Raw genomic sequence first — 115,343 nt, 5'->3', positions numbered from 1 at the left:
ATAAAAGTATTTGCTATATATTTAATTGAAGGAAACAAAAACAGATAATTATATTTTTTTATTAAAAAAAACAAAGAGAAAATACCTGATAAAACATTAGTTGATGCTTGGCAAACTGCAGCTATAATATAATCATCTGGAGTGCGTACAAATAAAAAAATGGCAATAACTGTGATGAATCTTGATAATATATTTATTACAGTTATATACTCCATTTTTTGTATGCCTTGAAAAAACCATATTGGAAATATTATATTTCCAATAACATTTAAATACAAAGCTATAAATAATTTTATATCAACAAAATTCAATAAAGAAGTAAACAAATAAATTATCAAAAATAATGATGTAAGAAATGTGCCCAAAATTATTTTGCATACAATAACAGAAGAAAAAATTTTCCCATGTTCCAATAAATTATTTGTTATTGCGATACGTCGTGGAGTAATAATATTAAACCCATAATCAATAATAATTACAAAATATTGTATTATACTTTGCATAAATACAATAGCTCCATACTTTTCTACTCCTAATACCCTTACTAAATACGGTAAAATGGCCAAAGCTAAAAGATATTCTAATCCCTTCAGACTAACCATTGAAAAAATATTTTTCAATAAATTTTTTTTCATTATTTAACAAACTTCCATTATTTTCATAAATTATATAAACGTTTAAGTGCTTGCCTCAAAAAAAAGCCTTTTCTAACCTTTATACCTATTTTTTCTACATTAAGTTTAATTCTTTCATAATCTTTTTCATTTATATTTTCAAAAATTTTTGAAATTTCTTCTAAAGAATTTATGCAAAAACCTATATTGTTTTTTTCTACAAAAATAGCTGTAGCTGATTTTGACCAGCAAATAATTGGTATCCCTGCTGCTATATACATAGATAACTTAAATGGATTATTATATTTCAAATATTCACCAAATTTACCATCGCATTTATCAATTGAATCACCATCCCAAATAAGTCCAAAACTTCCATTTAAGTTATGAATAATATCAATAGGATCTAAAATCCCATTATAATTGATAAACTCTGCTGTAATGCTATTTTTATCATAGTTTGGTCCATATAACTCCAAAACGAAATCTCTATTTCTCATAAAACACATCCGACTTAAGAAAGGTGCTTTTGCAATATTTCCAGCAAAAATCACCTTCCGTTCTAAATTACGCTTTTCAAAAATATCATCATCTAAAATATAGTCAAATAAATCTATACTCAGGCACTTTTTATTTTTTAATCCATGGTTAATCAAAAAACTTATCATAGTTTCATTATGGAATATAATTCTATCCGCACAATTAAAAATATTTATTTCTTTTTCTAAAGTGGATTTTTCTATTTTATCAGTTTGCAATGAATATATATCATGAACAATTAAACATAATCTATTATTTTTTAATAGTCTTTTCTGTATTATATAATCAAATATTCTCCCTTTTAAAAAAGGATAGTTCAAAAAAATTAACTTGTCTTTAAGAAAAAATAATTTTATTGCTAATGAAACTCTACTGTTATTTAAATAATAGTAGAGTTTACCTAACACGTTTTTATTTTCCATCACATCTAAGAAAGATACACCCACGTTGTTTATGGGGATCATATTTAACTCATCTATAATAACTTCAACATCTTTAACACCCTTGGTTAGTGCTGGAATAAAAGAATCCGTATTAATAATTTCTTTAAATCTATATCTTTTCATATTCCACCTAATTTCATAAAGAATCATTCCAGAAAATCTTTCTATATAAAGAATATATTGATTCATATACTTTCATCAAATTATATTTCAAACAAAAACCAATAATTCTATATTTTTTAATTTGAGACTTGAATAATCTTTGGCTTATCTTATCTTTAAAATCAATTTCTTTAAAAATATCGGCATTACATTTTAATTGTATTATTCTTTGAACAGATTGAGCATATAAAAAATCAATATACTTATCAAAAAAGATTCTACATTCTTTACCTTGTACATTATTCTCACCAAATTTAATAAGTTCATCAGCTATTTCTACTATATTATAGCTTAATTTAGCTTCTCTTCTATATTTTTGAGAGTTTTTCCTTTGAAGGTAATTATAAAAAACTATATCACTTTTCATTATTTTTTTGCAAAAATAAATTGCTCTAATCACAAAATCGCAATCCTCATAGCAACCATTATCTCTAAAATTTTTAAATCTTAATTCAATTTCATCTAAATACATCTTCGAATAAAAATAGATCCAAATTGCTGGCACAAGCCCATTATTAGATAAATATTTCTCACCTGTAATAATATTATTATTCATCTTATTCAAGAATATGTTTGTTTCGGAAATGTCTAAAACATCACCAATTTCGTTTACTGTTTTGTACCTTCCACATACCATGTCTAATGCCTTAGTTTCAGCTAGTACTAGCAATTTTTCTATACCATCTTTTTCGAGATAATCATCGCTATCCAAAAACATCACATATTTGCCTGTAGCAATATCTAATCCTTTATTTCTAGCTTCTGCACTACCAGAATTATCTAAATGAAAAACTTTTATTCTTTTATCGTTTTCAGCATATTTATTACAAATTTCTCCTGATCTATCTGTAGACCCATCATTTATTAAAATTATTTCTAAAAATTCATATGTCTGTAAAATTACAGAATCTAAACATTGGGTAAGATAATTTTCAACGTTATAAACAGGTATTATTATGCTGACTATAGGATTATTCATTCTTCTCACCATATTTTATAAAACATTTGACTTTTTCTTTTATTTTTCTTTGATCACAGATGACTTTATATAATAACATATTAGCATTTTTATTAAATTCATGTGAATGAAATTCAGCTATATATTTTTCAATAACTTCATAAAAATTTTCTTTAAAATCGACAGTTATTCCTATTTTATATTTTTCCACTAATTCTGCAAGATATGTTCCTTTAGAAACAATCATCGGCTTTTTAAATATAATCGCATCATATAATTTATTGGGTAAAGCAGTCTGTACCTCCAAAGATTCATTGCCATATAATGCATTTATAATATCTATCTCTTTATAAATTTCAGGTTTATCTTTATTATTAAATTCACCTTTAAAAGTAACATTTTCTATATTTTCATTTTTACATGTTTTTTCTAAATTACATTCTGGATATGTATTACCTATATATATAAATTCATATTTTTCATTATTTTTCATTTGTCTCATCAAATTCATATTCTCTTTCATATAGCGAACTACACCAACAAATCCAATTTTTATTTTTGGTTTTTCAGATAATTCCTTATCTGAAAAACCAATAATATTCCAATTGCTTATATTATGGTTCAAATAAATTTTTTTATTATTTTCTAAAAATCGAAAAAAGCCAAATGAAGAAACCGTAGTAATGAAAGAATTTTTCACTAAATTATCTACTCTTTTTTTATAAAATTTATATTTTTCATATGTGTAATCTCTTATATCAAGTATATATTTTCCTTTATAATTTGATATCAAAACGTTACTTAATAATACTGCTGGTAATGTATTTAAAATTATAATTCTATCATAATTACCATTTTTTATAATTTGGTTTACTGTTTTTCTAAAATAAAACATTGGAACAATCTTTTTAAATTTGTTCCCTCCTAAAGAACAAATTTTATGAATAATAAACTCATTACCTTTTCGTTCAAGTTTATTATTTGAAAATCTATCCCAAAAAATAATATCATAAATGTCATTATTGTTTTTAATTACATTTTCATATAATTCACTATAAGGAGTCATTGATCTAGAGTGAAATGCTACAATTAAAACTTTCATATCCATATCCTCAAATTATAGTTATTTTTCTTTTAAAAAAATGAAATAACTTTTTTAACCAATTTTGATTTTCAAAAAAATCCACATTAATTTCTTTGTATTTGTACTTCTTAGTTTCTAACCAAACATCTAATAATAATTCATCAATAAACCATCGTTGTTCTTCATTTGCATATTTTTCTAAATCCACTTTTTTTTCTATTTCAAACATTATATCAAACCACCACTGACAAAATTCATCATAATATGTTTTTTTCATAACAAACATATTAAACATATGCGCCCACGTTCTGCCCATCATAATATCCCAGCCTTTTAAATATTCTGGACATTTTTCCTTAATTACTGTTTTTGCCACATCAAACTGTTCCCTAGGGTGTGCATTTAAATAATGTTGCTCATTAGTTTCTATCCAATAATTACGCTTATCTGCAACAATAATATCGTTCTCTGCCAAAAGTTTTTCCCAATCTTTTGTTGTTAAAATGTCACTTCTCTTTTTTACAATAGAGCGACAAAACAAGCCCTTTTTCGTGAAATAACGTCTATAATGTACTAAGCCAACATAATCGGCATTTAAATTCTTCCACGCCCAATAAAACCCTGTTAGCTCGCAATAAGCAGAGTTCCTATCCGAGATGTTGTCCCCGGTATCATCACCATTATAACCAATATCTTTTTTCCCATTTTTACCCACGTGTATAGGAATATAAACTTTATCCGCTGGCATCCAGTAAATTTTATGAGTTGCAACTAATATCTTAATATCCATCTTATTTCAATTTCTTTTCTACTAACTGCAAAGCGCTATCAATAACTTTATCCATGTCATAATATTTATATTCACCCAAGCGCCCCCCAAAAATTGTATTAGGCTCCTTATCAGCAAGCTCTGCATATTGCTGATAAAGCGCTTCATTCTTAGCGTCGTTAACTGGGTAATAAGCTTCTTCACCTTTATACCAATCAGCCGGATATTCTTTGGTAATGTATGTTACAGGTTGTGTACCGAACTCAAAGTGTTTGTGTTCAATTATTCTAGTATAAGGTGTTTCTGCATCTGTATAATTTACAGCTGCAACACCTTGGTAGTTAGCTTCATCATACTTTTCTATTTCAAAGTGTAAACCGCGATATTCTAACTCGCCAAATTTGTAGTCAAAATATTCATCAATGGCTCCTGTATAAACAACCTTATCCGCCAATGCTTTCCACTTAGCTTTATCTTTATTAAAATCACATTCCAAACGTACCTCAACGCCTTTTAAAAGATTTTCTATCAGCACGTTATACCCACCTACAGGAACGCCTTGGTATCTGTCGTTAAAGTAATTGTTATCATAGGTATACCTTACTGGTAAACGCTTAATAATAAAGGCAGGTAGCTCTTTACAAGTTCTACCCCATTGTTTTTCTGTATAACCTTTTATTAATTTTTCGTATATATCCGTACCAACTAAAGATATAGCTTGTTCTTCTAAATTTTGAGGCTCATGTTTAATAACTGCACGCTGCTCCGCAATTTTTATTTCTGCTTCCTTAGGAGTTACTACGCCCCACATTTGGTGAAAAGTATTCATATTAAAAGGCAAATTATATAACTCACCCTTATAGTTAGCAATTGGACTGTTCACATAATTATTAAACTCAACAAATTGGTTTACATAATCCCATATTTTTTTTATAGACGTATGAAAAATATGTCCACCATAATAGTGAACATTAATACCATCCATATTTTTGCAATATATATTACCACCTATATGGTTGCGTTTCTCTATAACCAAGCACTTTTTGCCTTTTTCCTTAGCTTCATGTGCAAATACAGCCCCATATAGACCGCTGCCAACAATTAAATAATCATATTGAGCCATTTCCTGCATCCTCTATTTCTTTAAATTATTGCAAAGTACTCTCATCATCATATGGTCGAACACCATATGTAAATCCTCAGCAATTTGCATATCATCAACAGCTACATGCATTTTATAATCTGCCATATCCATAAGTTTGCCACCACTATATCCGGTAATCCCAATTACTTTAGCCCCCACTTCTCTAGCATATTCAACGGCTTTTACAATGTTTTTAGAGTTACCACTACCGGAAATTGCAATAATTAAATCATTTTTCTCCAAAACATCTTTTAGTTGATAAGAAAAAACTTCATCATAAGATATATCATTAGCAATTGCCATAACTAAAGGAGTATTATCATTCAAACATTGAAATCTAAACTTACGCTCTACTTCTGAAGATACACCTTTATTAAAATCACAAACCATGTGGCTAGCTGTTGCTGCGCTACCACCATTCCCCATAGTGTAAATTGTAGCATCTTTGCTCCAAGCTTCTACAATAGCCCCTATGGCTGCATTTAATGCTCCCACATCTAAATTTTGCAAAGTATTAATTTCTTTTTGAATATATTCTCTAATATCTGCTGTATAATCCATAATAGCTCCTTATTTTAGTATCTTTTATTCTTTTCCCAAGCTAATGCAGTTTGTAAAATATTCTCAAGGGAACTATTTTTTAATTGCCAACCTAATAGCTCTTTAGCTTTTTTATTTGATGCAACTAATACAGCTGGATCTCCAGGTCTTCTACCTGCAATATCATAAGGAACTTTTAAGCCGCTAATCTTCTCAAAGTTCTTTATAATTTCAAATACAGTAAAGCCATCATTGCTGCCAAGGTTAAATTGCTCTGTAACATTGTGTTCCATCATGTACTTTAGACCTAAGTAATGTGCAGCTGCTAAATCTTCTACATGCACATAGTCACGCACACAGCTGCCGTCTCTTGTTTCGTAATCATTGCCAAATACTTTTAACTTAGGTGCACCATTTAAAGCAGCACGAATAATTAAAGGTATTAAATGGCACTCCTGGTTATGAGCTTCGCCGATCAAAACATCTTGCGAACCACCTGCCGCATTAAAATATCTAAACGAGCATGAATGCAGACCATATGCCTTTTCATAATCTTTCAATATTTCTTCACCAATTAGTTTTGTCATACCATAGGGATTAATGGGTTCTTGTTGGTGTTCTTCATCAATGGGGACATATTGTGGTTCTCCGAATGTTGCTGCAGAAGAAGAAAAAACAAAATATTTAATATCATTATCAACAATAGCATCCAACAATATTAACATCTTAGCAACATTATTGTCGTAATAACGTCGTGGTCTAGTTACAGAATCTGGTACAGACGCAAATGCTGCAAAATGAATTATTGCATCAAACTTTTCTTGAGCTAAGAAGTTATATATGAATTTTTTATCACCAAAATCTCCTTGAACGAATTTACCAACTATGACTGCTTCTCTATGTCCATCACTTAAATCATCTAAAACAACAGTTTCTACACCTTGTTCGTTAAAATATCTATTACAGTGACTGCCAATATACCCGGCTCCGCCAGTTATCAAAACTTTCATTTCTTGTCAACTCCTATAATATAATTTACTGCTTCCAATAAAGTATTGCATCGATAATCGGCATCTAACCGTTCCTTATTAATAGCAATAGTTTTAACACCATATCTTTTACCTGCTTCAATATCAGTATTACTATCACCAACCATAAATGTTTTCTTTTTATCAATTAAATATTTTGCTTCCGCCTGCAAAAATAATCCTATATTTGGCTTTCTACAAGTACATTCATTATTTTCATGAGGACAAACAAATATATCGTTTATTATCGCTTTCTTTTCTCTTAATTTTGCACACATTTCTTGATGAATATTATATAAATCTTTTTCTTTCATTAATCCTCTAGCAATCCCTCTCTGGTTTGTTATAATAAGTACAATAAATCCATGATTATTTAACAACCGAATTGCTTTATCTACATTTGGCAAAAATTCAAATTCTTGCAAAGTTTTTATATAATCATGTTTAGGAGCTTTTTTATTTATTACACCATCCCGATCCAAAAAAACAACTTTATCATGCAAAATAAACCACCCTACTACCATAGCGAGCAATGCGGAAATTTAGTTCATATAATCCAACTGCTTCTCGTACGGATTTTTGATACTGTTCATCACAATATAATAAAATAAAACCTCCTCCTCCAGCTCCTAATAACTTACCGCCACTAGCACCTGCTTCAAGTGCTAAATTATAATAAGAGTCAATCTCACTATTAGATATACTATTTGTAACGGATTTCTTTTTTTGCCACCCCTTATGTAACATTTCAGCAAATTGTACATTAATCCCCTTTTCATTTAATAAACATTTCATATCATTTGCTTGATTGCGCATATAATTTAATACATCCAACTTTTTACTGGTTTCAGCACTTTGTTTTTCTAGAATTTCATCTGCACTGCGGCGAATACCTGTATAAAACATCATAAGTTTGCGATCCAACAACCTTTTATCTTCTTCGCTGATATCAATTTTTTCTCTATTGACATCTCCATTACATTCAAAAGTAAAATAATTTATTCCACCGTATGCTGCTGCATACTGATCCTGTTTTCCTATTGGATGTCCTAAAATATCTATTTCGATTTGGCAAGCTTTTTCTGCTAATTCATGTGCAGATAGCCGTTCTCCACAGTAAGAATAAAGTGCATTTAAAAGCCCTACTGTAAAACTACTGCTAGATCCTAGCCCAGTACCAGAAGGAATATCTGATATAGAAGTAATTTCCACCCCTTTATTTACACCAGCCATCTGCATACAAGCTTTAGCAATATCATGCTGAATTTCCTTCAATGAATCTACTATCTCAGTTTTCGAATAACTTATCCTGATTGTATCATCAAATCTTTTATTCATCGTTATATATACATATTTATTTATAGCAGCACTGACTACTGCTCCATAACCTTGCTCATAATAAGCAGGTAAATCTGTTCCACCGCCAGTAAAACTGATTCTTAAAGGTGTTTTAGTAATTATCATTGGTGCCATTCCTCCTCAGCTTTTTGGTAATTATCTAAATTCCCTATATCTAATAAATAATCTTTTATTTCATATCCATACATTTTATTGACCAAATTAGGTAGTATATCTTTACCAAAATCTATAAAATTATTTTGAGGGAAATAGTCAAAAATTGTTTTATCTGTAACATATATTCCAGCATTAGCTAAATCATTTTTAGGATTAATAGGTTTTTCTACAAAGTTATAAATTAATTGCTGATCATTTATTGCAGCGATGCCGCATTCCTTTGGTTTATTAGTATGAAATAATCCCATCGTCAGTAATGACTGTTTCTTTTTGTGAAATTCCAGCATTTTGCTTAAATCTGTATTGGTAAGATTATCTGCATAACAAACAAAAAAATTTTCCTCATTTTCAATAAACGATCTATTCACTAATATCGTACCACCACTACCTAGAAGTTTTTCCTCATAAAATTCAATCAACTTAGTACCAGTATTTTGCTTATTGTACACTTCAATAAATTTTCTCACTGCATCTGGTAAATAATGAGTATTTATTAAAACTTCTGTTATACTGTGTTTCTCAAATAAATCCATCCACCAACATAAAAGAGGCCTCCCACAAATAGGAACCATACATTTTGGTATACTATCTGTTAGTGGTCTTAAGCGTGTTCCATATCCAGCTGCCAATAAAAATGCCTTCATCTCAATATGCTCCTTTATTTGATAAAACTATCTTAACTGTCTTATACAAAATATAAAAATCTAACCAAAGTGACCAATTCCTAATATACCACGATACCATTTGTACCCTTTCAGAATAAGTAATATCACTACGTCCACTCACTTGCCAATAGCCTGTAATTCCTGGTTTCACCAAATAATAATCTTGAATATAAACACCAAATTTAGATATCTCATTTTCTACAATTTGTCTTGGCCCAACTAAACTCATTTCCCCTTTAAATACATTAATCAGTTGAGGTAATTCATCTAAACTAGTTTTTCTTAAAAATTTACCTATTTTAGAAATTCTGGGATCATTTTTTAACTTATAATATTTTTCCCATTCTTCTTTTGCCTCATTATTATTTTCAAGATATTTAGCAAGTACTTCACGAGAATTAACACACATAGTTCTAAATTTATAACACCAAAATTTTTTACCATTTTTCCCAATACAAACATATTTATAAAAAATAGGCTGGTTTGGTTCTTCTAAATAAATTTTACATGCAACAAAAAACATTACTGGCGAAAAAACTATAGTTGCAACTATAGATATCACAATATCAAAAATATTTTTTATATACCTATTAATAGACTTCGATAAATTGTTTTTCAAGCGCAATAACATAAGTTTTTCATTAAATAGACTTTCTACTTCGATGCCACCCATCGGAACTCCTATAAGATTGGGGATAATGCCCATACTTTTCACTAGAGGCTGCACTTTATAAATCAGTTGAGTTAATTTCTCCTGTTCCAAGCCCGGTGCAGCAATCAATACATTTTGTATACCAGTATTTTTTACAACTTCTTCTGCATCTGCAAAACCACCTAAAACAGGAATTTTTTTCAAGATACCCACTTCAACATTATTATCTTCAAGTAATCCTATTATTTTATATCCCATACCAGCATCACCACTAATACCCCGCACAAGTAATTCTGCGGTTTTACCTGCCCCGATGATCAATACAGGAATTTGTAAAAAATTAAAATACTGCAGGATTTTTTTTACTGCATAACGAAAAAAAGTCATCAAAATAAAAGCCCAAAGCCCAAATAAAGCAATAAATAATCTTGATGTGGATGCAGCAGTCTGACCTATGTATAAAACAATAATTACTGCTACAGTCCCATAAATAGATGCTTGAAATAATTTTTCTATCAACTTCCAAAATTGCATTCTGCGGCTATAAAGTTGTTCAACATTTATAAATCCTAAATATAATACCGGAAACACAATCCAAAAATTCAACCAGGAGATATGTAATGCCCTACCATTAGGTATCAATAAATTCCGTATAATGAAAGCAATCTGTTCTGCACTAACAATTGAAATATAATCCACTACAAGCAAAAGTATCGGCAGTAGAAAAGATGTATATCTATCAGCTGCCGATATTTTATATTTACTAAAATGATGCAAACCTTTCACACTCCTGAAACTATCTATACTCACAATAATAAAACTAAAGAACGCGCCCAGTACATCTTATTGTAATATATTTTATAATTTTATTTTACAATTAGGTTTATATTATTGTAACACTTTTGTTATAAAAAAGCCATATTTGAGAACCAAATAAGTGTTAAAAATACGACTTTTTGATTCCTAATCTTTGTAAAATTTTCTATAGATAAATATGTTTTATTTTTTATGTTTTCAAAAACAAAAAAGCAGTAACCTTTAAAGGTTACTGCTCTTTTGGTGCTACTATTATTATTTTATTTAAATTCTACTTTTAAATGCTGTCGTTCTACAAGCCTTTGGAATTTATATTTTGGATAACCAACCATTAATGTTCCTACTATTTTCTGCTTCGCCGGCACTTCTACCAGGTCAAGCAACGGTTGGTAGCCTGCTATACCGCAGGTTTGAATAAAGCCGGCAATAGTCGTGCCTAAGCCGATAGTCGGTGCATAAAGCTCTGCGTAGGCCCAGGATTGTTCTGCGTTACTGATACCGGTCGTATTTAATCTGCGTGCCAAAGCAAAAATCAGCATTGGCGCGTTACGGGCAATAATATCCTGACCGCGGTCGCGATAAGCACGTAACACTGTAGTAAAATACCTGCTGTTCGAACTTCCTTCTGCAATTTCCTGTTCCATCCACTGCGCTGTAGCATCAGCAATAGCTCTGATTTTTTCCTTATCACTGATAACTATATAATACATTCCCTGCGAATTGCCTGCCGTGGGTGCATACCGACATACTTCAAGCAGTTTGCGCACATCTGACTCAGTTGGCGGCTGTGGTTTGAACATGCGAACTGAGCGGCGCATACGCAAAAAATTATACGCAGTCTCAGCATCTAAAACCGGCATCGGTAATGGCAGCTGTTCTTCCAGCGGCACATATTTGTTATCCATGGCAGCGGTTGGGCAGATTGCAACACAATGGCCGCAACTCATGCAGCCCCTGTCAAAATTACATTCGGGTCCAAGCTCTCCCATAGACAAAATACAGGCCGGACATGCCTCTACACAAATACCACATTTTATACATTTATCATGATCAACCTTCAGTAAGTCCATCTTCTAACACCTCAATCTTCGAAATGAATGAATTCCAAACCGCTGAAATCAGTATAAAACTGTGCATTTTTAAAAGCTTGGGCACATAATTCTTTATCTTTATTGGCAACACCCTCAGCATTGGCTATTCCCAAATAAGCGCAGGCCGATTGTGCTGAAAATTTTTGAGCATGTTCCAATAACGCCTGCTTGTCAGCATCTGCAATAGTACCTTTATTAGGATAAACATCAGTCGCTGCCAGAATAAAAACCAGCTGTTCACCTTGCTTTGCAACTACATGCGGGATCTCACTTTTATTCGGCTGGGCAAATTCTATTTCAAAGCCTTTTTCAGTAAGATGCTGCAGCAATACCTGCAGTCCAAACTCATGAATTTCTTGAGTATTCATTAACTCAAATGGCATGAATCATTCTCCTTCGCTATATTATAGTTTCATTATATCATAAAAAAGCAATATTTCTCTAGCAATATCCCTAGTATTATTTTCACTACGATTAATATAAATACTACAAACTACACCCAAGTCAATAAAAATAAAAAGCCTGCTAAAAAAGCAGGCTCAATTTTCTGGCTCCCCGAGTAGGACTCGAACCTACAACAACTCGGTTAACAGCCGAGTGCTCTACCGATTGAGCTATCGGGGAATAAATCTTTCAACGAAGAATATTATATTACTATACGCCGCTGTTGTCAACGGTTTTCTTTAGCGTGTCAGCTTATAGATCAGAGCGTTACAAATAGCTGCAGCAACGTTACTGCCACCTTTACGGCCACGCGCAACTATATAAGGAATACCAGTTTTCATAATGATTTCTTTCGATTCAACTACATTGACAAATCCAACGGGAACACCAATAACAAGTTCCGGTTTTATCTTGCCTTCTTTTACAAGTTCATCCAGACGGACTAAAGCTGTAGGTGCATTACCAATGGCAATAATCACAGGACCTTCCACTTCGCAGGCTTTTTCCATACAGGCTGCTGCACGTGTAGAGCCAGCTTCTTTGGCTCTTTCTGCCACATCAGCGTCTGCCATAAAGCAAACTGCTTTACCGCCCAGCTTATTTAAACCCGGCTTATTTATACCTACACATGCCATATTGGTATCAGTCACTATAGTAGCGCCTTTTTTCAGCGCTTCTAAAGCTTTCTCTACTACGCCCTCCGAAAAATGCAGCGTCCGTGCATAATCAAAATCAGCAGAAGTGTGAATAACCCTTTTAATAATGCTGAGTTTCTCAGGATCAAGCCTGATCTCGCCTAATTCCTCAGCAATGATCTCCATACTGCGTTTTTCAATATCTGCCGGCAACACATTTTGTAATTCCATATTTAGTACCACCTTTCTTTAACTCACTTTTCGATTCCGACTCTTGCCGGTATTCCTTGATCAAAAGGATGCTTGCGCTTACAAATTTCTGATACATAATCTGCTAAATCCAGCAATGCTGCAGAAGGATTACGTCCAGATAAAACAACTTCCAAATTTTGAGGTTTATTTCTAAGGAATTCAAGTAATTGTTTTTCATCAAAAACACCTGTATTGCAGGCTCCTATCACTTCATCCAAAACTAATAAGCACACATCTTCCTGTTCTAATTTCGTCTTGATCTTATCAAATAGCAGCCTATGTTCCCGCAGCACTTCCCGTTTCTCGGTCTCTGTCATCTGAAAAGTAAATTTTTGAGTTTCTTTACCTCTCAAGACTTCGATATTAGGCAGCAGTTCTAAAGATTTCAGTTCGCCAGTGAGGCGGCTTTTTAAAAATTGTACGAATAATACTTTATTGCCGTGTCCAGCACAACGGATACTCAACCCAAGACAAGCGGTGGTTTTACCTTTGCCGTCGCCGCAATAAATATGAATCAACCCCTGCTGCATCTTACACACCGGCTTCCAATATCTCATAAATCTTTTTCATATCAATATTTTTGCGTACACTATCTGCTAAAATATCATATTGCTGCTTTTTATAGTCATTAAAATTGATTGTTTTTATATCATCTAACTTCATGCCTTTTTTTGCCAGCAATGCTTCTACAACGGCTTTGGCAATACCTTCGCCATCAAATACGCCATGTACATAAGTACCATAGATATTCATGACGGCACTGATATTCTGAGACCCTTCGGGACTGATCTCACCTGGTTCATGAATAGGTTTCATCTGTGTCAGTGCTTTACTGCTGTCAAAATTAGTTACACCGGAATGGATCTCATAGCCATAAAAAGGCTGACCGCTTAACGCGCTGAAAATACCTTTTACTTCACCAAAATGACCATCCACCTGAATAGTACGTTTTTTCTCAACAAAAATGGTTTCCACATCCAAAAGTCCTAATCCGGCAGTATCCCCGCCTTCTTCAACTCCATATGGATCGGAAAGATTTTTGCCCAGCATTTGGTAACCGCCGCAAACGCCAAAAATTACTGTTCCTGCATGGGCGCGTTTCATGATTTCAGCTTCTAAACCATTTTGACGCATCCATTTCAAGTCGCCGATAGTGTTTTTTGTTCCAGGAATAATGATCATATCCGGATTTTTCAGCTCAGAGACCGATTGTACATAACGCAGTGATACACCCGGAATAAGTTCAAAAACGTTGAAATCAGTATAGTTCGACATTCTGGGAATACGAATAACGGCAATATCTACAGCCTGCACCTCTGTATGCGTAGTCAAGCGTTCTGATAAACTGTCTTCATCTTCAATATCGACATGCAGCATGGGTAAAACGCCGACAACCGGCACGCCAGTTTTCTTTTCGATCATTTCCAGGCCCGGACGCAGTATCTCGACATCACCCCTAAATTTATTGACGATGATGCCCTTTACCATAGCCCGTTCCTCTTCTTCAAGCAGCATTAAAGTTCCGTAAATAGAAGCAAAAACACCGCCACGATCTATATCAGCTACCAAGAGTACCGGCGCCTGTGCCATTTTTGCCATGCCCATATTAACGATATCATGTGATTTTAAGTTGATTTCAGCAGGGCTGCCGGCACCTTCGATGACGATCACGTCATTACTTGCAGATAATTGATCATAGGCCTTCATAATATCGGGGATCAAATTTGTTTTAAATTTAAAATATTCTGCCGCTGTCATAGTCCCGATCGCTTCACCATTAACAATGACCTGGGAACCCGAATCGCTGGTAGGTTTCAGCAAAATAGGATTCATCAAAGCGCTGGGCTCGATATTGGCAGCCTCTGCCTGTACGACCTGCGCTCTGCCCATTTCGGCACCATTACGAGTAATGAATGAGTTCAAGGCCATATTTTGAGATTTAAAAGGCGCCACTTTATAGCCGTCTTGATTGAAAACACGACATAAGCCGGCCGTCACCAAACTTTTACCGGCGTTGGACATTGTTCCTTGTACCATTATCGCTTTAGCCACGCATATCACTCGCTCTCATCAAAAATGTCAGGATATCCTGATAATTATTTATTTTTACCGGTATGGCAGCAGTATTAAGTTGTGCCGCAATTACCGGTCCCACATTCTTATTATGTTTACCGCTTCGGGAACTAGTTACATGATCCCCGCAAATAACAATGCGTAAAGGTTCACGTCCATTATTGATTATCTTCTCTAAAAATTCTTTATCGATAGCACTGATAAACTCTGCTTTACCCTGATAATCATACCTGTGCGCCGCCTCATCCGCACCGTTGAAATGCGTTAAGACAAAATCATTTTCATTCAGCAATTTTAAGGTAACAGCTGCTTTAGCCGCTATGTCCGTATCTATATCTGCTGTTGCCCCTGCTATCTGAGGCGCAGTCAGCTGCAGACCTTTAGCAATACCTCTGACTATCTCAGCTTCGCAGACTGCAGCGCCCTTTAGGCCATGCAAAGCTTGAAAATCCGGCAACGATTTACGCTCTGAAGGCCCCCAGGGATAGAGCATATAGCGAATACCGCCGTGATTAAAGCGTTCCAGCTTTTTGGACGTACCTTCAATAAAATGCTTAAGTAGCAAAGATTTTTGTTTTATTTCCCTCAAAAGCAGATTTATATTTTCTCCCATGCTCTCATGTGGTGGCGGAATCACACAATTATCCAGAATCCTTCTGTCTTTATCTAAAATCAACAGATTGCGATACATGGACAGGTGCATAAATTCTATACCCTGCCAAAACTCATTGCAGGCTTTGGCCGCTTCCGCCATATCTTTTGCAGAAAGTCCCTGTCCATTAAAGGACACCAGCATATCATTTTCATCTACTGAAACCAGGTTGCAGCGCAATACCATCTCATACTCAGAAATATCACGGTCATGCGCCAGTAATTCCAAATACGCTCTGTTGGTCGGAAAATCCTGCTGCTGCACGCCAAGCAAGCGCAGAATACAACTCAAACTTTCAGGAATAAAATCATCTTCACAAATACTTACTTCACTATATGCGCCAAGTCTGATAAGTTCATCCATATTTTTATGTTCTGCATACTGGAAAGGTGCCAATCCGTTCCACTCCGGAATAGGATCATCACCTAAGCCATCAATAATTACCAATAACGAGCGCATTACGTCTAACTTCCTTTATTGCTTTAATCAAAGCCCTATTAGTATAACGTGTCTTTACTGCAATTCTATAATAAGTTGAGCCTAAATTATGATAATTATCACATTCTCTGATCAGGAAACCATACTTACGCAGGCATTCTGCCAAATTTACAGGTTTTTCTAATTTGAAAAAAACATAGTTGGCTTCAGAACCAAAAGTTTTTGCTCCCAATGCTTCCAGTTGAGCAGTAAGATACTGTCTTTCGATACGAATAAGTTCTTTACTGGCCAACAAGTAATTTTCTTCATCCAGGGCCGCTATACCGGCCGCTTGTGCCGGAACGGATACATTCCAGTCCTGGCCGTTTTCATGCAACCCCCTGATCAGCTCAGCATCAGCAGTTATACAATATCCCAAACGCAGGCCTGGCATAGCATAAGTTTTGGTAAAAGCTTTCAAGATGATAAGATTGTGATATTTTTCTAATTTAGAACTCAAAGAATAGGCTTTTTCCGTGTCAACGAAATCCATAAAACATTCATCAACAAGCAGTCTCGTCCCTGTGCGGCAGCATTTTTCTAACAGCTCCAGTAATAGATCTTTATCCATCAATTTTCCTGTCGGATTATTAGGATTACAGATCACGACCAAGTCTACTCTGCTGTTGATTTTTTTCAGCAGATCATTTTCTGCTACAAAATTGTTTTCTTCCTGCAAATCATAATAAGTAAACTTACAATCAACTGTTCGCAAAGCTTTTTCATAGTCAGCAAAAGTTGGTGCCAATAATACCGCCCGTCTGGGCTTTAATGCCAGGGCAAGTTTAAATAAAACATCGGCGGCACCATTACTTATGAAAAGCTGTTCCTTTTTTACATTTAGATACCTGGCTAATTTTTCCGTCAATTCCCTGCACAGGGGATCTGGATAATTAACACAGTTCTTGATTGAATTTTTAATAGCATCTTTTACAGACGCAGGTAACCCCAGGGGATTAACATTTGCCGAATAATCAACAAGATTTTTCCCGGAGCCTTTATTTTGTTCGCTGTAAATATCTCCGCCATGTACAGGTTTATACATATCTTCCACCCTTTAGCTTTTAACAAAAAGCTCCAGTAAATAAATTAATGCAAAAACTAAAATACTTAAAACCGCCGTCATATACATCAAATTATTAGTCTGAACGATATCTTCCGGCTCAACTGGCCTGATATCATCACCAATAGTATCCTTGGGCACCCATTTACCAAAATAAAAATGACCGCCGCCTAACTGGATATGAAGGGCACCAGCAGTTACTGATTCTGTCATTGCCGAATTAGGGCTTAAATGGTTATAACGGTCACGTTTGAAAATATGCCAGGCTTTCTTCGCGTCCAGGCTTAATAAATAGGCAGCAACGATCATGCACAAACCTGCAACACGTGCTGGTATGTAATTTGCCATATCATCTAATTTCGCCGCACAGCGGCCAAAATATAAATACTTCTCATTTTTATAACCAACCATGGAATCCATGGTATTTATTCCTTTATAAAGAAACGCCAGCGGTGCTCCGCCAATAAACATGTACAGCATGGGAGCAATAATTCCGTCGGCAGTATTTTCAGCAACAGTTTCTACTGCACCTTTGGTAACTTCTGCTTCTGTAAGCGCTTGAGTATCACGCCCCACTATCCACGAAAGTTTCATTCTGGCATCTGCCAGATCATTATTTTTTAACGCAGTATAAACCTTCATACTTTCTTCACGCAAACAGCGCGTTGCAAAAATTTGATAACACATAAAGGTTTCCATAGCAAAAGCCAACCACGGATCAATCTCTTCTGCCCAGACCAATAATAGAAATGGAATGCAGAAAGAAAAAGCAAGCACCAATACTACTAATACAGCGCCACCCACCAATAATCCCCGTGAAGTTTTCCCAAAAACACTGCGCAGCAGCTTTTCTAAAAAGCTGATTAGATTGCCGATCAAACAAATAGGATGCGGCAGCCAACGCGGATCACCAATCAGCAAGTCTAAAACAAAACCTGCTATAATGGCAAATAAAAGCATCATAATCTAAAATCCCCTTACCCAATGCTGACAGTCAAAACCATCAGCAGATCAATCCCTGTTTTTTGCAAATTTATCACAGGCACGAATGAAGTTTCGTGCAAACTCTATATTTCCCCATAAATGGATATGCGGATATCCGGCATATAATTTTTTATCAGCATGACTGCAAGCCCACTCGGAAATTCCTGAGGCTTTCACTGCTAAAAAATCATGGCCATTATTATTGCTGTCAGAATAATGAAATTCATGCCCGTTGATCTGTCCGCCTGCTTCACAAAAAATATTATCATGTTCAGCAGTCAATGTTATATAACCAAAACGGTTAAGCTTGGGTGTCATAAAGGTTTCACCGCTTATAGCGCCTGCCCACTCATAAACTTCACCCTCAGCAGCCTTGAAATGCTCCAAAAGATACATAAAGCCGCCGCATTCAGCAAAACAGGGCTTACCTATTTTTAAAGCCGTTTTGATACTTGCACGCATCGATATATTATCAGACAGCTGTTTTGCATAAAGTTCCGGATAACCTCCGCCTAAAATTATGCCGTCACATTCAGGCAATTCTTTATCAACAAGCGGGCTAAACGGTATAAGTTCCGCACCAAACTCTTGTAATAAATCAAGCGCATCCTGATAATAAAAGCAGAAAGCTTTATCCTGTGCTATCGCTATTTTCACTTTAGCTACACTTGTAATCGTCTGTTCTTCATAAACAAGTTTTTCCGCACTGTTAGCAATGCCCAGTAAGGCATCAATATCAATAGTTTTAGATGCCTGTTCTGCTAATCTGCCAATGATTTCCTGCAGATCTCCGATTTCCTCAGCCGTTATCAAACCCAAATGTCTGCTTTCAAAATTACAGTTTTCCATATGGGGCAGGTAGCCAACCAGTTTAACGCCCGTTTCCAATTCAATTACTTCTTTGTAGAACTTATAACTCATAGCAGTGACATTATTGAGTATAGCGCCTTTCACATTGGCATCAGGTCTGAATGTCTTAAACCCTTTGATAACAGCAGCCAAAGACAAGGCTGCGCCTTTGCCATTAACGACCAGAATAACCGGCGTTTTCGTTGTGCGGGCTAAGTCGTAAGCGCTATACTGCTCTGTTTTACCCATACCGTCATAAAAACCCATAGCGCCTTCAAGAACAGCTATATCGCAGTCACTCGCATTTTTAGCCAGTAAATACTTTGTCGTTTCCCGTCCCAGCATAAATAGATCCAGATTACGCGATTTTGCCCCGATCACACGCGAATGAAACATCGGGTCTATATAATCAGGACCAGATTTAAAAGCAGCTACTTTATACGCCTGATCAAGTAACGCTTTTAATAATGCACACACTATAGTTGTCTTACCACTGCCACTGTTAGGAGCAGCGATCATAAAACGCGGCACGAACATTTCAGCCATTTTACTCACCTTTTTTCAGCGCAGTCATTACATAAACAGGGTTTTGAGCCATCATTAAATTGTAGGCTCCCAATTTTTTACCACGAGCTGCAAAAACATTAACTATCTCTAATTCATACTCAGAATGAGTTTTATAATATTCAACAACTTCTATCAGTGTTTCGACGGTAATTGCATTGATAACGACGCGGCATTCAGAGTTTTTTGTATAAATAATATCCAGCATTCTGCACAAATTACCCCCGCTGCCACCAATAAATACGCAATCAGGAGCTGGCATATCAATAATTTGTTTGGAAGCCTCACCAGCAATAATATCTAGATTAGCAACAGCAAACAGCGCTTTGTTCTGCTCAAGTAATTCCAATGCCAGAGGATTACGTTCAAATGCCCATACATGCCCCATTTTAGCCTGCAAAGCCAATTCTATAGAACAAGAACCTGTACCTGCACCAATATCATAAATTTTATCAGTAACTTTTGGCATTAATTTTGAAAGCGAAACAGCTCTTACCTCTTGTTTCGTCATCGGCACCTTACTGCGCATAAAAAGATCGTCATTCAAACCATGCACAGTATGTTCAAAGCTATTAGCTTGCTTATTCAAAATCATCATTACAGACAATGAAGGAAATTGCAATTTACTGATTTCTGCTGCTGTACCGCAAGTGATTTTTTCTTCAGGATAAGAAAGATTCTCACCGACATAGACTTCTACATCTGCCATACCGTGTTCACAAAGTTTCTGGCAAAGCTGATTAGGTGAATGCTCTCCGCCGGTAAGCGAAAATACTTTGCTGTTTTGTGCTACAGCGGCAATGAGATTCTGGTTCCGGCCATGCATACTGACAATTTTAGCATCGTCCCAGGACATAGCCAATTGCTGCGCAAAATAAACCAGACTGCTGATACCGCAATACCTGCGACACTCACAATCAGTAAGTTTACCGGTAATGGTCTTGGCCAAACTGAAAAAACCTACATCGCCAGAGACTAACACTGCTACAACGTCTTTTTCGGCATCAGCTTTTTGGCATATTTCAGCAATTTCTGACGTTTTTATGGTGTCAAAAAGACGTTTCCCTGTACCAAAAGCAGCAAGCATCCTTTTGTCGCCTATCAAAATATTACTTTCTTCAATAGCCCGGCGTGCCTGATTCGTTAAAAGATCCGGGTTGCCTGGTCCAATGCCGACGATATTTACACGTAACATATTTAATCTCCTTTTATGTTTCACTCACGATATCCATAACGGTCTTTCAATAATTTTACGATCTCACTGTAGCCTGTTCCCTGCTCCAGACCATTACGGGCTATAACTATCAGTTCAGCACCTGCTTTAGCAGCCGCCCGGGCTTTCTCTTCAAAGCCGCCAACACTGCCGGAGTCTTTTGTGACTAAATATCTGGTATTATACCTTTTCATCATCTCAATATTAAGCAATTCAGAAAAAGGCCCTTGCATACAAATGATATTAGCCGGCTTATAGCCCAACTCCAGCGCTTTATTCAACGAATCCGGCATCGGCAGAATCCTCAAAGCGATCCGATCTTTATAATCAGGAACAGAAGTAAACTCCTGCAGGGTTTTGCTGCCGGTAGTCAGGAAGATATTGCCTTCAGTATGGCCCAACAGCTCAACCGCTTCATTAAAATCCTGAACCGTGATACAGTTTTCATGCTCATCTGCAACAGGCCGCACCAGCCTCAGATATTTACAGTTACTTTCCTCACAGGCTTTTTGCACTGTTGCCGTAACTATTGTCGCATAGGGATGCGTTGCATCGATAACATAGTCCGGTCTTTTGGTTGCAATAAAGTTTTTCATTGCGGCTAAGTCCATACGTTCCGCCATAACATGAAGCTCTGGCTGCGGCTCGATCAGGCTTGCACCATAATCAGTCGCTACCGAAACATACAGAATTATATCAAGTTCAGCCATAAACCTGATCAGACTACGGCCTTCACTGGTTCCGCCGATGAGCCAAACTACAGGTTTCATTACAGTTTATAACCTCTCGGAGTTACTAATTTGCCATTAATAACCTCTGTCTGCGAATTACCGATAATAACGGTAGAAAACATATCTACTTCTTTATCGCGCAATTCACGTAAAGTGGTGATTTCATAATTTTCACCCTCACGGCCAATATTGCGCACAATACCCGCCGGAACATCCGCACGCTGATTTTTCAGCATGATATCGCAGGCCTTTTGCAGGTAATCATGACGTTTAAAGCTTGAGGGATTATACAAACAAATACAGAAATCAGCCTGGGAAGCACAATCCAGACGCTTTTCAATTTTTTCCCAGGGAGTGAGCAGATCGCTCAAAGAAATCAGACAAAAATCGCTGATAAGCGGTGCGCCTAAAACAGCAGCACCGGAACAAGCCGCTGTAATACCGGGAACAACTTCAATTTCCAGTTCAGGATGCTCTGCCGCTACCTGATACATAATACCCGCCATACCATAAACGCCGGCATCGCCGCTGGAAATCATCGCTACAGTTTTACCTTTTAATGCTTCTTCTATAGCAAGCTTACAGCGGTCTACCTCTTTGCGCATGCCAGTAGTCAAAAATTCCTTGCCTGCAAAATCATTCTTTATAAGATCGATATATACATGATAACCTGCGATAACGTCACAGCTTGCCAAAGTAGCTTTTGCCCTCTGGGTCATTTGTTCAATACCGCCTGGTCCAAGACCGACAACATAAACTTTTTGCGTCATAGTTATTCTCCTTCAAAAATATATTCAAGATAATTTTTCAAAATCAAGTACGATATCAGCTTCGGCAATAGCCAAGGTCACGCCGTTCAAACTGCATTTAGGTAAAACTATCCTGCCGTTTCCAGCAGCCAGCACTGCAGAACGCTCGCAGACATTACTGACACCCACAACTGATCTGACAAAATCGGAACTGCTGAATTCTCCTGCTGCATTTTGCAATTCTTCTGCAGTAAAAAATTTGCTCTTCCAGCCATATTTCGCTGCAAAAGCCAGCAAGCCTTCTTCATCCTTCTTCAAATCCACAGACGCCACACCGGCAATAGTCCGCAGATCTATACTCAGTTCTTCAAGTTTAGATAAAACTAAAGTTTCTATAGCTTCTAACGATGTCCCCCGGCGACAGCCAATTCCCAAATAAAGGTTCTGCGGCCAAAGCTGCACTGTTACGTCAAAAGGCTTCCAGTTCCTGTCTTTAGTAACAGCCATACCTATCTGCCCTTTATCCTTAATGACCATTTGCCTGGGTAAGCCACTGATAATTGGATAATCCGCAACCAATCCAACTTCCTGTCCATCAACTAAAGCAGCAGCAAAATCCTTAGCCGCCTTCATACTGTTAATGATCATATTATTGCGGGCTGCCCATTCGTCTACAGCAAACAGCTTATTCACATCTGTAGCCGTAGTGACCACAGGAGTGGCCTTTATTGCTTCTGCTAATGCTTTCGCAAAGCAATTAGCGCCACCGATATGGCCTGATAATAATGGTACAACGAAATTTCCACCTTCATCTATGGACAATACCGCCGGGTCAACTGCTTTGTTTTTTATATATGGCGCAATCGTACGTACGGCAATGCCTACCGCACCGACAAATACGATCAGCTGACACTCCTTAAACGCATCCTCACAAGCTTTATTGTGATCTGACATCACTTCTAAAAGCGCATCTTCTTCAGCAAATTTTGGCATTGTAAAACAGCATACTGCCAAATTAAGCTTTTGCAGCTCTTTGCCAATATTTACGCTTAACCTGGCTCCGCGTCTTGTGAAGGAGTATACTGCAGCCTTCATTTTATTTTACCTCTGGCTTTAAATCCAATTTGCTGGGATCAGCTGCACGATACCCATGGGCAAAAGTAGGATTATAAAGCTCGCTGCGGTCATAAATATTACCTAAAAAGTTACCAACAGTGATCAAAGCTGTTTTAGTAATGTTATGTTCTTTGGCCGTTTCTGCTAAAGTACCTACTGTACAACGGCATACTTTTTCGTCAGGCCAGGAAGCTTTATAAACAATTGCCGCCGGGGTATCAGCAGTATAACCACCGGAAATCAATTCCTTCTGCAGCTTTTCCAGCATACCGCTGGAAAGGAAAATGACCATTGTAGCCTTATGTGCTGCATAATCAGCAATTTTTTGCTTATTAGGTACCGGCGTCCGTCCTTCCATGCGGGTAATAATAACCGACTGGCTGACATTCGGCAAAGTATATTCTGCATCCAGGCAGGCAGCAGCCGCACAAAACGAACTTACGCCCGGAACAATTTCAAAGTCAAGGTTGTAACTGCGCAAAAGATCTATCTGTTCACGATGAGCACCATAAACACTCGGATCACCAGTATGCAAACGCACAACCAGCTTGCCGGCCTGAGCAGCAGGAACCATGGCTGCAATAACCTCTTCCAAAGTCATTTTGGCACTGTCCATGATAACACATTCCGGTTTGGCATATTTCAAAAGCTCCGGATTTACCAGAGAACCGGCATAAATAATAAGATCGGCCTTTTCCAAAAGGTCTTTACCTTTAACAGTGATCAAATCAGCGGCACCAGGGCCTGCACCAATAAAATAAATCATTATTTGTCAAACTCCTTTTCCTTAACCAAAATTACAGAAAAATAGCTGCTGTCAGGATCGATCTCATTAAGATCACGATATACCTTTTCACCAGGTAAACCACAACGTTCAACCATAGCGGCATTTTTAATCAATCCGCGTTCTTTCAATTCGTCACGTACGCGGGCGATTTCGCTGGCAGATTTCATCAAAACCTTATTGCCAGGTCCATCAAGGAATTTGGATGCTTCTTTATAACTGCCAGGCAGCACGATAAGTGGTTCTGCCCTTTCACATAAGGATACGTTCAATTTTGCTGCAACCGCACAAATGGAAGTTACACCGGCAACCAGTTCCGCCTCATAACCAGCTTTTAAAACAAGCTTATGCACATAAATGCAGGTTGCATATACTGTAGGACAGCCAAGAGTAATAAAAACAACATTTTTGCCTTCATCCAGCAATTTTATTACAGCATCGGCGCCTTCCTGATGAGCTTTATCCATAACTGCCATATCTTTTGTCATCGGCATATAAATAATCAGCTGTTCCTTTTTATCCAGATCAACTACCTGATTGACAATATTTTTAGCAGTCATGACATCGGTATCACCTTTAGGCAAAGCAACAACGTCACATTCTTTGAGCAGACGTACCGCTTTTAAAGTTAATAATTCCGGATCCCCCGGTCCGATACCTACACTGTACAATTTACCTCTCATGTTTTTCATCCTTCCTGTTTGTCCTTTAAATGTAATTTAATTAATTCATCAGCAGCTGCTGTTTTACCTAAAATACCATATACATTAGAAAACATCAGCGCCGCTGTTTTTATTTTACCATGCACGCGATGCTGCATGTAAAAATCAATACGTTCAGTTACTTTATTTATTACTTCCTCAAAAATCTTCTCGCGCTGCAATACCTTCACCACTTCGTCAGTCGTAGGGCAAGCAATAATTTCTTTGCCAACTTCCACTTCAGCACCGGCAAACATTGCCAAAAGAGCCATCAATTCTGTACGACAATCAGCATACTTGGAATGGGTATTCATCACACCCTGTCCTAATTTTACTAATTTACCTGAATGGCCTATCAGCAGTAAGGTCTCAAAACCTTTGTAAACCGCATAGTCTAAAAGTTCGCCAACAAAATTACTGCAGGTCACCGCATCATCAATATTAAGACCCAATACATCACGGGTAAAATCCTCACCATAATTTCCAAAAAAAACCAGCAGATTTTTATTTCCGGCAGCTGCCTGTGCGTCAAGTTCCACATACATCGTTTCTACCAGAGCTTTTTCACTCATTGGCTCAACGATACCACTGGTACCTAAAATGGAAATACCACCTAAAATACCCAGACGCGGGTTAAACGTTTTCCTGGCAATTTCAACACCTTCAGGAGCAGAAATCGTAACCTGCAATCCCTGGTCATAGCCTGCTTCCTTCATTACTTTTTCAAGTTCGCAAGTTATCATTTTACGCGGCGTAGGATTAATAGCAGGGCCATCAACAGCACAGGCCAAGCCAGGTTTAGTAACATGGCCAATACCAATACCGCCAAGTAACTTGATCTCTTTTCCTGTTACTTTTTCCACAGTGGCATAAATCAATATTCCGTTCGTATCGTCAGGATCATCGCCGCTATCTTTACGAATAGCACATGTTGCACTCGTTTCAGTAATAACTGCCTCTTCCGGTTCCAAATCGAGTACAATGCCTTTCGGGGTATCTATCTGAACAAAATCAACTCGTTTACCAGTCAGAAGCATCATTGCAGCAGCTTTGGCTGCAGCTGTTGCACAACTTCCTGTAGTATAACCACATCGCAAACGCTTCCCTTGAGAAATCTGATATTCTTCCATACATCCCCCTTTCTGCTCAGTCATATTGCTAAACACAGCCTGTCATCTAGTATTTTTTACTAATAATCAGAAAAGACTCCTGCCGTTTCCGACAGAAGTCATAAAGATACAAACACACACTTACCCTGCTGGGTGAAGTTTACTTTCCATCTCCATCACTCGTGGATACAGCTTTAGCACATAGGCAGGCACCTGACTTAAACGCCTCAGCGTTATTACAGTGGCGGGACCGTGTCGGATTTACACCGATCTTGCCATTTACGCCCTCACGGGCACCTAATAATATCAAATTACATATTATTATAGCATAAAATCCACAAAAAACCAATGGAGATTCTTATTAAGTTTTAAATTATCGTAACCTAAAAGTAATAGGTACATATGTATAGCAACGTATTTTTTGACCAACACCATTTTTAGCACCGCTAAAGCGCCAGCTGTAGCATGCATCGACAGCAGCCGCATCTAACGCCGCATTCCCTGAAGATTCTGCCACTACTACAGATTCAACTTCGCCTTCGTAACCTACCAGGATACGCACTGTAGTCGTACCTTCAATACTGGCACTTCTGGCACTGCCCGGATAATTTGGCTGACGGCTTCTTACCAGGCGGGGAGGAATAGCAGGATTTGCTGATGGGTCGCCTCCGGCATAACCGCCGCCTTCACCAGTTCCTATTCCCGCGCCAGTACCGTCGCCTATACCCGTTCCAACTCCGGAACCATGTCCACCACCACTGCCACTTCCGCTTCCCGATCCTGAACCGCTTCCATAACCACTGCCCTGTCCAGTACCATAACCGCCGCCGCTGCCTGTATTTTCTTTTACCTCAGCACCAGCAATATTTTTACTTTGCTGAACAGCCCGCTCCACAGGCGCGGGATCATGGGGGGCAACCTGCTGCTGTTCGTATACCTGTTCCCTGCGGGTAGTTTTTTCTATTATATCATCAGAATTTATTGGATCAGCTTTCTGTGCTTCCTGTTTTTGCATAGAGTTTTGTTGCTTATTTTGCAACGCGGCAGCCTTCGCCGCAGCTAAATCTGCTGCCGTAGCGTCGGCAGGCTTCACGCCGCCACCGCCGCCACCACCGCCACCGCCGCCACCGCCAAAAACTGCAATCTCAACGATTTTATCATCTACCTGATTGGCAGCAAAAAGACCGGCAAACGCCAAAACAAGAAACACAAACAAATGAAAACCCAATGAACCAATAAACCCTATTTGGAATCTCTTTTTGGAGTCATCCATTATTCACCAGCTCCTACATCTGTTGCTAAGCCAAACCTTTGAACACCTGCACCCTTTAATCTATCCAGCAAAGTTATTACCTTACCATAATCCGCGTCTTTATCCGCACGAATAACGATCGAAAACCGGGGATTATTTTTCTGTTCCATTTTTGCCTGCATCGTTAAACTGGCAATATCAGTCTGTTTATCTCCAAGCCAGATACTGCCGTCTTTTTTTACAGAAACCGCAAACGTAGTCTGAGTATCAACTGCTGAATATTCGGCTTTAGGCAGCTTTATAGGAATTGTTTTTAAATCAACCATATACATCGTGCTGAGCATAAAAAACACCAGTAAAAAGAACATTATATCGATCATAGGTATGATCATTAATTCAGGTTGTTTAAGGCTTCTGCTATCACGCAGCTTCATTAGAGTTCACCTCTGCTTTCAGCCTCCAGCAAAGCCGAAAAGCACTGTTCCATATTTGTAATGGAAGTATCCAAACGCTGGGCGAAATAAGAATGCGCACATAATGCTAAAATAGCCACACATAAACCGGTAGCAGTCGCAATCAAAGCCTCACCAATACCACCGGTAATTGCCATCGGCTGTCCTTCCTGCAAATTGAAAATGCTGAAAGAACCAATCATACCAATAATTGTTCCCAATAATCCAAGCAACGGAGACATTGTAACAATAACACCCAAATAATGCAGTCGATTACGAAGCTTAGCGATCACAAGGCCAGCCTGGGATTCCATATAAGCAGAATGCCTTGCGCAATCTCCAGACATAGCCATAGTTTCCCGAACTATGCGCGCGCACTCACCTGCAGACTCTGACGCAAGCTGTAGAGCTCCTGCTACATCGCCTTGACCAAGTAAAGTACAAAATTCCTGAGTAAATAACGAACCAGAATCAGCAGTTTTATAATATAAATACCGCTCTATAGCTATAGTAACCACTATTATTGAACACAATAACAGTGGCCACATTACCAAACCGCCTTTATGAAAATACTCAATTGCTTCCTTGATTGCTTCCATCAAAATTGCCTCCTAAAATTTTTATATTAATATTAATAATACCAAATTTAATCAAGTTTGCCAATGCTAACCCGGCAAACAAATTCAAATTTAAAGATTTATTCTGATTTTATTTCCAAAAAATAATAACCTTTCCATGCAAGACAGAAAGGTTAGGCCTACTTTGTACTACCTGTTCCTGTCACTCGCTGGATTACAGTAGAAAAATCCAGGCAGTTCTTCTGACTCTGCTTCATCGCTCCCCTCGCCTTCCCAGTTTCCCAGTGGCACTAAGTGAGGTTTGCTCAACATTACAGCGGCGTGACCGTATTGGCTTCTAACCAATTTTTCTATTAAGTATTCACACCTGGATTTCCGCTTATTAAGTTTTGTTACTGATTGGAATTATATCACGTTAGATTAACATTTGCAATAAAAACCACTATATTTCAAAATAAAATACTCTAAAACCATCCTGCTATTCTTCTTTTTTCATTTGCAGCAAATGGCAGGCATAGGCAAAAAATATACTAAAATATACCAGCATGATAACTAGCCAATACCACTCGACCGGCATTTTGTTTGCAGCTGCTCTTAAAGCACTGCTGGCTGGCGTCAATGGTAAAATACTTAAAAATCCCTTCAATACTGCTGGAAACCCGTCCGCTTTAAAAAATGTGCCGCATAAAAAAGACATCGGCACCAAAACATAAGTACTGAAACTGCTCATCTCTTCATGGCTATTAATCGTCATAGCTGCCACTACTGCCAAAGATGCAAAAACAAAACAGTTAAGAATGAGTACCGGAATGAACCAGCCTCCCAAATATAAGTGTACGCCCAATAATTCGGCCATAACAACTATAACTGCTGAAGAAATCAATCCACGCACTGTTCCGGATAAGACTTTGCCAAAAACAAATGCAGCTCCTGAAATCGGAGAAATCAGATATGTTTCCAAAGTATGATGATAAATACGCGACATATTCAGCGGAGCTGCGATCGTATTAAAAGAAACATTCATAGAATTAAGAGCGATCATACCTGGAATAAGAAAGCTCAAATAACTGCCGCCATCTACAGACACATTTCTTCCCAAGCCTATTCCAAAAGCAAAAATATACAAAAAAGGCGTAATCATCCGTGAGCATAAAAATTTAAAAAATATCTTTTTGAATACTACCCAATCGCGCCAGAAAACGGTATAGACGTCATAAAAAAAATTACTGGTCATTTACTCGCCTCCCCGTTAATTCAATAAACACATCTTCTAAATTTGCTTCACGCACTATTGCATTCGTCTTCAGCACTGTTACATAAGCTGCAGCCTGTTCTCGGTCGTCAAAAAATTTATTAGTCATACCATCTGCTTCCATATGTTCAACAACGATCCTGCCAACTTTTTCCTTCAGCTTCTCCGGCTTGTCAATAGCTACAAGACGTCCTTTATTCATAATAGCCACACGTTTGCATAACTGGTCAGCTTCTTCGATATAGTGAGTAGTCAAAAGCACGGTCATACCATCTTCGTTCATTTTCCGAATCAAATCCCACATCTTACGCCGCACTTGCGGATCCAAACCAACAGTAGGTTCATCTAAAAATAAAATTTTAGGTTGATGTAAAAGTGCCATGCCAATCATCAAACGCCGCTTCATTCCGCCCGAATATCTTCTGGATTTATCGTCAGCTCTGTCTTTCAGTTCTACAAATTCTAAAATTTCATCTATCCGCCGCTCCATCACAGCTTTATTTTTCAAATGATGCAGTCTGGCCTGTAAAATCAGATTTTCCCGGCCTGTAAGATCCTGATCCAAACTCATATGCTGCGGCACAACGCCGATGAGTTCTTGAATTTTCTCCGTATCTTTTTCAATATCATAGCCGCATATCTTCACAGTTCCTGAATTTTTCCTGGAAAGCAACGTTAATATCCTGACAGTAGTAGTCTTTCCGGCTCCATTCGGACCTAAAAGGCCAAATATCTCACCGCTTTTGATTTCCATGTCGATGCCTGCTACCGCAATCCGGTCACCAAAACGTTTAGTTAAATTTTCTATGTTAATCATCAAATCACCTATTTGTCATCAGTCTGTTTTTGAGCATTATATAGATTATAATACAGACCGCCTCTTAACATCAAGGCCGAATGTGTTCCAATCTCCGCAACTTCACCATTATTCAAGACTATTATTTTATCAGCATTTTTTATTGTTGACATACGATGAGCAATAATAAGTGTAGTTCTATTCTCGGCCAATCTATCCAATGACTCCTGAATCAACTTTTCCGTGTGATTGTCTAAAGAAGAAGTTGCTTCGTCTAAAATTACGATGGGAGGATTCTTCAAAAATACTCGAGCAATAGCAAGGCGCTGTTTTTGCCCACCTGAAAGTTTTACTCCTCGTTCACCAATTTCAGTATCATACTTATCTGGAAGTTCCTCAATAAATCTATCAGCAGCGGCCAGTCTGGCAGCCATCTCTACTTCGCTTTGCGCTGCTTCTGGTTTTGCATATGCAATATTATGAATTACAGAATCTGAAAACAAAAAAACATCCTGCTGTACTATCCCTATATTACGGCGTAATTCCTGCTGTTTGTAGCGGCGTATATCAATCCCGTCAATCAAAATATGACCGCTGAGAGGCTCATAAAACCTTAGCAAGAGGCTTGCTATCGTTGTCTTTCCTGCACCTGTTTCACCAACAAATGCCACAGTCTGGCCTGGTGCTATTTTTAAATTGAAGCCTTTAATTACTTTTTTCTGATCAGAATAACCAAAGACCAAATTATCAAATTCTATCTCACCCTGTATTGCTTCACAAACAACAGTATTTTCCTGATCAACAATCTCCGGCTGCATTTCCATAATTTCGTAAAATCGTTGGAACCCGGCCATTCCCCGCTGATACATTTCTGTAAAGACTGTCAGGCGTAAAAGCGGTTTCATAAATAAATTGACATACAACAAAAATGCGACAAAATCGCTTAACGACAGTTTATCTTTAGCTATCAACAGTCCACCGCAGGCCAGAATGAGCAGATTTGTAACATTAGTAAAAAAATTTACGCTCCCTGAAAAATATGCCAGTATTTTATAAGACCTGCGCCGTGTTTCCAAAAAATCCAGACTTTTTTCCATAAACCGTTCCAACTCATATTCCTCTTGAGCAAATGCCTTGACTAAACGTATTCCGCCTAAACTTTCTTCGGCTCTGGCCGTTATTTCACCGCTTTTTATCCTATTCTCTCTAAAAGCAGCCTTCATTTTTTTATTTACATACACAGTATGCAGCGTTTTCGTAATCAATAAAACAGCGATCAAAATTCCCAGATAAATATTCATCCAAAACAAAATACCAATTGTGCCGATCATAGTAATACAACAGACAATTACATCATTCGGCCCTCTGAAAGACAGTTCACCTATTTCAGTTATATCACTAGTTAATCTTGATAAAAGCTGCCCTGTTTTGGCATTGTCAAAATACCTGAAAGACATTTGCTGTAAATGCTCAAATAAATCACGACGCATATCATTCTCTATTTTAGCACTCATTAAATGTCCATAATAGTTAACAACATACAGCAGGCCATAATTACCAAGATATAAAATAAATAATATCCCTGTATCATGCAGCAATCTTACAGTATTTTTTTGCGGCAGGACTTCGTTTAATATTTGCCGCACCAGCATCGGAAAGATCAAATCCAGTAACGCGGCAACAAGGGAGCCAATCACCACACCATAAAGTATAGATTTATACGGTTTATAATAATGTAAAAAATTATGAATCATGAAATACCTCTTTATTTTTAACGCTGCCAGATATGCAGCCTGTAGGCCCCAATGATCTTTCCTTCCGGAGTTACGGCAGGAGCCTCTATTCCAGCAACACTTTTAGCGTCATTACTTATTGCAACAGTCTGCAAAGGCCCTTCCGTATGGAAAAAGTCCAATTCGCTGCCTGTCTGCAAATCAACAACTACCGCGCCATGCGCGGCATAATTATGAGTACGTACATTCCGTCCAACAGCACAAGCTGCTAAATTGCCGGCAAATTCAATCGCTTCCATTGTACCTAAAGCTTTGTATTTGTATTTAAATGTTCCATCATAGTTAAATACATACATACTATTATTACTGGGATGTTCTACAGGAGTCGGAAGCTGCCAGTTTTCACGATTAAACGTATTTATGGTAGTAAAAATAACTCCTTCGGCAACAGCAAAGCCATCACGTCCTGATGCATTGATCCAGGCACCTCCAACCTGTGTTGGTTTAGACAGTTCTCGCTGCCATAAAATTTTGCCATCGTTGTCAAACAGCAATCCACGCCCATCACTGCAGGCAGCGGCCAGAAACTTTCCATCTTTAGAGAAGTTTGGACTCCCGCGCATCACTGTATTCTCAAACGGATCTACAGGAGGTACCGCTACCGAATTTATCAGCTGTCCGGTCTTCTTATTGATAAAATACATTGTATCACGATATTTCATATCAGGCCTGATTTCATAGGCAGAAGTCGATAATACTAATTTTCCATTATTATCATTTACATCGCACCAATTTATCCAGCTGTCAATATTTTCATTATCAGGAAATTGCCACAGCTTATCACCTTTTTTAGTGAAGGCAACTGCCTTCCCATTATAACCGCGGCTGCCATCCTTCGCAGTAACAAATCTGTACGCATTCGCATAAACATTATCGTCACCATCAACACAAATATGAACGATGCTTGGATAGGAACGTTTTCCAGGATCGACGCCGACCACTTCTGCAGCAGAAAATCGCCATAAAATATCACCGCCGGCAAGATCGATCGCATATAAATTTCCAGCAGGACTTTGTTCGCCAACAAAAGCAATGCTCTCATCATTTGAAACGCTCATAGAAACTAATTTACCAATTCCCAGTGAACGTTTCCAAATTTGCTTTCCGTCATTAGAAAATAAAAACAGTTCCCCTCTATCAGTTCCGGCAAGCCAGGCATTTTCATTCGCGATATATTTTACCAAACCTTTGGTAAAGCCCATACGATCATAGTTTTCACTGGGAATATCGCCTAAATAAATGCTTATACCAGCATTTTTATCACCAGCTGAAAATATCTGCCACGGAGTACGACTGCCTGTTAACCAGAACATCGCCAACCATGAAATTATTAAGATTATAAGAGCCAGACTTCCTTTTACTTTACTCATAAATACAATTTCGTCCAATCATAAACAATTCGTAAATCGCCAAAATACAAGCCTTGCTCAGAAAGCAAATATGCCACTTTGCTTACAGCAATACCAACTGTAAAAACAACCAGCATCAAACAGACTATCTTTTCATTAAATGCCCAAAATTCATTTTTCCTGGCAGTTGCCAGGAAAAATCCTCTGCTGACAACAGACAAAGCCAAAGTCTGTGCCCTTCTCAAACACCGTGCTAATAAAGGTTTAGCTATATAAGGCAAATGCCCGATAACGCTTTTACGTCCGACTTGCGTATCAGACCGTAACCTTAAGGCGATAATAACTTCACCAGCTTCGGCAGCCAACACCGGCAAAAAACGTATTGCCGTCACAAGCATAAACGCTATCTGAGGAGAAAGTCTCCAGGAAATAAGTGCTTTTAAAAGCTGCCTGGGATCAGATGTCCAGCAAACAAACAACCCCAAAGTCAGCATGATAGATGACCTGAGCCCTTGTACAGCGCCGTAAATAACTCCCTCACGATAAACAGACAAACCACCGGTAATTTGCCCCAAAACAGGCATAGACGGCTCTATTAAAACAATTAAAGGTGTTCTGGGTGTCTGCGCAAAAAACAACGCCTGACTGAACATCGATCCCCATAATCCCAAAAGCAGCAATATAGCTAAAACCTGCCATTTGTAAACTGATGTGCGGGCAAACAAATGCAACAGCAGAGAAGCTGTAAATAATAAAAATAACGTTCTTGGATTATCTATCACGATAGCCAGTACCGCAACTAAAAACAATACCAGCAATTTCGTTCTGCCATCTAACTTTTGTGCCCAAACAGCAGCATCACAGCCTTCCCACAACTGACGGACTGACATACCGGCCTACCCCCTCTACCGTAATACATTTGGGCAACAACAACGCCTCGGAAACTTCTAATAATGGCGGTACAGTTAAACCGCCGGCTGACAGTATCCTTCTATCAGATAGAACAACTTCCGGCGCTCCATTCGCAATAAGTTTACCGTTTGCCATAATAAGTACTCTATCAGCGATCTCTGATGCCAATTCTATATCATGTGTACAGAAAAGAATACAGCCGCCACCTTGAGAAAAATAGGCTATAAGTTTTTTTATTTCTTCAAGACTTTGCTGATCCTGGCCTGTTGTTGGTTCGTCCAACAGCAGCAATTTAGGGTTTCTTGCCAGCAATGCCCCCAAAACTACCCTTAACCGCTGGCCTTTACTTAGCGCCAGCGGAAAATCATCCGCATTATTTTCAAGCTTCAATTTTTCAAGAAGTTCCCATACAACTTCTTTCTCAACCTTTTTATTTTTCCAGGTCAATTCTTCCCATACACTATCAGCCAGTAGCATCAGGTCAGGCTCCTGACGCAGATAACCTATTTCGTGTGCTTTGTCACTAACTGATCCACCCAGAAAATTCAGTTCACCTGATGACGGTTCCGCTAAACCGCCCAACAAATTGATCAACGTGCTTTTTCCTGCACCGTTAAACCCCATCAGCGCTACAATTTCACCTTTATAAAGTTCAAAATCGATTTCATGCAGCGTATCGCCTGCAGAACCAGGATAACAATATCTTATAGCTTTACCGGTTACAATTACTTCACTACAATCTTTTTTTATTTTATCTTGAGCACTGTTTTTTTCTACTTTACATTCGCTTTTGACCAAATCAACAACTTTTCCCGTTTCGTTTACCAACCTGGACAAATGCAAAAACCGGCACAATTTAACTTTTTGCGGCTCCCTAAGTCCATATTTTTCTGCAGAGCCGATTTTTCCCCAGGCCAAATCCACTGGGCCATCGTAAATAAATTCACCATCAAACATAACTGCCAAACGCGGAAAATACCTCGCCAATTCATTAACACGGTGTTCGACTACGATAATGGTTATACCATCTATACGATTTAAAGATACTAACAACTGTAAAAAATCCTCTACTCCCTGTGGATTCATCTGACTTACAGGTTCGTCTAAAACCAGGAGCTTAGGTTTAGTGATGAGCACTGAAGCCAGGGCCAGTCGCTGCCTTTGACCTCCTGACAAAGTATGAATACTGTTCTGTTCAAAACCGGCAAGTCCGACTCGCTCTAATACTTTTTTAACTTCTACTGCTATTATTTTTTCATCAAAGCCCTGATTTTCAAGAGCAAAACCTACTTCGTCAGCAACAGTCATTGCAAAAAGCTGGTCATCGGGTGACTGATAAACAGTACCAACCAGTAATCCAATCTCTTCTGGCGTCATCTCTGCAGAATCTCTGTTATTCAGATAAATTTTTCCATCAAACTCACCGGCGCCGGCAGTATTTAAAAGACCGCTGACAGCTTTAATGAGCGTAGACTTACCACAACCGCTGCGGCCAGCTAAAAGCAGCATCTCACCTTCGGCTACATGCAGCGATAAATGTTTTAATGTAGGGAATTCGCGTGTTTTATATCGATATGAAACGTTACTTATTCTCAGCATATCATTCTCCCATAACCTGCTGCAATTTTATCCCAACCTTATAACCGAGCCACGAACCAATACTGCTGTAAAGTAAACCGTTGATAAGCATATAAAGTCCGATATACCAATCTGCATAATATAATCTGTAAAAAAACATCATTTGTTCTAAATTGATCATAGTTATAAATGCATCCGCAACGCCAATCAATATTGCAACCATAAAAACATAGCCCGGCATCAAATCTTTTTTTCTATAAAAACCACTGATATACAAAACACTTTCCAACACAACTATATATACCATATAAGTTAATATGCCAAGAGGCGTAAATCTGCCAAACATCAGCCCGGCCAGCATCCACTTCAATAAAAACATGAGTGCCACTATGCCTGGTTTTCTGTAAATAACCAGCAACGACATAACTAAAAGATATAACAAAACTCCATTCAACACTCCCGTCACCAATCCGGAAAACGGCCCCAAAAACACATGCAGCAAATCACCAAATAAAGTTGTCGGCACAACGATACTTCCAAAAGCCACAGCTGCAAACAGCGCAATAGTAATAGCGCCTTTAGCGCCTATATTTAAAATACATTTTTTTAATTTTCCAACTGTTAAACAGACTAAAATAAAACAGATAAATGAAAAAGCTACAGCAAATAAACCCATACTACGTTTTTTAGCAATAGTTATGGGGACCTCCTGTATTTTTTCCTGTCCATTCCCAGAAACGGTTACACGCAGATTATATTCTCCTTCAACAGCACGAAAATAATCTATATACAACGGCAAAATAAAAGTTTGATTTTTTTTGCCGTCTAAAGAAATCATCGCTGTAGAAGCGTCCTCGCTGCCAGCCTGACCACCCCAGCCATGCTCTGTTTCACTGTCACTCTGACTGGCTGTACATAAACCAACGGCTGGCCGTCCGGTAGCTTTATCGATCAACTCAGCTCTAAATTTCAAGATCCTTGTATCCTGCTGAGGATTACGCATCTCTAAAAGTATGTGTGCCGCAGGATGATTAAAAACAGCTGCCCAATTAGTAGCGCCATCACCAGTCATTCTATTACGAAAAGATTCTAAAGCAGTATCCTTAATATAAATAGTTCCGTCCTGCATGCGATCATCTTTATTTCCTAAATTATCTACAGGTAAAGTAATAGATTGGATATACCAGTTAAATTTAGACTTATCCAACTGTTTTGTTGGTTGATCTATAACCTCTTCACTTTTGGCACCCAGTTCATGAACAAAAGTAATGACATTATTCTTTTGCCAGCTTTTGCCGCTAACTTTAACAACAATGTCATGTTTTCCTTCAGCCAGCTCTTCACTCGCCCTTAAATAAAGCAAATCAAAATTCTGCCCATAATTGGCAGGTAAAAGCCAGTTTCTTTTTATAACCAGACCCTGATCTGTTTTTATTTTCTGCCAGTCAGCATCGTCATTACAAAACAATCCTTCCGGCAAAATAATTTCTACCTCGACATCCTGAGGATCAGGCACATCATAGCTTTCGATATTTATATAGAGCGGATTAGTTGCACTGCCGACAGTTTTATGAATATTTTTATGATCCAAACTATAAGGATAAGTCGTCTCTAAATTTATACCTTCTGCAAACGCAGTCTGTGCAAGCATAAAAACAATTACAACAATCCACCAAAAATTTCTTTTTAACATACCTTTCCTTTGCAGCAAATAAGCTCCAGTAATTCCCTATCACGCTGGCACCTGCTGCTATCCTCTTTTGTACTTATCTCAATTATCTCATTTGTGTTGTGGCTGCGGATAACTCTAACCGGAGCACTATACGCTTTACTCAAAACAGTTTCAGTAAATACATCATCCGGCTGGCCGTCAGCAAGAACAGTGCCATCTCCCAGTAAAATTATTCTACTGCAGTATTTAGCAGCTAAATTCAATTCATGGACTACCATTAAGATAGTTTTTCCCATTTCAGCTAATGATTTGCTAAAGCGAAAAATTTCCTCCTGATAGACCATATCCAAACCAGTAGTAGGCTCATCCAAAAATAAAACCGGGGTTTGCTGTGCCAAAACCTTAGCCAGTAAAATCCGCTGTTTCTGTCCACCGGAAACTTCATTCACAGGCCGCTCTGCCAATTCTTTAGTACCAGTATATTCCATACATTTTAGTGCCAACTCTTCATCGTCGATACTTTCGCCTTTCCACCACTTCATGTAAGGATACCGTCCTGCCAGCACTATGTCTTTGCCGGTGTAGCCAAACCCGACTTCTACATTCTGCTGTAGATATGCTACTTCTCTGGCCAATTCCTTTTCTGCAAAGCTTTCTAAATTCTTACCAAAATATAAAATTTCTCCGCTTTGTTTAGGCAGTAAGCCGCGAATAGTTTTTAAAAGAGTACTTTTACCTGCGCCATTACAACCAATAATACCTACTATCTCACCCTGGTTTATCTTTGCATTCACGTCTTGCAGAACTTTTTTATTTCCGTAACCAATAGACAAATTTTTCAGTTCAATAATAGTTTCTGTCATAATAGCCTCCCAAGTTTATAAAACTATTTCCATTGCTTTATGTCAAAAGTAAAACTCTTTTATTTGCAAAATTGATTATAACATAGGCAATATTATTAAAAATAATTTGTATAGGCGGCTTTAAATGCCGCCTATAATATTTTAGAATTTATAATTATAGCTTAGTAAGAAATTGAAAGGGGTAGAATAGTATTCTGAGCCACTATGACTTAAATTGTCTTCTCTATTGAGCAAATTATCTAGTGTTAGCGAAATAGAACTTTGTTTATCAGCATTATAAGTAGTTGTCAGACTTGTGAGGAAATAAGGTTTTTCACTAACCGAATGGTCACTACTAGGAGTTCCAACCCTTTGAGCTAAATAAGTCCCTTGTAAACTTGTTATCCATTTATCTTTTGTATAATTAATGCCACCATTCATTTGCCATCTTCCATATTTTCTGTCCCAATAGGGCTTTTTACTTCCCTTAACTTTAGGATCACCATAATTTATTCCCCAATTATATGTAAATCCATCTTTACCAATAATATCACAAGTTATTTCCACACCTGTATTTTTAAAATCTTCATTAGTATATTTATATTCTGTTTTGGTACCATCCCAGGTTGCAGTAATATTATCTGTGATATCAATATGATAAATAGCAGCTTTCCAACTATGATTATCACTAACTCTCTTCCATCCCAATTCATAATTAGTTCCTTTTTGCGGCTTCAAATCAGGATTTGAAACAGCGCTGTCACTAGCACCATACATTTGTGAAAAAGTAGGCATTATAAATGATTGTCCAACACTAACATACAAAGAATCATTTTCTGTTAACTTATGTAAATACTGACCAGACATACTAAAATTATCATAATTCTGGTCTTTATAACCACCAGTAGTCCATGTTTCGCGTGCCCCAAAAATAAATTCATTTCTTTCATCAAATTTGTAGTCATATTGCCCATAAACAGCATAAATATTCCTTGACGTTACTTGATTAGGAGATTTATGGCCATCTTTACCGTAATCATCATAAAACTCATTTTGATAACTACTTCCTAAAATCAAATTCGTTTTGTTTCCAAACTCCCATTTTTTTTGTATATCGGCTCCATAAGTACGATTCTTCTCATCTGTATCATACATTTTTCCGGAATAAGCACCACTTGTTGTATAATTAGTGTATCCATCTGCCATTAATTTATTCTGGTTATAATACAAATTTCCCTTAACACTGTCATCTTGATATGTCATCTGTATTAAATTTTGCTTTGTTACATATTCTCTATTCTGTTGTAATGCACCGCCTTTAGGAACGCTTTTATATCCATCATCAAACCAAGTATCATATTTTACATTTGTTTCAAAATAATTATATAAAAAATTCCACTTATCATTCATTTTATAGTTTAAAAATAAATTATTTTTATGAGAACTGGTCATATCTGTATGTTTGTCACCTTTGTCATACGAACGTGAAATTGTATCTACCTTTCCCCATTTTTCTAAGTTATAACCAACGCTTAATTTATCAGCACTAACAGTAGCATTGTATTTTTGTTGTCCGTAATTACCAACTCCAGCAGTTACTGAATTTTTAAAACCTTGTTTAGTTATAATATTAATAACACCGCCCATAGCTTCACTACCATAAAGTACGGATCCTCCACCTTTTACTATCTCAACTTTTGCAATGCTATCTACAGGTATAGCATCTAAAAAATATTTTCCTCTCAAATTCATAGGAGATCCATTCAGCATAATCAAAGTACCATTACTTACACCTCTAATAGCTATTTCATTAGCCATTGTCCCCATAGCACCACCACCGGGTGCAAATGTTTTGTAAATCAATCCAGGTACACGCCCCAAAGCAACCTGCAAATTCTGCGCACCTGTTGCTTTCAAATCTTCACTAGTTAGGATTGTTGTTGATGCCGGAACATCAACATCTCTTTTTTCTGTCCGTGTTGCGGTTACGACCATCGGATCTAGTGTAAATACTTGGTTTGGTTCCTCTGCGTGTACCGTGTACCCCCCCCAGATGACACTCCCCGTTACCAATGCTACCATCATAGCACTCTTACTCATACTCTTTTTCAACATACTCAACTTCCTTTCACTACTTTTATTATTGAAATAAAGGCTTTTCCTGTACCCATTCCTTATGGTCGCACAGTACTTTGCTTCTATTTACAATCAAGAAAAAAATAAAAATACCTCTTGCCTAAGGCAAAAGGTATTTTACGACTTAATTATAAAATAAAAGAAGCCGACACATTACCCAACTGTCTCACGCAGTAGTAACATAATCACCAGGCAGTTCTTCTGACTTAGGTTCAACGCTTATCCAAGCCTTCCCAGATATTTCCAGTGGCATAAGTTTGGATTCGCTCACCATTACAGCGACGGGATCGTGCGGGATTTGCACCCAGCTTCTCTATTAAGACCAGCGTCACCTGATTTACGAAATATTTAATTTAATTAAGTATAATATAAATCTGCTTCTTTTTCAACATGTGCTGCCAAATTCATATCATATCTTATTGGGATAGTGTTTTTGTATCCATAAAAATATTATTGGTATAACTATCAATGTAAAAACTGTTGAAGTTATCATCCCTCCAATTATGACCCACGCCATACTAACACGAGTCTCCGATCCTTCTGTCATTGCAAGAGCAGTCGGCATCATACCAACCACCATAGTCAAGGCCGTCATAAAAATTGGTTTTAATCTAACCTTACCTGCCTCTATAATAGCTTCCAGTGCATTTTTACCCTGATGCATTAATGTTAAAGTATAGTCAAGCAAAAGTGTACCATTTTTTGCCACCAGTCCATCCATCACCAAAATACCAATCAACGAATATAAATTGATCGTATTGCCTGTTAGCAAAAGACAAAAAACTGCTCCAATAAAGCCTAGCGGCAAGGAAAACATCCTTATCAGCGGCGTAAAAACAGACTCATACAGTACGGCTAACAACAAATATATAAGCAAAAGCGACATCGATAAAGCCATTGCCATTTCTTTAAACGAATCATTCATACTGGTTGCCTGGCCTGTAAATTCATAGGCACAGCGCAAATTGCTTTGATCCAATTTGCCCCTTAATTCCTGCAGCACTTCATTTAAGGGCCGCTCTGCTAAATTACTCTGTATATTTATTATACGTTCTTTATTAACGCGTCGGATCGTTATCGGCCCGACGCCTTCTTCTACACTTGCAACATCGCCTAAATACACATTGCCATTTTTAGCAGGCACCGGTATGCTTTTTATATCCTCAATAAAAAATCCGTCACTGCCACTAAATTTTACAATAATATCTGTATCATGACCTCTATTATTGGAATCATTAGCCAAAACACCAGCATTTTTTCCCGATACGGCTGCCGAAAACGACTTTACAACATTGGCAAGAGTTGTTCCATAAAATTTAAGTTTATCACGATCTGCAGTAACTTTCAGTTCTGGAACACCCTCTGTATATGAGCTTTTTATATCTTTGATACCAGCTGTTCCCTGAAAAATTTTCTGTACTTTTTCAGACTCCTTGATTAGTAAATCCATATCGCTGCCTTTTAGCTCTATTTGGATAGGAGACCTAACTAAGGTTCTGCCACCAGAAACTCCTGTTACCGATGATTGAATTTCATTAACACGTATTTTCACATCACCAAGATTTTTTTTAGCAAAACTACGTATATCATCGGCTATTTGCCAGACATCTTTCTTCCGCTCTCTACGATTATACAGACCGATAGATATTTTACCGTTACTTTCAGTAGTCGTAACATTAGACAAATAATGTTCTATTTCAGGAATAGACAACAGATAGTCATCAAATAAAAGTAACACCTCATTGGTTTGTTCAGCATTATAGCCTATCGGTAATTCAATATTAACCTGGATAGCACTTTCGTCAGTTCTCGGCATATATTCAGATCCAACTATGCCCGTTGGAACAAGCAAAACCGAAACAACAAAAAATATTCCCACTGTTACCAAAACTTTCTTGGGATGCAGTAAACACCTCCTCAATATTTTTTCATAACCAACTATAGTTGCAGCTTCCAGCTGATCTAAGAACCCCCATATTTTCCCTTCAGGTAATTTTAAGCCTTTAGCATAAAATTTAGAAGCCATCATTGGAGTTAACGTAAATGAAACGATCAGAGACATCAACGTTGCAAAAACAATCGTTAAGCCAAATTGCTTAAAAAATTGCCCCGTAGAGCTTTCCATAAAAGCTATTGGTAAAAATACCACTATATCACATAAAGTCATGGCTATAGCAGCCATACCTATCTCGTTACGACCTAATTCAGCAGCTTCTTTAACCGGATAGCCATCATCAATATAACGATGTATGTTCTCCAGCACTACGATAGAATCATCCACTAAAATACCAATACACAATGCCATACCCATTAACGACATCATATTAAAGGTAAAACCGGCTAAATACATCAGAAAAAACGTTGCTATCAGAGAAACAGGAATTGCTATCATAACTGCAGCCGATGATTTCCAACCGCGAAGAAATAAATACAAAACTAACCCTGTTGTAAAAAGGCCTTCCAACAAAGTATAAAAAGTATTTTTCAAAGAATTTCTTACAAAATCAGACTGGTCATAGACTACAGTAAAAATGTAATCCGGATATTCGCTTTTTAATTTTTCTAATTGCGATAATACACTGTCAGCGGCATTAACAATATTGGCCCCACTTGCTTTGTAAACTTCAATAGCCACAGCGTCGTTACCGTCAACGCGGCTATAAGTTGCTGCGCGTTTATCACGAGCCTGGACTGTAGCTATATCTCCCAGATCAACATAAATACCATTACCAACACTAATATGTATAGCTTCAATTTCTTGAGGCAACAAATACTGAGCATTCAGTCTGACCGTAGTTTGTTTTACATCAGAATAAACAGAACCGGCAGAAACCAAAACGTTCTCATCTTTTACGGCCTGAATGACATCTTTTAAAGTTAAACCATAGTAATTTAAACGCTCTTTATCTACATCTATAGCTATTTCTTTCTCGCGGCCGCCGCTCAATTCTACATCAGCTACACCAACAGCCTGCTGCAGTCTTTCTGCAAAAGTATTTTCAGCCATTGAATAAATGTCCGAAGCTTCATACGGTGCTGTAACAGCAATTTCCATAATTGGATATTCATCTGATGAACGTTTAATAACAACAGGCTCATCAATATCATCAGGTAAATCTTTGCGAATTGAGCTTACCTTTTTAGTTGCCTCTATTGCAACAAGATCAGCATCCGCACTGCTGTCCAGTTCGACGAAAATCTCAGCACGTCCCGGCCTTGTTGCTGAACGCACCTGTTTAAAATGCGAAACAGAAGAAAGAACATCTTCTATAGGCTTTGTAACCTGCTGCTCGACAGACTCTGTACTGGCCCCCGGATAGCTTACGATGACACTGATATAGGGAGAATCTACCTCTGGAAGCAATTCAACGCCAATCTTAAAAAAACTGAAAATACCTAAAACAACAATTAATGCAAAAATCATCGAAATACCAATGGGCCTCTTTATAGAAAATCTGGTGATATTCATACACTATCACCCTTTGAACCTGCAGTCTGAATCTCCAGTCCCTGCCGCAAACGTGATAAATTATCTATGGCAATAGTTTCACCATCATTTAAACCACTGACTATCTCTATTTCCACATCATTACGAAGACCAGTTTTTACTTCACGCTGTTCCAACTTGCCACTATCAGTTACAACAAAAATATATTTTTTACCATTTTTATCAACTATAACATCTTTATTTACATAGAGTGCGGCATCCTTCTGCAAAAATTTCAATTCGCTGCGGGCAAACATACCTGCTTTTATGGTTTCAGTTTGTGCAAATAATTTAATTCTGGCAGTATAGGTTCTATCGTTCTCACCTTTACTTGGGCTTACAAAAACAATCTCACCGGGAAAACTTTTTCCCAAAGACTCTATTTCCGCACTGATACTGCTGCCTGCCACAAGTACTGCTGCATCATATTCAGATATAGCGCAATCCACATAAAATCCGCTGTTATCGGTAATCGTTAAAAGCTTAGTTCCGGCCGGGGCATAACTACCCACCTCAGCATTCCTGTAACTTATAACGCCTGCTCTCGGAGCCTTTAGAATCATATCATTCTTCTTATTTTGCAGCAGAACAAATTCCTGGTATCTACGCTCAGCAACCTGCTCTTTGGCATAAAGCTCCGCCGGTATACCATCATACATTTTTTGCTCTGCCAGCGACTCATAAGCTGCCTTGGCATTTACCATTACCTGTGTTATCTTATCGTATTCTAACTTAGAAACAGCTCCCATATCATGCAGCTTTTTATAACGCTCAAAATTAAGCTGGGCCAATTCATAATCAGCTTTATATTTATAATAATCAGCACTATATTCTGTATCATTTTTAGAAGCAGTAGCATCCGCTTCCCGATATCTTGCCTGAGCCTTTAAAAGTTCCGCATTTACATCCTGCAATTCCTGAACTAGCAGCACATCGCCTTTATCAACTTTGCTTCCCAAATCTACATTTATTGCCTCTATTTTACCAGCATATTTATTAACAATATCTATTTGTGCATCAGAAACAGTTTTACCGAATAATGAAATAGTTTTATACATAGGTCGGCGATAAATAACCTCTGTGTGGACCAATGGCTTTAAAACTTCTTTCTTTGTAGTATTTTCAGAAGTAAAAATAAGCCTGCTTAGAAAAATCAAACTTAATCCTATCAGACTGATTATCAGCAAGCTTCTGTATTTATTTTTCAGAAAAAATTTCTGCATTTTCTGCTTCACTGTTCCATCCCCACTTACATAATTTCAATAATAAGTTCATGTTTTTCCAAATACAGTTCAAATATCAAACATTCACAAATACTTTCTTAATCGTTATAATAGACGGCACACATTGTGCCGCCTATTGATTTTAATTTTAGAAAGAATAATTGTAGGTTAATGTCCAATTGAATGGCAATCCATAATTTTCATAATCGTTTACGACATCTTTTTTGTCTAAAATATTATAGAAATTTAAGGCTACAGAGTTATTCTTATCTGCACTATATTGTAAAGTAGCATTAAGCATATTTCTATCAGGAAGTGCGTAATATCTATTTCCATGAGAAGTAATCTCGTGATAGTAACTATCATTTCTATCACCTAAGAATAAATAATTTAATCCGGCATTAAATTTATCTTTTTCATACCCTATACCAGCTACAAATTGCAACCTAGAATTATCCTGTACCCACTCTCCAGAATCATTGACTTCTGGGTTAGAATAAGTAACACCTAAATTATACTTCCAATTATCATTAACTAATTTAGTGTATTCAACTTCAATTCCTGTATTTCTGAAATCACCTTTATTAATTTGTATTTCAGCTTTAGTATTTGTACCAATACCTAATTCTTCTTCACTTGCCCATCCAAATTTATTACTGATGTCCATATTAAATACTGCTAATTTCAATGAACTAGTTTTAGTTATTTTTTTCATACCAGTTTCATATGTCCAGCCTTCTTGTGGTTTTAATCCTCTTGATTTTTTTAAATTATGTGCATCTTTATCAGTAGTATAGAATTGACTGTTCATTGCCGGCATAATAAATGATTTTCCAATATTAGTATACCATGATAATGTATCATTAAATTTATATAATGTTTGAATTTGAGGCAAAAATACATTTTGATCTGTGTCAAAATCATTTATAGTTTCACCACGCAATCCCAATGTTGCACTAAATTTAGGTGCAAACTGATGGGTATATGATGTGTAAAGTCCTAAACTTGTGCGATCCGATTTTTGAAAAGTATATTTATAGTTTTGATAAAAATCACGTTTAATTGCAATCCCTGCAATTAAATTATCTTTATCATCATTTAACAACCAACCTTTTTGTGTATCTGACGTTACATTATACATTTTATAAGAACCGCCGCCCAAAGAAAATTCTTTTACTGAATTTGTTTTTGAATTAGATGTAAACCAACGACGATTAAAAGAAAATACTGATTTCAATTTATTTTCTTGATCATCATAAACTAGACTAGCAGTATCTCTATTATCATCATATTTATAAGATGTTCCTAACGTATCAGTACCTGCTTTAGAACGATTTATCTGAAATCTATTAAGATCTGATTTTGAATGATTATAATTTAACGTCAAATTCTTCCCTAGATTACCTGTAATAAAAATATTTTCTTTTCTAGATTTCCCTAAAGTATTATAATTATTTTTTTTTGTTCCTGAAGAACTTGCATATTCTCCATAAGGGAATTTACGGGTTTGAGGATCAACTTCATCATAGTAATCTTTATCATAATAAACTGAAAAATATTCATTTTGATGCCCGACTGACCATTTATTAGTATAATTACCTAAAGTTCCCGATACCATAGTTTTTGGAGAGCCTGAAGCTTTTTTAGTAATTATATTAATTACGCCACCCATAGCTTCTGCACCATATAGAGTAGCATTAGACCCTCTAACAATTTCAATTTTTTCTATACTTTCTAGTGGAATATTAGATATTGCATTATAATTTAATAAATTCATTGGAGCACCATTTACTAGTACTAAGGTACCTTTATCTAGCCCACGAATTTTAGTTCTACTAGCAGAACCTCCATATTCTTGACCATTTGGTCCATATGACATACCATTAAACCCAATTTGTTGTGCCAAAAGTGTATCAACATTAACAGCACCACTTTTTTCAATTTCTTCTTTCCCTATTACGGTTACACTAGCCGGCGTATCCAAATCTCTCGTTTCCATTCTCTGCGCCGTTACGACCATTGGATCTAACGTAAATACTTGATTTGGTTCTTCAGCGTGTACCGTGTACCCCCCCCAGATGACATTGCCAGTTACCAGTGCTATCATCATAGCACTCTTACTCATACTCTTTTTCAACATACTCAACTTCCTTTCACAACTTTTTTATATTATTGAAATAAAGGCGTTTCCTGCACCCAGTCCTTATGGCCGCACAGTACTTTGCTTTTATTTGCAATCTGCAAAAATAAAAATACCTTTTGCCCAAGACAAAAGGTATTTACAGCTTAACAATAAAATATAAAGCCGGCTTATTACCTAACTGTCTCACGCAGCAGTAAATCAGTAATCATCAGGCAGTTCTTCTGACTTAAGTTCATTGCGCATTCAAGCCTTCCCAGATATATATATCCAGTGGCATAAGATGAATTTGCTCACTATTACAGCGACGGGATCGTGTGGGACTTACACCCAAAACTTCTCTATTAAGACCTGCGTCACCTGATGATAATATGCAGTTATAGTACAAATTATATATGAAAAGATTTAGTTTTTCAAGTAAATATGATTATTATATATCAATAAGTTTTAATATATTACTTTTTGATTATCTGGTTTGTTTATTACTTATTGGTATCGTCAGTATTATTAACAGCCTGAACACAAATTTCCAGCATCGCCTCTGCGAACGTTTTTTCTGGTACCGGTATTAATTCTCCGTTATTTGTTTTAGTTTCAAGCTTCGTCCCTTTGCTGCCATAAACATCCATTTGTTTTACACCATAGGTTTTATCTGCCACGTTAAATTGCATCAGCATTTCACAATACTGCACTTTTTCTTTTTTCGCCAGTTTTTCTGCATAAGTTTTATTCATTTTTTTCAGCAAATCTTTATCGGTAAAAACAGTTTTCACAACAACATTAACTAAATTTTTGTTTACAACACCGTTTTTTTCTTCTGGAAAATACAGTGAATCCATGTCATATGCATAAACGCCCATATTGTTTTCCAAAACAATCGACCAACGCGCTGCCTCAATTTCCTCGGCCGTAGGCTTGGGCATCATGCTGATTTCCCAATTGATAGGTGCTTCAGCATTCTTTTCTGCAGCACTGGCTGAAACCGCAAATAAGCACATCATGCAAATTGTCAGCAGCATTATGGATTTTTTCATCATATTACCTCCTGTTTAAACATCTAAATTACGTACTATTCTTAAAATCTGTTCCTGAGATAAACTGCGCAGGCTATAATAAGTTGCTCCCATTGCTTTGGCAACAGCTTTGGCCACACCCAGCTTAATAAAATCTGTTTCAGTATCAATAACGACGGAGGTAATTTTAGCCTTACGGATTTTTTCAGCCATTTTTAAGGCACACTCTACCGGATCACCACCGTTTTCTTCTATGGCATTAGCTCTGCCATCAGTTACTAAAATCAGGACCGGTTCTAACTCGCTGTCTTTTTTATTCAACATTCCCAAAGTTACCAGCGCCGTTGATAAGCCGTCTGCTAACGGAGTTTTGCCGCCTGTAGGCATTTCTGCCAAACACTTTTGTGCCAGATCGACGCTGCGTGTTATGGGCAGCAATAATTCGGCCTTTTGCCTGCGAAAAGCGACCATACCAACGCGATCACGTTTCTGATATGCTTCCTGCAGCATATAGAAAATAGCGCCTTTTACAGCGCGCATCCGTTCACGCGCACCCATTGATCCACTGGCATCAACTGCAAATAAAAATGTATTGCCGATACGTTTTTCTCGTACTTTTTGCCGTAAATCTTCACTTTTAATATTCAGGGCGCAACCATTATCTTCACGCAGACGCTGAAATGGCGCCGCAGCCCTGATAGTGGCATCAAAAGCCAAATCTTCCACTTTTATTTTCGGCATCTCGGCCCTGACATAACGGCCCTGTTTCAGATCTGTCTTAGTAGTGCTGCGTTTGCCGCTGCCACGACGGACATTACGATCCTTGCCTAAGTCCAGAACCATTTTAGGAAGCTTGAAATTTTTATCAATATCTGCAATCTGCTCTTCCGGTGCTAACTGATTTTTGTCATTGTCAGGAGTCTGTTCTTCTTTTTCTTTGTCATCCTCCTGATTGTCGTCATCATCACTGTTATCTTCCCCGTCACCATCATCTTCATTATCATCAAGCGGTGGTGGAGTCAGCGGTGATTCTTCCGAATCTTCATCATTATCCTCGTTTTCGTCCTGATCCTGCTGTTCATTTTCATCAGGTTGTTCTTCTTCCTGCTGCTCCGGCTCTTCCTGCTGTTGTTCTGGCGGCTTACGCATACGATGTGGCAGCACGAACATAGCAGCTTCTTCCACGTCTTTTGGCAAAACATAATTTCTTTCTGCTAAAGCTGCTATAGCTTTAGCGGCTTCCAAAAGATATATTTCCGCTCTATGACCGGCACAGAAAGCCTGCGCACACATTTGTGCCGCCAGCTGCATCATAGCTTCCGATACTTCTATCGCATCTACAATGCTCCGTGCCAAAGCAATCTTTGCAGCTAATTTTTCTGTTTCATCATAATAACTGTTTCTAAAGCTTTGTATATCAGAACCATAGGCAAGAGAACGCTTCATTATTTCTGTACGTACTACCACATCTTTCTCACTTTGAGCGTCAACATACATACCAAACCGGTCTAATATATGACCTGGCAAAACTCCTTCTTCAGGGTTCATTGTGCCGATCACAGTATAAGCTACAGAATGAGTAAAAGAAATACCATCACGCTCAACCTGATTGATACCAGAGGCATTAGCATCCAAAACTGCAGTCAGCAATTCCTGCCGCAATAAATTTGCTTCATCAATATACAAAATATTATCTGTGGCTCTGCTTAATATCCCAGGCGAAAATCTGCGTTCACCTTTACTGACAGCGTATTCAATATCGATACTGCCAAAAAGCATATCTTCCGTAGCATTAAGCGGCAAATCCACTATCTTCTGTGCGCCGATGATTTCTTTAGCGGCACGCACCAATGTAGATTTAGCAGTCCCTTTTTCACCGCCAATCAAAAGGCCACCAGCCTTTTGATTTACTAAAGCGATCTGCAGAGCTTTTTTTAGCTGCTCCTGTCCAACTACTGCCACAAAAGGATAAATAGCATTAGTCAGCATTTATAACGCTCCTTTAGCCCCAGCGGACAAAATACTTTCAACCTTATCCCAATCCAATTGTCCCTCTTCAAAAGGACGACGACGCATACGATGCGGCAATACTAATTTGGCAGCATTTTTTACGTCTTCCAGTTCCACTTCTTTGCGTCCATTAAAAGCCGCCAGTGTCAATGCTGTTTTAATTACAGTGATATCAGCGCGGTGTCCGTCAACGCCAAGTTCTACGGCTAATTCAGCAACTGTTTCCAATAGTTCGTCGCTGATAGCTACCTGCGGTAATAATCTGCTGGCCTGTGTAATTTTAGCGGCAAGCTCTTCCTGCTCCTGCTGATAACCAGCAATAAAAGTATCAGCATCCTGTTCATAAGCCAAACGACGTTTAATTACTTCAACACGCTGCGCAGGATCATGCTCGCCTGTAACGACTACTGACAGGCCAAAACGATCCAAAAGCTGCGGACGAATATCGCCTTCTTCGGGATTCATCGTACCAACCAAAACAAAACGAGCAGGATGCGAATAGGAAACGCCTTCACGCTCAACTGTATTGATACCCATAGCTGCAGCATCCAACAATACATCTACAACATGGTCATCAAGTAAATTTATTTCATCAACATACAAAATATTACGGTTTGCCTGCGCTAAAATGCCAGCTTCAAATTTTTTCTCACCATGCTTGATCGCATGTTCAATATCTAAAGTGCCAACGACGCGATCTTCCGTCGCACTTACAGGCAACTCAACTACACGCATTTTTACAGTATCGGCAGCTAATTTATTATCCTCTGTATATTTAGATGCACAATCTTCGCATAACAGATTGGGATCTGCCGGGTCGCAATGAAATTTACATCCATGCACAGCTTCCATAGCCGGCAGCAATTCGGCCAAAGCACGTACCGCCGTTGACTTGGCAGTGCCTTTTTCACCCTTTATCAAAACGCCGCCCAACGCCGGATTGATTACATTCAGTATCAATGACATTTTCATGTCCTCTTGTCCTACAATAGCTGTAAATGGATAAACTGCTGTTCTTTTCACTGTAACTCCTCCTAAAATCAAATAGATATTAGTAATATATCTTCATAAGAAAACCATTACAAATAACTTACCATATTATACTAAACCATATACCACGTATATAGTCAAATTCTAAAGACTGATAATTTCAAATTTATCAGATAAAATCTTACCGGACTCTTCATCCAATTCAAACAATAAAATAGCCTGCTTACCATTATAACTCAGCTTGGTTTTGCCATTTTCGATAGCAACACTCTGTCCGACATTCATATCCATCCATTCAGTCATTCCTGTCTGATTACAAACAAGCATTGGTAATCCTGTAACTTCTGAACATTTTTCCCACGCTCCTAACGGATTACCACAAACCTGCGTCGGCGGCCAGGCTGCTATGTCAATAATTATCCGGGCACCCTTTTTCTGCATTTCCTGTGCATGCTCGCTATACCAGGCATCAGCACATACCAAGGCACCTACTTTGATATTACCACAATCTACAGGCTCCAGTGCATCAGCCCTTGAAGCCCATGCTTCCGCACCAATTCCATGTGAAATAAGTTTGCGGTGTTTACCGCAAATATTCCCTTCGGGATCAAAAATAATGCAGGAATTAAAATTACACTTCAAACCATCATCATATTCACCACAGCCTAAAAACAAAAATAGACCATAAGCTTTGACCAACGCCAATAAATGGCTTAGTTTAACAGACGGCTGTTTATCTACTTTTGTGTCAGGGTTCAATTTGTAAAAATAATAGCCCTGCACTGCCGTTTCAGGTGTGATCACCCAATTAGCTCCATTATCGGCAGCAATTCGGACAGCTTTTTCCAGCAGCTCTATATTCTTATGTTCAGGTCCCTGACTGACTTCTAAATGGCATAGTGCGATTTTCATAAAGACTCCTTTTTATTAAAGTTTTCTGGATATATGGCCCTGGCAATATCTTCTACAGCATCTACTGTATATTGTGAAACCGCTAAAGCACGGGCTGCCGGAATCATTATAACATTTTTATTTCTACCTGCTTTAGTTGTCTGATAAGAAGGATTTGATAAAATTTCTGCTTTAATCTGTTCCGGATCATGTTTCCCATCATAATTCCATACTGGTATCACAAAAGCATCAGGATTTAACCTCACAACCTCCTCTTGTGATAAAATACAGGACTTATCATAATGTAAATCTTCAGTAGCATCTTTGACATTAGCATGACGGCATACATCCATAAAGGAACTTTCCGGCCTGTAAAAAACTCCATTGCTCCTGACAAATACCACTCTTTTCTGCTCAGAAGGTTTTATGCTGTTCACTTTATCTTTAACAGACATCAATTTACTATCCATCTGCTTGATTAATTTTTCTGCTTGATTCGGTTCACCTACTAATATTGCAATATCCTTAATGGCCTCTTTTATTTCTTTGATATTATTTGGTGTTTTATAAACATAAACCTTTAGACCTAAATCCCTCAATGTCTGAAGCATTTCCTGTTTAAAAAAATCAGCAGCGATAATAACATCCGGCTGCATGGCAAGCAAGGCTTCAGCACTATTACCATAAGCTCTGTTAGGTATTGATTTTACTCTGTCTACTATATTTGAAATTTCAGGATCATCTGCTAAATAAGTAACTGCTATTATTCTTTTTGAATCAACTAAATCTATAAGAATTTCATCTGTACTTATCGACAGAGAAATGATTTTTTCAGGTTTTTTATCAAAATTTATTACCGTTCCTGTTGAATCAGTAACACTATAGCTTTTCTCTATTTTATCATTTCCAGTATTTTTTTCAATTTGGCTGCTGCAACCCATACAAAAATTATAGACGAACACAAGTAAAATAAAACAAATTATCTTGGCTATAATATTTTCGTCTTTTGCTAAAATTTTTTTCATCATTTTACATCAACCCTTAAAATTGCATATGAACCGAAGTACATACTTCGGCTCATATGCTGGTTTTTAATTACTTAGAATGTGTATATATAAGTAACTTTAACATTTCGTGGCATAGAATAATATTCAGTAGATGCAGCACTTGTCCAATTACCTATTATATCCTGTCTGTTAAAAATATTTTCTATATCAAGCTGTACTTTACTATTCTTATCAAACTTATAACTTGTATAGAAATTAACTGGTATCATATTTGGCCAATCGCCAGCTCTGGCAGCAGTAATGCTACCAGTCAAAGCAGCATTCACTTTTTCATTATTATACTTTATACTACCTGTATATTGCTGTCTGGCGAATTTTCTATTCCAATTTCCGCTATTATCCTTTGCTTTGGGGTTACAAAAATTAGCTCCAAGTGCATAAGAATATCTACTGCCTATTTTTTTATCATAGTTTATTTCAAATCCAAGATTTTCAAATGGTGAGTTTATTATCTTATTAATACTCTCTCCAGTTACTGGATCAGCTTTACTTTCATATGATATAGAATCGTTATCCATATAATATAATGCAGCTTTGAACATACTACTATCACTAGCTTTCTTATACCCTATTTCATATGTCCAACCTTCCTCTGGTTTTAACAATGGATTCGCTTCATAATTAGGTGAACCACTGCCATAAAGTTGCATAAAAGTAGGCATCCTAAAAGATTTAGCAGCATTGATATATACGCTGCTATCCTCATCTAATTTTTTTAACAAAGAAAATTCAGGAGTAAAAGCATCATACGTCTTATTTGCATCTACAAATTGTTCACGGGCCCCAATAGTTGCAATGAAATCATTTCCTAAATTTTTAGTCATTTGTACAAATAATGCATAATTTTTTCTATTGACATCAATATGTAAATTTTTCAATGAACCACTACTCCACGGAGTATCATTCTTATATGATTCCTGTGATATTGTAGTTCCAATAATAAAATCTGCAAATTTACTATCAATTTTTTTCTGCAAATCTAAACCTATGGTATCGAATATAATATATTCTTCTTTATTCCATTTACCCGTAGACGCCGTTATTGTCTTGTTTTTTCTGTTACTTCTATTATAAAACAAATTTCCTGTCCAAGTGTCATCTTTATACTGTAATCTAGTATAATCTTCAATATATACATAATGACCATCTTCTTTTAATTTGTTCCAATTCGGTAAAACATATGAATTAAATTTATAGTCATTGACATTATGCTGATGAGACAATGTTAAATTATCATTAAACTTATAACGAACTAAAACTGAACTTTTGTCTGCATCATTCATCCCCCTACCATTATTTGCTAATTTTTTGATTTCATCACCTTGTTCAAATGTTGCAGCCAAACTTAATTTACCAGCACCAACTGTAAGTGCTTCTTTAGCTTTTCCATATTCACCTTTAGTCAAAGCAATAGTATTTTTCATAGATTTTTTAGTAATAATATTAATTACACCACCAGAAGCCTCTGAACCATAAAGTACCGATGATGCACCCTTGACAATTTCAACTCTTTCTATTGATTCAACTGGAAATGTATCCAAAAAATAAGTTTCATTCATATTAATAGGTGCACCATCTATCATTACGACAGTTCCTTTATCAGCACCTCGCATTAAAATCTTCCCATTCATTCCTCCCCAAGCCTGTCCTCCTGCACCATAGGAATAAGATGTTATACCATTTTGTAATCTTAATGCATCAAACAAATTAGCAGCTCCAGTTTCTACTAATTGTTCCTGAGTAAGAACTGCAACCGATGCTGGAGTATCAACATCCCTTTTTTCTTCTCTCTGTGCTGTTACTACCATAGGATCTAACGTAAACACTTGATTAGGTTCTTCAGCGTGTACTGCAGTCCCCCCCAGATGACATTAGTACTTGTTAACAAACCCATCAAAACTACTTTTGCCAAACTCTTTTTGTTACTTAACAATTTAGATCTTCCTTTCATTCATCAAAATATATAGTCAAAAGCTGTGCGTATCCATCCTTTCATGGCCATACGCTTGCCTGGACTAACAATTATATAAACATCTTAAGTAACAAAAACAATCAACAAAATTTATATTTAGACCGGAGCGAATACTCCGGTCTAAATATATGTTACTTAAAAAGTATATTCCATACCAATTTGGAAATTACGGCCAGGTGCAGAATACCAACTGCCATCGGGATCCATATTATATAGTTGGTCAGTATAGAATTTATCGAATAAATTATTAACTTTAATAAAACCTTTTATATTTTTATCAGCTTTATAATTCAGTGCTAAGTCGAACAACCAAAATGTTTTAAGATTATTTGGCACTTTACCTTCGTTAACTTTCCTACCTGGTCTATTGATAATTCCACGTGCTGTTAAATTCGTATTGAACTTTTCTAATGTATAATCAAATCCTATGTTAAATTCTCCTTTAGGAAGATAACCATCTCTATTTTCGTTTTGAGAGGCAGAAACGGCTGGAATTCTTATATTAGTATAATTGACATTTGTCGAAAATTTATCACTAAATAATTTCTTTAAACCCACGCTCCAACCATATGTTGTTTCGTTAGAAATATTATGATATTTACTGTCATTTCCAAAAGCTATCATATTATCTGCTTTTGTTTTATAAATATTAAAGGTACCAATAAAATCATCTGTAAAATTATGATTAACACCGAATTCTATGGTCCTTCCTTCTGAAGGTTTGAGACCAGATCCACCATATTTACTGTATAACTGATATTGATTTGGAGAAACAAAAAATTCTTTATAGCTTGTATAAATATTACTCTTACCATCATTATAACCAAGAGTAATACTTTTAGAAGTATTACTGCCAAACTGAGATGTACTAGTATATCGAACACCTGGCGTAATATTCCAATTTTTAGCAAATTTAAAATTATCTTGAATAAAATAAGCTCTATTAGTTAAATGTTTACCAGTATATTTATCAGTTTGTGTTCCAGAAGATGTTGTTGATGTAGAACTGTAATCATTCACTCGATCCTGATAAAAATCAAAACCAGCTATTAATGTATTATCTTTATTTTTATAAGTTATCTGGTTTGTAAACCCAAGTGTAGATAGATCCATCAACCAAATTTTTGATAAATCTTTGTGATTATCTCTTAATTTATTATTGTTACGATATAAAGAAACTGTATTAGACAAATTGTCATTAAAATTACGGTTCCATTGCAAACTAAATTTTTCATTGTCTTTTTGACCATATTGGCGTATTGTTTCTTTTAAACCACCATTAGCTGGTCTTTCGTAGTCAGATTTATACTTATTGTATTTAAATGTGATTTCACTGTTTTCGTCAAACTTCTTACCTAATTGAATATCATAAGTTTTCGAATCAACTCCGTGAATGACTTTATTACCACGTCCATCTTTAAAATCGTTCATTTTATTTTGCTGTGCAGAAGCCATCCAATAGAAGCCGTCTTGATTGCCTCTATTCATAAACCTATAGGTTTGCTTACCATAACTTCCACCTATAGCGCTAACAGAAGTTTTTATTCCTGGTTTACTATCTTTTCTGGTAATAATATTTATGACGCCACCAACTGCATCAGAACCATATAATGTAGAGGCAGAACCTTTTAAAACCTCTATGCGTTCCACTGTATCTAGATTAGAAAATTCTGATGGAGATAATACACTGGATACAGAACCATTTACGTTAGAACGCATACCATCAATAAGAACAACTATATTGGGTGAACCGTTAATATACAATCTATTAGAGGTATAGTTCTCTCCACTGGCACCGTAATTCTGCAAATTTACACCAGGTACATCTTTTAACGCATCTCCCAAATCCGTATAATGTTTTTCTTCCAAATCTTTTCTTGTAATAACCGTTACATCTGCTTGAGTATCAAATTCTTTTTGCTCTATTCTACTAGCCGTAACAACCATTTCGTCTAATAAAAATTGCTGTGGTTCTTCAGCGCGTACTGCAGTACCCCCCCAGATGACATTAGTACTTGTTAACAAGCCCATCAAAACTACTTTTGCCAAACTCTTTTTGTTACTTAACAATTTACATCTTCCTTTCATTCATCAAAATATATAGTCAAAAGCTGTGCGCATCCATCCTTTCATGGCCATACGCGTGCCTGGACTAACAATTATATAAACATTTTAAGTAACAAAAACAATCAACAAAATTTATATTTAGACCGGAGCGAATACTCCGGTCTAAATATATGTTACTTAAAAAGTATATTCCATACCTACAATGAAGTTACGACCTGGAGCACTCCACCATTGTTCATCTGGATTACTACTCCAGTTATATCTAGCATTAGAATGTTCTGCATAGAATTTGTCAAAAATATTATTAACTTTTACATATGCTTTAATCGTTTTAGACACTTTATAATTCAACCCTAAATCCCAAACCCAATATGTCGTAGCCGGGAAGAAATTATCAACAGCATCCGCTGTCTGTGGGCCAGGTCTATCAATAATACCTTTGCCTAACAATGATGCACTAAATTTCCCCTCATCATAATCTACACCTAAATTCCATGCACCTTTTGGAACATACCCATCCACATTAGCTGCTCTTTGAGCAGTAGCATCCACTATTGTATGAGTATAACCAACAAAAGTAGAAATATTTTTATTAAACTGTTTCCTCAGTTGTACATCCCAACCTCTTGCTTTTTCATCGCCAACGTTAGTATATTTGGGCGCTACATAACCAATACGATCTTTTGAATTTCTCCAGAACATGTGTGCTGAAGCAACTAGTGTATCATCAAATCTGTGATTGATACCAATTTCTTTGGTATCACCTGTTTCTGGCTTTATATTTGGATTTCCATATTTAGCACTATACAAATGTGTTGGAGTAGGCGGAATAAAATATTCACTATAGCTTACATAAACATTGGTTTTATCATTATTAAAGTTGTATCCTAAATTTACACTTGGTGTTGTATGATTACCAAAACCAGAATTTTTATCATGTCGAACTCCAGCAGTTAATTTTAATTGATCAGTAATATTAAATTGATCTTGAATATATACTGCTTTATTAATCATTTTTACACCATCAGCTGTAATAACTTTATCATGGCTATATTCAAAACCAGCTGAAAGAATATGTTTATCATCAAAATTCTTAGTAAATTGATCAGAAATTCTCATAGTTCTGACTTTAGTCAAATAGGCATTAAAATCCGTATCGTAATCTAAATTGATAAAAGATAATTGATTTGTAGTAGTATCATCAAATTTACTGTTTAAAATAAATTTATAATTACTGTTATCTACCGATCCAGGTTTTAAACTTGGTTCCCATAATGCAGTATATTTATAATCAGCTTTATATGAATCATAAGTAGCTGTTAAATCATGCTTCTCTCCGAGTTTCTTTGTTATTTTAAAACTGCTACTCGTAGCATTTGAATAGGCTGGGGTTGTTGTTCCACGACCATCTTTAAAATCACCAATCCTATTTTTACTAACATATGCATCCCAAGACCAATCTTTTTCTTTTCCCTGATGGTTTATAGCATAATTTTCTGTACTAAAGCTTCCTAATTCAGCAGAAATTTTAGTTTTTATTCCCTCAGGTTTAGCTGTAATGATATTAATAACGCCACCTTTTGCATCAGATCCGTACAATGTAGATGCAGAACCTTTTAACACTTCAATTCGTTCTACGTTATCCAGATTTTTTAGCATTACAGCAGATATTTTGTTATTAACATTGTTTATTTTGACACCATCGACAAGAACTACTATTTCATCAGCACCATTAATTTTCAAATTATTGCTGTTGTCGTAGCCAGCTACACTATAATTGCCAATGTATACACCCGGCACCATACGCAATGCCTCAGACAAATCCTGATAATGTCTCTCTTCAATTTCTTTTTTTGTAATTACACTAATATTAGCATTTGCTTTAAACGCCTCAACAGGAGTACGAGTTGCCGTTACAACTATTTCATCTAACAAAAAGTGCTGTGGTTCTTCAGCAGCGTGGCCTACCGTGTACCCCCCCAGATGACACTCCCAGTTATAAGTGCCGTCATCAGTGTACTTTTACTCAAACTCTTTTTCAACATACTCAACTTCCTTTCACAACTTTTTATTATATAGAACAAATCATTTATGCCCAATCTCACATGGCCGCATAAATAATTGATCCAACAAGTAAAAATGCCTTTCTCCTAAAAACAGAGAAAGGCATAAAAACACCAATGTAAAAAACAAAGGCGCAACCTTCCCATCGCTCGCAGGAATATTACTTCGTTAAAACAGGCAGTTCTTCTGGCTCAGATTCAACGCCTTTGCCGCACCTTCCCAGGGGGTTCCCCAGTGGCATTTGCAGCAGGCTCATCTTTACAGCGGCGGGACCGCATCGGCTTATACCGATTTCTCTATTAAGCTTACGCACCTGTTTTTAATTTTCAATTATTAAAAGACTCTACTACTTATTTGGCTGCTTATATGATATAATGTCTTACATGAAGATATAATAAACTATATAGTCACTATATTGTCAACATATTTTTCAATTTTTATTAAATATTATTTAAATATTTTAATGGAGTTGCAATTACTATTATGAACAAAAATTCTGAAAGCTTTTTTACTGCCGGTGAACTGGCTACCCTCTTTAACATTCCTAAACAGACATTGCTTTATTATGACAAAATGAATCTGCTGACGCCAGAATTTATTGCAGAAAACGGCTACAGGCATTATTCATTAAAACAATATCTAACGCTTGAAGTTATTGTTAATTTACGTAAACTGGATATTCCAATTTCTAAAATCAAAGCATACATAGATAATCGGGATATAGATGACTTTGATAAACTTTTAATAGAAAAAGAACGTGAATGCGATGAAATAATTGAAAAAAACCTGAAAATAAAAAACAGCTTAAATACGGTTTTCGCTCAATTAGAGAAAACTCGCAGCAGCAGACTGAACCAGCTAACTTTGGAATTTCAAAAAGAAAAATATTTTTTCATAAGTGATCTCAGTAAAACCAGGATCGGGAAAAAACGAATCGAAATCATGGCTCATCACAATCAAAAAGCTTTTTCCAAACAGCACTTCAAAGAAAAAAATATCGGTTGGATCATAAAAAAAGAAAATTTTTTCAGTAATGATAAAGCTAATACAAACGATGCCTGTGCATTTTTTTCGGCAGTAGGTCCTTCGCATTCCAGGGCTAAATCATGTATCACCCGCCCTTCCGGTCTTTATCTTACTTTACGCTTTAAAGGTACCTTCTATAATCAGGCTCCAGAACTCGCGCTGAAATTCAAAAGTTTTGCTGAAAAAAATGATTTACAGATCATCGGAGATCTGTATGTTTCACCTTTAAAAAATCACTGGGTCACCTCAAATCCTGATGAATATATCAATCAGATATCTATACAGGTTGAATATAAATAAAACTGGCTGAGACGTTGTCTCAGCCAGTTTTATTTAATCAGCTCTTTCTTCCATTTCACCTTCAATATCTAATAATAATTTCTGTAATTCTCGCTTTGTTTCAGCTCTGGCATTCCACATTTGCCTTTGCTCTGCTTCCAGCAGCACTTCGGCAATCCTATGCAAAGCCCAGGGATTCACTTCTTCCATCCACTGACGTATCTGCGGATCAAGTGCGTATTTTGCTGCCAGTTCTTCATACATCCAGTCATCCATAACTTCAGTAGTTGCATCCCACTGATAGCAATGTGCGACATAGTTTCCCATATCAGCAGCACCTTTGTAGCCATGTTCTTTCATGCCGTTGATAAACTTTGGATTCATGATCTCGCCGCGGAAAACCCTTTTTACTTCTGCTTCGATAGTACGAATAACCACATGGTTTTGATCTGTACTGTCTGCACAGTATGTTCTTGGCATTTTTCCGCTGCAGCTGCGCACACCTGCTATCAATCCGCCATGATAAGAATTAAAATCATCCGCGCTCAGTAAATTTATCTCTCTATTATCTATACCCATAACAGTAGCATCAATCTTGCTTAAACGGCGTTTAAAAAGCTCAGGCATATAGGACCCGCTTTCACCGTCACCATAAACGTGAGCGCCCCAACGTACATAGACCTGCGCTAAATCATCGATATTTTCCCAATTTTTTTCTTCCAGAAGATATGCTACGCCCGCGCCATACCCCCCTGGCGGACAACCAAAAATACGGTGTAAAGCCTGCTTTTCAGCTTCTTCTTTAGTAATTCCCTGCTGTGCAAGGTAGTCTATATCCTCATTCATATGCTTGCGAATATAATTTATTTCTTCATTTTCGTCAAGACTAGCCGCAAATTTAACCGCTTTATCCAATAATGTTACTACACAGGGCATACTATCGCGCATCATGCCTGTAATTCTTGCTGTAGCATCAATACGCGGCCGCTTAAGTTCTGTAATGCTCATTGCTTCAAGTCCAATTACCCTGCCGATGCCTTTTTGCCAGATCGGCCTGATTCCAAGCAGATAAAGAAATTGTGCAAAGCTTACACCATGAGTACGCATATCAGATCCCATGACCATACCAATAGTTTCAGGATATTTTCCTTCATCAGCAATGTATGCTTCAATAACGCCTTCCGCTCTTGCTTTGCCAACTTCCCATGCTACTTTGGTTGGCAGGGTCTGGGGATCGACGCCATAAAAATTTCTTCCTGTCGGCAGTACATCGGCTCTGCCATTAGTAGGTGCACCAGCTACAGAGGGTTCAATAAATTCTCCATTCAATCCTCTAAGAGTATTATTCAGTTCATCTACCGTTTTAGCAAGATTGGGAACCAAATCGCTGCAAATATAACGGCATACAGTTAGAAATTGTTCTCTTAAATCATCAGGCATTGACGCATAATCCTGCAGCTGCAGCAATTCCTGCACATAATCAGCATTAAAGTCCGTAGCGGCCAAAGCTTCCAAAACAGTCATACTTTCAGCACGTATCCTGTCTGCTAATTTACCATAAGTCAGGCCAAGTTGCGGTATTTTTTGCGCGCTGTTTTCCAATAAAGTATAGTAATCAAATCCATAATGCTCAGCAAGAACTTTGGCTAAAGAAGGTACTGTTCCGTTTTCGAGCCTGCTCATTGCCAAAAGATATTCCAGCAAAGGTTTATCGACAGGAGGCTCGCCTAAAATATGTAATCCTACACGTATCTGCATGTTTTTGATGTCTGTAAGATAGTTATGAAGCTTGCCTACATATGCTTCAAAGTCATTTTCTTCTTTGATTTCATTATTGAGATTACATTCAGCAGCTTTTTCCCTTATCAGGTCCGCAGTATTGCCCAGCTTATCCTGTTCATTATCTTTAAAATCAAGGTATTCGTCAAGCAGCGCTTCCAATTCAGCCATATTATCATAAAGCCCAGAGGTGCTCATCGGAGGCGTAAGGTAATCAACAAGGCAGGCAGCACTGCGCCTCTTAGCCTGTATCCCTTCACCAATAACAGTAACTATATAATGATATAAATTAGGTAAATCTCCCAGACAAATATCTGGATAGCAGCCGTCAGATAATCCTGCGGCTTTACCGGGGAGCCACTCAACAGAACCATGTGTTCCAACGTGTATTACTGCATCAGCCTGCCATATTTCCCTTAGCCAATAATAAAATGCGAGATAGTGATGCGTAGGCGGGGCTACAGGGTCATGATAAATTTTTCCGCAATCTTCCCCGAAGCCACGTGGCGGCTGAACTGTAATAATTACATTGCCATTTGCAAGCCCCGGTATAAGAAGTTTTTCGTCATAATTAAAAACATTACCTAATGGTGCTCCCCATCCTTCAATCATTTTTTCCCTGACAGCTTGAGGTAAATTATCAAATAATTTGCTGTAGTCTTCTATTCCTACTTTACCAATGGCTTCCTGAATTTGCTTTTCGGTCATAAACCTTCTGTCGTTAGTAGCGCAGGCAATTACCTCTTCCATAAAAAGTTTACTGTTTTCAGGAATATGGTCTATTGCATATCCTTCCTGCTTTAAAGCAGCCAAAAGTAACCTTACACTTTCAGGTGAGTCCATGCCAAGCGCAGTACCTATGTTTGAATTTGTAGGCGGATAATTATGGAAGATGATTGCGATTTTTTTATCTTTGTTCGCTTTACGCCTTAATGCTGCCCATTTAGACGCTTTACTTACAAGACGCTTTATTCTTTTTAACATGGGTACATAATAAATTATATTGTCTGCGTCTTTGTATTTTCCCGCAACAGGCACACTATGCAGTGCTCCATCAAATTCAGGCATAGTGATACTGATTGCAACTTCAACAGCGCTCATACCCTGAATATTATCCTGCCATTCTTCTGTAGAACGCATTAAAGTATACGCTTGTAAAAATGGTACGTTCAAATTTTTTAATACTGTCAGTTCCATTGACCCAGACGCTGTCAAAGAAAACTTTATTGTATTTATCAAGCAGTCAATTACTGTTTTTCCATCTTTAATAAAATATTTATTTACTGCTTCATCAAGTCCCGGTGCTCCCATTTCAGGATTTTTTACACCATGGCTGAATACAGCAATAATGTTGACCTTTTGTTTAGAACACTCTTCTATAAGTGCTTTTTGATAGGCCAGATTATCAAGAAGCCATTCGTTACGGTAAAAGATAAGTCCAATAGTCGGATAATCAGGATTGCAGAAATTTTCCTGATATTCTTCCAGCGAAGTATATATTTTATCGGCTTCAGGATGATAAATTCCGTTCCACAACATTTGCTGCGGTTGTTTATATTCCAACTCCTCCTTGCAAAAACGACATAAAAGCCAGAGCCAGAGATTTTTAAAGTTTTCAATACCTCCGTATACCCCGTATTTGGCTGCCAAAACATGATCAGCTGCTTCAAAAGCATTACTGGCATTTCCCTCCGCTTCTCCTCCGGCATGTATCTTAAATGCGATACCTTTGTTTTGCAGATAAGCGAGCGCACCTTGAAGATACGGCGTTTCCAGTGTTACACCCATCCACTCTATAAGGACGACTTCGCTTCCTTCCAGTAATTGCTGCCAATAGCTGTCCCACAAGCATCCATCAGTTACTAAATAAGCAGCACATTCATTTTTGATGATATTTTCTTCTTTTAAACGATTCAGAGATTTTTTTACCAGTGAGTAGTAACCATCAGTATTACTTAAAATTACAACTTTAGCCATTTATTTCACTCCATTATCATACATGATATTACTTAATTATTTTTGATAATTGCTATGATAAACTATATAGTGATTATATTGTCAATCAAAACAAAAGAATCTCTGAAAACAACCAGAGATTCTTTTGTTGCAAATACTTATTTTAATAGCCCTTTATCAGCTTCTCACTGCTCATATCAAAAACATTACCATAAGCAGCATTAGCAATACCTTTTATCGCATAAACACAATTTTGTGTTGCACTGTACAAATACCGATCAGGTATAGGCTTTATATTATTTAAGCCTCTAAGCCCCTGCAGCGCAGGATCATTAAAATATTCTTTTTGAAAGTTTCGGCTGGCTTCAGTTACCATTTTACGAGGTGCAGAAACCATAAAAAAATCAGGATCACATGCCACTACAAGTTCTTTAGGTACAAACTGTCCATTATATAAGCCCATTTTAGCAATCCCATTAGAAATACGCGCTTTACCACACAGCTCGTCAAACATACAGCCCTTGCCTCCGTAGCTTGTCATCTGCGATACAAGCATTCCAACGGGAATAGGATCAGTTCTTTTCTGCAGTGTCGCAGAAATCTCGTTGAGTTGTCTGTCCATTTCATTTATTACGTTCATGCCTGCTTCCTGTTCTCCAACAGCATCCGCTATCATCAAAACAGTATTTTTCACTTCTGCTACAGTATCAGGACCTTTACAGACAATTACGCTAAACCCCAGATCTCTATAGCCTTGTATCATTTCTGGCTTGGTCCATGTTGAGGCAATTATAAGGTCCGGTTTTAATTTCAAAACTGTTTCAAAAGGATAAAGGTATAATTTTACAGGTATTTTTTCGCTTTCTTCAACAATCCAGGATATACCCGGATCAGGCGCTGTCTGATGAACTGCAACCAGACGCTCTGGCTGTACCATGCCTAAAGTCATTACATCAAAGCCTAAGGATAAGGTTAAAATACGTTTTGCTTTTTCAGGTATTCTGACTGTTGTTCCTTCATAATCTCTTATAGTCCGTACTTTGCTGTTGTTACCGGAAATATCTAAGTTATCTGCGGCACAGCCTGATAATAAAAGACTGCTTATCCATAACAGCACAAAAATCTTTTTTAACATATTCTATCATCTTCTACAACAGGATTTAAATAGGCCAGTGTCTGAAACTTATCAAAAATATCTGCCAACAGAAACTTCCATCCGGTAATACCGGCATAAGGTCTTTCATGTACGACAACACCCTGATATGGCAGCAAAACATTCATAAAAACGGTATTTTTATAATTCGCTGCTTCAACTCTTGTTTGTGTATTTCCCAAAACTAAATCAAGATAATTTTTTCGTATATGCTTATCTGAATAACCTTTCCATTCCCTGGTCAGGCAAAATATTTCACTCATTATGCTACTTTCAACCGGCCCTTCCAATCTTAAGTAAATATCATTTAAGTCAGGGAATTCACTTACCAGAGCTTTTACTATACCCATAGCCATTCCCTGGGTAAGACATAAATAGGCATTACCAAAAGAGATATTTTTATTGTTTGCTTTCAATTGAAAAATAGCAGTGTCAATTTTTTCCTGATTATAAGCTATCTCATTTTCAATTGCTGAGAAATCTGGTTGCATATTTAGAGCAGCAGTAATTTTTTGCAGCCACTGTAATGAATTTTGCATTCCATACGGTATAGGTGCAATAACATATTCCTGCCCTAATCTTTCTTTTAAAAATTCAACCGCATTAAGCCCCAGCTCAGGATGCAAAACCACATTTAGCGCTGCTTCCGGTAATTCTTCAAGATCTTTCATCGCAACGCCATCTGCACCAAAACAAATACCTACTTCAATATTTATTTTCTGCAGCATTCGCTTTATTTCAAGAAGATCACCCAACCAGTTAGGATAAGCAGTACACCAGCCAATGATGTTTACTTTATTGTTTTTTCGCTTGCGATCAGTTTTTAAATTCAGGCTTTCTAATAGTTTTTGCGCGGCAATTTGATACCCATGCCAAAATTCTCCGCGTAACCCACCACTGTCCATCGGAATTACAGGACAACCCATATCAGCACTTTTGCAAATACCTTTCAAGTCATCTCCAATAAGGCTTACAGAACAGCTGTTAAGCACCGCAATCAAATCTGGTTTCTGTTCATTTTTTATTTCGTCTAAAGCCGACTGCATCGCCTCATCAGCACCATAAAGCAAATCAACTTCTTTAACTTCGGAGCAGAACATTTGTTTTTCATACTTTTTTTCGGCAGCAGCCATCTCTCTTTCAGCAACCATGGCACACCATCTTGGTCCATTTATCAAAATCGAGCTGTTTTTTATACTTAAAAACAAGGATGCGGCGCCGGCCAATTCACACCTGCTCTGACACGGCAGCCATCTGCTCAGATCTACATCAGTATTCATATATAATCCTCCTGCCACTGCCTTGAATAGCAGCAATAGTTTTTTTGAGAAGATTTTTTACACCCCATATACCAACCTGATGTATTGAAAGACATAATTGGTGCGGGACATTGATCAGATCTGTTGTCGTTAAAACAAAATCCACATTATTCTGCCAATATGAAATTGCTTCTTCTTCATAAAAAGCAGCTTCTGTAAATTCACGCAGACGTAGTTTATGTTCTTCTTTTTCTTTATTTGTAAGATCATTATGAAAAATAACAGCTTTTAAATCAAGGCCTGCAGACTTTAATGTTTTTACATGATTTTCTGCATCAAAAAATCTGCGTGGAAATCCTATAACAAGAACATATTTTTTACATTGAAGTTCTTTTCTGGTTTCTTCCAATATATTTTTCATAACAGTCTTTTCCTGCTCTACAACATATTTTCCCAAATCATTTTCCTGAAGAAGATTTCCTAATCCTGACAGCCATTCATAGGTCCCCTCTATACCAATAGGATAATTGTAAGGATAACAATAGGCATTATATCTTACAGCCAGATTATGCGCATATACCTGTAATTTATTGAAATACTCATGCGATATACCTACCGGTATGATCAAATCAACGTCAGCAATCATCTCAAATTCCTGTTTTGTCATCACATTCGGTGGAAATAATATTTTCTCAAATCCAAAGTTTTTCAATAATCTTTTTATTTCCTTTATATTGTTCTCATTACCGGTACCAATATTTTCTCCTAAAATCATTGCTGTTTTAGGATGATTTACCTGCTTTTCTCTAACAGGAGCAAAACGTTCTAAAAGATATTCCAATATTCTTATATTATTATCTACATAATGTTTACTCATAAATCCAGCACCGGGCACAGTGATAACAGGTATTCCAGAAATAGTTTCTACTTCTTTGCCTACAGACTCTACATCATCACCTATAACGCCTGCCGTGCAGCCTGCAACTACCACTATATACTGTACATTGGGTAATTTTATAATATCAAGCAGACATTTACGCAAAATCTTCTCGCCGCCAAAAATTGCTTCTTTATCTGAAATACCAGTTACAAAAAGATTATTATAATCGGGCAGAGGAAGTTTTGGATCACGCAAAAAAGCCCGACGTCTGATATTCCAAAAGCTGCTTAATGCCAGATGCGAACAGGCTTTGGGTGTATGCAAAACAACAATTGCACCAGGATTACATGCTACCGCTAAATACGCGCTTCCCAAGTTGCAATAAACCTGGCTCTTGCGTTCGGATTGTCTGATCATATATCCGCCTCCGAAAATTTTATTCTCTCAATGAACAGGCAGCTCCAAATGCAACTGTAAATTGAGGATGTTCTAAAACATTTACATCCGTAAATAATTCTTCTTCAATGGCTTCCGCTAAAGCCGTGTTATTGGCTGAACCTCCATCTAAATATACTTCTTCAACATTTTCCGTGCCCATCATTCCAGCTATACGTCTTGCAATAGACTCGTGTAAGCCTTTTATGATCGCTTCTTTTGGTGTTCCTTTGGCTAAAAGTGAAACAATCTCGCTTTCAGCAAATACAACACAGGTACTATTTATCGCTGCAGCAGACGCAGCCTGTTCAGATAATGCCGCAAATTCATAAATTGAAGTATCCAATATTCTGGCCGCCATTTCAAAAAAGCGACCGGTTCCAGCTGCACATTTATCATTCATTTTAAATTCTGCTAATTTTCCGTTATCGTCCAATTTTATTATTTTAATATCCTGACCACCGATGTTAATAATTACTCTGGCTGTACTCCCACTTAATAAATAGATTCCAAGAGCATTAGCCGAAACTTCATCAATTATTTTATCAGCACTGCTGATAAGATTTTTACCATATCCTGTAGCAGCAATCCCAAAAATATCTCCAGCAGAGATCTTAAGCTCCTGCATACCTTCTTCGATGACTCTACTAGCTAAAGCTTCCTGCCCTGGAGCAGTAGGTACCGCTTTATACCAGGCAAATATATTATTTTTAACAAACGCTACTTTTATGGCGGTGCTTCCCAAATCTACACCAACTGAATACTGCATTTATAAACCTCCTTATAATGTCTGTTTAAAAGCTTCTAGCCTCGTTAAAATATTCTGGCTGTCCTCTTTTCCATAATCTGTTTCTATCTTTATAAATTTCAGGCCATGTTCTTTTAATTTCCGTTCTATCGTTATTGCTTCAATATCGTATGGATGGCAGCCTTTTAACAAATTAAAGATTACCCCTTTTATATTGAATTCCTTTGCTGTTGCAATTATATTGTTCACACGTCTTGAATTGTCAGCAAAGGTAGGACAGACACAAGCCTTATGATACCTTTCGGCAATCGCTCTCAACATTCCATATTCAGAAGTATCATTATAAATTATTCCACCCGGCATAATTCTCTCAGAAGAACAAATATCATCAGCAGCAACCTTTATACCAGCCTGTTCAATAAGCTGCAAAAGTTTTAAATTTGGGAATATGACAGGTGAACCGGCAACAAATACTCTATTATCATTTTCCTGTATTTTCTGCTGTTGCAGTTTTTCTATGATTTTAGTTACATGTTCTGTCCAAACTTCCAGCTTGTCAAGCATAAAAGTATTGGTTATGGCGGTGTACCAGACCCCTGATAATTGACCACGTCGTTTTAATTTAGTCAATTCATCCAGTATGACCCAGACGTTCATAACTTTATTGATAGAATCCTGCAATTTTTTCGGTTTAAGTTTTTGTCCTGTTATTTGTTCTAAAAGCTGTTTCAAACAGAATATTTCTTCAAGCCATCTGTTTTGGCTTTTTTCTGTTTCTTTTAAATGCGGTAATTCCAAATAATGGATATTATCTGCTTCCTGCCGCATGATTTCCGGTAATTTTACAACCCAGTCACAGGTAGTCGGCAAAACAACAGCTTTATAATCAGCAAAACTTTCCTGCTGCAAATCAAAGTTGCCCATAAATGATTTAAGCATCGGGCACATCAGTACTGGCAGATAAGATGCTGCCAGACGCTGCACCGTATGAGACCCGCCACATAGCTTGACAGGATGCAGATCAAAAGCATCAAAAAGTTCAAACGGAGCCTGAATACAAAAGATACCGGCTAATTGTTTATTTACTCGCGCTTGGAGTTTTTGTGCCGAAAAAGGACTCGCAAGCAGCTGTAAAAAATATTCATATTCACCGAAAAAATCATCACGGTTTTTCAGTATTGCAATTTCCTGTAAATATTCTTCTTCTGTCTTTTGCAATACTTTCTCATAACGCCTTTTTTTCCGTTCGTCCACAAGGTTTGGAGTATTATTCATTTTTTTTACCAACTGCTTTCTTAAATTTCTTAATAAAATAATCCCTGGAAGAAATAAAAATATTTTTATCTAAAAAGCTCAGTTTTAAAACATTATTTTCAGGGCAAGCCTGCATACACTGGGTACATAAAATGCAGTCCTCAGTCATTACCTGCCTGTTCTTTTTTTCCAAGTGAACTTCCCGTATATCCATAGGGCACACCCTTTGACAATTTCCACACCCACTGCAGCCATCAGCCCATTTTGTAAACCGTACAGGGCTCAATTTATCAAATAACTGAATCAGCGGCAGCATCGGACAGACCATACAAAAAAATCTGTCTTTAAAAAAACTACCTATAATTGTAATCGCTGCAAACGATATGCTGATTATTGAAATAGTCAGTGTTGACAAGTTGCTGTATTCAAGTCCAAACCTTCTTATATCCCCTGCAAACAGCGGCATAATCGGTCGAGCCGGACAAATTTTGCAAAACAGAATATAAAAATCACTAGAAAGTCCCAAAAAGGCAATCAAAAGCGGTACAACTAAAATAATTGCTAAAAAAATATATTTTATCGGTTTAATCATTGTGCGTATGGTCCACGAGAATTCGATTTCCCTGATTCCAATTTTTTTGCGCAGCGTACTCAAAACATCTAATAAGCTGCCAAATGGACATATCCATCCGCACCAAAATTTTGAAAGAAGGATGACGGAAAGTGCAAAAACAAGAAACCACAATAAATTTTGCAAGCCAATATAAGTAAACATCCTGTCATAAGCGGCAATTCCAAAAATTCCCACTCTTTGAAAAAACATTAAAAAGCAGTAACCACCGCAGCCTGCAACATATGGACAGGCAAAACAGGGCAGTGCATATCCAAGATTAACACCAAACCTACCGCCATAGGTCAAAATGAAAAAACTAAAGGCCTGCACTGATAAACGCATCTTATTTATAAGCATTTCCAAAAGGCCTCCTTAAATAGAACCAAATTCCGGCTGCACTAATAGCGCTTACCGCCAAAAATAATATTATTCCCTGCTTAATATCCAGATAGCCATAACGCGAATCATAAACATTTATGTTTAATGTGCTGGTAATTTTAGCGCCATTTTCTTCATCTTGAATAATAAATATCGTACTTTTGGCTCTGTTATCAGGCGTAACCGTTAACGCAGCCGCTTTAGCTGCCGTATAGGTAAAGGCTCCATCAGCATCTGGTTTCAATCTTTCAGTCTGTTTTTGTCCATCAATCAGAACTGTGACTTCTTTTTCTGTTTCAGCAAGTCCTGTTTTACTGGCGGCAATATATTTAAAGAACAGCTTCTGTCCAGTTTGCGGATAATAATTATAGTCCATTTCAAATCGAGGCACGATCAATTTGATTACAGCAGGCTCAGAATCAGTAAAATTTTTTTTGTTCCAACTGTCGCCATAAAGAGAAAAGTTGCTTTGGGCCGTATAGTATTTTCCCTGATAAGAAAGTTTTACTAAAACATTACAGGAAGTACTGACTGGCGCGGCTACTTTAAAAACAGTTTTCCCGCCGATATTTTCAGCCTGCAGCTCTTCTGTTTTCTCGCCATTATGGCCACGACGAAATCGATACAGACATTGTGCGGCTATAATATCTTTATCCATTACCTGAAGATCTGTATTCCCCTGTTTCAGGATAACTTCACAAAAAGCTGAACCATCATTAGTATATTTAATATCGCCCTGCTGCAGCCAAATATAGTTTTCTGCTGCCAAAGCACTGCTGCAAACCGTTATAAAAATACCCATGATCAAAAGAATACAGCAAAACAAGCCCTGCTGTCCGTCACACAAGCTAACCTTCTTTACCATCTGCTCACCAACTTTTAAAATTTATCATTTTGAAGTATTATCACTGCGTTCTTCTAATTCGCCTTCCATTGATAAATACAATTTTTGCAGTTCGGCTTTCGTTTCAGGCTTAGCAGCCCACAAATTTCTTTGCTCTGCTTCAAGTAAAACTGCAGCAATCCTCTGCAGCGCCCAGGGATTAACTTCGTTAAACCAGTCCTGCATATCCTTGTCCAACGCATATTTTTCAGCAAACTTTTCGTACATCCAGTCTTCCATAACAGCGCTGGTGGCATCCCATTGGAAGCAATGATCTACATATGTTGCCAGATCACCTGCGCCTTTATAGCCAAATTCTTTCATACCATTGATGTATTTTGGATTTATTGCCTCACCTCTGAATAGTCTTTTTACTTCCTCATCCAGAGTCCGAATAACCACGTGCTGTCTGTCAGAACTATCGCTGCAGTAATTTTTAGGCATCTCACCTTTGATACTTCTTACAGCGGCGATCATGCCGCCACGATACGCATTATAATCGTCAGAATTAAGTAAATTCGATTCTCTGTTATCAATATTACTTAATGTTATTTCCAGCTTGGACATTCTTTGAGTAAAAAGATCGGGACGATAGTCGCCTTTTTCTCCTTCACCGTAAACATGTCCGCCCCAACGCACATACACCTGAGCAATATCGTCAATATTTTCCCAATTACGTGCTGCCAAAAGCGCGCTTACACCAGCGCCATGTGCCCCCGGCGGATCACCAAAAAGCCTGTAGGATGCCTGTTTCCATGCTCTTTCCGCATCAACACCTTCACTTTCAAGTCTTTGAGACTCTTCAACAATATGCTTACGAACAAAATTATCTTCAAAACTTTCGTCTAATTCGGCTACCATTTTTACAGCTTTATCCAGCCAGCAAACAGCGCCTGGCAAAGTGTCTCTAAACAGACTGCTTATTCTTCCTGTAATATCGACACGTGGGCGCTGCAGTTCCTGCAGTGGTATTACTTCTATATCAATAACTTTCAGGCTGCCTTTTTGCCAAACAGGCCGTACGCCCATCAAAGCCATGAATTCAGCCATACATTGTCCGTGCGAACGCATATTATAGGTTGCCCATAACAAAATTCCTACGCTTTCAGGATAACGGCCTTCTTCACTTATAAATTTATTAATAACATCTTCCGCCATTTGTGAGCCTATTTTCCAGGCCACTGGCGTAGGCAAAAGCTGCGGGTCTACGCCATAAAAATTCCTTCCCGTCGGCAGAATATCGCCCCCACCGCTGGTTGGAGCTCCGGCTGCACTTGGCTCAATATATTCTGCAGCAAGCGCGCGCCAAAAATTACTGCGTTCTAATGTCGTAAGCTGCAAATTAGGATACAGCCTGTCACAAATATAGCCGGCAACCAGCAGCAGCTCTTGTCTGGACTCATCAGAAAGGACTTTCACAAAAGCCAGATCAGCGATCTGTTTTTCTGATACTACAAATCCATTTTCAGACAAAGTTCTGATCAAGGTCAGACATTCTTTGTTTACTGTATCAAGTAATACACCATAACTTTTGCTGCCGTCCGGAAGCAGCCTGCTGCTGTTGTCCATCAGATCATAATAATCATATCCATAAGCAGCTGCCAAAACTTTCGGTAATGAAGGTATACTTCCGTTTTCTAATTTTGTCAGTGCAAAAAGATATTCTATCAATTTTTCTCCCGCAGGAGGGTTTCCCAATATATGCAATCCCGTTGTCATCTGCATATTTTTTAAGTCGGTAAGATATGTGTGTAGTCTTCCTACATACCCATCAAAATCAGCAAATTCACTTTCCTTCACTTCATCATTCAGGTCTGCGTCAGCCGCTTTTTCTCTTATTTGCAGCATAACTTCTGTGAGGTCAGCATCTCTATCCTGTTTAAAATGGCCATATTCTTCCAAAGCCTTTTCCAGTTCAGCCAATTCTCCGTAAACGCCCGCTAAACTTAAAGGAGCAGATAAATAACTGATCAGGCAGGCTGCACTGCGTCTTTTGGCCTGTATCCCTTCGCCAATATCGACAATCCAATAGGGATAGATATTAGGCAGGTCACCAGTGCAAATATCCGGATAACATTCATTGGATAAAGCTGTCCCTTTGCCTGGCAGCCACTCCAAAGAGCCATGCGTACCTACATGGACCATAGCATCAGCGCCCCAAATATCACGCAGCCAGCTGTAAAACGCAAGATAGTGATGTGTAGGCGCACAATCTGGAGAATGATAAATTTTATCAGGATCTTCACCAAAACCTCGCGGCGGTTGTACGGTAATAAAAATATTGCCATTTAAAGTTCCTGGCACCAGTAGAAAATCATCATATTTGAAAACGTCACCCGGTGCAGGGCCCCAGTCAAGTTCCAAACGCTTCTGAACTTTTTCTGGCAGAGTTTGATAAAATTTCTGATATTCTGCTGATGTCATTTTGCCGTAGGCATTTTTTATCAGGCTGTCATTCATAAAATTACGGTCATTAGTGGCGTGTTCGATAAGTTCATTAATAAATTCCTGCCTGTCTGCCGGCAGGCGATCAACTTTGTATCCCTGGTCTTTTAAATCCTGCAGAAACAGTCTTATACTTTCGATAGAGTCAATTGCACAGGCACTGCCGATATTGGAATTTGTCGGTGGGTTATTATGAAAAACGATCGCAATCTTTTTATCATAATTTCTCTTGCGTTTTAAAACAGCCAGCTTTTTGGCTTTTCTGATCAGCATCTTCATCCGTTCCGGTATAACCTGTGTCAGCTGCCTGCCTTCGTCATCTCTTTCGTTAGTTGTTACAGGAGTTCCATGAATAATGCCGTCAAACTCAGGCAAGCTAACGCTATATGATATTTCCATAGCGCTCATTCCATCAAAATTTTCGTACCATTCCTGATATGTGCGGTATAAAGTATAGGCTTGTAAGACAGAAATATTCATTTTTTCTAAATCATCAAGCGCACAGGCTCGAATGGTAAATAATGAAAACTTGATAGTATTGATAAAGACATCGGCAACAGCCTGCCCCGCCTGAAGCAAATATCTGTTCATTGCACCTTTGAAACCTTCACACCCGTTGTCACTGTCTGGAGCGCTTGTGGAAAAAAAGCATAAAGGATTACAATGCTGAGCTTCTATTTCTTTTATAATCGCATCGGCAAAAACAGTATTATTCCACAACCAGTCATTTCTGTAAAAAACAACCGCTATCGTTGGCTGCTCTGCTTTAAAGAACTCTTTTTTATATTCTTTAAGATCTGTATAAATTTTGTCTGCAGCAGGATGATAAATACCATCCCAGGGCAAATTAACAGGCGGTTTTGCGATTTTCTCAGCTCCAGTCTGATTCTGGCTGAGCCATAGCCATAAATTACACCAGTTTTGCAAACCGCCATAAACATAATATTGCTTAACGATTTGTATTTCAGGTTCTGTAAAAACAGCCTGCAGCACATCTTCCGGATTACCGCTCATCAAATAAAGATGTTTTATCTGCCGTTTCTGTAAAAAAGCTGAGGATTCTGATAAAAACTTTGTATTTAACCCGGTGCCCATCCACGGGAAAATTATCACATCAAAATCAGTAAAAGTTTTTTCCCACGCCTTTTCCCAGGAAGCATCGCTTTGCAGATAGCAAACCTGCCCCTTTAGGCTCTCAGGATACTGTTCCTGCACTTTCTCCAAAGCATCCTGCAACAATGCCGCTGTTTGTTCCATATTGGTGACAAATAAAATTTTTTTCATACTGTTCTCCACCATGATCCAAGTTTTTATTTACGCAAAAGCTTCTGCTGCATTTTAACTAACCCCGATAATTCAGCAAGATTATCGTAAAACAATTCATGCACTAAATAATCAGGTTGCAAACAATCGATTAATTTTTTTAACCCAGCTTCTTTAAAGATGCGATGCTGGTCAATACTTGTTATGTGTTTCATAATAGTCATCATTGAAGTGTCAGTATGCCGCTTTTCCAAACTTTGCTTTTGATAGGCACCTGACAGTGAACAACTCAAATGTGTGCCTTTAATATAATTTTTATACATACCTAAGTTTTCAACTGTTTTACAGATGAACTCAATACCGTCATTTTCATTCTTTAAAGCAGTATTAGTATTCAGTAAATGCCCTGTATCAAGCATGATACCCACAGCATGTTTTTTTACTCCACAAAATAGCCGATCTACTATTTCAGGCCTGACAAGTCTTAAGCCAGGCCACCATAAATTTTCAAATAAAACTACGACGTTTTCCGGGATCACATCACAAACTGAATTAAACACTTCGATCGTAGCATCAATGACCTGCTCGTCAGTATAACGAAAATCAAAAGTAAAAATCTCTTTTAAATCACAATGACTGACATGCCAGACCAAATATTCCGGCTTAACGGCCAGGCTTGCTTTAATATTATTACGAATTGCCTGCAGCCACTGCGTCTGATCAGCAGCATCAAAATAATACTTTTTAATTTCTTCTGCATCTTGAAAATTTTTTTGTAAATTTTTCTCATCACCATACCAAAAATCTAACCAGTAGGGCCAATATTTTAAATGTACACCAAAACTGTTCTCAGTATAATCAACCTGATAGGGGTGCTGCTGATAAACATAGAGTTCAATCCCGTCAAGATCGTTATCCTGTAAATACGCATCCATATTCCCTGGATAGTCCCCGATCTCCTGTTCATATCCGTGTACAGGGCAATAATTTATGAGCTGTTTCAAATCATTTCCTTCTCTCAATTAATTTCAACTACTGAAATATGGCAATTTTCAGGTTGCGCAAACACTTCTCCATAAGCAGCACGGGCTACTTCCTGGACTCCAAATACTATATCCTGAGAAGAATTATAGATATATCCTTCGCGCGGATAAAAAAGGTGCTTTTCTTTAACCGCTGTTAATGTCTGCAACGCCGGATCTTCTAAAAACTCCTGATTGTATTTATCAATATCAAAGGTCTGATGATCGTTATACACCGGCATGATCAAAACATCCGGATTGACCGATACCAGCATTTCCTTTGTCAGCGGCTGACCATTATGCAAACCAGCTGCAGAGAGGCCATTTATAACACCGGCATACCGGCAAATATCATCAAAGGTGCAGCCCTTGCCGCCATAAGATGTCATTAATGAAATCAAAACGACTTTTTTGCGTTGTTCCGGGCTTATCTGCTCTACTTTAGCTTTAAGCTCTGAGAGTTTCTCATCCATCCTGGCTATCATTTGTGCACCCTTTGCTTCCTCATGCAGGCATTTGGCGATCAGTATGATATTGTTCTTGACATCTTCAATACTTTTAGGACCGTTGACAACGACTACTTTAATTCCCAGCTCACGCAGATTATCAACCATTTCTGCTTTGCCCCAGTTATAAATAAAAACCACATCAGGTTTTAAAGATAAAACTTCCTCTGCCGAGGGATTTTTTATTTTCCGCTTTATTTTTTGTGCTTTTTCTACAATATTGGAACTTACAGGATCATCTGATAACGCACTGACGGCTACCAGTTTCTCTTCCGGCAGCATGCCCAAAACGATACCGTCCAGCCCCATTGCTGAAGTCAATATTCTTTCCGGCTTATGCTCAAAGCGCACTACTGTACCCTGATCATCAACTACCTCATAGGCTGTATTGCTCTCGTCTTTTACGGCTTCGCTGCCGCAGCCGCACACCAAAATAACTGCCAGTAGCAGTATTGACAGCACATATTTATTTACAGAACCGTTTTTCATCACAGTCAAGCCCTGCCCAGTTTATTTGCAACAATATCTACAAACAATTCACTCCATCTTCTCATCATCGCTTCTACCGAAACATCTGTTAATACAACAGCTTCACTGTTGTACTCTGTAGCAATAGTTGCCAAAATTTTCTCAGCGGCTTCCATTACTTCATTTTTATCAAGCAAGTCCCATAAGAACTGATCCAGTAAATGTATATATAAAGATGTATATGTAAGCATCAGCGGTTCAACAGCCAGAGATTCAGCAGCTTCTAAAAATTCAGGTTTCAATACCCCTGATACCGACTGCTGCTGATATAAGTCCCAGATACTTTGAGTCGTAACTTTAAATCTTTTCAGCCGTTTAAAAACATTATGCTGCGTTTTAGGGTTCAGACCAGACTGTTTAGACAGTGCTTTTTTCACTGCTTTTGTAACCGTTTTCCCAATCAGCTCACCCAGTTTGGAATGTTTGCCTGCACCTTCCAGATAAAGTTCGGATTCTGTATTGGCAACAATGATAGTTTGATCAGTTCCCGATCCTGTTGCCAGTCCTGTTGAATAGTTGCTTCCGGCCAGCAGTTCCTGAATAGCGGCCGTTTTGGCTTCTGTACAGGTAACCAGTGCTCTTGCCAAAGTTCCCGGCGGCATATCGGTATCCAGCACTAAGATTATGTTGATAGTTCCCAGTTTATTCGGTTTTTCCAGCGGTTTATAATAGTCGGAAGGATCGCCTACTCGTCCACCATTGGTTTCAATGCCGCCGGTAACAATAGCCGTTACAGTCAGTTCTTCGTAGTTCAACGATTCGATTGCTACATTTTCCATATCTGCAGCAGTTCCCATTCCAGTGACAAGATCCGGCTCTAATCCTATACGTTCAGCCAATATCTGCATATGCTCGGTATAAGTATCAGCTAACATCTCGCACGGCATACCTGATCCAACCTTACCGTCATGATTAAATACGGCCTTATAATTTTCGTGATACCCACCATTAAAAACAGATGTACTAAGTACTTTTCGTGCACCTTTAAAAAATACTACAATACTTTTCTCATAACGATATGCTATATCACCTGTCGATATGGTATATAATTTCATTTTAACAACTCCCATAAAAAAAGTGTCTTCCTGCACAGGCAGGAAGACACTAATGTTTTAGATTCCGATTATCTCGGTCATTAATCTCAATCCTATCGCTCGTAGGGTACCAAGAGATTTAAAACGGTTGTCTCCTGGGATTTATACCCAGCGACGGGATCGCGGCTTAACGCACTTCTGACAACCAGACTATGAACTTTTAATGATGGCCGCAACCGCCGGTTGCTTCGCCAGCCATAATTTTTCTGTATAATTCATGTGCTTCTTCACTGCTTTTACCAGCAGCTAAAGCTTTTTGAGCATGGATAACAGCGCTGCGATACTTAGCGTGAGGTCCATCAGCAGGTAATTTCTCTACATCTTTGATATCAAACTCCATTACTTTTTTGAAAATAGCATGGATTTCTTCCGTAGATTTACCTGCAGCCTTAGCCGCCTCGACATGCTTCATCGCGCTTTCATAGCGATGTTTAGCATGCGGGGTATTGGGCAATTCATATTTAGGATGTTCTTTACAAGTCATTTCAATCACCTCTTAAAAAATTCTTACTAGATTGTATTATTATATTAGACTATATACCAGCCATATAGTCAAGCAATTTATAAATTTTATTTATCGCCGCGTTCTTCCAATTCACCTTCCATTGACAAAAACAATTCCTGCAAAGCCTCTTTGGTTTCAATTTTCGCATTCCATAATCCACGCTGCTCAGCTTCAAGCAGTACCTCTGTAATTCTATGCAGAGCCCAGGGATTTACTTCCTGCATCCATTTTTGCATTTCCGGATCAAGAGCGTACTTCTCGGCATACTTTTCATACATCCAGTCTTCCATTATTTCGCTGGTAGCATCCCACTGATAACTTACCGCCACATACGTTGCTAAATCACCAGCACCTTTATATCCATGTTTTTTCATCCCCTGGATATACTTTGGATTCATAGCCTCGCCTCTGAACCAACGCTTCAGTTCTTCGGTTAGGCTTCGCAGCTGTACCTTATTCCGGTCCGAACTGTCACTGACATAATTACGCGGCATACTGCCTTTGTAACTGCGAACTGCAGCAATCATACCGCCGCGATAATTATTATAGTCATCGCCACTGAGCATTGAAGACTCTCTGTGATCAACATTTTGTACGGTTACGTCAATTTGTGACATTCGCTTTTTAAAAGTATCAGGAAGGTAATTTCCCTCTGAACCATCACCATAAGCATGCGCACCCCAACGAGTATACACAGCTGCAAGATCATCTACCGTTTCCCAGTTTTTAGCTTCCAGAACATCGCCTGTTCCTGCACCATGTGCGCCTGGTGGATCGCCAAAAATGCGGAAAGAAGCCTGCCGCCATGCGTTTTTTCTTTCAACACCATTTGCTTCAAGCTCACCAACTTCTTCCAAAACATGCTTACGAATGAAATTCATATCCAACGGTTCGTCCAAAGCAGCAACCATTTGTACCGCATCGTCCATCCATGTAACAGAGGCCGGCATACTGTCTCTAAACAATCCGCTTATTCTACCTGTCACATCTATACGAGGACGTTTCAATTCTTCCAAAGGAATTATTTCCAAACCTATAACACGTAGGCTTCCGGGTTGCCAAACAGGTTTTAGACCCATAAGATATAAAAATTCTGCTACGCACTGCCCATGGTTACGTAAATTACTGGTAGCCCAAAGTATGATACCAACGCTTTCTGGATAGTGGCCTTCTTCGTTAATAAAACGATTGATAACATCATCAGCCATTTGCTTTCCTATTTCCCATGCCACTTTAGTAGGAAGCGTACGCGGATCAACACTGTAAAAATTCCGTCCCGTAGGCAATAGATCGGCACCGCCACTTGTAGGTGCCCCTGACGGACAGGGATCAATATAATATCCATCCAACGCACGTAACGTATTTTCCTGCTCCAATGTAGTTTTCAGTAAACCAGGAGCGATACTTGTACAAATATATTTTACGACATTGATAAATTTATCACGCATCTCACCTTGCAGCTTAGCAGTCCATTGCAAATCAAAAACTGTATCTAAGAAACTTACATCGAAATCGTGTGACTGCAATAACACTATCACTTCTGTAGCTTCTGCCCTGATCTCATCAAGCAGCATACCATAGGTTTTACTGCCGTCAGGCAGCATATTGCCACTGTTTTCCAATAAATCATAATATTCGTAACCATGCATTTCGGCCAATGTTTTAGTAAGTGATGGTACTTTACCATTATCCAGTTTTGTAAGAGCAAGCAGATATTCCGTCAGTTCTTCATCCTGTGGCGGTATTCCCAAAGTATGCAGGCCAATACTCATCTGCATATTTTTGATGTCTGTCATGTAAACATGCAGTTTACCCACATAATCATCAAAATCTAAGCTTTCACTTTCTGGAACATCTTCATCCAGATTACATTCAGAAGCTTTGCTGCGTATCATATCCTGAATAGAATCAAGATTAGATTTGGCGTTATCATCATTTTTAAAATGACAATATTCTTCTAAAAGCTGTTCCAGTTCCGCAAGTTCTTCATAAGTCCCAGAAATGCTCATCGGCGCAGACAAATAGCTTATCAAACATGCAGCACTACGTCTTTTCGCTTGAATCCCTTCCCCAACGCAAGTAATCCAATATGGGTAAACATTAGGAATATCACCTGTAGCAATGTCCGAATAACAGGCACCTGACATCGCATTACCTTTACCTGGGAGCCATTCAAGATTACCATGAGTACCAACATGCATCATCGCATCGGCTCCCCAAACATCACGCAACCAGTGATAAAAACCCAAATAATGATGTGTTGGCGCACAATCCGGTGAATGGTAAATTTTACCGGGATCGTCACCAAAGCCGCGAGGAGGCTGTACTGTAATAAAAATATTTCCGTTTAACATTCCCGGAACAATCAGGACATCTTCATACCTGAACACATCGCCCGGCGCGGCTCCCCAATCGCGCAGCAACTGTTCCTGAGTTTTAGCAGGCAATTTTGCAAAAAACTTTTTATAATCTGCTTCACTTAATTTACCATCTGCATCACGCAACAGCTGCTCCGAAATAAATCTTCTGTCATTAGTAGCATGCGCTGTAACGTCCTCAATAAATTCCTGGCTGTTAGCAGGTATTCGGTCAACTCTATAACCATGTTTCTGCATTTCTTCTAAAAGCAGTCTGATACTTTCCAAAGAATCTAAGCAAGCAGCGCTGCCAATATTTGAATTGGTTGGCGGATAATTATGAAAAACTATAGCTATTCTTTTATCTTTATTATCCTTATGTCGCAGCATTGCCCATTTTTTAGCCTTCCGGGCCAGCATATCAATACGACCAAACAGAGGTTTGCGATAATGAGCGCCGTCGTCCCTTTCTTCATTGGTAGAAACCGGTACTGAATGGATGATGCCGTCAAATTCTGGCATGGCAACAGCATACGACACTTCGTTCGCTGTCAGTCCAACCATGTTCTTTTCCCACCATTTAAAATCCATATAAACGTTGTAAACCTGCAGCACAGGAACTCCCAAACTCTGGATATCCTGAAGTTCCAAAAATCCTGTAACCGTAAGAGAGAATACAAATGGATTGATAAGGACATCAATAACAGGTTTATCTGCCTCATAAAAATACTGCTGTAACGAATCACTTAATTTTACAGCACCAGTCTGCGCATTCCCCATCGTAGTCGTAAATACTGCAATAATATTACAATCATGCTGTTCAACAGCCCTTATTATGGCTTCTTCATAAGCAAGTTTATTCCACAGCCAATCTTCACGCGAAAAAATAAAACCAACAGTAGGTTTATCTGCTGAATAATGCTGCTTTTGGTATTCTGACAAAGATGTGAAGATATTTTTTGATTCCGGATGATAAATTCCGTTCCATGGCATCTGCTCTGGCTGTTCATATTTGACCTCAAAACCACAAAAACAAGCTAACAGCCACAAACAGAGATTTTTGTAATTTTGCAGTCCGCCACAGGCAAAGTATTGCTGAATACTTTCTTTGCATCCCGCTTCGACACCATATTCCAACAGATCATCGCCGGGATCTATGATGTTGAAAAGATGAGTAATTTTTTGCTGCTGCATATAAGCAGATGCCTTTTTTAAAAAATCACAGCTTAGTCCCGTTCCCATCCAGGTAAACAGAACAAAAGCCGAATCGTTGATCAATTTTTGCCAACGATCTGTCCACAATTCGCTGTCGTTGACCTGAATAACTTCAAAAAGATTTGTTAATTCTGCAATATCTGCCGAATTAACAGCTTCCAGCATACCAACTTTGTGGGGTTCCATGTTGGTAACAAAAACTATTTTCTTCATGATACTCCTCCTAAACTCAATTTTATTTAAAAACTTCAGGATAAACAGCTTTAGCTAAAATCTCAATACTATCGGCAACATACGGTGAAACGCAATACAGACATCTTCCAGGCACCTGATGCACTTTTTTATTTTTTACAGCTGTAACCGTCTGCAACGATTCGTCATTCAAAATTTCTTTCATGCTCTGAACCTTCAGCATTCCAGGAGCATCCCAACTAGGAACGATGATAACATCAGGGTTTTCCTTAATTATTATTTCTTTAGAAATAGTAGTACTGTCATCAGTCTTTAAATCCTGCAAACAGTTCTTTATACGTGCATACTTACACATATCGTCATAAATAGAACCTTTAGCGCCAAAAGCACCTTTACCGGTAATAGCGATAACACTCCTGTTTGTATTTCCTGCAATACCTGAAACTTTTTTCTGCACAGCTTCTATTTTGTCATCAAAGTTTTTAATAACCTGCTCGCCGCGTTCGGCTTCGCCCACTATAAACGCAACCTCACGAATAGTCTTTTTTACATCCGCTACAGTATATGGAGCTTTATAAACATAAACATTGATACCCATTTCCCTCAAAGTATCAAGAATATTCAACCCCCAACAATCAGCAATCAGAACCAGATCAGGTTTAAGTGCTAAAATAGCTTCCGCACTGTTGCCTTTTATTTTATTTTTCACCTGTATGCTGCGTTCAGAAATATGAGAGATGCCGCTGTCATCAGAAAGATAAGTCAATGCAGCGATCCTTTCCGGTGCAACTATATCCATTAATATTTCATCTGTGCCTAAAGTCAAAGAAACTATCCGCTGCGGCTTAACAGGCAAAGTTACTTTGTTGCCGGCACTGTCAGTAACAGTATGTTTTTTGCTGACTGACATTTTTTTATCGTCAACAAGACTCTGACAGCCGCTCAGCGTAATACAAATAAATATCAGGCTCAATATAAAAATTCCTAACTTTTTGAACATCGTTTCACTTCCTCATTCAGTAAAGCTAAATAAACCTGCTCCCAGTTTCTGACGAACGGCCTGATTTCTTCATGCTGTTCTAACTGTTTAAAACGCAAATCACCGGCTATTTTTTTCAGCAGCAAACTGCCGCCCGAATCTATTTCCTGCTGTGATAGCAGCCCCCAATCATACTGATCCAGTAAATGTGCATACAAACTGGTCAACGTTAATATTTCACCATTCAAGTTTAAGTTATACAGGGCCTGTTCAAAATTTTTATCACTTAATTTTTCATCATAATTTGTCCTGTAATCCTCCATAAGCCTGTTACGGCTCATACCAAAACGTTCCATGCGCCGTATAACATCATGCATCTTCTTGCCATCAAAACCATTTTGTTTATATAAAGCTTCTTTTACAGCTGCTTTGACGACCTGCCCTAATAATTCACCGGGCTTAGTATGTTTACCGCAGTCGGTTATCATCAATTTGGCTTGCGGATCACTGATAGCCAAAATCTGGTCTGTGCCTGTACCTGTAGCCAATCCGCTCGAATAACGGCTGCCTAAAAGCAATTCCTGAAGTGCCGCTGTTTTAGCCTCCGTTGCTGTAACCAAAGCTCTTGCTAAAATACCTGGAGGCATATCGCAATTAAAATACAGCATGATATTTATCGTACCCGGCCGCGGCATTTTCTCTTTTGCTATGGCATTATAAACAGCTTGGTCACCAACACGGCCTGGATTGCCCTCCGCTCCCGCAGTAACTACTGCTGTAACTCTGATACCTTCGTGTGCAGCTTGTTTGATTGCAACATTTTTCATAGGGACACCAGTTCCCATAGTGCTTACTTTATCCGCATCAAACCCTAATTTTTTGCACAATCTGTTCATATTGGTAAAATAACCATCTATCGTCATCGCTTCCTGCTCTTTTGCAGGATGATGATTGAGTACTGCCTGCAGGTCATTGCGCCAACCACCATTAAATAATGAACTGCTGAGAACATCTCTTTTATCTAAAAAATCAATAACAACAGTATCTTCTATTCGGTAAATAACATCGCCGTTTTCAAATTTTAATAAAACTTCTTTTTCCATTGCCAAGCCCTCACTGACAGTACCTGAAAATAACAACGTCAATATACATAAAATGAAAAAATGATTCATAAGCATCCATCCAATTTAATAATTTCAAAATTTTTGGACGATACTCTCTTGCTTTGCTTATCAAAATCGACAAATAGTACTGCTTCATCGCCGCTATAAGTACAAACAATTTCACCATCTTGAACAACTGCGCTCTCTGCTTTACGGCAATCCATACCATTATTGCCTGTTTGATTAGAAAGCAGCAGCGGTATCCCCCCTGCAGACTTTGAACAGCGTTTCCATGCCTCCCGCGGTGGTCCTCCATGATTACTGTCAGGCCAGGCGGCAATGGATACCATAAGTTCTGCTCCAAGATTTGCTAAAAGCTCGCCATGCTCTGCAAACCATGTATCAGCACATACCAGCAATCCTGTTTGCACTTCATCAAAATAATGTACTTTAAAACCGTTGCCGGGCTCAGCCCAATTTTCTGTGATCCATTTAACAACTTTAACTTTATTGTGCTTGGCGGTCACCTTTCCCTTTTGATCAATAACTACACAGCTATTGTGAGGCGCAGTATTATCTTCCTGTTCCCCGCAGCCTAAAAACAAACGTACCCCCAAATTTACAGTTGCTTCCTTAAATGGGTTATAAACACCATTAGTAGTGGAAGCAAGCACATACTTTTTCTCGCTTTTTACCATAAAATACCCTTGCAGTGCCATTTCAGGCGTCAAAATCCATTCTGCACCAACAGCAGCAGCAATCTTCATGCCATGCAAGATTTTCTCTGTATTCGCACTTTGCGGGCCGCCACAGAAATCAAAATGTAGAAATGCTATTTTCATAATTGACTCCAAATTAGTAAAATTGCGGCAGCACAGGTAAACCACATGCCACCGCTGATGAAAGGAAGCTATGTTAGAACGAATACTCTACGCCGACTAAGACATTTCGGCCTGGTTGTGAGTACCAACCAACTCCACCAGGATGACGCATATCATAAGTCATATCCGTATACATTCTGTCGAAAATATTATTTGCTTTCAAGAAAATATTCATCCCCTTTACCGGCTTATAATTCAACGCAGCATCCATTGTCCAGATATTTTTAAAAGAATCAGCCACATCATTTTCGTATTTTTTATTACCAGGACGATCCACTATACCTTTTACAGTCACAATTCCATTGAATTTACTATTTTCGTAATTAAGTGATAAATCATATTGCCCTTTTGGAATGTAACCATTGCGGTTAGCATTAGAATCAGAATTTGTAGGTGCAATATAAGTATGAGTATAAGCCAATGTAACACTTAAATTTTTATCAAATAATTTTGTTAACTGCACGTCCCAACCTTTAATCCGTTCCGCTCCAGCATTGTAGTATTTCCATGTGTCACTATTAAACCCAATAAGGTTGTCTGAATCTGTCTGATAATAATGAGCTGCAAAAGTAGTTTTATTATCAATTCTGGTATTGAAACCAATCTCTTTGGTTTCCCCTTCTTCTGGATTCAATTTTCCACTGCCATAAAATGGATTATATAATTCATATAAATATGGGGCTCGGAAAAACTCCTTATATGATACATACATTGTAGTAATATCATTAAAATCATAAGAAATAACGCCACTGGCTGTAGTTTTATTTCCATATTCGGAATGTTTAGATAAACGTACACCAGGTGTAACAGTGAAAGCACCGAACTTCATTTTATCTTCAATAAAAAAAGCCTTATTATCTACGGTACCAGTCATATTCGGTGTATATTGATCCTGATACTTATTCATAGCATCCTTATAATAATCATAACCACCAACAATAGTGTGATTACCGTCTGCATAAGTCAACTGATCAGAAAAACCCCATGTTTTTTCACGCATCAGCCACAATGTTGCCGGATGATTAGTATCATCATCTAAATCTGAAGTACGTGAAAAAAATGACAAATTATTATTCAATTTATCATTAAATTTATAATTAAATGCCACTGCATATTTCGTATTATTTTTACTTCCATCAGTCATACCACCAGTGAAAATGGTCGGTCCCATCATATCAGAAGAAGTCTCAGGACGCCCATAGTCTAATTTATATTTGGAATAGCTAAAATTAATATCTGCTTTATCACCGAATTTCTGACCAATTTTTACGCCATAACTCTCGCTGTCAATCATATTGCGCGTATAATTTCCATGTCCATCTTTATAGTCTTTCATTTTGTCCTTTTGTGCATTAACAGTCCAATATAATCCAGCTTTAGTCATGCCCTGATTATAAAAATTATAAGTTCGCTTTCCATAACTGCCTACAACTGCGGAAATTTTACTACGGCTTACTCCCGTATCAGGTTTACGAGTAATAATATTGATAACACCACCAACTGCATCTGAACCATAAAGAGTGGACGCAGACCCTTTTAAAACTTCAATTCTCTCGATATTATCCATATTGCTTATTTCTGAAGGCTGAAACACACTAAATGTCGATCCATTGGTGTTTGCACGCATACCATCAACTAAAACCAGCACATGACTAGTACCATTTATATACAAATAATCTGCTGAATAATTAGCACCAGTTGCGCTATAGTTCTGAATGCTCACCCCGGGAACACTGCGCAGTGCATCACTAACCGTTTGATAATGCTTATCTTCTATTTCCTTACGTGAAACAACATTAACGTTAGCATTAGAGTCAAAATTTGACTGCTCGATTCTTCCGGCAGTTACAACAATCTGATCTAAATTAAACTCACTTATTTTCCCTTCTTCAGCATGTACTGCTGTACCCCCCCAGATGACATTACCACTTACCAGTAAAGTCATCAAAATTTTGTTGCTTAAACTTTTCTTCACAATTCATCAATTCCTTTCCTAAACAACTTTTTTATCTGTCAAAAAATGCTTCACCCTTTTCTTTCAGGCCGTAAAACATTTTTGCCAAAACAAAAGAAAAAACCTTCTGTCACTGCGACAAAGGTTTAAGGAAAAAGGAAAAGAACTGACAAGTAAACACGTACTTTTCCTATATTTCCACCTATCTCTCGCAGGGAAATACAAATTATTTTAACAGGCAGTTCTTCTGACTCTGGTTCATTGCTTACCTTGCCTTCCCAAGAATTTCTTCTCAGTGACATATTAAGGTTCACTCCCCATTACAGCGGCGGGACCATACCGGATTTACACCGGTTTCTCTATTAACTCTTGACAAGAGACCCGTTAAAGTATTCAATTGTATATAGAAGTATAATTTAAAAATAATTTATTACTAACTGTGATTAAGGCTAAACTATATACCTATAGTAGAGTCAATAGAAATTTTAAGGGGTTTTAAGTAATGGCAGAAAAAATATCAGAAAACTATTTTACTATCGGTGAATTCGCTGGTCTTTTTGGTGTTTCCAAACAAACGTTATTTTATTACGAACGCAATAAAATCCTTATACCTGCTTTGATAGAAGAAAACGGTTATCGTTATTACGCTTTGGAACAATATTTTATTTTTGATATTATTATTAATCTACGTAAACTTGGTGTTCCATTAAAAAAAATAACAAGTTACATACAAAATCGTAATATTGATGATCTGCAAAACCTTTTTTCTAGTAAGCAAAATGAATATAAACTACAAATAGATATTATGAGTCGTAATATACTCAATTTACAAACAAAAATAAATCGCCTTGAAAAAGTAAAAAAAATAAAAACTGACAGAATAACTTTAGAAGAACATGAAAAAGAATATATAGTTGTCAGCAAATTTACTGACCTTAATTCTTCGATGAAAGAAAAAATAAAGCTTGTAGCCAAACATAATTATCCATTTGCTGTAAGTGAAATTTTAAATGAATATTTAATGGGTTATATCCTTCCTTATGAAAAATTGAAAGCAGGCTTATTATCAGATATAACCTCAATTTTTACCACGGTTTCTCACCCCGATGAATACAATGACGTAAAAATAAAACCGGAAGGTCTTTACGCTTCTATTTTTACACCTAATGGTTATCATGTAAATTACAAACATACAATAAAAAAACTTTTTGACTTTATTGAGTTGAATTCTTTAGAAATAGTTGGTGATTTATATATAGAACAATTACGTAATTATTGGTCTACAGAGTCATCTCAGCAATATGTAACTAAAATAATGATTCCCGTAGATTATAAATAAAAATACAGCTCAGACTAAAAAAAGTTCTGAGCTGTATTTTTTATTTTACTTTGGCAGCATCCAATACCTGTTGAAAAATTTTATGTGCTTCTTCGGAAGAACGGCCTTCTGCCAGTGCGGCTTTTGCATGCTCTACAGCCATTTTATAGGTTTTATGTGCAGCGTCATCAGGTAAATTATCAATATCGTAATTCATTATCTGATTGAACATAGCATGAATCTCTTCTGCAGATTTTCCTGCTGCTTTAGCCGCTTCTACGTGTTTCATCGCCATTTTGTAACGATATTCTGCATGAGGTGTTTTCGGCAATTCATATTTGGGGTGTGTCATAGTATATCTCTCCTTTGGTATATGATTTCAGGTTTCCCTGTCTTCATCATATGTCATATACCTATAGTAGAGTAAATACTTTGATAGAATTATTTTTTTATTTGTGCTATCGACACTCTTTTTAGCGCGCACTCGCTGGGATATGGCGTTTTAACGCCGCTGCCATACCAGCGGGCAAAACAACCGCCGCCGCATAGTTTAAAATCTTCGCACTGCTTACAGAAAAACATTGAAGTCCTGATCTGTTCCTGCACTTTATTCACTAATTTATTATCCAGACCGGTTTCAACATTACCGATATAAAAATCCTTATTGCCAACCAGTGAAGAGCAGGCATAAATATCGCCTTTAGCATCAACAAAAGCAGCCTCTCCGTTCATTGCGTAACAATGGCCAAATTCATGGGAAGAATCAGCACAAAGTATTTTAACGCGTTCCTGCTGTGCAAAATATATTTTATAACCTGTTAGACGTGCTAATTGACGTGATTTTTCATAGACCTGTTCCATAGCCCTGCGCATTGCTGTTTCAGAAGGCGGCTGCAAGTCTGCTCCTCTGCCCTGACCACGCAGCAAATCAAAGCCTATCCTGCGAATATTACCTATAAAATACGCAAATTCAACTATTCCAGCCAATTCATCAACATTTTCATCTGTTACTACACAGGTAATACCAACTGCTATATTATTGCGCTTTAAAACTTCTAAGCCGTGTAAAATAGCACTGGTGGCTCCTTCTCCAGCTTTTGTCAGGCGCAGCTTGTCATTTACCTTGGGCCTGCCATCTAAACTGACGCCAATTGCAACCTTATTTTCAAATAAATATCGTGCAATTTCATCTGTCATCAAGGATCCATTTGTCTGGATCTGCAAAATTGCTGGCAAATTCTTTTGCTGGACATAAGCTACAACAGCTTTTAAACACTCAAAGTTCAGCAGCGGTTCGCCGCCGCTGAACTGAATAACAAATTTTTCTCCGCTGCCGGCCGCCAAATCCACAGCTTTAAGAGCATCATCAACTTTAAGCATACTGCTTTCATGTTCTGAAGCATAACAATACTTACAGGCAAAGTTACACTCTCCGGTAAGACTGAGAACCAGCATTTTTATTTTAGGAATGTTCATCGCTGCGTTCCTCTAATTCTCCTTCTACTGATAAATAGATCTTTTGCAATTCTGCTTTGGTTTCAGGTTTTGCCTGCCACAAACCGCGCTGCTCAGCTTCCAGCAACACTTCGGCCATGCGCTGCAGGGCCCAGGGATTAACGTCACGCAGCCATTCCTGAACTTTGGGATCAAAAGTATACTTTTCAGCATATTTTTCATACATCCAGTCTTCCATGACAGCGCTGGTAGCATCCCACTGGAAGCTGTGCGCAATATAGTTGGCCATATCGGCGGCACCTTTATAGCCGTGTTTCATCATACCTTCAATAAATTTCGGATTGATAGCTTCACTGCGGAAAATACGTTTAGCCTCTTCCTGCACACTGTGCATAACGACCTTGCTTTTATCTGTGCTGTCGCCGCAGTAAGACCGCGGGGCAGAACCTTTGATGCTGCGTACCGCGGCAATCATTCCACCATGATATGCATTATAGTCGTCAGAACTGAGCATATTCGTTTCATGGTTATCTTCGTTCTTGATCGTAACGTCTAAACTGCCCATGCGTTTACGGAATTGCTGCGGCAGAAATTTACCTTTGACTTTACCGCCATAGGCGTGAGCGCCCCAGCGCACATAAACATCGGCAATATCATCGATGCTTTCCCAATTTTTCGCTTCCAGCAAAGCCGCCACGCCAGCCCCGTAAACACCCTGCTCATCGCCAAAGATACGGAAAGACGCCTGCCGCCAGGCATCTTCTTTAGTTAAACCTTCTGCTTCTAACTCCTGACTGTCGGCCAGTAAATGTTTACGTACATAATTTTGTTCAGTGTCTTCTTCAAGTTCGCCAACCAATAAAACAGCCTTATCAAGCAAATCCATGACGCTGGGCATCGTATCCCTGAATAAACCGCTGATTCTTGCGGTAACGTCGATCCGAGGTCGTTTCAATTCCATGAGCGGAATGATTTCAAGACCGATTACCCGCTGACTGCCATGCTGCCATTGTGGCCGCACACCCAAAAGGTATAAAAATTCAGCGACACATTGCCCATGACTGCGCATATTGGCTCCCGACCATAACACGATGCCGACGCTTTCCGGATAACGTCCCTCTTCGCTGATATATCTTTCGATTACCTGATCGCCTAAATTTTTACCGATTTCCCAGGCAGCAGGAGTAGGCAGATTGCGCGGATCGATGCCATAAAAATTGCGGCCTGTTGGCAGCAGATCAGCACCGCCGCTGCTGGGAGCACCGGATGGCCCAGGTTCTACATACTGCCCTTCTAATCCCCGCAAAAGATTTTCCCGTTCCTGTGTAGTCAGCATCAGGTTAGGATAAATGGTATCGCAGATATAGATACAGATATTTTTAAGCCTTGACTTAAATTCGCTGCTTCCATCACGTACCCACTCAAATTTTTCCAAACCACACAGCGTTTCTGCCTCAAAGCTGTTCTCAATCAGGTAAATTATGATTTCACGGCTGCGGGCACGTAATTTGTCAATCAAGGCACCGTAAGTAATATTTAAAGGTTCGTACATCAAACCGCTGTTCTCCAGCAGGTCATAATAGTCAAAATCATACTGGCTGGCCAGTACCTGCATCAAAGAAGGTATCTCACCGTTTTCCAACCGCGTCAGCAGCAGCAGATACTCACGCAGATTTTCGTCCTGGGGCGGCTGCCCCAAAATATGCAATCCTATCCGTACCTGCATATTTTTCAGATCCGTAATATAGTTGTGCAAATCCATAACATAATCGTTGAAAGGTTTTTCTTCGTCACAAATAACTTCGTCCTGCAAATTAGCCTGCATTACTTTTTCTATAATAAGCGTTTGCAGTTTTTCCAGGTTTTCCGGCTGCGTTTTTTCAAAATGGCAATACTCATCCATCAGTTTTTCCAATTCTTCCAATTCGTCATAAACACCAGCATCCGTCATTGGCGGCGGCAGATGTTCGATCAGGCAGGCCGCGCCACGCCGTTTAGCCTGAATACCCTCACCGGTGATAGTAATAAGATAAGGGTAGATATTGGGAAGATCACCTAAAGAAACATCCGGATAGCAGGTATTATTCAATCCGGCATTTTTCCCTGGCAGCCATTCCAATGACCCGTGAGTACCAACATGCACTACGGCATCAGCCTGCCAGATGTCGCGCAGCCAGTGATAGAAGCCCAGATAATGATGCGTGGGCGCACAGAAGGGTGAATGATAGATCTTACTTGGGTCTTCTCCAAAACCACGTGGCGGCTGCACCGTAACGAAAATATTGCCGTTCATCGTTCCCGGAACAAGCAGATCTCCATCATAATTCATTACTTCTCCCGGAACTTCGCCCCAATCTTTAAGCAGCTGTGCTTTAACGCTATCCGCCTGCCTGTCAAAAAACTTTTTATAATCAGCGCCGCTCAGTTTCTTTGCTTCTGCCAATTGCTTTTCAGTAAGCATGGCCCTGTCGTTAGTAGCATTGGCTGTCAATTCGTTAATAAACGCTTTGCCGTCATCAGGAATATTATCAACCTTATATCCCCGTTCATGCAACGCCTGCAAAACAAGTCTGATACTTTCTATAGTATCTAACCCAACTGCACTGCCGATATTGGAGTTGCGCGGCGGATAATTATGAAAAATTATCGCTACTTTTTTGTCAGCATTTTCCTTGCGCCTCAGCGCCGCCCATTTACGGGCCTTGTTCACCATCCGCACGATCCGCTCCTGGATCGGCAAATAACGTACATCGCCATTTTCCAGCAGCTTTTTATTTGCTATCGGCACTCCGTGTATAGCGCCGTCAAATTCAGGCATTGTTACGCTGATGGAAACCTCCATAGCGTTCATGCCCTCAAAATTATCGACCCAATCCTGGTAAGGTGTCAGCAGCGTATAGGCCTGCAACACTGGTACATTAAATTTTTTCAGAAAGTCTAATGTCATTGACCGCGCGCCGGTCAATGAAAATTTCATTGTATTGACAAAAACATCTATTATCGGTACACCATTTTCGCAAAAATAATCTTCAAAAATTTTGATCAGACTGGGCATCCCTAACTCTAAAACCGGCATACCGTTACTGAATACGCAAACCGCATTCATACCCTGTCGTTCTATTTCATCGATCAACGCTGTTTGATAGGTAAGGTCCCCCCATACCCATTCGTCGCGGTAGAACAAAATACCGACTGTAGGCTTGGCATTATCACAAAAGTCTTTTTTATATGCTGCCAGTTCTGTATATACCTTTGGCGATCTGGGATGATAAATAGCGCTCCAATACATCGGATCAGGCGCTTCAACATCTGTTCTATCAGTTACAATGCTGTCAGCATACAGCAATAAATTGCGATAATTTTTCATACCGCTGTATAAAGAATAGGCTTTCAATTGTTCCAGATCCGTTTTCTCTATCCCATATACCAGTTCTTCTTCTTCCGTACCTGCAGCATCGATATAATAAAGCAGCTGTTTTTGCTTAAGAAAAGGCAGCAGTTTTTTCAAAAAGGGTGTATCAATACCGGCGCCCATCCATTTAAGCAGCAAAATATCTGCATTATGAAGAAGCTTCTGCCATTCGTCATTCCAGACAGTGTCATCGGAAAGTTTGACGCAAACAGAATCCTTACTTAACAAATTTTCCTGCCGCAGCTGCTCCAAAGCAGCCTGCATCATCGCAAAACGCCTGTCAACATTACTTAAAAATACCACTTTACTCATTTTCATCCTCCACACTTGTCACTTTAAAATACCTGTTTTTGCATCCGGCGCAATAAATAAAGGAAATACGGCGTACCTAAAAGGGCCGTCATAATACCTACTCTTACTTCTGCCGGTGGGATGATGATCCGTCCCAAAGAATCACAAATGACTAAAAAAGCAGCGCCGGCCAAGGCACTGGCAGGCAGCAGTACACGATGGTCAGGCCCAACTATCATACGCATCATATGCGGCACGACAAGACCTACAAAGCCTATATTGCCACTGACGCAAACAGAGGTCGCCGTAGTCATCGCCGCAACGAACAAAAGCCCCATTCTAAAGGGCAGAACAGGCATGCCAACTGCCTTCGCTTCTGTTTCGCCAAGCACCAGGATATTGAGATGCCGCGCTAAGGCCAGCATGATCACAATACCGATGCTCACCGGTCCAATAGCCATATAGACATGCTCCCAGCGCCTGTAATCCAACCCGCCAACCATCCAGAAAAGATACTGCTGCAGTTTTTGTTCGTTCATAAAGGTCAGAAGCCCTGATGTAACAGCTCCCAAAAGCATACCTACAGCAACACCTGCCAGCAGTAAAGTCATAACTGGTATTTTGCCGTTACGCATTGCCAAAAATACCGTTAATGCTACGGCACACACCGAACCGCCAAAAGCGAAAGCCGGCATTACAAACATACTTTCTGTAGCCCAGCCTAACGCGATTGAAAGTACCGCCCCGGTTGCAGCGCCACTGGAAACGCCAATGATGCCGGGATCAGCCAACGGATTACTGAAAATACCCTGCATAACGGCCCCTGAGATGCCTAAAGCGGCGCCTACCAAAAGTCCTACGACCATTCGCGGCATTCTTATATACCAGACAACAGCCATCTGTTCCTGTGAAAAATCGTTTTTATCAACAAAAGGCAGACCGAGCTGGTAGCCAATAGCCGATAAAGTATTATGCAGCGGTATTTTTATCTGGCCGCAGGTTAACGATATTGCCGCAACGAGCAGCAAACCAATAAATAATAAGAAGATAAACTTTTTACCCGATTTGCGGTTAAACAAACTACTCATTCCCCCTTGACAAACAATTCAGGATAAACAGCCTTAGCAACAGCTTCTATACTGTCTGTAACATGTTGTGACGCAACATAACGGTAACGGTCGGAAACAAATTCCAGACGTTTGTTTTTAACAGCTTTGATATTTTTAAAAGCAGGATCGGCAGCTACCTGCTCTGCATATTTCTGCACATCATTATTAGAATCAAAATTCCAGGTCGGCAGTAAAAATACATCCGGGTTGATCGCAATAATACGTTCTTTAGACAAAGAGTTGCTGCCCTGATCCAGTCCAGCTTCTGCAGCACCATTTCTGACATGCGCGTACTGGAAAATATCGTCCAGCAAATTATCTTTACGCCCAATAGCGCCAATAAAAGAAAACGCCATTACGATTTTTTCTTTATCCTTAGGAATTGCCTGCAGCTTACTTTCAAGTTTCAAAAGCTTTTGGTCCATTGCAGCAACAAGCGCTTCTCCTCTGGCATTTTCACCAGCAGCGACAGCTACGCCCAAAACCTTTTTCCGCATAGCTGCTACTGTTTTAGGGCTGCCAGCAACATATACCGGAATTCCCATATCTTCCAGATTTTTGACCAGGGAATCGGATGTAGCAACTGAAACAAAGACCAGATCCGGTTTCAAGGCTACAATCGCTTCAGTATTTTCACCAACTTTATTACCAACTTGATCAGCCTGTTCCTGAGTTATAAAAGTTATCTCCGGGTCTCCAGCCCATTTACTGAAAGCTTTGATCCTGCCAGGATCAACAACTTCCGCTAAAATTTCATCAGTTCCGTAAGTAGCAGAGACTATTCGCATCGGCTTGCCGGAAATTTTCACCTGGCGGCCTTTATCATCTGTTACGACATATGCAGAGGAAGGATTTTCCACAGGAGTAACTGTCTGCTGCTTGCAGCCACTGGTTATAAGCAGGAAAACAGCTAATAAAACCAACAGTATTTTTTTCATAAAACGTCACTCCTAATAAGGCAGCTGCGCTTTTATTTTTAAATTCCATAACCGCTGCAGCATATGTCCGGCACCACGAATACCTGCAAACGGAGCGGCTGCCAAAAGCACCTCGTCTTGTACTGGATAAGCAATATTGCAGCACCAAAATCTTTTCCCCTCACGCAGCAAAACAGAACTTTCACTGCTGCTGCCCAGAATAAGCGTATTATCTGCCTGCTGAAGCAGCTGTTCAAATTTTTTGCTGTCTTTTTCGGCCAGTAAAATTTCATCAGCCTCTGCAGGCGCAGGTAATTTTTTGACCCTATTTTGACAGATCACGATCAGTTTTTCAGTATCTGCCCATTCTTCACGTAAGGCTTGGGCAATACAGATAGCTGTAGTTCCAGGCGCGGCAACAATAATTTTATCGAACCACAGTTCTCCCCATGTGCAGCGGGCTTCATTTACGGCAGTCAGCAATTCGATTTGCGTTTTTTCACACTCTTCCCTGATATTTTCCAGATCAGCTGGTAATGCTTCTGCTATTTTTTCCAGCCAGCGCATTGTCCCTTTCAATCCGTAAGGTATTCCCACTACGACATATGGCGTTCCGTACCGCTCCTTAAGATATTTAGCAGTCTCTAAACCCAGCTCTTCATTGATCACTATATTTAACTGCGCTGCAGGAACTTTTTGCAGTACTTCAAGTTCGCCGCCTGCTCCCGGCGTTGCAATAACTCTGTAATTTGCAATCTCCAGAATTCTTTTGATTTCATCAAGATCATTTTTTCCGTTAAAATAAGCCGTCGTACATCCTAATAAATTGACGCCTGAACGACACTTTATTTTAATATCCGGCAAGTCTAAATATTGCCACAATCTGAGACTTGCTTTACTGTAGCCTTCTGCAAAGCCACCATTCAATCCACCGCTGTCAAGGCCTACTACATGAAATGGCAGCCTGGATTTAGCCGCAATACCTTCAATATCATCACCAATCAAGCTGACACTACAGCTGTTTTCGATCAATAGAATCGATGGGTTCCTGTTATTTCTGATATATTCCAAAGCTTCTGTCAAACATTCTTCTGTTCCATAAACAACTGCGTTATTGTCCGGCTGCGAACCATGAAAGCGTTCACCCAGCCTGCAGTTAGATTTTTCAAGATGCCGCAGTGCATAGAAATAACACCACAGCGGCCCATTGACCAGAACTTCGGCATCTTTGATCCCAGTAAAAAATGCTGCGGCGCCGGTCAAGGCACAGGTATCTACTCTGCTGCAAACATTGCCCCATTCAACTGTTTCAGACATAAACGATACCTCCTTTTTCACCGCGGCGACATAAGGTTTTATAAATGCAATCCATAAATTCTATTTCTCCGCTTGTTCCTACAAGCGGCAGCATGGGCAAAAATATCTGCCTTAGTTCCTGATTATTGGTTATTTCGTGAGTCGTCAAAACCAAATCGGCTGTATCTAATAAATTCTGCCCTTCGGCCTGATTAATGATCGGAGCCTGGCATTGAGCCGTTATAGCATCGACCATCTTTTTTCTTTCCCTTGCATTATAATTATCAAATAAAACAATTGCCTCTACCTGCATTTCCAATCTGCGCAGCGTTTCCAATACTCCGCCGGGATGGAAATACATCAGCATCCTGCCAATACAAACTACGCAGCGCTTACCCTGCGTTATGTTCTTTACTTTATCAGCATAAGCAACCAGTTTAGCTCTTTCCTGTGCTACAGCTTCCTCTGCCAAAGCTTCTTTATGCAAAAAAACGCCTAAACTTCTCAGCCAGCTTACCGTATTATCCCAGCCTACCGGATAACCCTCCTGCAGATACGGGACATCGTAATCTTCCTCTAAAAGCTGTGCTATTTTGGTCAGACCAGTATATGTCTGCCCTCGCCCACCCAGAATAACGCTGAAAGACGCCGCCGTAATTTGCGGCAACTCCTTTATAGGCACGTATCCAGGAAATTGTCCAATAACCTGAATGCCAAAATAGGCCAGCAAACGTTTTACCTCCAGGGCATAGTGCCCCCAAGGACCGCCGTTATCACCTATCAGCAAAGCTGTATCAGCTATTTTAGGCTGTTTTTGTAAAAATCTTGCAGCAAGCTGCTCGGCCACAGCAAAATAACCCTGATAATATTCGCCATCCAGAAAACCATAACAGGGAACTGTAAGTACCGGAATACCGTATTTTATTTCACTTTCCCTGCCAACTGCTTCAACATCATCGCCAATAACACCGGCGACACAGGAATTGGCAATGATCAGGCACTGCGGCTGATAAGTCTTGATAACGTCATCTATGCAGGCACGTAAGCGTTCCGCACCGCCAAAAATAGAATGTTTTTCCTGAAGCAGGCTTGATACGACGGGAATAGACTTTAAATTTTCAGCAGAGCCATTTGCCAAAGCACGATACTGTGCATTAATGTCCATGCTGCGCGCCACATGGGCACAGGCCCGCGGGCTATGAAAAATAACAGCAGCGCCGCTGCAATAGGCAGCCGCACGCCAAACACCGGGCATACTGCAGCTGCAGCTTTTAGTTTTAGACAGCATTCTTTTAGTCTTGATTGCCATAACCTGCTACTAAATCCTCCAGTTCTTCAAACGTCAAAGGTGTCGGTACTGATAATTCTTGATTTCCCCAAATATCCTGCGCCAATGTTCTGTAAACCTGAGCCTGTTCACACTCCGGTGCATATTCTATGACCGTCTGCCGGTTATTTTCGGCTTTGTTTACGATCACATTGCGGGGAATAAAGGCAATCAATTTTGTATTTAATCTTCTGGCAAATTCTGTCAGCAACGCATGTTCATTAGGCGTATTCCGGCTATTACCGATAATGCCGCCAAGTCTTACCTCGCCTCTGGCCGCAAATCTTTTAACACCTTTAGCAATATTATTCGCCGCATAAAGCGCCATCAGCTCGCCGGAAGAAACTATATAAATATCTGTTGCATAACCTTCTCTGATCGGTACGGCAAATCCGCCACAAACAACATCTCCCAAGACATCATACAAAACGAGATCTTCATCATCTAAAACCTCAAGTTCTTTCAATTTTTCCAAGGCGACGATAATACCACGCCCAGCACAGCCAACTCCAGGTTCCGGACCTCCTGCTTCAACACATTTGATGCCGTTAAAACCTGTATGTACTATCTGTTCTGCCTGGATATCATCTTCAGAATCACGGACCAGATCCAAAACTGTTTGACGGCAGATTTGTCCCAAAAGCAGTCTGGTAGAATCATTTTTGGGATCGCAGCCTATCTGACAAACCTTTTGCCCCATTTCGCTGAATGCAGCCGATACATTAGCAGCCGTAGTGGATTTACCAATACCGCCTTTACCATAAAAAGCAATTTTTTTCATCATCCATTACCTCCATACTATCTATAAATTTTAAAAGAAAAAAAGAACAGACTCACCCCTTTGGGAAAGCTGTTCTAAAAAATAAATATTAGTATGAATACCGAATATTTTATCGACGCTTTCCCATCTCTCGTGGGGACGTACTATGATCTGGCAGTTCTTCTGACTCTGATTCATTGCTCGCCTCACCTTCCCAGGCTTTCGCCCAGTGGTATTTCGAGGGTTGCTCATCATTACAGCGACGGGATCGTATCGGACTTACACCGATTTATCTATTATGCGCAGCAAGCGCACCAGATCAAACAATATTAAATTTTATTTTACCAGGTCTACCGGAAGCAGTGCCGGCATACCGTTACTGCAGACAAATTCATCAGCTTTAACTTTGAAAACATCTTTCAGCAGCTGTGCTGTGACGATTTTCTGCGGCTCTCCTTCCGTTACCAGACGGCCTTCTTTGATTACAGCAATATGATCGGAATACTGCACAGCATGATTGATGTCGTGGATGACCATAACTACTGTCAACTGCAATTCACGGTTGAGTTTTGCCAAAAGCTGCATGACTTCCAGCTGATGGCAGATATCCAAATAGGTCGTAGGTTCATCAAGCAAGAGTACTTGCGGCCTTTGGGCTAAAGCCATAGCGATCCAGGCCCTTTGCCGCTCGCCGCCAGATAAGGTGCTGAGCAGGCGGTGCTGCATTCCCAGCATATTCGTCTGGCCTAAAGCCCACTCAACATGGGCATCGTCTTCCACGCTTTTGCGGCCAAACCAGCTGCGATGCGGAAAGCGCCCCATCTCTACCAGGTCTTTAACAGTCAGATCTGCCGGTGATTGCGGCGCCTGCGTTAAAATCGCCAGTTTTTGCGCAAATTCCCGATGGCTGAATTTTTTTATGTCTTCGCCATTAAAGGTCACATTGCCTTTATAGCACAGCCAAATACGGGCCAAAGCCTTTAATGTAGTACTTTTGCCACAGCCGTTAGGGCCTATGATCGCAGTTACTTTCCCTTCCGGTACGGAAAGGTTTAGATCATGGATGATAGTTTTATCAATAATACGAATCGTGATCTCATTTGCCTGCAAAATACTCATCAGATCTCTCTCCTTAACAGAAACAGAAAGAAGGGCGCGCCAATGAAAGCCATAATGATACCGACAGGCAGTTCGACAGGCGCAAAAACAACACGTGCAAAAGTATCACTGAGAGTTACAACGGCAATTCCTAAAAGCCCTGAAGCAGGCATCAAATAGCGGTAGTCTGAACCAATTATCAGCCGGGCCGCGTGCGGCACGATCAACCCTACAAACCCCAAGAGACCCACAACGCTGACGGCGCTGGCCGCCAGTAAGGCTGCAACGGCAGTCATAGCAATACGTGTAACTTCTACATTAACTCCTAATCCACGCGCCATTTCGTCGCCAAGCTGCAGAATGTTAAGATAAGCGGCGCCAATAAAGGCCAGCAGCACACCTACAATGGCGTATGGCAAAATGATACTGACATGCGGCCAGCTGCGGGCGGCCAGGCCGCCAACCATCCACATCAAAGCGCCATGTACGCGGTCACTGTAAAAAATCATCAGGCCGGAAATACCGGCACTTAAAAAGGCAGATACGGCTACGCCTGCTAAAATGATCCGCACGGGCTTGATACCATTTTTCCAGGCCAAAATGTAAATGCAGACAGCTGCAAGCATAGCGCCGATAAACGCCGCCGGCGTAATCAGATATTCCAGTGTGGGAAACAGGATCATGATCGTAACACCTGCAAGGCCGGCGCCACTGGAAATACCAATAATATGCGGATCAGCCAGCGGATTACGCATTACAGCCTGCAAGACGGCACCGGCAATGGCAAGATTTACTCCTACTAACGCGCCTACTATTGTCCGCGGCATTCTGATATTCCAGATGATCTGGCTTTGCGGCTCTAAGGTTGGATTAGATAAAATACTAATGATCTGCGCCAGACTAATATCGGCAGACCCTTTTGTCAGGCTTAAAAAAGCTCCCAAAAACGCCAGCATGGCAAAAGCAGCCATGACGATAAGACGCCAGGCTGTACGCGAAATGCCGAATCGTTCAATTCTTTCTAAAGTATCCGCCTGATTATTTGTCATCCTTAAAAACCTCTGGGTATACAGTTTTTGCCATATATTTTACAGCTTCCGGATAATGCAGGCCTGGATTGAGCAGAAATAATCTTTCAGGCAGTAAATATACCTTATTGTTCCGAACTGCTTCCAGCGAAGCCCAGGCCGGATTACTTTTTACATCAGCACGCAATCTGTTTTCTATCTCTTCACTATCACCCATAAAAGTGATAAAAATAATTTCAGGATTCTTTTCTACTAATGCTTCCATGCTGTAGGGAGTCTTCTCCGGTTTGCCCTTCATAGGTGTTGAACCGACGGCAACATTCTGAAATCCCAGCATTTTGGCAACGCAGCCGGCGATACTGTTTTCTAATTCAACAGTTACGTTGGAAGGCGTTGCGTGCATGATAACGATGCGTTTCGCTTCCTGCGGCAGCCGGTCTGTCACAGCCTTGACCTGCTGATCGAGTTTCGCAGCCGCTGCCTCACCTTTTTCAGGCACACCATAAATTTTACCCATTAAAATGAGTTTATCTTTTACCTCGTCATATGTTTTAGGATTTATTGCAATAACAGGGATTTTATTAGACTCTAAAAGCGGCAGAAATTTTTCGTGCTGGTTTTTATTCGCAATGACCAGATCAGGCTTTAAGCCGATCAGACTTTCCATATTGATATTATAAACAAAGCCAACTTCCGGCACATCTTTCATAGCGGCCGGCATTTCTCCTATTTTTGATGAAGCACGGCCAACGATCTTACCGCCTACGGCATCGATCATATTCAGGTAGGAAGTCGCCAGGCTCACGACACGTTCAGGCTTCTTCGGCAGGACTACAGTGCGTCCGGTATCGTCAGTAACAGTTAAAAATGCTTTAGCATCACTGGCAGATTTCGTATTTTCAGCGTTTGGTCCGCAGCCGCTGAAAACTGTCAGACACAATGCAGCTGCAAGTACCGCTCTTAAAATTTTCATTATAGTTCTCTCCCTGCAAAATTAAGAAAGCCTCCCAACGTCAGTTATCGTCAGAGGCACTCGTAACGTCTTATTGATTACCGTTTCATAATAGCATATATTACTACCAGCGTCAAGGAAGTTCGCTTGTTCTGAGCCTTTAACTTTGCTATAATGCATAGAGGAAACGGAGGTATCCCGGTTATGAAAATAAATGAACTTATTGCCCGCATCAATGTTTTAGCCCAGAAAAAACGCAGTGAGGGTTTAACTGAAGAAGAACAGTGTGAACAAAAGGTATTGTATAAAGAATATTTGGGTTTTATCCGCGGGCAGGTCAAGCAGCAGCTCGACAAAATCGAAGTCGTCGATGAACTGCCGCCACAGCATTGATATGGATTTTAATTTTTCACAGGCGGTCTTTTACGAAGACGAATATCTGCTGATCGTCAATAAACCTGCCGGGATGCTGGTGCATCCAACAGTAAAAGAAGACGGCAGCACTCTGTATAACTATGTCGCCCGCTACTATGATAGTAATGGACTGTTGCACAATATCCATCCTGTTTCGCGTCTGGACCGTAATACTTCCGGGCTGGTGATTTTTGCCAAAGAACCGCGGATCCAGTTTCTTCTTTCACAGCAGGAGGTCATAAAAAAATATCTGGGAATCGTTACAGGAGCTTTACCTGCCGTTAAGGGAAAGATCGAAGCCCCCATCGCCCGCAAAGAAGGCAGTATCATTGAACGCTGCGTTTCTCCCAGCGGCAAATATGCCCGTACCGATTATACCCTGCTCAAACGCCAGGGGCAGCTCAGTTTACTGGAACTTCAGCTGCACACGGGCCGAACCCACCAGATACGCGTACATCTGGCACATATCGGCTGCCCGCTTTATAATGATAACCTTTATGGTACGCCCGGACCACAAAGCCGTCATGCTCTGCATGCTTATTATCTTGGTTTCAGACATCCTGTAACAGCTAAATTTTTAGAAATATCCTGCACTTTACCAAGCGATCTTTTAAAAATTATATACTATTAAAGTATAGAGTATGCTATAATTAATTACAACAATAGACATAAAGGAGGCTATCTCATGCCACTGGTAACATCAACCGAAATGTTCAAAAAAGCTTATGAAGGCCACTATGCTGTAGGTGCTTTCAACGTCAACAACATGGAAATAATCCAAGGTATCGTCGAAGCTGCACGTGAAGAAAAATCGCCTTTGATTTTACAGGTTTCAGCCGGTGCCCGCAAATATGCCAATCATATTTATCTGATGAAGCTGGTTGAAGCCGCGATCGAAGACACTGGTCTGCCGATCTGCCTGCATCTTGACCACGGCGAAGATTTTGAAATCTGCAAAGCCTGTGTTGACGGCGGTTTTACCTCTGTTATGATCGACGGTTCCAAACATCCCTTTGAAGAAAATATTGAGCTTACTAAGCGCGTTGTCGAGTACGCTCACAATAAAGGCGTTGTCGTTGAAGCAGAGCTGGGCCGCCTCGCCGGCGTCGAAGACGCAGTCAAAGTCAATACTAAAGACGCTACTTATACCGATCCCGACCAGGCCGTAGAGTTCGTTGAACGTACTGGCGTTGACTCTTTGGCAATCGCCATCGGCACCAGCCACGGCGCCTATAAATTCAAAGGTAATCCTGAGCTTGATTTTGCCCGTTTGGAAAAAATCACTAACTTATTGCCTGGTTTCCCGCTGGTCCTGCATGGCGCTTCCACTGTTATTCCCTCTTTCGTGGAAGAATGTAATAAATACGGCGGCAAGCTTGACGGCGCACAAGGCGTTCCTGAAGATATGCTTCTGAAAGCCGGGACCTTCGGCGTCTGCAAAATCAATATCGACACTGATCTGCGTTTGGCTATGACAGCTTCTATCCGCAAGCATCTGGCTACTAATCCGGCTGATTTCGATCCGCGTCAATATTTAAAACCGGCACGCGAAGCTATCAAACAAATGGTAGCGCACAAAATGCGCGACGTGCTCAACAGCTCTAACAGACTGTAAAAATCACTAACTATCCCTGCAGGTTTCTTCCTGCGGGGATTTTTTTGTTTCAAAAAAAATTCCGCTCTTAAAAAAGAGCGGAATTTTACCTATTTGGTTAATCGATCAGCGGCACTGTATTAGCTGCATGCTGCATAATATTGATCGTATAATCTTTCAGACCACGTTCGTTTAGTTGTTTTTGTGCTAAAGACCAGGCTTCTTCTACAGTTTCTACCGGTATCTGACCGGTCTTTTTTACAGTTTCAAAGTTTTCCTTTTTCGTAACAATATAAACTGTGCTGTTCTGGCACAGCAAAAACAAACGATAGGCAATAAAGAAAGGGATCGTGAATTTAGCCCTTAAAGCCTTTTCCATCTCAATGACATCATTAAAGCGGAAGCTCTGCATAAATTCAGGCGGATCATTGATCTCTCGCGCTTCTAAAACAGAAATCACGATACCGCCGGGTTTCAGTGCCATTTCAGCCGTATCATAAGTTTTAGAGCCCTGATAAAGGTTGATATCCTTAGGGAAGCCACCCGGCGAAGCAATAACTACATCGGCCTGCCCTTTGACCTTCACACCCTGGATCTTCATAACCTCTTTAGTACCTTCCAGCCAGGCATCATACCAGTGTCCGGCCACAATACGGGCAAAATCGCCATTAGTATCCATTACAGAATTGACGAGAAAACATGGATTGACCAAAGCAGCAGCTTCACACATATCGTCATTCAAACGGTTATGATCGATCAAAGTCGTGCGCGTTTCCTCGCTGATACCGGCACCGACCTCGTCTGCCAACGCCAGCGCATGGTTTTTCTGAATCGTTTCGTCACCAGCTATGCCGGGCAGGATACTTTTACGGCCGCCACCAAAGCCGGCCATCAGATGTACTGTGATGCCGCCGGTAATAATTACTTTGTCGGCATCAGCAACATGTTTGTCTATCCAGACCGGCGTACCACGGCTGGTATCACCAACATGCACCAGATCATCTGCTAGACAGTCATGCTGATAGATCTTAATCCGGTCAGCAACTTCCTCTCCGCAGACAGCGATATCCTCTGCTCTGGTTTGAGCGCGATGTGTACCCTGTGCTATAACGATGCAAATATCCTCATCAGGTACACCGCCTAAATTAACTTCATCTATTACATATTTTAAAAACTCAGGCGTGCGTATCCAGCCGCGCGTAATATCACTGACAACAACAGCAACTTTTTCACCTTTGCCGACGACCTCCTGCAACGGCTTACTATTGATGGGATTACGCAGCGCCGCGATAGTTGCTGATTTAACATCTTCCAGCCTGGGGACTTCATTACCCTCAATAACCTGCAGAATATGTTCTTCCGGTAAGACTACTTCCTGATAGCCTTCACCTATACCAAATCTAAACTTTTTTAAAGCCACTTTTTTCCCCTCACTTGTCGTTATTTAAACATTGGCACAGTATTTACTCCGTGCGGCATAATGTTGACTGTATAAACTTCGCTTTTACCCTGTTCCTTTAATTTTTCCTGTGCCAGCTTCCAGGCCTCTGCTAAAGTTGCTGCCGGGATCTGGCCTGTTTTGCGTACTGCGTCAAAATTTTCAGGTCGCGTGACCATGATGACCGTAAACTGCTTCGACATACAATACATGTAAAACGCAATATAAAATGGTATCGTGAAGCCTGCCCGCAGTTCTTTTTCCATGCTCAGCTCGTCATTAAAGCGAAAGCAGTCAAAAAATGATGGTGGTTCATAAATATCAGGACAGTCTAACAGCGCGATAAAAATACCGTGCGGCTGCATTGCCATTTGTGCCGGCGCATAAGATTTCATTCCCTGATACAGATTGATATCCATTGGATAGCCGCCGGAGGAACCAATAACGACATCAGCTTTGGCTTTCGCTTCCACACCCTGCAGTTTCATTACTTCCTGGGTACCGGCATACCAGGCATCGTACCAGTGCCCGGCCACTATACGCACAAAATCCCCTTCGGCATCCATGATCGAATTTACCAAAAAGCAGGGATTTAAAAACGCGCAAACTTCACACATATCTTCACTGACACGATTGCCTTCGATCTTCGTCAGATAAGTTTCCTTGTTCACACCGCCGCCGACCTCATCTGTCAAGGCCAGCAGGTGATTATGTTTGATCGTTTCCACACCGGCAAGTCCCGGCATAACGCTTTTACGCCCGCCGCCGAAGCCGGCAAACAGATGCGTTGTAATGCCGCCTGTCAAAATAACCTTATCGGCTTCCACCGCTCTTTTGTCGATATACACCGGTGTACCTCTGCTGGTAGTACCTAAAAAGACATTCGCTTCAGTGCCGTAAGCATCGTGGTCGAATACCTGCAGCCTGTCAAATAACTCCTCACCTAAAATCAAACGTTTCTCGTCATCGTCGTTGTCACGGTGAGTACCGGTAGCAACGATCACAAAGATGTCTTCATCCGGGATTCCGCTGTTATTAAGCTCTTCTACAATGGCGGGCAAATAATCTTTGGTTCGCGACCAGGTACGGGTAATATCGCTGACGATGAGCGCAACTGTATCGCCTTTCTGCACAAGCCTGCTTAAAGCCGGTGTACCAATAGGATTGCGTACTGCCTCCAGCGTAGCCAGCCTGATATCAGTAATTTTAGGAGCGCTGCCGCCATCAATGACCTGCACTATATGTTCTTCCGGCAACTCAATGCTTTCCACACGTTTACCGATATTTAAAGCATATCTTTTTAAAGCCATACATGTTTCCCCCTCAAAAACAGTCACGCTTCCAAGACAGGCATTGTCGCCGAAGCATGCCCCATGATCGTGATCGTATAGTCTTTCTTACCCTGCTTGTCCAGTTCACTCTTCGCAAGCTGCCATGCTTCTTCCAGGCTGGCAACAGGTATTTGACCGGTTTGTTTTACAAACTCAAAATTTTCCGGTTTGGTTACCAGATAAGTAGTCAATGAATTCACGATGCAGCGTGTTTTAAAAGCTACAAAGGCCGGTATCGAAAAATCTGCCCTTACATCTTTCTCAAACTGCAGCACATCTGACTTTGCAAACCAGTCTGTAAAAATAGCCGGCTCTTTGATGTCAGGACATTCCAGCGTCAAAATCATGATGCCGCCTTTTTTAACGGCAAAAACAGCATTCATATGTGCTTTGCAGCTTTGGTATAAATTCATATCCTTCGGACTGCCGCCAGCGGAAGCAAAAACAACATCAGCCTGCTCCCTGATCGGTACGCCAGCCATAGCCACAAGATCCTTACAGCCTTTCTCCCAGGCTTTATACCAATGCCCGGCCACAACTTCATGCAGCTTTCCTTCCGGTGTGAAAACCATATTTACTAAAAAAGCCGGAGCCAATTTTTCCGTTACCTCTACCATATCTTCGTGTAAAGGGTTGCCCTCCAATAAGCCTGTCTCGCAAAGAGGATTACATCCGTCGCCCACCTTAGGCGCCAGCGCAATAGCATGGTTATGCATGATCGTAGCATGACCGGAAACGCCCGGCATGACCGCCTTACGGCCGCCGCCAAAGCCTGCCATAGGATGCAGCGAAACAGCGCCTGTAATAATGACCTTATCTGCTTCAGCCACATACGAATCGATCAGGATCGGCGTTCCGAAACTGGTTACACCCAAATCTGTAAGCTCTTCGTTATTTCTGCTGTCATGCTGATGTATTTTGATGCGTTTTACGATCTCTTCGCCGCAGACAGCAATGTCTTCCTCATGCGTATGCGCACGGTGAGTACCGGTAGCAACAACAATCGTAATATCCTCATCAGGTACGCCGGCAGCATTGATCTCGCCGATAATTACCGGCAAAAACTCAGCCGTCCTGACCAGTCTGGTAACGTCACTGACGATAACAGCGACCTTATCGCCTTTCTGCACTACCTGCTGCAGCGGCTGGCTGGCAATAGGTTCACGTACGGCAGCCAAAGTTGCAGCAGCGATATCTTCCTGTATCGCCGCCTGATTGCCATGTATATCATAAAGTATTTTTTCTTCCGGCAGAGTAACTTCCTGAAATCCGTTGCCATAAGGGAGTTGATATTTCCTCACTTAAACGCTCCTCCTCTATTTTTCACTAGTAAATTTATTATACTCCTATTTAAATGAAAATAAAAGACAGACGTTTACCAAACATCTGCCTTTTACCAGTTTCTGTTGCTGCTCCAAAACTCCGAACGCAGCAGCGCCAGCATCGTAAATAATTCCAAACGTCCCAGCAGCATCGTTACGCAGAGCACAAGTTTGCCAAAGCCATTGATATCGGCATAATTACCAGTTGCTCCCACCGTTCCAAAAGCCGGACCCACGCTGCTCAAACAGGCGGCCACCGCAAAAATCGATTCTTCGATACCAAGACCTGTCGATACTACCAGAAGCGACATCACGGCGATCGTCATGATATACACGAAGAAAAACCTGCTGATTGCCGCAACAACTGAAATCGGCATTACCCTGCCGTTAAAATTGACTGTTAAAAGCATCTGCGGATGGATCGCCCGGCGTAATTCTGCCGTGATCGCCCGGCTCATCACTACAAAACGGCCCACCTTAATACCGCCTGCCGTAGAACCGGCACAGGCGCCGACCAGATATAGCAGACACAACAGCAGTTTCGAAAAGGTCGGCCATGTGTCATAATCATAAGAGACATAACCCGTAGTAGTAGCAAACGAAACCACCTGAAAAAAGGCGCAGCGTAAACCTTCAAAAAACTGCAGCCCGCTGCTGAAAAACAAATTCAATGTAATTAACAATGTCCAAACAGCTATTATCATCATATAAGCTTTGAACTCACTGTCTCGCCACAGGGTTTTGATCCCCCTCTGCGTCACAGCATAATACAAAGCAAAGTTACCGCCGCCTAAAAACATGATCAGTGCCAAGACTATTTCAATCGCAACACTGTTGTAATGCATAGCGCTATTGTCATAAGTGGAAAATCCGCCTGTAGCGATTGCTGACATAGAATGATTGATAGCGTCAAAATTCGTCATCCCGCAAATAACCAGAAACCCGGTACCAATAACCGTAAACAGACAGTAAATAAAAAACAATGCGCCAGCCGTTGTTCTGATTCGCGGCAGCAGTCTTTCCTGACCAAAACCGCTTACCTCTGCGTTAAAAAGATGTACGGCCCCGCCTGCGACCTGCGGCAGCAAAGCAATAAACAGTACAATGATGCCGATACCACCCAGCCAATGCGTAAAGCTGCGCCAGAACAAAACTGTTTTTGGAACGGCAGCCAGATTGGAGATCGTCGTGGCTCCGGTAGTCGTCAGCCCGGACATACTTTCAAAAACGGCTGAAACAGGATCCAGGATATGCAAAAACATATATGGCAGCGCGCAGATGACGCAAGTCAGAATCCAGGAAAAAACAACTGTTGCAAAGCCTTCACGCAGCGATATGTCTTCTTTTTCATCAAACCTTCCGTATTGGACAAACCCCAGGCCTACAAAAAAAGCCGTAAAAGAAGCGATGGCAAATTCCACAAAAGAACCGTCTCCATAAAAAAGCGCAAGTCCTATAGGAAGCAACAATATAGCACTCAACGCCAGGCTGAGCCTGCCTAATAAAAAAGCTATCAGACTGAAATTCATAAAAAATACAGCCTCCACGGACCTGTCCTTACCAGTTGCGTTTTACACGCCAGAAATCAGGCCTCATAATAATAAGTAATGTGAAAATCTCTAAACGTCCTAAAATCATCGCCGCAATAACTACTAATCTGCCAAAAGTAGATACATCGGCATAAGTAGCCGTAGGACCAACGATACCAAAGGCCGGTCCAACACTGCTCATACAGGCGGCAATAATCCCCATAGAATCAAGCATTGAAAGTCCAGTCAGGGAAATCAGCAAGGTCAAAGCAGAAAAGACAATCATATATAAATAAAAAAATCTTGTAACATTGCCTACTACTACAGGCGGAACATTACGCCCACCCATTTTAATACTGTAAACCATACGCGGATGGATCGTCCTGCGCAGCTCTGCCCAGGTAACCTTCAGCAAAATCACAAAACGTGAGACCTTCATACCGCCAGCTGTGGAACCAGAGCAGCCTCCGACAAACATCAAAAGCAACAGTACATACCGGCTGAAATCAGGCCATAAATTAAAGTCACTGGAAGCAAAACCAGTGGTACTGGCTATTGATACAGTTTGAAACAATGCGTGTCTAAAACTGGTGGACGCATCAAAATACCCAGTATAATACAAATTCCAGGTTATCAAGGCTGTGGCAATACCGATGATCCAAAAATATGCTTTTCGCTCTGTATCCATCCAAAAAACCTTAAAATTATGCTGATATATCTTATAATAAAGAGCAAAATTCAAACTGGCGGCCACCATAGCAATAATAACGATCATTTCGACATAAACAGTTTCAAACTCCATCAGGCTTTCATACTGATAGGAAAATCCGCCTGTAGCGACGGAGGCCAAAGCCAGGTTCATTGCCATAAACCAGCTCATCCCAGCTACTTTTAAGGCTACTGTTGTAATAAGCGTAAAAAAGATATACACGGTAAAAATAACAAAAGCCGATTCCTTGATTTTCGGAAGCGTACGTTCTGCTGCCGGCCCCGGAATTTCAGCGTTAAATAAATAATTAGCGCCGCTGCCTACCTGCGGCATAATCGTGATAAACAGCATAATAACGCCGATGCCGCCGGTCCAATGCGTCATACTGCGCCACACCAGCAGGCTGTCAGGGAAGTTGCTCAACGACGACAAAGTAGTTACACCAGTAGTTGTAAAACCTGACGTGCTTTCAAAAATGGCACCTACAAGCCCGACAAGGCCGGACAGATAATAAGGGATAGCCCCTAAAAAACAGACCAGCAGCCAGCCGCAGCCTACTGTTGCCAAAGCTTCCCGTAAATTCAGATGAGCACGTTTATTCTTTTCACCGTTACCGATCAGTGCCCCACCAATAAAGGCACAGATCATAAAAGAAAAGATAAAGCCCAGGAACATATATTCCTCCAGCAACAGCGCCGTGATCATTGGCACAACCATTGCTACGGCACAGGCGATGCTCAGCTTACCCAGCAGATACATCACAAGCCTGATATTCATTGATTATCCTCTACTTTCAAAAAACGGCATAACGCGTTTTACAAATTCACTCTTAACGAAAATAATAATTCTATCGCCGGCATATAATACCGTATTACCATTAGGAACTATCGCTTCATTATCATGGACCACGGCACAAACCAGACAAGCACGCGGCAGTTTAAGCTCTTTCAGGCTTTTGCCGATAGCTTCACAATCATCCGGCAAAATAATTTCCAGTGCTTCTGCTTTCGCACCCTCCAGCAGAGAAACTGAAACAATGCCGCCTTTCCGCACAAAACGCAGCACCTCGCCAGAACTCAGCAAACGTGAAGAAAGTACGATATCGACGCCAACCTTTTCCATCAGCTCTACATACTCGTTACGGGCTACGCGGACGATAGTTTTCTTGGCACCCAGATGCTTAGCCATCAAGGCCAGCAGCAAATTCAATTTATCATCTTCAGTAATACAGATCACGACATCGGCTTCAGCAATGCCTTCTTCCGTCAGCAAATCAATATCTGTACCATCACCACACAAAACGATACCATGCTCCAGCTTTTGCGCAATCAGCTGACAACGGTCTTTATTCTTTTCAATAACTTTAACAAAAAGGCCTTCTTCCTCCAGCATTGGCGCCAAAAATCTACCGGTACGTCCGGCACCGATAATCATGACCCGTTCTATCTTTTCATAAGTATTGACAAAAGTTTCCTCAAATTCCTTGATCGCACTTTGCTGACCAACAAAATAAACATTATCACCAGGCTCCAGCATATCATCGCCATGAGGAATGATCATCTTATGCCTGCGAAACAACATCGCGATCAGTATCTGCCTGGGTATCTCCAAATCTTTCAAGGGCACGCCAACATATGGAGAAGCATCACTCATACGAGCTTCAAACATTCTTACTTTCCCCTCGGCAAAATCGTCTACATCCAAAGCAGAAGGCGTCATTAAAATATGATTTATTTCGGCAGCAGTAATGCGTTCAGGATTTAAGATCAGATCAATATTCATGCCCTGATTCAACAAGTCTTTCGCCGTCAAAGCATACTCGGTATTTCTAATACGGGCAACTGTATGTTTAACGCCATAGTTTTTGGCCATCATACAGGTAACCATATTGACTTCGTCACTATCCGTAGACGCAATCAGTACATCGGCGTCCCTGATATCCGGATCATCCAAAGTATTGGGACTGCACCCGTTCCCGCCAATGGTCAATACATCCAAGGAATTTTTTACTACCTCGCGACGCTTCTCATCGATTTCAACGACTACCACATCGTACTGATCGTCGGCCAGTAACTGAGCAATACTATATCCCAGTTTGCCAGCACCGACTATTACTATACGCATATAAATTCACCCTTATTTCTGACATTCATATAACTAGAGCAATTATATCACAAGTTTGTCAAAAAAACATCTAAATTACCTCTGCACATCGTTCTCAGAAGTCTTTCAAAAAGAAAAACTCCCTGAATTCGTAAATGGAATTCAGGGAGTTTTCATTTATTAACTTCCGCTATCTGCTTATTATTTTGCATTAAAGCTGGTCATAATATTTTGATAGGAAGGAATATATTTTCCAAGTAAAGTTGCCAACCCTTCCATATCATTACGCCAATCGCGGTGCAATTCGCAGGCTACACTGAAGAAGTTGACTAGCTGCACGCCGGCAGCTTCCATACGCCTCCAAGCAGCATCACGTACTTCTGCGTTAAAAGTACCAGAAGCGTCTGTCACTACAAAAACTTCATAACCGGCTTCAACAGCAGACAAAGCCGCAAAGGCTACACAAACATCAGTTACGATACCGGCCATTATCAATTGCTTTTTACCGGTCTTTTTTACTGCCGCAACAAACTCTTCATTATCCCAGGCATTGATCTGGCCAGGTCGTCTGATAAATGGAGCATCCGGGAACATTTCTACAATTTCAGGAAGCAAAGGACCATTAGGGCCATTATCGAAGCTGGTAGTAAGGATAGTAGGAAGGTTAAAGAATTTAGCGCTGTCCGCAAGTGCTAAAACATTATTTTTAAATTGAATTGGTTCAAAGTCCCGAACCAGGTTAAACAATCCGGTCTGATGATCGATAAGTAATACAGCCGCATCATTCTTGTCTAATCTTTTGTATTTAAATGACATATAAACCACTCCTTAACAGGTTAATTAATATTTTTATTGCTATCAAAGATCTTTTAGTACAGTCAAGGGATCCTCTTGTTAAGATTAAGATATCATATCCCGAGTAAAGATACAAACAACCATAGTTAAATTAATATGTCATTTAAAAACTTATTGATGATAATAAGTTTTTAAAGTATCAGTAAGGGTCAAGCAATAAAGATTATTTATTTTAATCATATGCTGTCAGAAGCTATTATTCAGCTGCGCTGCACTTCGGTTACAACAGCTTTCTATCGCACGCGCAAGCTCCTATTCGTCGCCTGCTCTGTGAAAGCTCTCTGTCTCGGTCGTTCACTTCCCTTCGCTCGTGAGCCGACCAGCGATTCGCTTTTCCCAGGTTCCCTTGTCGGTTAAAAGTCAACACATAGCAAAAAGACCTATACCAAATGGTATAGGTCTTTTTGCTAACCGGCAGCTTTCTATCCTCCCAGGCCGCTTCCAG

92 protein-coding genes, 1 tRNA gene and 7 riboswitches (1 of these 100 running past the window's edge) are annotated in these 115,343 nt (G+C 39.2%); of the genes, 5 read left to right on the top strand and 88 right to left on the bottom strand.

Annotation, left to right across the window (positions count from 1 at the left end; all coding sequences use genetic code 11):
- The 52 genes from Q4G98_RS00465 to Q4G98_RS00210 all read right to left on the bottom strand — a co-directional run.
- Positions 1-635: the start of a flippase gene (locus tag Q4G98_RS00465; RefSeq protein ID WP_298564637.1), read on the bottom strand. It extends 637 nt beyond the left edge of the window; the window shows 635 of its 1,272 coding nt (coding positions 1-635); it begins with the start codon at positions 633-635; the stop codon falls past the left edge of the window.
- 23 nt (positions 636-658) lie between these two features.
- Positions 659-1,720 (bottom strand): hypothetical protein, encoded by a 1,062-nt coding sequence (locus Q4G98_RS00460; protein ID WP_298564638.1) that lies wholly within the window; start codon positions 1,718-1,720, stop codon positions 659-661.
- A 13-nt stretch (positions 1,721-1,733) separates the two neighbouring features.
- Positions 1,734-2,738: a glycosyltransferase family 2 protein gene (locus tag Q4G98_RS00455; protein ID WP_298564640.1), complete on the bottom strand. Its 1,005-nt coding sequence runs from the start codon at positions 2,736-2,738 to the stop codon at positions 1,734-1,736.
- A complete protein-coding gene (locus Q4G98_RS00450; protein WP_301961797.1) occupies positions 2,731-3,819 on the bottom strand; it encodes a glycosyltransferase in 1,089 nt (362 codons plus the stop codon). The genes Q4G98_RS00455 and Q4G98_RS00450 overlap by 8 nt, the downstream gene beginning before the upstream one ends.
- Positions 3,820-3,829: 10 nt before the next feature.
- A complete protein-coding gene (locus Q4G98_RS00445) occupies positions 3,830-4,591 on the bottom strand; it encodes a DUF4422 domain-containing protein (RefSeq protein ID WP_301961796.1) in 762 nt (253 codons plus the stop codon).
- A gap of 1 nt (position 4,592) precedes the next feature.
- Positions 4,593-5,693, bottom strand: coding sequence for a UDP-galactopyranose mutase (gene glf / locus Q4G98_RS00440; protein ID WP_298564645.1), 1,101 nt, complete (start codon positions 5,691-5,693; stop codon positions 4,593-4,595).
- A gap of 12 nt (positions 5,694-5,705) precedes the next feature.
- Positions 5,706-6,275, bottom strand: coding sequence for an SIS domain-containing protein (locus Q4G98_RS00435; RefSeq protein ID WP_298564647.1), 570 nt, complete (start codon positions 6,273-6,275; stop codon positions 5,706-5,708).
- Between the two features lie 14 nt (positions 6,276-6,289).
- The gene (gene galE, locus Q4G98_RS00430) at positions 6,290-7,264 is read right to left on the bottom strand and encodes a UDP-glucose 4-epimerase GalE (RefSeq protein ID WP_301961795.1); all 975 of its coding nucleotides are present in this window, start codon (positions 7,262-7,264) and stop codon (positions 6,290-6,292) included.
- Complete coding sequence (locus Q4G98_RS00425) at positions 7,261-7,785, bottom strand: HAD family hydrolase (RefSeq protein ID WP_298564650.1); 525 nt, start codon at positions 7,783-7,785, stop codon at positions 7,261-7,263. The genes galE and Q4G98_RS00425 overlap by 4 nt, the downstream gene beginning before the upstream one ends.
- On the bottom strand, positions 7,778-8,755 hold the full coding sequence (locus Q4G98_RS00420; RefSeq protein WP_298564651.1) for a hypothetical protein: 978 nt from the start codon (positions 8,753-8,755) through the stop codon (positions 7,778-7,780). The genes Q4G98_RS00425 and Q4G98_RS00420 overlap by 8 nt, the downstream gene beginning before the upstream one ends.
- Entirely contained in the window at positions 8,743-9,441 is a 699-nt protein-coding gene (locus tag Q4G98_RS00415) for a nucleotidyltransferase family protein (protein WP_298564653.1), read from the bottom strand. The genes Q4G98_RS00420 and Q4G98_RS00415 overlap by 13 nt, the downstream gene beginning before the upstream one ends.
- Before the next feature lies 1 nt (position 9,442).
- The gene (wbaP, locus tag Q4G98_RS00410; RefSeq protein ID WP_298564655.1) at positions 9,443-10,891 is read right to left on the bottom strand and encodes an undecaprenyl-phosphate galactose phosphotransferase WbaP; all 1,449 of its coding nucleotides are present in this window, start codon (positions 10,889-10,891) and stop codon (positions 9,443-9,445) included.
- Positions 10,892-11,190: 299 nt separating this feature from the next.
- Positions 11,191-12,000: a nitroreductase family protein gene (locus tag Q4G98_RS00405; RefSeq protein ID WP_298564657.1), complete on the bottom strand. Its 810-nt coding sequence runs from the start codon at positions 11,998-12,000 to the stop codon at positions 11,191-11,193.
- Positions 12,001-12,011: 11 nt separating this feature from the next.
- Positions 12,012-12,404, bottom strand: coding sequence for a hypothetical protein (locus tag Q4G98_RS00400; RefSeq protein ID WP_298564659.1), 393 nt, complete (start codon positions 12,402-12,404; stop codon positions 12,012-12,014).
- A 165-nt stretch (positions 12,405-12,569) separates the two neighbouring features.
- Positions 12,570-12,645: transfer RNA gene (locus Q4G98_RS00395), tRNA-Asn, on the bottom strand.
- Between the two features lie 59 nt (positions 12,646-12,704).
- Complete coding sequence (locus Q4G98_RS00390) at positions 12,705-13,331, bottom strand: precorrin-8X methylmutase (RefSeq protein WP_298564012.1); 627 nt, start codon at positions 13,329-13,331, stop codon at positions 12,705-12,707.
- A 23-nt stretch (positions 13,332-13,354) separates the two neighbouring features.
- Positions 13,355-13,882: a cob(I)yrinic acid a,c-diamide adenosyltransferase gene (locus tag Q4G98_RS00385; protein ID WP_298564009.1), complete on the bottom strand. Its 528-nt coding sequence runs from the start codon at positions 13,880-13,882 to the stop codon at positions 13,355-13,357.
- 1 nt (position 13,883) lies between these two features.
- Positions 13,884-15,404, bottom strand: a complete 1,521-nt coding sequence (locus tag Q4G98_RS00380; protein WP_298564007.1) for a cobyric acid synthase — start codon at positions 15,402-15,404, stop codon at positions 13,884-13,886.
- Positions 15,397-16,536, bottom strand: a complete 1,140-nt coding sequence (locus Q4G98_RS00375; RefSeq protein WP_298564005.1) for a hypothetical protein — start codon at positions 16,534-16,536, stop codon at positions 15,397-15,399. Before Q4G98_RS00375 ends, Q4G98_RS00380 begins: the two co-directional genes overlap by 8 nt.
- Positions 16,511-17,599, bottom strand: coding sequence for a threonine-phosphate decarboxylase CobD (gene cobD / locus Q4G98_RS00370; RefSeq protein WP_298564003.1), 1,089 nt, complete (start codon positions 17,597-17,599; stop codon positions 16,511-16,513). Before cobD ends, Q4G98_RS00375 begins: the two co-directional genes overlap by 26 nt.
- Positions 17,600-17,611: 12 nt before the next feature.
- Entirely contained in the window at positions 17,612-18,580 is a 969-nt protein-coding gene (cbiB, locus tag Q4G98_RS00365) for an adenosylcobinamide-phosphate synthase CbiB (protein WP_298564000.1), read from the bottom strand.
- Positions 18,581-18,628: 48 nt separating this feature from the next.
- Entirely contained in the window at positions 18,629-19,996 is a 1,368-nt protein-coding gene (locus Q4G98_RS00360; RefSeq protein ID WP_298563998.1) for a cobyrinate a,c-diamide synthase, read from the bottom strand.
- Position 19,997: 1 nt separating this feature from the next.
- Positions 19,998-21,233, bottom strand: coding sequence for a precorrin-6y C5,15-methyltransferase (decarboxylating) subunit CbiE (gene cbiE / locus Q4G98_RS00355; protein ID WP_298563994.1), 1,236 nt, complete (start codon positions 21,231-21,233; stop codon positions 19,998-20,000).
- Positions 21,230-21,997: a precorrin-6A reductase gene (gene cobK, locus Q4G98_RS00350; protein WP_298563991.1), complete on the bottom strand. Its 768-nt coding sequence runs from the start codon at positions 21,995-21,997 to the stop codon at positions 21,230-21,232. The genes cbiE and cobK overlap by 4 nt, the downstream gene beginning before the upstream one ends.
- On the bottom strand, positions 21,997-22,728 hold the full coding sequence (gene cobJ / locus Q4G98_RS00345) for a precorrin-3B C(17)-methyltransferase (protein ID WP_298563989.1): 732 nt from the start codon (positions 22,726-22,728) through the stop codon (positions 21,997-21,999). Before cobJ ends, cobK begins: the two co-directional genes overlap by 1 nt.
- Positions 22,729-22,752: 24 nt before the next feature.
- Positions 22,753-23,802, bottom strand: a complete 1,050-nt coding sequence (locus Q4G98_RS00340) for a cobalt-precorrin 5A hydrolase (RefSeq protein ID WP_298563986.1) — start codon at positions 23,800-23,802, stop codon at positions 22,753-22,755.
- Position 23,803: 1 nt separating this feature from the next.
- Positions 23,804-24,589 (bottom strand): precorrin-4 C(11)-methyltransferase, encoded by a 786-nt coding sequence (gene cobM / locus Q4G98_RS00335; RefSeq protein WP_293547315.1) that lies wholly within the window; start codon positions 24,587-24,589, stop codon positions 23,804-23,806.
- Positions 24,589-25,290 (bottom strand): precorrin-2 C(20)-methyltransferase, encoded by a 702-nt coding sequence (cobI, locus tag Q4G98_RS00330; RefSeq protein ID WP_298563980.1) that lies wholly within the window; start codon positions 25,288-25,290, stop codon positions 24,589-24,591. The genes cobM and cobI overlap by 1 nt, the downstream gene beginning before the upstream one ends.
- A 5-nt stretch (positions 25,291-25,295) precedes the next feature.
- The gene (gene cbiD / locus Q4G98_RS00325) at positions 25,296-26,438 is read right to left on the bottom strand and encodes a cobalt-precorrin-5B (C(1))-methyltransferase CbiD (RefSeq protein ID WP_298563977.1); all 1,143 of its coding nucleotides are present in this window, start codon (positions 26,436-26,438) and stop codon (positions 25,296-25,298) included.
- 165 nt (positions 26,439-26,603) lie between these two features.
- Positions 26,604-26,733, bottom strand: a riboswitch (cobalamin riboswitch).
- A gap of 57 nt (positions 26,734-26,790) precedes the next feature.
- Positions 26,791-27,690: a TonB family protein gene (locus tag Q4G98_RS00320; RefSeq protein ID WP_301961794.1), complete on the bottom strand. Its 900-nt coding sequence runs from the start codon at positions 27,688-27,690 to the stop codon at positions 26,791-26,793.
- Positions 27,690-28,103 carry a biopolymer transporter ExbD gene (locus Q4G98_RS00315; protein WP_293718101.1) on the bottom strand — a complete coding sequence of 138 codons (414 nt, stop codon included), beginning with the start codon at positions 28,101-28,103 and terminating at the stop codon, positions 27,690-27,692. Before Q4G98_RS00315 ends, Q4G98_RS00320 begins: the two co-directional genes overlap by 1 nt.
- Entirely contained in the window at positions 28,103-28,720 is a 618-nt protein-coding gene (locus tag Q4G98_RS00310; RefSeq protein ID WP_293718099.1) for a MotA/TolQ/ExbB proton channel family protein, read from the bottom strand. Before Q4G98_RS00310 ends, Q4G98_RS00315 begins: the two co-directional genes overlap by 1 nt.
- A 193-nt stretch (positions 28,721-28,913) precedes the next feature.
- Positions 28,914-29,085: riboswitch (cobalamin riboswitch) on the bottom strand.
- 92 nt (positions 29,086-29,177) lie between these two features.
- Complete coding sequence (locus tag Q4G98_RS00305) at positions 29,178-29,933, bottom strand: ABC transporter permease (RefSeq protein WP_301961793.1); 756 nt, start codon at positions 29,931-29,933, stop codon at positions 29,178-29,180.
- Positions 29,923-30,768 carry an ABC transporter ATP-binding protein gene (locus Q4G98_RS00300; RefSeq protein ID WP_298563971.1) on the bottom strand — a complete coding sequence of 282 codons (846 nt, stop codon included), beginning with the start codon at positions 30,766-30,768 and terminating at the stop codon, positions 29,923-29,925. The genes Q4G98_RS00305 and Q4G98_RS00300 overlap by 11 nt, the downstream gene beginning before the upstream one ends.
- Positions 30,769-30,776: 8 nt before the next feature.
- Positions 30,777-32,501, bottom strand: coding sequence for an ABC transporter ATP-binding protein (locus Q4G98_RS00295; RefSeq protein ID WP_298563968.1), 1,725 nt, complete (start codon positions 32,499-32,501; stop codon positions 30,777-30,779).
- A 17-nt stretch (positions 32,502-32,518) separates the two neighbouring features.
- On the bottom strand, positions 32,519-33,910 hold the full coding sequence (locus Q4G98_RS00290) for a PQQ-binding-like beta-propeller repeat protein (protein WP_298563965.1): 1,392 nt from the start codon (positions 33,908-33,910) through the stop codon (positions 32,519-32,521).
- Positions 33,907-34,779, bottom strand: coding sequence for an energy-coupling factor transporter transmembrane protein EcfT (locus Q4G98_RS00285; protein ID WP_293718089.1), 873 nt, complete (start codon positions 34,777-34,779; stop codon positions 33,907-33,909). The genes Q4G98_RS00290 and Q4G98_RS00285 overlap by 4 nt, the downstream gene beginning before the upstream one ends.
- On the bottom strand, positions 34,748-36,400 hold the full coding sequence (locus tag Q4G98_RS00280) for an ABC transporter ATP-binding protein (RefSeq protein WP_293718087.1): 1,653 nt from the start codon (positions 36,398-36,400) through the stop codon (positions 34,748-34,750). Before Q4G98_RS00280 ends, Q4G98_RS00285 begins: the two co-directional genes overlap by 32 nt.
- Position 36,401: 1 nt before the next feature.
- Positions 36,402-38,072 carry a hypothetical protein gene (locus Q4G98_RS00275; protein WP_293718085.1) on the bottom strand — a complete coding sequence of 557 codons (1,671 nt, stop codon included), beginning with the start codon at positions 38,070-38,072 and terminating at the stop codon, positions 36,402-36,404.
- Positions 38,066-38,914, bottom strand: a complete 849-nt coding sequence (locus Q4G98_RS00270; protein WP_293718083.1) for an ABC transporter ATP-binding protein — start codon at positions 38,912-38,914, stop codon at positions 38,066-38,068. The genes Q4G98_RS00275 and Q4G98_RS00270 overlap by 7 nt, the downstream gene beginning before the upstream one ends.
- Positions 38,915-39,055: 141 nt before the next feature.
- Positions 39,056-41,008 (bottom strand): TonB-dependent siderophore receptor, encoded by a 1,953-nt coding sequence (locus tag Q4G98_RS00265; protein WP_301961792.1) that lies wholly within the window; start codon positions 41,006-41,008, stop codon positions 39,056-39,058.
- Positions 41,009-41,202: 194 nt separating this feature from the next.
- Positions 41,203-41,380, bottom strand: a riboswitch (cobalamin riboswitch).
- Between the two features lie 58 nt (positions 41,381-41,438).
- Entirely contained in the window at positions 41,439-44,498 is a 3,060-nt protein-coding gene (locus Q4G98_RS00260; protein WP_298563958.1) for an efflux RND transporter permease subunit, read from the bottom strand.
- Positions 44,495-45,574: an efflux RND transporter periplasmic adaptor subunit gene (locus tag Q4G98_RS00255; protein WP_301961791.1), complete on the bottom strand. Its 1,080-nt coding sequence runs from the start codon at positions 45,572-45,574 to the stop codon at positions 44,495-44,497. Before Q4G98_RS00255 ends, Q4G98_RS00260 begins: the two co-directional genes overlap by 4 nt.
- 313 nt (positions 45,575-45,887) lie before the next feature.
- Positions 45,888-47,879 carry a TonB-dependent siderophore receptor gene (locus Q4G98_RS00250; RefSeq protein WP_301961790.1) on the bottom strand — a complete coding sequence of 664 codons (1,992 nt, stop codon included), beginning with the start codon at positions 47,877-47,879 and terminating at the stop codon, positions 45,888-45,890.
- A 196-nt stretch (positions 47,880-48,075) separates the two neighbouring features.
- A riboswitch (cobalamin riboswitch) is annotated at positions 48,076-48,258 on the bottom strand.
- A 103-nt stretch (positions 48,259-48,361) separates the two neighbouring features.
- Positions 48,362-48,913 (bottom strand): hypothetical protein, encoded by a 552-nt coding sequence (locus Q4G98_RS00245; protein ID WP_298563949.1) that lies wholly within the window; start codon positions 48,911-48,913, stop codon positions 48,362-48,364.
- 15 nt (positions 48,914-48,928) lie between these two features.
- Positions 48,929-50,881: a VWA domain-containing protein gene (locus tag Q4G98_RS00240; protein ID WP_298563946.1), complete on the bottom strand. Its 1,953-nt coding sequence runs from the start codon at positions 50,879-50,881 to the stop codon at positions 48,929-48,931.
- On the bottom strand, positions 50,882-51,925 hold the full coding sequence (locus Q4G98_RS00235) for an ATP-binding protein (RefSeq protein WP_293718071.1): 1,044 nt from the start codon (positions 51,923-51,925) through the stop codon (positions 50,882-50,884).
- Positions 51,926-52,036: 111 nt separating this feature from the next.
- Positions 52,037-52,804, bottom strand: coding sequence for a carbon-nitrogen hydrolase family protein (locus tag Q4G98_RS00230; RefSeq protein ID WP_298563942.1), 768 nt, complete (start codon positions 52,802-52,804; stop codon positions 52,037-52,039).
- Entirely contained in the window at positions 52,801-53,811 is a 1,011-nt protein-coding gene (locus Q4G98_RS00225; protein ID WP_298563939.1) for an ABC transporter substrate-binding protein, read from the bottom strand. Before Q4G98_RS00225 ends, Q4G98_RS00230 begins: the two co-directional genes overlap by 4 nt.
- A gap of 71 nt (positions 53,812-53,882) precedes the next feature.
- Positions 53,883-55,676 carry a TonB-dependent siderophore receptor gene (locus tag Q4G98_RS00220; protein ID WP_298563937.1) on the bottom strand — a complete coding sequence of 598 codons (1,794 nt, stop codon included), beginning with the start codon at positions 55,674-55,676 and terminating at the stop codon, positions 53,883-53,885.
- A gap of 281 nt (positions 55,677-55,957) precedes the next feature.
- The gene (locus Q4G98_RS00215; RefSeq protein WP_298563935.1) at positions 55,958-57,892 is read right to left on the bottom strand and encodes a TonB-dependent siderophore receptor; all 1,935 of its coding nucleotides are present in this window, start codon (positions 57,890-57,892) and stop codon (positions 55,958-55,960) included.
- Positions 57,893-58,066: 174 nt separating this feature from the next.
- Positions 58,067-59,824, bottom strand: coding sequence for a TonB-dependent siderophore receptor (locus tag Q4G98_RS00210; RefSeq protein WP_298563933.1), 1,758 nt, complete (start codon positions 59,822-59,824; stop codon positions 58,067-58,069).
- Between the two features lie 287 nt (positions 59,825-60,111).
- A riboswitch (cobalamin riboswitch) is annotated at positions 60,112-60,285 on the bottom strand.
- Between the two features lie 151 nt (positions 60,286-60,436).
- On the opposite strand from Q4G98_RS00210, the gene Q4G98_RS00205 reads away from it, so the two are divergent.
- Positions 60,437-61,279: a MerR family transcriptional regulator gene (locus tag Q4G98_RS00205; protein ID WP_298563931.1), complete on the top strand. Its 843-nt coding sequence runs from the start codon at positions 60,437-60,439 to the stop codon at positions 61,277-61,279.
- 33 nt (positions 61,280-61,312) lie between these two features.
- On the opposite strand, the gene cobN (Q4G98_RS00200) is transcribed toward Q4G98_RS00205, so the two are convergent.
- From cobN (Q4G98_RS00200) to Q4G98_RS00115, 18 genes are all read right to left on the bottom strand, one after another.
- A complete protein-coding gene (gene cobN, locus Q4G98_RS00200; RefSeq protein WP_298563929.1) occupies positions 61,313-65,014 on the bottom strand; it encodes a cobaltochelatase subunit CobN in 3,702 nt (1,233 codons plus the stop codon).
- Positions 65,015-65,156: 142 nt separating this feature from the next.
- On the bottom strand, positions 65,157-66,128 hold the full coding sequence (locus tag Q4G98_RS00195; RefSeq protein ID WP_298563927.1) for an ABC transporter substrate-binding protein: 972 nt from the start codon (positions 66,126-66,128) through the stop codon (positions 65,157-65,159).
- Entirely contained in the window at positions 66,122-67,426 is a 1,305-nt protein-coding gene (locus tag Q4G98_RS00190; protein ID WP_293718053.1) for a nitrogenase component 1, read from the bottom strand. The genes Q4G98_RS00195 and Q4G98_RS00190 overlap by 7 nt, the downstream gene beginning before the upstream one ends.
- The gene (locus Q4G98_RS00185; protein WP_298564704.1) at positions 67,416-68,702 is read right to left on the bottom strand and encodes a nitrogenase component 1; all 1,287 of its coding nucleotides are present in this window, start codon (positions 68,700-68,702) and stop codon (positions 67,416-67,418) included. The genes Q4G98_RS00190 and Q4G98_RS00185 overlap by 11 nt, the downstream gene beginning before the upstream one ends.
- Positions 68,703-68,721: 19 nt before the next feature.
- Positions 68,722-69,489 (bottom strand): acyl-CoA dehydratase activase, encoded by a 768-nt coding sequence (locus Q4G98_RS00180; protein ID WP_298564703.1) that lies wholly within the window; start codon positions 69,487-69,489, stop codon positions 68,722-68,724.
- Between the two features lie 12 nt (positions 69,490-69,501).
- A complete protein-coding gene (locus Q4G98_RS00175; RefSeq protein ID WP_298564701.1) occupies positions 69,502-70,743 on the bottom strand; it encodes a 2-hydroxyacyl-CoA dehydratase subunit D in 1,242 nt (413 codons plus the stop codon).
- Complete coding sequence (locus tag Q4G98_RS00170) at positions 70,736-71,692, bottom strand: 4Fe-4S binding protein (RefSeq protein ID WP_298564700.1); 957 nt, start codon at positions 71,690-71,692, stop codon at positions 70,736-70,738. Before Q4G98_RS00170 ends, Q4G98_RS00175 begins: the two co-directional genes overlap by 8 nt.
- The gene (locus Q4G98_RS00165; protein WP_298564699.1) at positions 71,679-72,578 is read right to left on the bottom strand and encodes a hypothetical protein; all 900 of its coding nucleotides are present in this window, start codon (positions 72,576-72,578) and stop codon (positions 71,679-71,681) included. The genes Q4G98_RS00170 and Q4G98_RS00165 overlap by 14 nt, the downstream gene beginning before the upstream one ends.
- Before the next feature lie 24 nt (positions 72,579-72,602).
- Entirely contained in the window at positions 72,603-76,340 is a 3,738-nt protein-coding gene (gene cobN / locus Q4G98_RS00160; RefSeq protein WP_298564697.1) for a cobaltochelatase subunit CobN, read from the bottom strand.
- Positions 76,341-76,351: 11 nt separating this feature from the next.
- Positions 76,352-77,308, bottom strand: a complete 957-nt coding sequence (locus Q4G98_RS00155) for a TIM barrel protein (protein WP_298564696.1) — start codon at positions 77,306-77,308, stop codon at positions 76,352-76,354.
- A gap of 14 nt (positions 77,309-77,322) precedes the next feature.
- A complete protein-coding gene (locus tag Q4G98_RS00150) occupies positions 77,323-78,321 on the bottom strand; it encodes an ABC transporter substrate-binding protein (protein WP_298564705.1) in 999 nt (332 codons plus the stop codon).
- 5 nt (positions 78,322-78,326) lie between these two features.
- Positions 78,327-79,415: an adenosylcobinamide amidohydrolase gene (locus Q4G98_RS00145; RefSeq protein ID WP_298564695.1), complete on the bottom strand. Its 1,089-nt coding sequence runs from the start codon at positions 79,413-79,415 to the stop codon at positions 78,327-78,329.
- Positions 79,416-79,614: 199 nt separating this feature from the next.
- Complete coding sequence (locus Q4G98_RS00140; RefSeq protein ID WP_293718037.1) at positions 79,615-79,938, bottom strand: hypothetical protein; 324 nt, start codon at positions 79,936-79,938, stop codon at positions 79,615-79,617.
- An 86-nt stretch (positions 79,939-80,024) separates the two neighbouring features.
- The gene (gene cobN, locus Q4G98_RS00135) at positions 80,025-83,744 is read right to left on the bottom strand and encodes a cobaltochelatase subunit CobN (protein ID WP_298564693.1); all 3,720 of its coding nucleotides are present in this window, start codon (positions 83,742-83,744) and stop codon (positions 80,025-80,027) included.
- Positions 83,745-83,766: 22 nt separating this feature from the next.
- On the bottom strand, positions 83,767-84,723 hold the full coding sequence (locus tag Q4G98_RS00130; RefSeq protein ID WP_301961789.1) for an ABC transporter substrate-binding protein: 957 nt from the start codon (positions 84,721-84,723) through the stop codon (positions 83,767-83,769).
- Positions 84,708-85,805: an adenosylcobinamide amidohydrolase gene (locus tag Q4G98_RS00125; RefSeq protein WP_298564690.1), complete on the bottom strand. Its 1,098-nt coding sequence runs from the start codon at positions 85,803-85,805 to the stop codon at positions 84,708-84,710. Before Q4G98_RS00125 ends, Q4G98_RS00130 begins: the two co-directional genes overlap by 16 nt.
- Before the next feature lie 65 nt (positions 85,806-85,870).
- Positions 85,871-86,647, bottom strand: a complete 777-nt coding sequence (locus tag Q4G98_RS00120) for a carbon-nitrogen hydrolase family protein (protein ID WP_298564689.1) — start codon at positions 86,645-86,647, stop codon at positions 85,871-85,873.
- 73 nt (positions 86,648-86,720) lie between these two features.
- Positions 86,721-88,661, bottom strand: coding sequence for a TonB-dependent siderophore receptor (locus Q4G98_RS00115; RefSeq protein WP_298564687.1), 1,941 nt, complete (start codon positions 88,659-88,661; stop codon positions 86,721-86,723).
- 198 nt (positions 88,662-88,859) lie between these two features.
- A riboswitch (cobalamin riboswitch) is annotated at positions 88,860-89,040 on the bottom strand.
- A 102-nt stretch (positions 89,041-89,142) separates the two neighbouring features.
- Here Q4G98_RS00115 and Q4G98_RS00110 point away from each other — a divergent pair.
- Positions 89,143-89,979, top strand: a complete 837-nt coding sequence (locus Q4G98_RS00110; RefSeq protein WP_046431394.1) for a MerR family transcriptional regulator — start codon at positions 89,143-89,145, stop codon at positions 89,977-89,979.
- A gap of 40 nt (positions 89,980-90,019) precedes the next feature.
- Here Q4G98_RS00110 and Q4G98_RS00105 read toward each other — a convergent pair whose 3' ends face one another.
- The 11 genes from Q4G98_RS00105 to Q4G98_RS00055 all read right to left on the bottom strand — a co-directional run bounded on the left by Q4G98_RS00105 (position 90,020) and on the right by Q4G98_RS00055 (position 103,624).
- Positions 90,020-90,310 (bottom strand): hypothetical protein, encoded by a 291-nt coding sequence (locus tag Q4G98_RS00105; RefSeq protein ID WP_046431391.1) that lies wholly within the window; start codon positions 90,308-90,310, stop codon positions 90,020-90,022.
- Positions 90,311-90,399: 89 nt separating this feature from the next.
- Positions 90,400-91,434: a radical SAM protein gene (locus tag Q4G98_RS00100; RefSeq protein ID WP_298564684.1), complete on the bottom strand. Its 1,035-nt coding sequence runs from the start codon at positions 91,432-91,434 to the stop codon at positions 90,400-90,402.
- Positions 91,421-95,137 carry a cobaltochelatase subunit CobN gene (gene cobN, locus Q4G98_RS00095; RefSeq protein WP_301961788.1) on the bottom strand — a complete coding sequence of 1,239 codons (3,717 nt, stop codon included), beginning with the start codon at positions 95,135-95,137 and terminating at the stop codon, positions 91,421-91,423. Before cobN (Q4G98_RS00095) ends, Q4G98_RS00100 begins: the two co-directional genes overlap by 14 nt.
- 23 nt (positions 95,138-95,160) lie before the next feature.
- The gene (locus Q4G98_RS00090; RefSeq protein WP_298564680.1) at positions 95,161-96,204 is read right to left on the bottom strand and encodes an iron ABC transporter permease; all 1,044 of its coding nucleotides are present in this window, start codon (positions 96,202-96,204) and stop codon (positions 95,161-95,163) included.
- Positions 96,201-97,163: an ABC transporter substrate-binding protein gene (locus Q4G98_RS00085; RefSeq protein ID WP_301961787.1), complete on the bottom strand. Its 963-nt coding sequence runs from the start codon at positions 97,161-97,163 to the stop codon at positions 96,201-96,203. Before Q4G98_RS00085 ends, Q4G98_RS00090 begins: the two co-directional genes overlap by 4 nt.
- Before the next feature lie 12 nt (positions 97,164-97,175).
- On the bottom strand, positions 97,176-98,459 hold the full coding sequence (locus tag Q4G98_RS00080; protein WP_298564676.1) for a nitrogenase component 1: 1,284 nt from the start codon (positions 98,457-98,459) through the stop codon (positions 97,176-97,178).
- Complete coding sequence (locus Q4G98_RS00075; protein ID WP_298564674.1) at positions 98,452-99,747, bottom strand: nitrogenase component 1; 1,296 nt, start codon at positions 99,745-99,747, stop codon at positions 98,452-98,454. Before Q4G98_RS00075 ends, Q4G98_RS00080 begins: the two co-directional genes overlap by 8 nt.
- A complete protein-coding gene (gene nifH / locus Q4G98_RS00070; protein WP_366916996.1) occupies positions 99,731-100,546 on the bottom strand; it encodes a nitrogenase iron protein in 816 nt (271 codons plus the stop codon). The genes Q4G98_RS00075 and nifH overlap by 17 nt, the downstream gene beginning before the upstream one ends.
- A 134-nt stretch (positions 100,547-100,680) precedes the next feature.
- A riboswitch (cobalamin riboswitch) is annotated at positions 100,681-100,859 on the bottom strand.
- 2 nt (positions 100,860-100,861) lie between these two features.
- A complete protein-coding gene (locus tag Q4G98_RS00065) occupies positions 100,862-101,644 on the bottom strand; it encodes an ABC transporter ATP-binding protein (RefSeq protein ID WP_298564670.1) in 783 nt (260 codons plus the stop codon).
- On the bottom strand, positions 101,644-102,594 hold the full coding sequence (locus Q4G98_RS00060; RefSeq protein ID WP_366916995.1) for an iron ABC transporter permease: 951 nt from the start codon (positions 102,592-102,594) through the stop codon (positions 101,644-101,646). Before Q4G98_RS00060 ends, Q4G98_RS00065 begins: the two co-directional genes overlap by 1 nt.
- A 67-nt stretch (positions 102,595-102,661) precedes the next feature.
- On the bottom strand, positions 102,662-103,624 hold the full coding sequence (locus Q4G98_RS00055) for an ABC transporter substrate-binding protein (protein ID WP_298564666.1): 963 nt from the start codon (positions 103,622-103,624) through the stop codon (positions 102,662-102,664).
- Between the two features lie 183 nt (positions 103,625-103,807).
- On the opposite strand from Q4G98_RS00055, the gene Q4G98_RS00050 reads away from it, so the two are divergent.
- The 3 genes from Q4G98_RS00050 to fba are packed head-to-tail and all read left to right on the top strand — an operon-like array spanning position 103,808 to position 105,632.
- Positions 103,808-103,996, top strand: coding sequence for a DUF896 domain-containing protein (locus Q4G98_RS00050; protein ID WP_293546462.1), 189 nt, complete (start codon positions 103,808-103,810; stop codon positions 103,994-103,996).
- The gene (locus Q4G98_RS00045) at positions 103,974-104,648 is read left to right on the top strand and encodes an RluA family pseudouridine synthase (RefSeq protein ID WP_301961786.1); all 675 of its coding nucleotides are present in this window, start codon (positions 103,974-103,976) and stop codon (positions 104,646-104,648) included. The genes Q4G98_RS00050 and Q4G98_RS00045 overlap by 23 nt, the downstream gene beginning before the upstream one ends.
- A gap of 54 nt (positions 104,649-104,702) precedes the next feature.
- Positions 104,703-105,632: a class II fructose-1,6-bisphosphate aldolase gene (gene fba, locus Q4G98_RS00040; protein WP_293546466.1), complete on the top strand. Its 930-nt coding sequence runs from the start codon at positions 104,703-104,705 to the stop codon at positions 105,630-105,632.
- A 97-nt stretch (positions 105,633-105,729) separates the two neighbouring features.
- On the opposite strand, the gene larA (Q4G98_RS00035) is transcribed toward fba, so the two are convergent.
- From larA (Q4G98_RS00035) to ycaC, 7 genes are all read right to left on the bottom strand, one after another.
- Entirely contained in the window at positions 105,730-107,031 is a 1,302-nt protein-coding gene (gene larA / locus Q4G98_RS00035) for a nickel-dependent lactate racemase (RefSeq protein ID WP_298564663.1), read from the bottom strand.
- A 20-nt stretch (positions 107,032-107,051) separates the two neighbouring features.
- The gene (gene larA / locus Q4G98_RS00030; RefSeq protein ID WP_298564662.1) at positions 107,052-108,359 is read right to left on the bottom strand and encodes a nickel-dependent lactate racemase; all 1,308 of its coding nucleotides are present in this window, start codon (positions 108,357-108,359) and stop codon (positions 107,052-107,054) included.
- 23 nt (positions 108,360-108,382) lie between these two features.
- Positions 108,383-109,681, bottom strand: coding sequence for a nickel-dependent lactate racemase (larA, locus tag Q4G98_RS00025; RefSeq protein ID WP_298564661.1), 1,299 nt, complete (start codon positions 109,679-109,681; stop codon positions 108,383-108,385).
- A 92-nt stretch (positions 109,682-109,773) separates the two neighbouring features.
- Complete coding sequence (locus Q4G98_RS00020) at positions 109,774-111,231, bottom strand: TrkH family potassium uptake protein (protein WP_177562479.1); 1,458 nt, start codon at positions 111,229-111,231, stop codon at positions 109,774-109,776.
- 28 nt (positions 111,232-111,259) lie between these two features.
- Positions 111,260-112,717: a TrkH family potassium uptake protein gene (locus Q4G98_RS00015; protein WP_177562482.1), complete on the bottom strand. Its 1,458-nt coding sequence runs from the start codon at positions 112,715-112,717 to the stop codon at positions 111,260-111,262.
- Positions 112,718-112,720: 3 nt separating this feature from the next.
- On the bottom strand, positions 112,721-114,064 hold the full coding sequence (trkA, locus tag Q4G98_RS00010) for a Trk system potassium transporter TrkA (protein ID WP_177562484.1): 1,344 nt from the start codon (positions 114,062-114,064) through the stop codon (positions 112,721-112,723).
- 180 nt (positions 114,065-114,244) lie between these two features.
- Entirely contained in the window at positions 114,245-114,859 is a 615-nt protein-coding gene (ycaC, locus tag Q4G98_RS00005; RefSeq protein WP_177562486.1) for an isochorismate family cysteine hydrolase YcaC, read from the bottom strand.
- Positions 114,860-115,343 lie beyond the last annotated feature (484 nt).

The sequence above is a fragment of the uncultured Phascolarctobacterium sp. genome (genome assembly GCF_958349595.1).
Lineage (GTDB): Bacteria > Bacillota > Negativicutes > Acidaminococcales > Acidaminococcaceae > Phascolarctobacterium.
This window is presented reverse-complemented; position numbering and strand designations above follow the sequence as displayed.

Bases quoted from the DNA above. Each gene is read 5' to 3' on its own strand.
- Q4G98_RS00460 (WP_298564638.1), bottom strand. From the start codon at position 1,720: ATGAAAAGATATAGATTTAAAGAAATTATTAATACGGATTCTTTTATT.
- Q4G98_RS00455 (WP_298564640.1), bottom strand. From the start codon at position 2,738: ATGAATAATCCTATAGTCAGCATAATAATACCTGTTTATAACGTTGAA.
- Q4G98_RS00450 (WP_301961797.1), bottom strand. From the start codon at position 3,819: ATGAAAGTTTTAATTGTAGCATTTCACTCTAGATCAATGACTCCTTAT.
- Q4G98_RS00445 (WP_301961796.1), bottom strand. From the start codon at position 4,591: ATGGATATTAAGATATTAGTTGCAACTCATAAAATTTACTGGATGCCA.
- glf (WP_298564645.1), bottom strand. From the start codon at position 5,693: ATGGCTCAATATGATTATTTAATTGTTGGCAGCGGTCTATATGGGGCT.
- Q4G98_RS00435 (WP_298564647.1), bottom strand. From the start codon at position 6,275: ATGGATTATACAGCAGATATTAGAGAATATATTCAAAAAGAAATTAAT.
- galE (WP_301961795.1), bottom strand. From the start codon at position 7,264: ATGAAAGTTTTGATAACTGGCGGAGCCGGGTATATTGGCAGTCACTGT.
- Q4G98_RS00420 (WP_298564651.1), bottom strand. From the start codon at position 8,755: ATGGCACCAATGATAATTACTAAAACACCTTTAAGAATCAGTTTTACT.
- Q4G98_RS00415 (WP_298564653.1), bottom strand. From the start codon at position 9,441: ATGAAGGCATTTTTATTGGCAGCTGGATATGGAACACGCTTAAGACCA.
- Q4G98_RS00405 (WP_298564657.1), bottom strand. From the start codon at position 12,000: ATGGACTTACTGAAGGTTGATCATGATAAATGTATAAAATGTGGTATT.
- Q4G98_RS00400 (WP_298564659.1), bottom strand. From the start codon at position 12,404: ATGCCATTTGAGTTAATGAATACTCAAGAAATTCATGAGTTTGGACTG.
- Q4G98_RS00390 (WP_298564012.1), bottom strand. From the start codon at position 13,331: ATGGAATTACAAAATGTGTTGCCGGCAGATATTGAAAAACGCAGTATG.
- Q4G98_RS00385 (WP_298564009.1), bottom strand. From the start codon at position 13,882: ATGCAGCAGGGGTTGATTCATATTTATTGCGGCGACGGCAAAGGTAAA.
- Q4G98_RS00375 (WP_298564005.1), bottom strand. From the start codon at position 16,536: ATGCGCTCGTTATTGGTAATTATTGATGGCTTAGGTGATGATCCTATT.
- cobD (WP_298564003.1), bottom strand. From the start codon at position 17,599: ATGTATAAACCTGTACATGGCGGAGATATTTACAGCGAACAAAATAAA.
- cbiB (WP_298564000.1), bottom strand. From the start codon at position 18,580: ATGATGCTTTTATTTGCCATTATAGCAGGTTTTGTTTTAGACTTGCTG.
- Q4G98_RS00360 (WP_298563998.1), bottom strand. From the start codon at position 19,996: ATGGCTGAAATGTTCGTGCCGCGTTTTATGATCGCTGCTCCTAACAGT.
- cobK (WP_298563991.1), bottom strand. From the start codon at position 21,997: ATGAAACCTGTAGTTTGGCTCATCGGCGGAACCAGTGAAGGCCGTAGT.
- cobJ (WP_298563989.1), bottom strand. From the start codon at position 22,728: ATGACGCAAAAAGTTTATGTTGTCGGTCTTGGACCAGGCGGTATTGAA.
- Q4G98_RS00340 (WP_298563986.1), bottom strand. From the start codon at position 23,802: ATGAAGGCTGCAGTATACTCCTTCACAAGACGCGGAGCCAGGTTAAGC.
- cobM (WP_293547315.1), bottom strand. From the start codon at position 24,589: ATGATTTATTTTATTGGTGCAGGCCCTGGTGCCGCTGATTTGATCACT.
- cobI (WP_298563980.1), bottom strand. From the start codon at position 25,290: ATGAGAGGTAAATTGTACAGTGTAGGTATCGGACCGGGGGATCCGGAA.
- cbiD (WP_298563977.1), bottom strand. From the start codon at position 26,438: ATGGAAGAATATCAGATTTCTCAAGGGAAGCGTTTGCGATGTGGTTAT.
- Q4G98_RS00320 (WP_301961794.1), bottom strand. From the start codon at position 27,690: ATGGATGACTCCAAAAAGAGATTCCAAATAGGGTTTATTGGTTCATTG.
- Q4G98_RS00315 (WP_293718101.1), bottom strand. From the start codon at position 28,103: ATGAAGCTGCGTGATAGCAGAAGCCTTAAACAACCTGAATTAATGATC.
- Q4G98_RS00310 (WP_293718099.1), bottom strand. From the start codon at position 28,720: ATGGAAGCAATCAAGGAAGCAATTGAGTATTTTCATAAAGGCGGTTTG.
- Q4G98_RS00305 (WP_301961793.1), bottom strand. From the start codon at position 29,933: ATGACCAGTAATTTTTTTTATGACGTCTATACCGTTTTCTGGCGCGAT.
- Q4G98_RS00300 (WP_298563971.1), bottom strand. From the start codon at position 30,768: ATGATTAACATAGAAAATTTAACTAAACGTTTTGGTGACCGGATTGCG.
- Q4G98_RS00295 (WP_298563968.1), bottom strand. From the start codon at position 32,501: ATGATTCATAATTTTTTACATTATTATAAACCGTATAAATCTATACTT.
- Q4G98_RS00290 (WP_298563965.1), bottom strand. From the start codon at position 33,910: ATGAGTAAAGTAAAAGGAAGTCTGGCTCTTATAATCTTAATAATTTCA.
- Q4G98_RS00285 (WP_293718089.1), bottom strand. From the start codon at position 34,779: ATGTCAGTCCGTCAGTTGTGGGAAGGCTGTGATGCTGCTGTTTGGGCA.
- Q4G98_RS00280 (WP_293718087.1), bottom strand. From the start codon at position 36,400: ATGCTGAGAATAAGTAACGTTTCATATCGATATAAAACACGCGAATTC.
- Q4G98_RS00275 (WP_293718085.1), bottom strand. From the start codon at position 38,072: ATGTTAAAAAGAAATTTTTGGTGGATTGTTGTAATTGTTTTTATGCTT.
- Q4G98_RS00270 (WP_293718083.1), bottom strand. From the start codon at position 38,914: ATGACAGAAACTATTATTGAACTGAAAAATTTGTCTATTGGTTACGGA.
- Q4G98_RS00265 (WP_301961792.1), bottom strand. From the start codon at position 41,008: ATGTTGAAAAAGAGTATGAGTAAGAGTGCTATGATGGTAGCATTGGTA.
- Q4G98_RS00260 (WP_298563958.1), bottom strand. From the start codon at position 44,498: ATGAATATCACCAGATTTTCTATAAAGAGGCCCATTGGTATTTCGATG.
- Q4G98_RS00255 (WP_301961791.1), bottom strand. From the start codon at position 45,574: ATGTATAAAACTATTTCATTATTCGGTAAAACTGTTTCTGATGCACAA.
- Q4G98_RS00250 (WP_301961790.1), bottom strand. From the start codon at position 47,879: ATGTTGAAAAAGAGTATGAGTAAGAGTGCTATGATGATAGCACTGGTA.
- Q4G98_RS00245 (WP_298563949.1), bottom strand. From the start codon at position 48,913: ATGAAAAAATCCATAATGCTGCTGACAATTTGCATGATGTGCTTATTT.
- Q4G98_RS00240 (WP_298563946.1), bottom strand. From the start codon at position 50,881: ATGCTGACTAATGCTATTTATCCTTTTGTGGCAGTAGTTGGACAGGAG.
- Q4G98_RS00230 (WP_298563942.1), bottom strand. From the start codon at position 52,804: ATGAAAATCGCACTATGCCATTTAGAAGTCAGTCAGGGACCTGAACAT.
- Q4G98_RS00225 (WP_298563939.1), bottom strand. From the start codon at position 53,811: ATGATGAAAAAAATTTTAGCAAAAGACGAAAATATTATAGCCAAGATA.
- Q4G98_RS00205 (WP_298563931.1), top strand. From the start codon at position 60,437: ATGAACAAAAATTCTGAAAGCTTTTTTACTGCCGGTGAACTGGCTACC.
- cobN (WP_298563929.1), bottom strand. From the start codon at position 65,014: ATGGCTAAAGTTGTAATTTTAAGTAATACTGATGGTTACTACTCACTG.
- Q4G98_RS00195 (WP_298563927.1), bottom strand. From the start codon at position 66,128: ATGTTAAAAAAGATTTTTGTGCTGTTATGGATAAGCAGTCTTTTATTA.
- Q4G98_RS00190 (WP_293718053.1), bottom strand. From the start codon at position 67,426: ATGAATACTGATGTAGATCTGAGCAGATGGCTGCCGTGTCAGAGCAGG.
- Q4G98_RS00185 (WP_298564704.1), bottom strand. From the start codon at position 68,702: ATGATCAGACAATCCGAACGCAAGAGCCAGGTTTATTGCAACTTGGGA.
- Q4G98_RS00180 (WP_298564703.1), bottom strand. From the start codon at position 69,489: ATGCAGTATTCAGTTGGTGTAGATTTGGGAAGCACCGCCATAAAAGTA.
- Q4G98_RS00175 (WP_298564701.1), bottom strand. From the start codon at position 70,743: ATGAATAATACTCCAAACCTTGTGGACGAACGGAAAAAAAGGCGTTAT.
- Q4G98_RS00170 (WP_298564700.1), bottom strand. From the start codon at position 71,692: ATGCTTATAAATAAGATGCGTTTATCAGTGCAGGCCTTTAGTTTTTTC.
- Q4G98_RS00165 (WP_298564699.1), bottom strand. From the start codon at position 72,578: ATGGTAAAGAAGGTTAGCTTGTGTGACGGACAGCAGGGCTTGTTTTGC.
- cobN (WP_298564697.1), bottom strand. From the start codon at position 76,340: ATGGTGGAGAACAGTATGAAAAAAATTTTATTTGTCACCAATATGGAA.
- Q4G98_RS00150 (WP_298564705.1), bottom strand. From the start codon at position 78,321: ATGAAAAACGGTTCTGTAAATAAATATGTGCTGTCAATACTGCTACTG.
- Q4G98_RS00145 (WP_298564695.1), bottom strand. From the start codon at position 79,415: ATGAAATTATATACCATATCGACAGGTGATATAGCATATCGTTATGAG.
- Q4G98_RS00140 (WP_293718037.1), bottom strand. From the start codon at position 79,938: ATGACTTGTAAAGAACATCCTAAATATGAATTGCCCAATACCCCGCAT.
- cobN (WP_298564693.1), bottom strand. From the start codon at position 83,744: ATGAAGAAAATAGTTTTTGTTACCAACATGGAACCCCACAAAGTTGGT.
- Q4G98_RS00130 (WP_301961789.1), bottom strand. From the start codon at position 84,723: ATGTTCAAAAAGTTAGGAATTTTTATATTGAGCCTGATATTTATTTGT.
- Q4G98_RS00125 (WP_298564690.1), bottom strand. From the start codon at position 85,805: ATGGAAAAAGAAGTTTTATTAAAATTTGAAAACGGCGATGTTATTTAC.
- Q4G98_RS00120 (WP_298564689.1), bottom strand. From the start codon at position 86,647: ATGAAAATAGCATTTCTACATTTTGATTTCTGTGGCGGCCCGCAAAGT.
- Q4G98_RS00110 (WP_046431394.1), top strand. From the start codon at position 89,143: ATGGCAGAAAAAATATCAGAAAACTATTTTACTATCGGTGAATTCGCT.
- Q4G98_RS00105 (WP_046431391.1), bottom strand. From the start codon at position 90,310: ATGACACACCCCAAATATGAATTGCCGAAAACACCTCATGCAGAATAT.
- Q4G98_RS00100 (WP_298564684.1), bottom strand. From the start codon at position 91,434: ATGAACATTCCTAAAATAAAAATGCTGGTTCTCAGTCTTACCGGAGAG.
- cobN (WP_301961788.1), bottom strand. From the start codon at position 95,137: ATGAGTAAAGTGGTATTTTTAAGTAATGTTGACAGGCGTTTTGCGATG.
- Q4G98_RS00090 (WP_298564680.1), bottom strand. From the start codon at position 96,204: ATGAGTAGTTTGTTTAACCGCAAATCGGGTAAAAAGTTTATCTTCTTA.
- Q4G98_RS00085 (WP_301961787.1), bottom strand. From the start codon at position 97,163: ATGAAAAAAATACTGTTGGTTTTATTAGCTGTTTTCCTGCTTATAACC.
- Q4G98_RS00080 (WP_298564676.1), bottom strand. From the start codon at position 98,459: ATGTCTGAAACAGTTGAATGGGGCAATGTTTGCAGCAGAGTAGATACC.
- Q4G98_RS00075 (WP_298564674.1), bottom strand. From the start codon at position 99,747: ATGGCAATCAAGACTAAAAGAATGCTGTCTAAAACTAAAAGCTGCAGC.
- nifH (WP_366916996.1), bottom strand. From the start codon at position 100,546: ATGAAAAAAATTGCTTTTTATGGTAAAGGCGGTATTGGTAAATCCACT.
- Q4G98_RS00065 (WP_298564670.1), bottom strand. From the start codon at position 101,644: ATGAGTATTTTGCAGGCAAATGAGATCACGATTCGTATTATTGATAAA.
- Q4G98_RS00060 (WP_366916995.1), bottom strand. From the start codon at position 102,594: ATGGCTGCTTTTGCCATGCTGGCGTTTTTGGGAGCTTTTTTAAGCCTG.
- Q4G98_RS00055 (WP_298564666.1), bottom strand. From the start codon at position 103,624: ATGAAAATTTTAAGAGCGGTACTTGCAGCTGCATTGTGTCTGACAGTT.
- Q4G98_RS00050 (WP_293546462.1), top strand. From the start codon at position 103,808: ATGAAAATAAATGAACTTATTGCCCGCATCAATGTTTTAGCCCAGAAA.
- Q4G98_RS00045 (WP_301961786.1), top strand. From the start codon at position 103,974: ATGAACTGCCGCCACAGCATTGATATGGATTTTAATTTTTCACAGGCG.
- fba (WP_293546466.1), top strand. From the start codon at position 104,703: ATGCCACTGGTAACATCAACCGAAATGTTCAAAAAAGCTTATGAAGGC.
- larA (WP_298564662.1), bottom strand. From the start codon at position 108,359: ATGGCTTTAAAAAGATATGCTTTAAATATCGGTAAACGTGTGGAAAGC.
- Q4G98_RS00020 (WP_177562479.1), bottom strand. From the start codon at position 111,231: ATGAATTTCAGTCTGATAGCTTTTTTATTAGGCAGGCTCAGCCTGGCG.
- Q4G98_RS00015 (WP_177562482.1), bottom strand. From the start codon at position 112,717: ATGAATATCAGGCTTGTGATGTATCTGCTGGGTAAGCTGAGCATCGCC.
- trkA (WP_177562484.1), bottom strand. From the start codon at position 114,064: ATGCGTATAGTAATAGTCGGTGCTGGCAAACTGGGATATAGTATTGCT.
- ycaC (WP_177562486.1), bottom strand. From the start codon at position 114,859: ATGTCATTTAAATACAAAAGATTAGACAAGAATGATGCGGCTGTATTA.